Raw genomic sequence first — 111601 nt, 5'->3', positions numbered from 1 at the left:
GAAACGTGATTGGCGGTCCCCAACTTGTTTGCTGACGACCTTGAGATCGACATGCCAATTATGATGCTTTGCGGGGAAGCACCATTGAGAGTGTCCTGTGATCTGACGAAGCTTGCTGAAATAGTGGGTTGCAAACGCAGATAGGAACACGTGGTGGTGGCCGAATTGCACAAGGGTTGTCCCGTGAGCTAGAGGCACAGCCCTGAAAGAGTTGTCGCAAGACAGCCCCAAGACCATTCAGTCCACGAAAGTTGGCTGGTCTTGGGTTTCTAAATCAGGTGGTTTGAGGCTTTCGCAAAACCGATCGACTGCATTTATCGACTGATGCTGCCTGTCGCCATCGGTAATATTGGTTCGTTCCCTGCTGATCAAATCCGATGAAATCGGTAGTCTGCGACCCGTTTCTGGTCCAACCGGAGTTAGGTTCGCTGTCGTTCATGCGGTGCTCTACTGCGTTCCAGTCGTACCATTGGAAAAGTCCACTCACCGAACGACCCTTCCGTGTGGATGACCACACCCGAATTTTCCATCGCGATTTCTCGGTGGAAACCGGTAGCAACGCTCAATACCGAGTCTGCTCGCAGACTGAGGGTACACATAGAGGTAGAAAATTTTTCGAACTCAAAAATTCCCTTTATTTTCAATAAAAAAGAGAAAGGTTCGATTCCGGCTTCGGCACCATGAATATCAAGGGCTGCGTGAGATACCTCATGCAGGCCCTTAGTTTTTTCTTGCCGCAATTCCTATTTTGTAGACGTCACCTTCTTCCCTTTGCGGTGGCGGATGTATTGCTTAGTCATCACTACGGTGGTGTGACCAAGCTGGTCCATTACCTCCCGGATGTTGCCGGTTGACTCAGAAACTGCCCCGTCCTCGGATCGAAGTGGCGCACAAAGTGAACGTGCCTGGAACCGAAGGGCTGGTCGCTGACCCCGGGCCCTCTGATCACCTTGACGCTGTTCATCCGGTGGATCGGTATGAAGTGCCGGTTATCCATTGGTACGAAATGCCGGTTGTGCATTGGCACGAAATGCCGGTTTCCCATATGAAACGGGCCCGTGTGGAAATGGTGGAATTGCCCGCATTGCTGTGGCTGCCCACTGACCAGAACGGTCGGGTGAGGATTTTGACCGAGGCCGCCACCGCTGATTGCCTCCAGGGAGAGGCTGCTTGCCAGAAGCCCCGCGACCAAGAGCAGGAGCTGTTTGAAGATACGCATAGCGCCACCTCTGACGGTCCCCCTGCACTAAATTATAGTGCGCCATGGACCCCGGCCTGGCCTTGGCGCTGAAGTAGACATCTAACCAAACGGCGGGTGAGCAGAAAGTAATAACCTATAAATTACCTTCTAATTCATTGTGTTACAGAGCGGATGTCCTAATTTTTACCATATCTCGGCACGACCCCGAAAAGATGCCGCAAAAAAATCTCAAACCACTGGGTATAAGGCTTGTGGCGGCGTGCCTCGGAAAGAATTGAGGCAGGAATATTCGTGTAAGCTATTGAATTATATTAAGATATCGAGTTGAATTAAAATCCCCCGCTCGTAAGGGCGTGCCGGGTCGATTCCGGCTTCTTACCATGAATATCAAGGGCTTGCGTGAGATACCTAATGTAGGCCCTTTTTCTTTACTCTGCAAAAACCAGCCTCTGCTCCAATCCATCACGTTACGCATCCGAACGGACTACCCGGTCATGCCCACGCAAAAAGAATCACCTCAGGCATGAAGTCCTTGCAGGGCCTGGCTTTGCAATAGGGACTTACAAAGCAGTCTCTCAATAAGGGTGACGTGGTCAAGATGGATGTCTTCTGAAGTTTTTGCCTGCAACTGCCGACTCAAGCTCCTTGCAGTAATCAGAGGGCACTTTATGCCCTTATTTTTTTTGAGGGTGCTGGATGAAACAAAGACAGGTTTCGCTGTTGGCTTTGTTGTTTATGTTTTTGACAGGTTGCACGACTACGCCACCCAAAGATCAAAGCAATCTCTGCAGTATTTACCGTGAGTATCCCGACTGGTACGAGGACTCGCTGGAAATGCAGAATGAATATGGGACGCCTGCGCATGTGGCCATGGCGATAATGAAGCAGGAAAGCAGCTACGTGGCTGACGCATTGCCGCCTCGTGACTACCTGCTCTGGGTGATCCCTTGGGGGCGAGTCAGTTCGGCTTATGGTTATGCGCAGGCTCAAGATCCGGTGTGGGGCGAGTACAGGGACGATACTGGCAACGGCGGTTCGCGTGACAGCTTCGACGACGCGATCATGTTTATCGGTTGGTACACCACTGGCACCCACCGCCAGCTCGGAATCTCCAAATGGGACACCTACAATCAGTACCTGGCTTACCACGAGGGGCGTGGGGGCTATAGCCGCAATACCTATCGCAGTAAGCCGTGGCTGATGCAGGTTGCCCAGAAAGTGCAAAAGCAGTCAGAGATTTACAGCGCCCAACTCAAGCAGTGTCGTCAGGAGTTGGAAGACGAACGTAGTGGGTGGTTTTAGCGCGGCAAAGCCATTGATTCCGTTGCCCGGCATTCTCTGAAATCAAGGGTTCGCGAGCGAACGCTGTGCAAACCCTTGGTTGTTTCTGCTTCATTTCATCTGTCTAGATCGTGGTTGCCTGATGTTTTTCAGGACGCCGGATCTGCCTTGCGGCGATCGCTGCCGGTCGGGTTGCCGGTATTGATCAGTCTTCTTTCCAGCAGTACGTTTTCCAAAGCCTGGCGGTCTGACGGGTTCATTTGATGTTCTCGCTCCTTGAGTTCCAACAGGATCGGGCTGGACCATTGGCGATAGGTTTGTTCAGCACTACGATTGGGTGACATGGGTACCTCCTTGATCAGGCTCCTGCCAATAAAGGCGCCGCAGTTCGATACGCAAAATACCCTAGTCGACGAAGCGGGTTCTCGCCACTGCTTTACGTCGGACTTGCATTTCCCCAGATGCCCGTAGCGGCCGTGCGCTGTACGTAGTCGCTAAAGTCGCGTGCCGGCCGACCCAGTGCCCGTTGTACGCCATCGGTCACGGGCGTGTTGCGGCCATCGAGCACAGTCGTGAACAGATACAGCACCAGATCGATCAACTCCGGGGGAAGTTGTTCCTGTTCCAATGCTTGTCGATAGGCATCCGCTGGTACGGCCACGAATTCGATGTTGCGATGGGTGGAGCGGGCGATCTCGGTCACGGCTTCGGCAAAGGTCAGCGCCCGAGGGCCAGTCAATTCATAGAGCTGGTTGGTGTGTCCGGGTTGGGTCAGTGCGGCGACGGCGCACTCGGCGATGTCCTCTGCATCGACAAAGGGTTCGGCGACTCGGCCGACGGGGAGTGCGAGTTCGCCTTGCAGAATGGGTTCAAGAAAGTGCGCCTCGCTGAAATTCTGGCAGAACCAACTGGCCCGCAGAATCGTCCAGTCAATCCCGCTGTTCTGTACGACGCGTTCGGCCTGTTCCGCCTCGATCTCACCACGCCCGGATAACAAAACCAGTTTGCGGACTCCGCTTTTCACTGCCAGGTCGGTGAACGCCTGAATGGTTTCAAGGGCGCCTGGAACGGCGAGATCAGGTTGGAAGGAAATGTAGACCGCATGAGCGCCATCTATCACCGCGTCCCAGGTTGATCGATCTTCCCAGTCGAAAGGGGGATTCGCATCGCGGGAGCCTTGGCGAACGGGCAAGCCGGCCGCTTCGAGTCGTTGTGTGATTCGCCGCCCGGTTTTGCCCGTGGCGCCAAGGACCAGTGTGATTGGTTGATCGGTTTTCATCGCGTTCATCTCCATCGGTTAATGTGAGTGATACTCACGTTTAAAAGATGATAGATACTCATGTTTTGTCGTCAACCCATCAGATCGAATTGCCCGACGTGTGGACATCTGATATTGGGCGTAAGGAGTGGCGATGCTAAGGTGAGTACATGTCACGTTATTGACCGGGAAATTCGCTCGTGCGCAAAAAAACCTCTGAAACCCCCGAACAGCCTGCTGCGCAAGCGGTTCGACGCAATCCCATGCAACAGCGCAGCCGTGAGCGTCAGGAGCGGATATTGGCGATGGCGACTCAATTGATCGCAGACAAGGGCAGCGATCAGCTCAAGATGAGTGAAATCGCCGAGCGCTCCGAAATCTCGATCGGTTCTCTTTATCAGTACTTTCCCGACAAGAGTTCCGTCATCCGGATGCTGGCCGAACGCTACAACGCTGAGAGCCGTCGTTGCATTACAGAGGCAATGGAGGCGGTCGAGGATGCCCAGGGTTTGCAGGCGGCTTATTCGCAGTTGCTCGATCAGTATTACGAGATCGTGATGGCGACACCGGTGATGCGTGACATCTGGTCCGGCATGCAGGCCGACAAACAGTTGTTGCAGCTGGAGCTGGGGGAGAGTCGGGTTGCCGGAGCGCTGTTGGCCCAGGCCATGCTTCGCGTATTTCCGCAAAGCGATGAGCTACAGGTTCAGGAGTCCGCGTTTTTGATTTGGCACCTGGGCGAGGCGACCATGCGGTTGGCTGTCACTTGTACGCCAGAGGAAGGACGCGCGCTGGTCGAGGCGTTCAAGCGCATGTCCCTGCGCGAGGTCATGGACCCAGCGTGCAGGGACATCTAATCGCAGTAAAAGCCTGGCAGTTGTTTCAATTTCCTAAACGAAAGGTTGGCCGGTAAAGCCGCGCGGCAGTCGTTGCAGGCCGGCCATCGCAGTCAGTCGCTCGGTCCAGGCTGAACGCCAGTTATTGGCGGTGTGGACGGCTTTGGCTTTGCGTGCTGCGCGGCGGGCAGCGTTGCGTTCGGTCTTGCGGGCTTCCTTGTATGCGTCGGTGTTTCGGCAGCTTCTGCATTTCACCCGATTGAGCTCGCGGGTCGATACGAGGTTGTTGCCGTTGTGACCGCAGGCCAGGTGCCCGCTGACTTTGAAGTGAGTGACCATTGGAACGTCTCCTTGGTGACGTGTGATCGGTTGACCCCACGTGAGCGGTGACGTTCGTTTGGTTTTGCGCAACAAAAAATCCCGGCGCCAGGTCGGGTTGTGAGAGAGGGTGAAAACCTGGTAGGCAGCCAAACGTTCGGAGACGTCACCGTCACCGATCATGCTGCCCGAATCGGACCTGTCCTCGTACCGCAAATCCGCGACGGATCATCTGAACCGGGGCAGAGGCGGGTCGACAGGTTTGAGTGACGACAGCGTGTGCCGAATCAGCGGCGCGTCCTTCTCGATGTCGTTCAGGCGATCACGAATTCTGAGGGCGGTGGGGTGCCCGCCTTGATGATCGACCCAGTCGGCGATTTCCTTGCAGGCCGCGGCCAAGCGGGCCTGACGGGAGTCCAGCAAGGTGAGCAGGGTAGTGATGGACTCTTTTTCGGACATGGGAGACACCTCCGTTCAAGAAACCTGAGTGTGGCAGCAAAAAGCCCGCCGGGAGCGAGCTTTCTGCCGAATGGGTTACTGATCCTTCTGCAATTTCAGTATAGACCCGTTCAAAAATGGTGACGGGCCGTCAACTTTGTCGGGCTGTCACTTGTGATTTAGCGTTCAACAACCGGCAAACGCGCTGGGCGTCTTCCTCAACATCGTAGCCGTCACCGATGAAGCCTTGGGTTCGGGTATCGGCGATGCGGTACCAGGCCGCGGCATCCGGTGGCAGGTGGTCATATTCACCCGCACGGCGGCCATGGATGATGATCCTGTTGCAACGCTTCACTACGAAAATGTCTTCCATGGCGTCTCCGCAGCTGATTCGTGTACAGATCAACTATAGAAGCCATTGGTGATCGTGCAAAAAACAGGCAGGTTAATTCGTCGGCTCAGGTGCCGCCGGATTTACGCCAGCACCGCGACCGCTTTGATTTGTGCCCAGAGTTGCTGACCGGAATGGACGTTCAATTGGTCGCGGGAATAACGCGTGATCCGTGCAAGCAGCGGCGAGCCTGCGGCGTCCAGGCGAATCAGCACATGGGCGGCGTTGTCGGCATTCATTTCACTGACCACCGTGACCGGCAGGCGATTGAGAATGCTGCTTTGCTCGGCACTGTGCAGGCTCAGGCTCACATCCCGCGCCTGGACCTTGCAGCGCAGTGTCTGACCCGTATCCATCGGTGTGTGAGGCACACGAATGTTGAGAGTGGTGTCGGGCAACTGCAGGCTGAGCAGTTGATAGTCGGCGTCATAGGCGCTCACGCGACCTTCGATCACCACACCGGCGTCATCCCCCATTGCCAGCGGCAAGTCGAGGCGCGCCAGGGTCTGGCCGATCGGGCCGCTGGCCAGCGCTTTGCCGTTGCTCAGCAACACGATATGGTCGGCCAGCCGCGCGACTTCATCCTGGGAGTGGCTGACGTACAGCACCGGGATGTCGAGTTCGTCGTGCAGACGTTGCAAGTAGGGCAGGATTTCACTTTTGCGCTGGGCATCGAGCGCGGCCAGAGGCTCGTCCATCAACAGCAGTTTCGGGCTGGTGAGCAGTGCGCGGGCCATGCCGACGCGCTGTCGCTCACCGCCCGAAAGGTGTTGTGGGTGCCGGTCCAGCAAATGGCTGATGCCCAGCAACTCGGTGGCGTGGGCCATATCGACCCGACGCTGCGACTTGGGGATGCGCTTGAGGCCGAACTCCAGGTTGGCCAACACCGACAGATGAGGAAACAGGCTGGCTTCCTGGAACACGTAGCCGAGCGCGCGTTTGTGCGGCGCGACGAACACCCTGTTTTCGCTGTCTTGCCAGACTTCATCGTTGACCTGGATAAAGCCTTGATCGGCCCGTTCCAGGCCGGCAATGCAGCGCAGGCAAGTGGTCTTGCCCGAGCCGGAGTGACCGTAAAGCGCAGTGACGCCACGCCCCGGCAGTTGCAGGTCGACGTCCAGGGCGAAGCTCGAGTAGCGTAGTTTCAGGCGCATTTGAATCATCGATCAGCTCCAGCCCACTTTGGTTTTTCGGCTGGAATACAGCGCCAGCAAGACGACAAACGAGAACATCAGCATCGCCCCGGCCAGCCAATGGGCCTGGGCATATTCCATGGCTTCGACGTGATCGTAGATCTGCACCGAGACCACGCGGGTCTTCTCGGGAATGTTGCCGCCGATCATCAGCACTACGCCGAACTCGCCGACGGTGTGAGCGAAGCCGAGAATGGCGGCGGTAATGAAACCGGGGCGGGCCAGGGGCAGCGTCACGCTGAAAAAGGTGTCCCAGGGATTGGCCCGCAGCGTCGCGGCCACTTCGAGCGGGCGCGTGCCGATTGCGGAAAATGCGTTTTGCAGCGGCTGGACCACGAACGGCATCGAATACAACACCGAACCGATGACCAGCCCCGCAAAACTGAAGGTGAGGGTGCCAAGGCCGAGTGATTGGCTGAGTTGGCCGATGTACCCGTGAGGGCCGAGCGCCAGCAACAGATAAAAACCAATCACTGTCGGCGGCAGCACCAGGGGCAGGGCAACAATCGCCCCGACCGGGCCGCGCAGCCAGGAGCGGGTGCGCGAGAGCCATAGCGCAATCGGAGTGCCGACAATCAGCAGGATGACGGTCGTCAGGGACGCCAGTTTCAGGGTCAGCCAGATGGCGGAATAATCGGCACTCGATAGCGACATTTAGATTTCGTAACCGTAGGACTTGATGACAGCTGCCGCTTTCGGCCCCTTGAGGTAGTCAACCAGTGCCTTGGCGGCCGGGTTGTCCTTGCCCTTGTTGAGAATCACAGCGTCCTGTTTGATCGGGTCGTGCAGACTGGCTGGAACGATCCAGGCCGAACCGCTGGTGATCTTGCCGTCCTTGTAGATCTGCGACAGGGCGACAAAACCCAACTCGGCATTGCCGGTGGAGACGAATTGGTAGGCCTGGGTGATGTTCTGGCCTTCAACGATCTTCGCTTTGACCTTGTCGGTCAGACCTTCCCTGGCCAACACCTGGGTCGCCGCCAGGCCATACGGTGCAGCTTTCGGGTTGGCGATGGACAGGTGCTGGTATTCGTTCTTTTTCAGCACATCGCCCTTGGCATCGACGTAGCCTTCTTTGGCCGACCACAGTGCCAGCGTGCCGACCGCGTAAGTGAAGCGCGACCCCTTGACGGTATCGCCTTCGGCTTCAAGTTTTTGCGGGGTGCTGTCGTCTGCCGAGAGGAACACTTCGAACGGCGCGCCGTTTTTGATCTGGGTGTAGAACTGGCCGGTGGCACCAAAGGAGGTGACCAGCTTGTGCCCGGTGTCTTTTTCGAAATCAGCGGCGATGGCCTGGATGGGCGCGGTGAAGTTGGCGGCGACAGCCACCTGGACTTCGTCCGCCTGGGCTGAGCCGAAGGCGAATATGGCGAGAAGGCTTGTCAGGCAGGCAGGGGCAAAACGTGAGGCACCAATGGTCATGAAACGGCTCCGTTAAAGGCAATTGCAGCAGGTTAATCGTTATGTACAAAAATATATAGCGAATTGCCTTTGAACGGAATGTGCTGTCACAAAACTGTATACAATTTTAACGCAAGTGCTGCTCAGGGGTGACGTAGCAGTCTGGCTAATCCTTCTTCAGCCAGCTGTCGAGTGAGTGCCGCGGTGGTCAATTCAACCCCGAGGGTAAAGGCCTGGCCGGCCCAGAGGTTGCTGAAGTCCGCTTCACCTTTGGCCCGCAGAGGCATCAGCGCGCCACCGGCAAGGGGGAAGGCCGGGGCCTTGGCGCTCATGGGCCCCAGTTCACGCATCACCCGATTGAGGATGCCCCGGGCCGGGCGACCGGTGAACACGTTGGTGACGGCCGTCTCGCTTTCCCTGGCGGTGCGCAAGGCTTTGTGATGGGACGGACTGACCTTGGCCTCTGGGGTGAACAGGTACGCCGTACCCACCTGTACCGCCGAAGCGCCCAGCATGAAGGCGGCGGCGACGCCTCGTGCGTCAGCGATGCCGCCGGCGGCAATCACCGGCACTTTCACCGCATCGACGACTTGCGGCACCAGGGCGAAAGTCCCCACCTGACTGCTCAGGTCATCGCTGAGAAACATCCCGCGATGGCCCCCGGCTTCGTAGCCCATGGCAATGATTGCATCGCAGCCATGCTGCTCAAGCCACACCGCTTCTGCGACGGTGGTGGCCGAGGACAGCACTTTCGCACCGGTGGCTTTGACCCGGTCAAGCAGGGATTTTTCCGGCAGGCCAAAGTGAAAACTCACCACTTCAGGGCGAAACGCTTCGACCACTTCGCAGGCGGCGTTATCGAACGGCGCCCGGTTGGACACCGGTGTTGGCGCCTCAAAGTCGGCGCCGAGTTCCTGGTAGTAGGGTTGCAGCAGGTTTTTCCAGTCCTGCGCGCGTTGCTCGTCAGGAGCTGGCGGTTGATGGCAGAAGAAGTTGACGTTGATCGGGCGCTGGGTGTGTTGGCGGATGGTTTTCAGCTCTTCGCGCAGTTGATCGGTGCTGAGCATCGCCGCTGGCATCGAGCCCAGGCCGCCGGCATTGCAGGCTGCAATCACCATGGACGAGTTCGTGGCACCGGCCATCGGCCCCTGAATGATCGGCAGTTCGATTCCGAGCAGGTCAAGAATGCGGGTATCTGGCCATTGGTTCATGTGCTGTGTTCTCCGACGTTGAAGCAGGGCAGGGACGGTAGAACAGGATTTGTAACGCAACGACTGGCGCAAGGCCAGTCGTCATTTCAGTACTTCAAGCTTTCTTCAGCGTCGATGGAAGCCTCCACCTCCGCCACCGAAGGAGTGATTCATCACTTGGGAAGAGTTATGGAATTGGCAGATTGGCTTAAAGTCGAGTACGACAATCTGCTGCCATGTGTTATTTCCACTGTACCCCAACCAGACTGATTCCATTGAGAGGCCGTAATGTTCAAAGGTATTTTGATCGACAAAGACGACAGCGGTTACCGGGCCACACTGCAAGAGATCCAGGACGATCAGTTACCCGAGGGCGATGTCACGGTGCGCGTTGCCTATAGCACGCTGAACTTCAAGGATGGCCTGGCGATCACCGGCAGCAGCCCGGTGGTGCGTAAATTCCCGATGGTGCCGGGCATCGATCTGGCCGGTGTCGTTGAAGTCAGCGACCATCCGGACTACAAGGTCGGTGACCAGGTCCTGCTCAATGGCTGGGGCGTGGGTGAAGGGCATTGGGGGGGATTGGCGCAGAAGGCTCGCCTGAACGGTGACTGGCTGATCCCGCTGCCCAAGGCATTCACCGCTGCCCAGGCGATGGCCATCGGTACGGCGGGCTACACGGCCATGCTGTGCATCCTGGCCCTTGAGCACAATGGCGTTACGCCCGAACAGGGTGAAATCCTGGTCACCGGCGCCAACGGTGGTGTCGGCAGTTTCGCCATCGCGTTGCTGAACAAGCTCGGCTACCGGGTGGTGGCTTCCACCGGGCGTACGTCGGAGCATGACTACCTGAAGCAACTGGGTGCTGGCGAAATCATAGACCGCGCCACGCTGTCCGAGCCAGGCAAGCCGCTGGCCAAGGAACGTTGGGCGGCCGTCATCGACTCGGTCGGCAGCCACACCCTGGCCAACGCTTGCGCCAGCACCAGGGCCAATGGCACCGTCGCGGCATGCGGTCTGGCGCAAGGCATGGACTTTCCGGCATCCGTTGCGCCGTTCATTTTGCGCGGCGTGACCCTGGCCGGTATCAACAGCGTGACCCAGCCCAAGGCCAAGCGCGTAGAGGCCTGGAATCGCCTGGCCAAGGATCTGGATTTCAACCTGTTGCCGCTTATCAGTCACGAAATCGGCTTGAGCGAAGCCATCGAAGCCGCGCCGCGCTTGCTTGCCGGGCAGTTGCGCGGGCGCGTGGTAGTGGATGTGAATCGCTGATTACGGCGACTCGCGCTCCAGCAACTGCCGTTTGCGCTCGACACCCCAGCGATAGCCCGACAGATTTCCGTCGCTGCGCACCACGCGATGGCAAGGGATCGCCACGGCCAGGCTGTTCGCGCCGCAGGCTTGAGCCACGGCGCGAACGGCTTTCGGCGAACCGATGCGTAGGGCGATGTCGGCGTAGCTCGCCGTGCTTCCGGCAGGGATCTCCCGCAGCGCTTGCCAGACCCTTTCCTGAAATGCGGTGCCGCGCACGTCCAATGGCAAATCAAGGCCAATGGCCGGCGCCTCAATAAAGCCGACGACCCTGGCAATCAACGCCTCGAACTTCTGGTCAGCACCAATCAGGTTGGCGCGCCGAAACTTGTCTTGCAGATCACAAACCAGTTGGTGCGGATCATCGCCGAGCAGGATCGCGCAGACCCCGCGCTCACTCTGCGCCACCAGAATCGCGCCCAGCGAACACTGGCCGACGGCAAAACGAATGTCGTTGTTTTGACCGGCGGCGCGGTAGTCCCCGGGTTTCATTCCCAGCAGTTGGTCTGCCGCTTCATAAAACCGGCTGTTGGAGTTGAAGCCGGCGTCATACAGGGCATCGGTCACCGAGCCGCCGTCTGCCAGTCGCTCGCGCACCTTGCGTGAACGATGGGCATCGGCGTAGCCCTTGGGCGTCAGGCCGGTGACGGCTTTGAACACACGATGGAAGTGAAAGCTGCTCAGTCCCGCCGCCTCGGCCAATTCGCCCAGGGCCGGCAGCGTTTCGGCGGTTTCGATCTGGCGGCACGCGGCTGCCACGGTGGCGGCATGTTGCGCGGCGAGTTCGCTCTGATCCTTTGTCGCGCGTTTGCTCGGACGATAACCCGCGGCCCGGGCCTGTTCGGCGCTATCGAAGAATTCGACATTGTGTGGTTTGGGCAAGCGCGCGAGGCTGCTGGGGTTGCAATAGATGCCTGTGGTCTTCACGGCATAGACAAACTGCCCGTCAGCCTTGGGATCGCGCGCGACCACGGCGGCCCAGCGCGGATCGTTTTCGATGGAGATCTTGGTCGATTGGGTAGTCATGGCGTCACGTCCATTGAGGGGTTGCCTGCACATTAACCATGGGGCAATTCCCACACACTCCGGCGCTTGCGGTCAAATTCGAAGTCTTTATCTGGCGGTGCGGAAGGTGAAGTTGATGCGTTGCTCGCCCAGTCTCGGGTGATGGCCGTCCTTGATCGGCAACACGCCGTGATAACGCAGGCGATCCACGCCACCCCAGACGACGATGTCGCCATGCAGCAGGGGGATGCGCTGGCTTTTATCGCCGCGTGCAAAGCCACCGAACAGGAACATCGCCGGTAGGCCCAGGGATACCGAAACGATGGGGGCTGCGTAGGAATGTTCGTCCTTGTCTTGATGCAATGACATTTTTGCCCCGGGGATGTAGCGGTTGATCAGGCAGGAATCCGGGGCAAAACCGGTGAACCCTGCTGCCTGCGCCGCCGCTTGCGCCAGTTGGAAAAACACCTCGGGCATCATCGGCCAGGGCCGACCGGTTTGTGGATCGTCGCGGGTGTACCGATAACCGCTACGATCAGTGGTCCAGCCGAATTGACCGCAACTGCTCAGGGCGACCGACATGGTAAAGCCACCGGGCGTGACCATCTGCCGAAACGGCGCGGCCGTCAGCACCGCCTCCAGGGTAGGCAGCAAACGCTCCAGCCAGGGCAGGGCGAAGCCTCTGAGTACGTAGGACTGTTCACCGATCTGCTCGCGCCTGGGCTGTTGCTCGGGCTCTGCATCGGCAAACAGATCGAAAGTCAGCGGATTCATGGGTTCATGACGCATCGTGAAAGATGATTCCAAGGGTATGCCGTTTGCCGCTGTGCAGGCAACTCACGCCGTGACGCAGGGTCACGCGATAGTAACCGCGAACGCCTTTGACCGGCCGCTGGTTGACGGCAAAGATCAACCCGTCGCCTTTCTTCAGGCTGATGACCATCGGGCGTGACTGCATTCGCGGGCGCTGTTCGGTCAGGACAAACTCGCCACCGGTGAAGTCTTCATCGGGTTCCGACAGCAGAATCGCTACCTGCAGTGGGAAAACATGCTCACCGTATAAATCCTGATGCAAACAGTTGTAGTCCTGCGGACCATATTGCAGCAATAACGGTGTCGGACGGTTCTGAGCAGCGGCATGACAGCGTTCGAGGAAGGCTTGATGGGTTTCAGGAAAACGCTCGGGCAAACCCATTTGTTCCTGCCAGCGATTGGCGATGGGCACCAGGCGCGGGTAGAGCGCACTGCGCAAGCGGGCCACCAATTCCGGCAACGGGTAGTTGAAATACTTGTATTCGCCGCGGCCGAACCCGTGACGAGCCATCACCACGTGCGAGCGAAAGGGCTCGGTTCGAGGGTACAAGGTGCTGACCTGATCACAAGCCTTGTGGCTCAACAGTGACGGGATGACGGCGTAACCGTCCTGATCAAGTCGCTGTTCCAGCCGGGGCCAGTCCAGCCTGTCCAGATATTGCTCGCTCATTGCCGGGCCTCTTGTTGTTGAGGTGGCCAGTCTGCATGGCAAGGATGAAGCAAGCACTCCGGTGCTTGCGGTCGAATTGCGAGTGGGAGCTGACGTCCATTGTCGCTCCGGATCGCGTTACAGCGCTTTGCTGACGCTGATTTCGCTGATGACGTCGTCCTGTCCATGAATGGCATCCAGCGCCGCTTTGGCTTCTTCTGCGGTACCGTTTTCAAGCTGGGCAAACTCGAAGCGGCGCTCACCGTTGAGTTTGTATTTGATGACGTACTTGGTCGTTTGGGCCACGGTTGTATCTGCCTGTCTTGTGTTTCGGGTTCGCTGATCAGCTCAGTTTCGTGCTGGAACGGCGAATGATTTTGATCGAGTGGGTCAGGGTGGGTTTGCGCGTCACGCTGATAGCGCGGCGGTTGACGGTGTCGATCGTGATGTTCCAGAAACCGGTGCTAGGAGCGGTGATGCGGGCCGGAAACGTGTCGAATGCGCCGCCGTGATAGGTGTGACGACCGCCATTCTTGAAGCTGCGGAAGTTGGCGTCGTTCATCAAGCGGATGTTGCACATTTGGGAGCATTGAATGACGACAATGTCGTCTTCATTGAGGTGCTCGCGCTGATGGATAAATTTCATGAGGCGCCTCCAGAAGGGCTTTTTCTACAAAATCAAAACGATAGCATGGGCGATTGGCGCAGTTTATCAGCCCGAAGGGCTTATTATCCGGCCACTTTGACAATTAAAAACGCTAATTTCACGTTTGATGAGCGATAAAGCAGTTTGTCTCGGAGAAAAAACGCATCTGCGCTGTCCGAGCCTCTTTATCGGAGGTTTTGTATGAAGTGGGGTTTTTTGGTTCTTTCGCTGGCGGTATTGGTGAGTGGTTGTGCGAACGTCTCGGAAATCAACGAGTCGCTGCCGACCATGAACGTGATTTCTGGCAAGAAACCCCATGAATATGCGCAATGCCTGAGCGAAAAACTGGCCGACAGTCGTGGCGCCTTGCAAATCGAGCCGCACAAGGATGGGTTGCGTGTCATCGTGCCACTCAAGTATTCCTCGGGCCCGTCTGCCGTATTCGACATTGAAGAGCGTTCGGGTGGCAGCAGCATCAAGCTGCACGAGAGCATGTCCAATGTCCCGGTGCGTCCAATGGACGTACAGAATGCTGCCAACGAGTGCATTTCCGGCTGATAGACTGTCGACGATCAGCACCGATGCCGCCAAAGCCATGCTTTGGCGGCATCGTCATTTCTGGAGTCGAACATGAAGCGAGAGCAGGTCCGGGAGCGCCATGCAGAGGGTTTAATCTCTGCCACTCATGTGATTCAGAATCCGGCGGAGCTGGGGGAATGGATCGTGTTTTTCAAGAAAAGCGCCGGGCGCAGCTATTTCCTGGTGGATGACAATGATGAAGTCGAGTCTTTCAGTCGCCTTGATGATTTGATCGATACAGTGCGTGGACTTGGGATCAAGTTCGCCGAAATTCATCTGTAGGGCCGAGCGCCTTCTTTGCAGACCACCACGACACTGCGGCTCTTGTAGTTGCCGATATCGGCGCCGAGGGTCTTGTCGCTCTCCTTGAGCGAGGGCGTGCCATCGGTTCCGACAATCTTGTAGCCGGTGCCGGCACAGGACGCATCGGCCTTTTCGTAGCACGCAGCCCAGGAATTGGCTTCCCCGGAGCAATCAATCGATAGGCCTTGTTCTCCGTTGCCCAGGTAGGTTTCTTCCGACGTTGCGCAGCCGCTCAGGGCCAATACCGCTAGCAAAGGCAAAATTTTGTTCATGGCTTGATCATCATCAGGGGAGGGGCTAAGGCTGAGACAGCGCCGCAGGCAAAAGGTTATAGCCAAACGCCACGTTATTGCATGCATTCATAAAAAAGCCCTGCGCAATGGCAGGGCTATTCGCATTGGACGTCGATCAGCTATTGTCCTTGCCACGTCGCTTGGGCTCCGGGTGCTCAAGCTCCAGCACCGAGGCCACTTCGATTGCCAGGGCTTCGGAAGGGAAAGGTCCGGCGATATTTTCACCGGCGACACTGGCTACCCACCATTGACCGTCTTTCACCTGATTGATCAGGAATCCGTTGACGCTTTTTACTGCCGACATCTATTTGCCTCGTTGTCTGGTTCAATCGCGCCATGATACCGCCAAACGCACTCAACGGGTGCCGAAGGGCGTATGGTGCTTCGTTCCTGGCGGTTGAAAGCCGTGCAATTGCGCAAGTCTCTGCTATGCATAAGGGCTTGCGCAGGGAACTATCGGCCAGTTTATTTCTCTATGTTGGCATCGGTTAGCCAGCGCGGGGGCATTGTAAGGTGCACGCCGCCTGATTAGACTGCGCCGAAACTCGTACACGCACAGCCCTTACAAGGACTTATATGATCAAGAAATGCTTGTTCCCAGCAGCCGGCTACGGCACTCGCTTCCTGCCAGCGACTAAAGCCATGCCCAAAGAAATGCTGCCGGTGGTGAACAAGCCACTGATCCAGTACGGCGTTGAAGAAGCACTGGACGCTGGCTTGAACGAAATCTCCATCGTCACCGGTCGCGGCAAGCGCGCCCTGGAAGACCACTTCGACATCAGCTACGAGCTGGAAAACCAGATCAAGGGCACCGACAAGGAAAAATACCTGGTCGGCATCCGCCGCCTGTTGGATGAGTGCTCGTTCTCCTACACTCGCCAGACTGAAATGAAAGGTTTGGGTCACGCGATCCTGACCGGTCGTCCACTGATCGGCGACGAGCCGTTCGCCGTGGTGTTGGCGGACGACCTGTGCGTCAACCTGGAAGGTGACGGCGTACTGAAGCAGATGGTCAAGCTGTACAAGCAGTATCGCTGCACCATCGTCGCGATCATGGAAGTCGACCCGCAAGAAACCAGCAAGTACGGTGTGATTGCCGGCGACCTGATTGGTGACGACCTGTACCGCGTGCGCAACATGGTCGAGAAGCCAAAGCCGGAAGATGCCCCGTCGAACCTGGCGATCATCGGTCGCTACATCATGACGCCGGACATCTTCAGCCTGATCGAACAAACCGATCCAGGCAAAGGTGGCGAGATCCAGATCACTGACGCCTTGATGAAACAGGCGCAGGATGGTTGCGTGATTGCCTACAAGTTCAAGGGCAAGCGTTTCGACTGCGGTGGCGCCGAAGGCTACATCGACGCAACCAACTTCTGCTTCGAGAACTTCTACAAGACGGGCAAGGCGTACTGATAGCCAGCAACCTGTTTGTATTGAAAAGCCACCTTCGGGTGGCTTTTTCATTTTCCGGCCTCATATCGTGTGCAGCGCTTGCCCCACAAATGTCTGCGGGTATGCTGGTCACCTGCCGAGGAGATTGAAAATGGCCTACGATTTTGACCTTTATGTGATTGGTGCCGGTTCCGGCGGTGTACGGGCTGCACGCTTTGCCGCCGGGTTCGGCGCGAAAGTGGCCGTGGCCGAGAGCCGCTACCTGGGCGGGACCTGTGTGAATGTCGGCTGCGTGCCGAAAAAATTGCTGGTCTACGGTGCGCACTTTGCCGAAGACTTCGAGCAGGCTTCCGGTTTTGGCTGGAGCCTGGATGAAGCGCAGTTCGACTGGCCGACTTTGATCGCCAACAAGGACCGCGAGATCAATCGCCTCAATGGCATTTATCGCAACCTGCTGGTTAACAGCGGCGTGACCTTGCATGAAGGTCACGCCAGGATCGTCGATCCACATCAGGTCGAGATCAATGGCGAGCGCTTTACCGCCAAAAACATCCTGATCGCTACCGGCGGCTGGCCGCAGATTCCGGAGATTCCGGGGCACGAGCATGCCATCAGTTCCAACCAGGCGTTCTTCCTCAAAGAACTGCCCAAGCGAGTGTTGGTAGTGGGCGGTGGTTATATTGCGGTCGAGTTCGCCGGGATCTTCCACGGTCTGGGCGCCGAGACCACGCTGCTGTACCGCGGTGAACTGTTCCTGCGCGGCTTTGATGGCTCTGTGCGCAAGCATTTGCAGGAAGAATTGACCAAGCGCGGCATGGACCTGCAATTCAACGCGGACATCGAGCGCATCGACAAACAGGCCGACGGCAGCCTGAAAGTCACGCTCAAGGATGGTCGCCAACTGGAGACCGATTGCGTGTTCTACGCCACGGGCCGTCGTCCGATGCTGGACAATCTCGGGCTGGAAAACACCGGGGTCAAACTCGACAGGAAAGGCTTTGTCCAGGTCGATGAGCTGTATCAGACCGCCGAGCCGTCGATCCTGGCGCTGGGCGATGTGATCGGCCGCGTTCAGTTGACACCGGTTGCCCTGGCAGAAGGCATGGCGGTGGCGCGACGCCTGTTCAAGCCCGAGCAGTATCGTCCGGTGGATTACAAGATGATCCCGACGGCGGTGTTCAGCCTGCCAAACATTGGCACCGTCGGTCTGACCGAAGAAGAGGCCCGCGAAGCCGGCCACGACGTGGAGGTCTTCGAAAGCCGCTTCCGGCCGATGAAGCTGACCCTGACCGAATGCCATGAGCGCACGCTGATGAAGCTGGTGGTGGACGCCAGGACCGACAAGGTCTTGGGTTGCCATATGGTCGGCCCGGACGCCGGTGAAATCGTCCAGGGCCTGGCGATTGCCTTGAAGGCCGGCGCCACCAAGCGCGACTTCGACGAAACCATCGGGGTGCATCCGACGGCCGCCGAAGAGTTCGTCACCATGCGTACGCCGGTCGCCGGTTAATTGTCCTTCGCTGCGTCTGCCGCTGCCGCAAGGGTCGCGGCCAGACGTACGCGTTCTTCCAGATCCGCCCGGGTCTTGGCCAGATCCATTTCCAGTGACCTATTGAGCTGCGACTGCTCATCGACGTTCTGTTTGAGTGCCTGGCTTTCCAGCAGGGCAACGCGCAGGCGTTCCTGGAGGAGGGTGCGCTCGCCGTCGACGCGGGTGGCCTGTTCCAGCAACTGATCCTGACGGCTATTGCTTTGCTTGAGCTGTTCTTGCAGCAGGCTCAGCTCTCGCAATGTGCCGCGGTTTTCAGTCAGCAAGCGTTCATTGTCACGGTGCAATTGGGTGATTTCATCCTGGCGTACCAGTGCGCTTTGTTGTGCCTGGCGCAGTTCCATCTGTAGCTGTTGCACCTGGCCTTCATGGCGACTCATTTCCTGTTCGCGCTGTTCCTTGACCGCATTGCGGTAGTGCTCCAGCGCGTCGCGAGTGTGCAGGTGTTTTTCTTCAAGGGAGCGGATCTGCTCGTCCTTGTCCTTCAGGCGCAGTTCGAAATCGGCCAGCGCCTGGTTCAGTCCTGCGTTGCGGGTTTGCTCCGTTTGCAGAATGGCGCGGGTTTCGTGCAGGGCCTCGGACTCCTGAGTCAGCGCCAGGCTCTGAAATTCGTATTGCTGGTGCAGTTCGCTGTTGGCTTCTTGGGCTTCGCCGAGCTGGTTTTCCAGCGCTTTGCGTTGTTCTTCGTACTGCGTGCGCGCCTGATCGATAGGTTCTTGCGCCTGCTCCTTGAGCCGTTGCGCGAGCCGCGCCACCAGCGCCATCAGTTCGTCGTCAATCGGCTCTGTCGGCGCTTCGACAGGTTCAACCCTGTCATCGAGCTCCTTGAGATAGCGATGGATCGTGGTTTTCGAACCGGTATTGCCCATCTCGATGCGTACGGCATCGATGCTGGGGTTTTCGCCGCGGGCGAGGATCGCCAACCGAGCGGCTTGAACCACCGCTTTATTTACACCGCCGCGTGCCATGAGTTCTCCCGGGTTTTGATGATGTGGTACGTACCACGTAAATACACATTGTACCATTCAATCCATAAAGTTAAATACTGTATGCTATTAACACGGGATATACTGGTATTACCCCGTGTGATACGCCAAGTACCGGTTTTTGACCCGTCAAAGCGGTATGAATTCAAGAGTTGACCCCATGACCGAGCTGGATCGTTACCTGCAGGCTGCGACACGCGACAACACTCGCCGCAGCTATCGCGCGGCCATCGAACACTTTGAGGTGACATGGGGTGGTTTTCTGCCGGCCACCGGCGACAGCGTGGCGCGGTATCTGGTGGCGCATGCCGGGGTGTTATCGATCAATACGCTCAAGTTGCGGCTTTCGGCGCTGGCGCAGTGGCACAACAGTCAGGGCTTTGCCGATCCCACCAAGGCGCCGGTGGTGCGCAAAGTATTCAAGGGTATTCGTGCGCTGCACCCGGCCCAGGAAAAACAAGCCGAACCCTTGCAGCTTCGGCATCTGGAACAGGTGGTCAGTTGTCTGGAGCTAGAAGTGCAAACCGCCAGGGCCGCAGGCGACCGGCCGGGTTTGCTGCGGGCCAGGCGCGACATGGCGTTGATTCTGCTGGGCTTCTGGCGCGGCTTTCGCAGTGATGAGTTGTGCCGGCTTCAGGTTGAACACGTGCAGGCCAGCGCCGGTTCCGGCATCAGTCTCTATCTGCCGCGCAGCAAGAGTGATCGCGACAACCTCGGCAAGACCTATCAGACGCCTGCCTTGCAACGCTTGTGTCCGGTGCAGGCTTATATCGACTGGATTACCGAGGCGGCACTGGTACGTGGGCCGGTGTTCCGTGGTATCGACCGTTGGGGGCATTTGGGTGAGGAGGGATTGCACGCCAATAGCGTGATTCCGTTATTGCGTCAGGCGTTGGCGCGGGCGGGTATCGCCGGCGAGCTTTACACCAGTCACTCCTTGCGCCGTGGCTTTGCGACCTGGGCGCATCAAAGTGGCTGGGATTTGAAGTCGCTGATGAGCTATGTAGGCTGGAAAGACATGAAGTCAGCCATGCGTTACATCGAAGCCAGTCCGTTCCTCGGCATGGCGCGCATCACAGAAAAGCCCGTGTCACCCTAGATACCGTTTTCTTCTATTAATACAGCTGGCTAATAGCGAAAGCCAATCAGCAGCATCAGGTTTGCCAATGAGCCTTCCGTTCGTCGAGTGGGTAAAGTTCTCTCCATCAACTTCTTAACCCCTGACGGAGAGTCAACGATGCCTATCATCAACAGCCAAGTTAAACCGTTCAAAGCTGACGCATTCAAAAATGGCGACTTCGTGAAAGTCTCGGACGCTGACCTGAAAGGAAAGTGGTCTGTGGTGTTCTTCTACCCGGCCGACTTCACCTTCGTCTGCCCGACCGAGCTGGAAGACCTGGCCGACAACTACGACGCGTTCCAGAAGCTGGGCGTCGAGATCTACAGCGTTTCTACCGACACCCATTTTGCCCACGCTGCCTGGCACAACACTTCGCCAGCCATCGGCAAGATCCAGTACACCATGATCGGCGACCCGACCCACGTCATCTCCCGCAACTTCGACGTGCTGATCGAAGAAGCCGGTCTGGCTGACCGTGGCACCTTCGTGATCAACCCTGAAGGCCAGATCAAGATCGTTGAACTGAACGATGGCGGTGTAGGTCGTGACGCTTCCGAGCTGCTGCGCAAGATCAAGGCAGCCCAGTACGTCGCTGCTCACCCAGGCCAGGTTTGCCCAGCCAAGTGGAAAGAAGGTGAGGCCACTCTGGCACCGTCCCTGGACCTGGTCGGCAAGATCTAAGTCTGTGACGCGCTTCATCAGGGCGGACTTCCGCACCTTCTAAGCAAGCTGCACCGCCCAATAAAAACGCCCGGGCGAGATTCGCTCGGGCGTTTTTTTGTCTCAAGAATTCAAGGAAATCGCCCGTATGTTGGACACCAATCTTAAAGCCCAGTTGAAATCGTACCTGGAACGGGTCACCCAGCCGATCGAGATCGTTGCATCCCTCGACGACGGTGCGAAATCCCAGGAAATGCTCGAACTGTTGAAAGACGTTGCCAGTCTTTCCACCCGGATTACTTTGCTCGACAACGGTGATGATGCACGCAAGCCGTCGTTCTCGATCAATCGCCCCGGGGCCGATATCAGCCTGCGTTTCGCCGGCATCCCGATGGGCCATGAATTCACCTCCTTGGTGCTGGCCTTGCTGCAAGTCGGCGGTCACCCGCCCAAAGCCAGTGCCGAAGTGATCGAACAGATTCGTTCGCTCAAAGGCGAGTTCAATTTCGAGACCTACTTCTCGCTGTCCTGCCAGAACTGCCCGGACGTGGTCCAGGCGCTGAACCTGATGGCGGTACTGAACCCGAACATTCGCCACGTCGCCATCGACGGCGCGCTGTTCCAGGCTGAAGTTGATGAGCGCCAGATCATGGCGGTGCCAAGTATCTACCTCAATGGTGTGAACTTCGGCCAGGGCCGCATGGGCCTGGAAGAAATCCTCGCCAAAATCGACACCAGCGGCATCGAACGCCAGGCCGAGAAAATCAGTGCCAAGGATGCCTTTGATGTGCTGGTGGTCGGCGGTGGCCCGGCCGGCGCCTCGGCGGCAATCTACGCGGCCCGTAAAGGCATTCGCACCGGTGTCGCGGCCGAACGTTTTGGTGGGCAGGTGCTCGACACCATGGCCATCGAAAACTTCATTTCCGTGCAGGAAACCGAAGGGCCGAAACTGGCCGTGGCGCTGGAAGAGCACGTCAAGCAGTACGACGTGGACATCATGAATCTGCAACGTGCAGACAAATTGATCACTGGCAAAGAAGGTGAGTTGCACGAAGTCCACTTCGCCAGCGGCGCGAAGCTAAAGGCCAAGACCGTGATCCTCGCAACCGGCGCACGGTGGCGTGAAATGAACGTGCCGGGCGAGCAGCAATACCGCAACAAAGGCGTGGCGTACTGCCCGCACTGCGACGGTCCGCTGTTCAAGGGCAAGCGCGTGGCAGTGATTGGCGGCGGCAACTCCGGCGTCGAAGCGGCCATCGACCTGGCTGGTATCGTGTCCCATGTCACGCTGCTGGAGTTCGATGTGCAGTTGCGTGCCGATGCGGTGTTGCAGCGCAAGTTGCACAGCCTGCCGAACGTCACCGTGATCACCAGTGCTCAAACCACTGAAGTCACCGGCGACGGTCAGAAGGTCAACGGCCTGCGCTACAAGGATCGTCAGAGCGACGAGTTGCGCAGTGTGGAACTGGAAGGAATCTTTGTGCAGATCGGTCTGCTGCCCAACACCGATTGGCTCAAAGGCACCATTGAGTTGTCACCCCGTGGCGAGATCATCGTCGATGCCCGCGGTGAAACGTCGGTGCGGGGTGTGTTCGCAGCCGGCGATGTGACCACCGTGCCATACAAGCAAATCGTGATCGCAGTGGGCGAGGGCGCCAAGGCTTCCCTGAGTGCCTTCGATCACTTGATCCGCACTTCCGCCCCGGCATAAATCCTGGCGCTGAAAATAAAAAACCCCATGAGTGATCATGGGGTTTTTTATGGATCAAAAGATCGCAGTCTGCGGCAGCTCCTACACCGATCTCTGTAGGAGCTGCCGCAGACTGCGATCTTTTGTTTTTGCTTTACAGCGGTGCCGGCTGAATGATCTCGACCCAGTAGGCGTCCGGGTCCTTGATGAACGCCAGGCTCTTCATACGACCATCGCTCAAGCGTTTCTGGAAATCGCAGCCCAGTGCTTCAAAGCGCTCGCACGCGGCGACGATGTCCGGTACCGAGATGCAGATATGGCCGAAACCGCGGGGGTCGGTGTTGCCATTATGGTAGGCGAAATCCGGATCGTTCTCGGTGCCATGGTTGTGGGTCAGCTCCAGGATGCCGGGGATCGATTTCATCCACTCGGTGCGCGCGACGGCATCGGCCGGGATCTGGTTTTTGTCGACCAGCGCCAGGAAATACAGACTGAACTCGGCTTCCGGGAAGTCGCGTTTTTCCACCAGCGTAAAGCCCAGAATGCGTGTGTAGAAATCCAGGGACTTGGTGATGTCCTTGACCCGCAGCATGGTGTGGTTGAAGACAAACTTCTGCGTGGCGGCGTCCGGTTGGGCGGTGACGCCGGGGAAGGTGTTCAATTCGTGCAGGCTCATGGGCCCTCCGGGAAATATGTGGGCTAACGAATGGCGACAATGATACGCAAGGGCTCGGACATCACCAAACCCAAACAGTCGGCTATTGCCTGACAGCCGGCCTGGGCCCAGACTTTACGGCTTGATCCGTGAGTGCCCATTGCAATGATTCGATTCCGTAACGTGCTGTTCATCTTGCTAAGCGTGCTTTCGCTGGCTGGCGTTGCCCGCGCCGATGCGCCAGTAGTGACCTGGCCGGAAGGCTGGCAGGTCGAAGTCGTGCCTGAATCGGCGTCTGGGGTCAGTCGCCAGCGGGCGGTAAAAAATGATCAGAATGGATCGCCGCTCATGGTGATGGAACTGACCATGAGCCCGGTGCAAAGCGATCACCAGGTAAACCTCGAAGGCGTATTGCTGGAGATGCGCAAGTCGGTTCAAAAAGACTTCTTTCAGGGCGGGTATCAAAGTGTTTGCACGCGCATTCATTCGACTACGTTGAGTCGATTGGCCGCGTTGGAAACAACCTGCACCATCACGCAAAACGGCAGGCATGTGCTTTCTCAAACATTGGTGGCCGCGGTGGATGCCGATAAGGCCTATGTTCTTTCCTACGCCGGGCAGGCTGAGGCTTATAAGGCGAGCCAGGATGAAATAGACGCTGCCCGAAACAGCTTGAAACTTTAGTAAGCGACAGTGCTTTTTCGATGCATGAAGAAAATTTTAGATATCCAAATGGATTAAGCACAAAGTTGGTGGCAGTCAGGTAGTTGGCTGGTGTCCGCACCGGGCATTTAGATAGCCCATAAAAAAAGCCCTGCATGAGCAGGGCTTTTTTGTCGCCGCGAGAGTTAGCCGCGCAGCCACGAATCAACGGTGGCTGCACCGTACTGTTCTTTCCAGGCTTTCAGGCCGCGGTGGTTGCCGCCCTTGGTTTCAATCAGCTCGCCGGTGTGCGGGTTCTGATAAACCTTGACCACACGGGCGCGGCGGGTTTTAGGTGCTGCTGCCTGCTGCAGGCCGGATTTTGCCGGGTTGGGGTCGAGAATGGCGATGATGTCGCGCAGGCTCTTGCCATAGGTTTTCATCAAGCCCTGGAGCTTTTCTTCGAATTCAATTTCTTTCTTGAGCCCGGCATCGTTCTTCAAGGACTCCAGCTGCTTGAGCTGTTCTTGAAGAGCCTTTTCGGCTGCACGGAATTCAGCGAGTCTGGACAATATCTTTACTCCAATAGTGTGTTTGGCTGATACCAACCGCAAACAAAGCTATAAGCCAAGAGCCTTGAAGCGACTCGGTGATAGTGGCTCACCTGCCAATTTAGCACAGGCATGTAAAATTGTAGTAGTTAATTGGCCAAGAGTAAATCCTGTCTTTTTTTTCATGTAACGGCAGTAGTGTTTTGATTCAAACTGGTGCGTGTGGTCGTTGTTTTATCGGTTAAATCCGCTAGTTAATGGTTGCTTAATGCACTAATGAACTCCGCGCCGGGCATGGGTTTGCCGAACAGATAACCTTGCAGGAAGTTGACCTGATGAGCGCTCAGGTAATCACTCTGTTCACGGGTTTCGACACCTTCGGCCACCAGGGCAAGGTCGAGCTTGGCCGCCAGCTCGATGATGCTGTCCAGGATGTGGCTGGAGAGTGTGTCGATGCCGATCATGGCGACAAAGCTCTGGTCGATTTTCAGGAAGTCCACATTGAACTGCCGCAGGTAGCCAAGGCTCGAGTGGCCCGTGCCGAAGTCGTCGATGGCGATTTTCACGCCTAGTTCGCGAAGTTGCTCCAATAGTTGCAGGGTGATGGCCGTGGGCACGATCAGTTCACGTTCGGTCAGTTCCAGCACCAGATGGATCGAGCCCGGCTCGAACGCATCGAGAAACTCGCGACAATCCTTGACCAGCTCCAGGTCCTGACAATGGCTGGCGGTGATATTGATGCCAATGTGAAACGGCTTGTTGAATCTGGCGGAGTGCGGGGCGAGCAGGGCGGCGGTTTGTCGCATCAGCGAGCGGGTCATTGGTACGATCAGCCCGGAGTGCTCGGCAAACGGGATGAACAGGTCCGGACGCACCAGACCTTCCTTCGGATGTTTCCAGCGCATCAGCACTTCCGCGCCGGACCAGTTTTTGCTGTCGCCATGCACCACGGGCTGGAAATACGGAATGAACTCTTGAGCTTCCAGTGCCCGCTGCATTTCCTGGGTGGGTGCCGATGAGCGTTTTTGCAGGAAGTGACCGATTGACCCGGCAATCACGCCGAAGAAAATCAGCAAGCTGAACAGTGGTGGATATTCACTGCTCATGTATCGCCAGGTTTCGCCTTTGGGAAAGCCGGCTTCCACGGCAAACGCATAGTGCCGGGAGGCCAATCGACTTTGCGCAACGGGCAGGTCAGGCGCGGCGCCCCTGTGAACCTTGCCGTCGGCGGCTATCCAGTCCGGGCCTACTTGCAGCAAGAGCAAGGTCTTGCGGCCGATCAAACGCAGAATATGACTCAAGTGATGACCATAGAGGGTCGTCAGTGCACCTTTTTTTCCTTCGCTCAGGCGGTACACCAGCAAGGCGGTGTCGGGCGTTGCCGGATTGCCGTTCATGAGCCATAAGGCGCCCTGGGTGTAGTCACCGGGGTTGACCTTCTCCTGGTAGTCGCCGAACAGAGAGCTGCAATAGAGGTTGTTGTTCCACACCAGATTGGTTGAACTCACGAATGGGCGGCGAGTGACCTGCTCGCGCAGGGCCAGACTGACGTCACCGCAACTTTGGCCCGCCAGTGGCAGCAGTTCGCGAGCGGCCTGGGCGCTGTTGTCGAGCATCAAGTCGAACTGGCGAATCGCTTCTTCGGCGGTTTGTTCGGCGCCTTGTTTGAGCGCACGCCCTGCTTGCATGTAAAGAATGGCGGCCCCCAGCAGCACCGGGAGCAATCCACTGATCAGGGTGACAGCCATTTTTGTGCTGCGACTGCGGGTTTTGGCTTTCAGCGGCATTCGCGAATCCTGTCACGAAGAAGTAAGGCTCTCAAACGCTGGCAGGGCAAAACGCCTCCCATGGAGAGTTCGGGTGCGGTCCATGATAGTTGGCCCTTGGCGGTTATGCCGCTCAACGCAAGTCAAGGCTTTCGGCCAGCTTGATGAAGGCCAGTGTCGCGGGTGATGCCTGGCGTCGATCGAGCACCGCCAGGCCGACCTGGCGCAATACCGCCGGCGACAGCGGTTTTTTCACACAGCGGCGGTCAATTTGATTGGGCAATGAACCTTCGGCAACTACCGTCACCCCGTCGCCACGAGCGACGACATCCAGGGTACTCATCAACTGCGAGCAGCGATAACGGATGTTGGGCGTCAGTCGGGCCGCCGTGAACAGGCGTGAAACCAGCTCCGAAGAACCGGCCTCGGTCAGCACAAACGGGAAATCGCACAGGTCCTTCAGGTTCAGGCTGTCGTGAACCGCCAGCGGGTGGTCGGCGGGCAGTAGCGCGACCATCTGGTCTTCGATCAACGCGACCGTGTCGAAACGCTCCTCGGGCAACACAACAAAGCCGATGTCGATCCGTCGTTCCTCTAGCCACTGGAGCACCTGGCGGTCGGGGCCTTCGTCGATATGCACCTCTATGCCGGGATGGGCGGCGCGGTACTGCTGCAGAATCAACGGCAGCAATTTGATCGATGAGGTCGGGCCGAAGGAGCCGATGCGCAGCGTGCCGCGTTTCATGCCCCTCGCGTCGGCCGCTTCCTGGCGCAGGGTGTTGGCCAGGCCGAGCATCGTTCGGGCGCGCAGCAACAACTGCTGGCCAATGTCGCTCAACTCGACCCGGGATTGATGGCGGCGCAACAGCTCGACACCCAACTCCAGTTCCAGGGACTTCAAGGCATGGGACACCGCCGATTGGGAAATACCCAGGCGATTGGCTGCTGCCGTGAAGCCTTGGAGTTCGGCCACGAGGGAGAAAATCTCCAGTTGAGTGAGGGTCATGAGTGTTTGCTCATTTTACGATGACTGGGTATTAGTCAAATGATACGTCATCTCTCCAATATCCGGTCCTGGAATCTAATGACGATCTGCGAGCAAGCGCTGTCAAAACCCTCGGATCTGCCGGTGTATCTGAAACTGGCGGCGGTCACCATGGTGTGGGGTGGCACCTTCGTTGCCGGACGCTATCTGGCCGATAGCCTCAACCCACTGCTGGCGGCCAGCCTGCGGTTTCTACTGGCCAGCGTGGCGTTGCTGATGTTTGTGCGCATGGCGCGGATACCGATGGTTCGGCCTAGCGCCCGGCAATGGCTGCAATTGCTTTTGCTTGGCTTTTTCGGGATTTTTTTTTACAACCTGTGCTTCTTTTACGGCCTGCACTACATCAATGCTTCACGGGCATCCTTGATCGTGGCACTGAATCCGGCCGTGATCGGGCTGGCCTCCTGGCTGCTGTTCAAGGAGCGTTTGAACAAGGCAAAAGTCGTGGGTATTGCGATCTGCATGGCGGGCGCCAGCATGGTGATCATCAGTCGCAACCCGCAATTATTGGCCGGCGGTGCCGACGCCTGGCTCGGCGATCTGCTGATTTTTGGCTGTGTCCTCGGCTGGGGAGTCTACTCGCTGTTCTCCAGAGAGCTGAACCAGACCCTGGGACCGGTGCAAACAGTGACCTATTCGATTTTGCTCGGCACCGGCATGCTCTGGATGACTAGCATCGTCCGCGGCGAGGTGAGTGTCGCCGCGATCAGCCAGCTGGGTGCGCAGCAATGGTTGAGCCTTTTGTACCTGGGCGTGCTGGGTTCGGCGCTGGCCTATATCGGCTATTACGAAGGCATCCGCAAAATCGGCGCGACGCGTTCCGGGGTGTTCATTGCCTTGAACCCACTGACGGCGGTAGTCCTTGGCGCGCTGCTGCTGGGTGAGCCGCTGACGCTGGCCATGTGTCTGGGCGGCGGGCTGATTCTGGCGGGGATTTTCCTGTGCAATAAACCCCTTGCACGAGCAGGGAAAAAGGGGATTTGATACAGAAGGCGGACAAATTGATTTACGCTGTGTAGAATCGGTTTACGCATACAATAATAATCGTCTTCTGGCAGCAGAAGCCTCGCCCGCAAGAGCCTTGGGTCGACAATGAAGATATTCGGGTTTCAACTGATCTACGGTGACTTTCTCGCCCGCAGTGTGCGGGGCATCTCCTGTGCGCCACCCGCCAGTCTCAGCATTGCTTACAACTAACCTTTGTTAATTGATAAAAAAATGATGAGGCGCCGACCATGGCAGATCTATACGAAAACCCAATGGGCCTGATGGGCTTTGAATTCATCGAGCTCGCATCGCCGACCCCGAACACCCTGGAGCCGATCTTCGAGATCATGGGCTTCACCAAGGTGGCGACCCACCGTTCCAAGGACGTGCACCTGTATCGCCAGGGCGCGATCAACCTGATCCTCAACAACGAACCCCACAGCGTGGCCTCGTACTTCGCGGCCGAGCACGGTCCGTCGGTGTGCGGCATGGCGTTTCGCGTCAAGGATTCGCAAAAGGCCTACAAGCGCGCCCTGGAACTCGGCGCCCAGCCGATCCACATTGAAACCGGCCCGATGGAGCTGAACCTGCCGGCGATCAAAGGCATCGGTGGCGCGCCGCTGTACCTGATCGACCGTTTCGGCGAGGGCAGTTCGATCTACGACATCGATTTCGTGTTCATCGAAGGCGTGGACCGTCACCCGGTTGGCGCCGGCCTGAAGATCATCGATCACCTGACCCACAACGTGTATCGCGGTCGCATGGCCTACTGGGCCAACTTCTACGAGAAGCTGTTCAACTTCCGCGAAATCCGTTACTTCGACATCAAGGGTGAATACACCGGCCTGACCTCCAAGGCCATGACCGCACCCGATGGCATGATCCGCATTCCGTTGAACGAAGAATCGTCCAAGGGCGCCGGGCAGATCGAAGAGTTCCTGATGCAGTTCAACGGCGAAGGCATCCAGCACGTTGCGTTCCTGTCCGATGACTTGATCAAGACCTGGGACCACCTGAAAAGCATCGGCATGCGCTTCATGACCGCGCCGCCGGAGACCTACTACGAGATGCTCGAAGGCCGTCTGCCGAACCACGGCGAGCCGGTCGGTGAACTGCAAGCGCGGGGCATTTTGCTGGACGGTTCGTCCGAGTCGGGCGACAAGCGCCTGCTGTTGCAGATCTTCTCGGAAACCCTGATGGGGCCGGTGTTCTTCGAATTCATCCAGCGCAAGGGCGACGATGGTTTCGGCGAAGGCAACTTCAAGGCACTGTTCGAATCCATCGAGCGTGACCAGGTGCGTCGTGGTGTTCTCTCCACGGACTAAACCGTAGCGGTTGTAAAAAAGCCCGATCAGATGATCGGGCTTTTTTCTTTCAGCTACATCGGTTTGCGCCTGTGCCGCGTCAGATGCTTGAACCCTTCAAACACCAGCACCAGCACGGCCATCCAGATCGGGATGTAGGTCAGCCATTCGCCGGCCTTGATGCTCTCTCCCAACAGCAGCGCCACGCCCAGCAGCAACACCGGTTCGACGTAGCTCAACAGGCCGAACAGGCTGAACGGCAGCAGGCGACTGGCAATGATGTAGACCACCAGCGCCGACGCGCTGATCACGCCGAGCAGCGGGATCAACAGCGACAACCAGGGATGCTGGTCAAACACACCGAAACCTTGCGCGCCGCTCTGAACGAACCAGAACGCCACCGGCAGCGTCAATGCCATGTCCAGCCACAAGCCGCCGAGGTTGTCCGTCGCCAGCCGTTTGCGCAGTAAGAAGTAGGTCGGATAGCCAATGCAGACCAGCAAGGTCGCCCAGGAAAAACCACCGACCTGATATACCTCGTTGATCACGCCCAGGCAGGCGAATACCACGGCAACTTTTTGCAGGTAGGACAGGCGTTCGCCGTAGGCGATCCGCCCGGTCAAGACCATGGTCAGCGGCAACAGGAAATAGCCGAGTGACACGTCGAGGCTGTAGCCGTTCAGCGGCGCCCACATGAACAGCCACAATTGCACGCCAAGCAGGGCAGAGGAGGCGATCAGCGCGCCCATCAGTTTCGGGTTGGCAATGGCGCGTCGAACGATCTCCAGCACGCGCTTCCACTCCCCGGACACCGCCATGAACACGGTCATGCACGGGACGGTCAGCAGCATGCGCCAACCGAAGATTTCCACGCCGCTCAAGGGGGTGAGCAGCGACGTGTAGTAATACATGACGGCAAACAGCACCGAGGCTGAAACCGATAGAGCGATACCTTTAGACAAGCTGTCCTCGCAAGGTTGAAGGTGAAACGGGGGCGGAGGATACGTGGTTTTTGCGGTGATTACTGACCAACTGATCAACACTCGCCTCCGTAGGAGCTGGCTTGCCAGCGAAAGCGGTCTTCCAGTCAGCGAAGGGTTGTCTGAGATGGCGCCTTCGCTGGCAAGCCAGCTCCTACGGAGGGTGCGGTTTTATCAGTTGGTGTGCGGTGTACGCCCCGACACAAAATGGCTCATATCATTGAACCCCGGTGTCGACGCATGCCCCGGCGTCACCAGCGAATCGATGAACGCCTCATCCTCGGCCGTGATCTTCACCGCTTGCGCCTTAGTGTAGGCGTCCCACTGCGCTTCGGTACGCGGCCCGACAATGGCCGAGGTCACGGCGCTGTTGTTCAGCACCCAGGCAATCGCGAACTCGACGATGCCGACGCCGCGTTCCTGGGTGTATTGCTGGATTTGCTGGGCGATACGCAGGGATTCGACGCGCCATTCTGTTTCCAGGATGCGTTTATCCTGACGTCCGGCACGGCTGTCGGCGTCCGGTTTCACATCAGGCGCGTATTTGCCGCTGAGCACCCCGCGCGCCAGCGGGCTGTAAGGCACCACGCCCAGACCGTAGTTTTGCGCCGCCGTGATCTGCTCGGATTCAGCCTGGCGGTTGACGATGTTGTACAGTGGCTGGCTGATCACCGGCCGGTCAACGCCAAGTTTGTCGGCCACGCGAATGACTTCGGCGATGCGCCAGCCACGGTAGTTCGACAGGCCCCAATAGCGGATTTTGCCTTGGCGAATCAAGTCGCCGATGGCCGAGATCGTGACTTCCAGCGGCGTGTTGTGGTCTTCGCGATGCAGGTAATAGATGTCGAGGTAATCGGTGCCCAGGCGCGTCAGGCTGGCATCGATGCCGTTGAACAGGTGTTTGCGGCTCAGGCCGCTGCGGTTGGGGACGCCGTCCACGGGGCCGAAGCCGACCTTGGTCGCCAGCACCCATTCATGGCGGCGGCTGGCGATGGCTTCGCCGACGATCTCTTCGGAACGGCCGTTGGTGTAGACGTCGGCGGTGTCGATGAAATTGATGCCCTGGTCCCAGGCCTTGTCGATGATTCGCAGGGAATCTTCGGCGTTGGTCTGTTCGCCGAACATCATGGTGCCCAGGGTCAGGGTGGACACTTGCAGACCCGAATGACCCAGCGTGCGGTAGCTCATGAGCAAATCCTTTTACCAGTGGGAAAGGCTCAATCAGATACCAAAATTGTTGGACATGGCAAACGAAAAAGATCGCAGCCTGCGGCTGCTCCTACAGGCTGCATGTCATTGCTGTGTAGGAGCTGCCGCAGGCTGCGATCTTTTGATCTTCGCTGCTTAGGCGCGCAGCGTGCGGGTCATGCGCAACGCCAACAGACTGCCGCAGACAATCACGCCCGCCAGCAGATATAGCGCCGCATCGGTCGAACCGGTGCTGTCCTTGACCCAACCCACCAGGTACGGGCTGAGGAAGCCGGCCATCTGTCCCATCGAGTTGATCAGCGCCAGGCCGCCAGCCGCGGCGCCGGCACTGAGCAGGGCCGTCGGCACCGGCCAGAACATCGGCAGGCCGGTGAGGGCGCCCATGGTGGCGATGGTCAGACCGAGAATCGCGATGGCCGGGTTGGCGGCGAAGTTCACCGCAATCAGCAGTCCCAGCGCGGCCATCAACATCGGCACTACCAAATGCCAGCGGCGTTCTTTGCGCAGGTCCGCCGAACGGCCGACCATCAGCATGAAAACGGCGGCCAGCAGGTACGGAATCGCGCTCAACCAACCGATTACCAGGTTGTCGCTGAAGCCCAGGTTCTTGATGATCGACGGCAACCAGAAGTTGATCGCGTAGACGCCACTCTGGATGCAGAAGTAGATCAGGCCGAAGGCCCAGATCGCCGGGTTCTTGAATACCGCCAGCAGCGAATCGGACGTGCTTTTCGGTTTGTTGGCCAGATCGATAGCGTGGTCGGCTTCCAGTACCGAACGCTCGAACGGGGTCAGCCACTTGGCGTTGGCGTAGCTGTCGCTGAGCATGAAATAAGCCAGTGCACCGAGGATCACGGTCGGAATGCCTTGCAGCAGGAACATCCACTGCCAGCCGGCCAGACCGCCCTGGCCGGCGCCGAAGTGGTTGAGAATCCAGCCGGAGAACGGACTGCCGAGCAGGCCGGATACCGGGATCGCCGACATGAACAGCGCCATGATGCGGCCACGGCGGAAGGTCGGGAACCACTGCGAGAGATACAGCACTACGCCCGGGAAGAACCCGGCTTCGGCCGCGCCGGTGAACAGGCGCAGGGTATAGAACTCGGTCGGCGTGGTGACGAACAGCAGGCAGGTCGACAGGCTTCCCCAGGTGATCATCATCAGCGCWATCCAGCGCCGCGGGCCGAATTTGGTCAGCGCCAGGTTGCTTGGCACACCGCACAGCACGTAACCGATAAAGAAAATGCCTGCGCCGAGACCGTACACGGTCTCGCTGAACTTCAGCGCGTCGAGCATCTGCAGTTTGGCAAACCCAACGTTGACCCGGTCGAGGTAGTTGAACAGGTAGCAGATGAAAATGAAGGGGATCAAACGCAGGGTGATGCGCTTGTAGACGGCGTTTTTGTCGTCAGCGATGGCGTCGGACGCTACGGCGCTCTGTGTCATGGCGGCTCTCTCTTTATTATGATTTTTTGCGATGCAAAGGGTAACGTTGATCGCCAAGAGAGTCTCGACCACCCTCAGGGTGGCTGTCTTTGTGCCTGAGCACAGGGTTTGCAACCAAGGCCTGTGCGGGTGAACAACCCGTTCCATCACCGTCTTCAAGGATCACTTGCATGTTCGAACTCGATCACGACCTGGCCCAGGACATCGTCGACCGGGCGATGGCTATCCTGCCGTACAACGTCAACGTCATGGACAGCCAGGGCTTGATCCTGGGCAGCGGCGAGCCGGAGCGGGTCAACACCCGGCATGAAGGCGCGCAACTGGTGCTGGCCAACGGTCGCGTGGTGGAGATCGATGCGCAGACGGCGATTCATCTCAAGGGCGTGCAGCCGGGCATCAACCTGCCGCTGATGCTGGACCAGCGCCTGATCGGCGTGCTGGGCATCACCGGCGAACCCGAGCAACTGCGCACCTACGCCGAGCTGGTGCGCATGACCGCCGAGATGCTGGTGGGCCAGCGTAACCAGCAGGCCGAACAGCAATGGCGGCGCCAGCGCTGCGATGATCTGCTGGCGCTGCTGCTGAGCGAAGCCGGGGATGCTCCGCGACTGGTCGATGAAGCGCAGCAGTTGGGCCTCAAGCCACAAATGACCCGGGTGCCGTACTTGTTCGAGCTCGGCCTGGAACACGCTCCAGGGCAAACCGTCGAGGCACTCAGTGCCTGGTTGACCAGCCGTCACCCCGATAGTTGGTGCGTGAGCTCGGCCAAAACTTCATTGCTCTGGTGCCGGCCGGCCAGCCAGTCGGTCGAGAACGCGCGCTTGCTGGACAAGCTCGATGGCCTTGGCTGGAACATCCTGCGTATCGCCGTGGGTGGGCAAGCCGACGGGCTGGCAGGGTTGCGCCGCTGCTATCGTCGGGTCGGTGACTTGCTGGCCTATGGACGCGAAGTGCTGCCGCGCTCCCGATTGCTGACGCTGAACCGCTATCGGCTGCCGGTGATGCTCTGGCGCCATCGCAACGACGACGCCCTCGACGAACTGCTCAACCCACTGCGCAAGGTCATTGCCAAGGACAGTAACGGTCAGTTGCTCGCGACCCTGCGCAGCTGGTGCGAACACGATGGCCAGAGCCAGGCTTGCGCCGATGCGTTGGGCATCCATCGCAACAGCCTGCGTTACCGGATGGAGCGGATTGCCGAACTGAGCGGGGTTGATCCGTTGCGCCTGGACGGCATGCTGGCGTTGTATCTGGGCGTGCAACTCCTCCCGCAAACCGACGCAGGCCCCCTGTAGGAGCTGCCGAAGGCTGCGATCTTTTGATTTTAAAAAGCAGGATCAAAAGATCGCAGCCKTCGGCAGCTCCTACAGGGGAGGTGTGAATGCCGGTTTTGTGGAAATGAACAATAATCCTCATCGCCGCTTGTGCAGCGGACCGGCGTTATTGTTCAAGGCGGCTGGCAGCATGTGGACATTGGAACTGGAGAATTCCCATGAAAATCGTGATCGCCCCCGATTCGTTCAAGGACAGCCTCAGCGCTCAAGGCGTGGCCGACGCCATTGCATTGGGATTGGCGCAAGTCTGGCCTGATGCCCAGCTGATCAAATGCCCGATGGCCGACGGCGGGGAAGGGACTGTCGAGTCGATTCTTGCCGCATGTGAAGGCGAACAGCGCCGCACCGTGGTTCGCGGGCCACTGGGAACAACGGTGGATGCCGCCTGGGGCTGGTTGCCGCAGAGCCACACCGCGATCATCGAAATGGCCGAGGCCAGCGGTTTGCAGTTGGTCCCGGTGGCGCAACGGGATGCGTGCATCAGTAGCACCTTCGGTACCGGGCAATTGATCCGCGCCGCACTGGATGCCGGTGCGCAACGGGTGATCCTGGCGATTGGCGGCAGTGCGACCAATGACGGCGGTGCCGGTGCCATGCAGGCCCTGGGTGTGAAACTGCTGGACGCCCGGGGGCAGACGCTGTCACCGGGCGGCCTCGCCCTTGCGCAATTGGCCCGCGTCGACCTGAGCGACATGGATCCGCGTCTGGCGCAGGTACGCTTCGACATTGCCGCCGACGTCAACAACCCGTTGTGCGGCCCCCACGGCGCTTCGGCGATTTTCGGCCCGCAAAAAGGTGCCTCGCCGGCGCAGGTCGAGCAACTGGACCTGGCGCTGGGGCACTTTGCCGACCATTGCGCGACAGCCTTGAACATCGACGTTCGGGACGAGCCGGGCAGTGGCGCGGCGGGTGGCCTGGGGTTTGCCGCCAAAGCGTTTCTGGGCGCGCAGTTCAAGGCCGGGGTCGAGGTGGTCGCCGAACTCGTGGGCCTGGCCGAGGCGGTTGCAGGTGCCGATCTGGTGATCACCGGGGAAGGGCGTTTCGATGCGCAAACCCTGCGCGGCAAGACGCCGTTTGGTGTGGCGCGTGTCGCCAGCCAGCAAGGCGTGCCGGTCATCGTCATCGCCGGCACCCTGGGCGACGGTTATCAGGCGCTCTATGAGCACGGCATCGATGCTGCGTTTGCTCTGGCGAGCGGGCCGATGACCCTGGACCAGGCCTGTGCCGAGGCGCCGCGCTTGCTGCGTGAGCGGGCGACCGATATCGCTCGCGTATGGCGGATGGCCGTTCGCAAGCACTGACTCATCCATGTTTTGAACGCCATGGTGGCGCGCTTCGTGATTTGAGATAGGGTTGTGGCTGGGAGCACCCGCGCGACAGGAGACAGACATGCGCTATTCAGCCTTGACCCAACGAATCGCCGGTGACGGAGCGGCGGCCTGGCAGATTCACGATCGAGCGCTGCAATTGCGCGAACAGGGTGTCGATGTCCTGCTGCTGTCAATTGGCGACCCGGACTTCGATACGCCACAACCCATCGTCCAGGCGGCCATCGCCAGCCTGTTGGCCGGTGATACGCACTATCCTGAAGTGCGCGGCAGTCGGGGGCTGCGCGACAGCATTGCCCGCCGACATCGGCAACGCAGCGGTCAGCCGGTGGATAGCGAGCATGTGATCGTCTTTCCGGGCGCGCAGTGCGCGGTGTATTCGGTGGCGCAATGCCTGCTCGATCCGGGCGATGAAGTGATTGTCGCCGAACCGATGTACGTCACCTATGAAGGCGTGATCGGCGCTTGTGCGGCCACGGTGGTCCCGGTGCCAGTGCGTCCGCAGAACGGGTTTCGCGTCGACCCGGCGGATGTCGCGGCACGGATCACGCCAAAAACACGCGCCATCCTGCTCAACAGTCCGAACAATCCATCCGGCGCCAGTCTGTCGTTGCCGATCTGGCAGGAGCTGGCAGCGTTGTGCATTCGTCATGATTTGTGGCTGATCAGCGATGAGGTCTACAGCGATCTGCTGTACGAGGGCGAGCACATCAGCCCCGCGAGCCTGCCGGGCATGGCCGAACGGACGGCGACGATCAACAGCCTGTCCAAGTCCCACGCCATGAGCGGCTGGCGGGTGGGCTGGGTGATCGGGCCGAAACCCATGGCCGGGCACCTGGTCAATTTGTCGCTGAGCATGTTGTTCGGCATTCCGGATTTCGTGCAGAACGCTGCGCAATTGGCGCTGGATGAAGACTTGCCGGAAGTGGCGATGATGCGCGAAGAGTATCGCCAGCGCCGTGACCTGGTGTGCGCAAGTCTGGGCCAATGTCCGGGCCTCAGGCCGATTCGCCCGGATGGCGGGATGTTCGTGATGGTCGATGTACGCCAGACCGGGTTGTCGGCCCAGCGCTTCGCCGAGCGATTGCTGGAGGGCTATGGCGTCTCGGTGCTGGCCGGAGAAGCGTTCGGGCCGAGTGCGGCGGGGCATATCCGGATCGGGTTGGTAGTGGATCAGATGAAGCTGGCTGATGCATGTCGGCGGATTGCTTTGTGTGCGACGAATTTGCTGGAGGCGCGGCGGGCCTGATCGCCACAGCAAAAGATCGCAGCCTGCGGCAGCTCCTACAGGATTGATGTCCATCCACAAAACTGCAGTGAACCCGGTCCATGTAGGAACTGCCGCAGGCTGCGATCTTTTGATCTTCAGCTTTTCCAAACCCCAGGATTCACCAAGTTCACAGGCCGTTCACCCGCCAGCGCCGCCAACAGGTTGTCCACCGCGCATCTGGCCATGGCCTCCCGTGTTTCATGGGTGGCCGAGCCGATGTGCGGTGTCGCCACCACGTTGTTCAACTGCAACAACGGCGAGTCCTGATTCAATGGTTCGCGTTCGAATACGTCCAGCCCCGCCGCGCGAATCCGGCCCGCACGCAAGGCTTCAATCAGTGCTGCTTCGTCCACCACTTTACCCCGTGAAATATTGATGAAGATGGTCTCGGGACGCATCAGGGCGAACTGTTCTGCGCCAATCAGCCCTTCGGTTTGCGCGGTCAGCGGCAACGTCAGGCAAACGAAATCGGCCTGTTGCAATAGCTCCGGCAGGCTTCGATAGTGCGCATTGAACCGCTGTTCCACCGCTGGTTTCGGTGACTGGCTGTGATAAATCACCGGCATGCCAAACCCGAAATGCCCGCGCTGGGCCAGCGCCTCGCCAATGCGCCCCATGCCAATGATGCCCAGGGTTTTACCGTGCACGTCGCTGCCGAAATGCGTGGGGCCGATGTTGCGGGTCCAATTGCCTTCGCGAATCATGTTTGCCAATTCCACTACGCGCCGGGCCGTTGCCAGGATCAGCGCGAAACCAGTGTCGGCGGTGGTTTCTGTCAATACATCCGGCGTGTTGCTGAGCAGGATGCGCCGCTCGCTCAGGTAGTCGATGTCGTAGTTATCGACACCCACCGAGACGCTGGCAATGGCTTGAAGGTTGGGTGCCAGATCGAGCAGTTCGGCATCCAGTTTCAGGCTGGCACCCAGCAAACCGTGGGCGCGGGGCAGGGCATCGCGCAGCTTGGCCAGGCCTGCGCTGTCGAGGTTGTCGATCAGCGTCACTTCGGTCTGCTCGTGCAGGCGAGCCATCAGCAGCGGCGAGAGTTTCTTGTACAGGACGACCTGCTTTTTCATGGTGTTCATCTCGACATCAATTCAGGAATGGGCTGTGGCGGTGCGGGCTACGGTAGCCGTGGGCCGCTCCCGATCGCTGGCGCCGGGCTTGAGGAAAATGGTCAGCACCACCGAGAGCATCAAGGCGCCGCTCATCAGCAGGTACGACGCGCCGGGCGAGCCGGTGGAGCTGTTCAGGTAACCGACCAGATAGGAACCGCCAAAGGAACCGAGGGCGCCCATGCTGTTGATCAGCGCCATGGCGCCGCCCGCGACGTTGGCCGGGAGGATCTCCGGAATGATTGCGAAGAACGGTCCGTAAGGCGCGTACATGCAGGCGCCGGCAATCACCAGCAGGGTGTAGGACCACCAGAAGTGTTCGGCACCCAAGGCGTAGGAACCATAGAAGGCAATCGAGGCAATCAGCAGTGGCGGCCAGACGAAACGTTTACGTTTTTGCAGCTTGTCCGAACCCCAGGACACCAGCAGCATGCCGATCACCGCCGCCAGGTACGGCAGCGCCGACAGCCAGCCGGCCTGAATCATGTCCATTTGCGCGCCGGCCTTGAGGATCGATGGCAGCCACAACACGAAACCGTACACGCCAATGCTCCAGCAGAAAAACTGCAGGGCCAGGATGATCACTTTGGGTGAGCGGAACGCTTCGGCGTAGTTCTTCACGGCCTTGATGCCGACCTGTTCGGCGGCCAGTGCGCTTTCCAGATCCTGCTTTTCCTGGTCGTTGAGCCACTTGGCTTGTGACGGACGATCATCGGCCAGACGCCACCAGATGAATGCCCACAATACCGCTGGCAAACCTTCGACGATGAACATCCAGCGCCAGCTGTAGTGCTGCACCAGATAGCCCGAGACCACCGACATCCAGAGCATGGTCACCGGGTTGCCGAGGATCAGGAAGGTGTTGGCCCGCGAGCGTTCGGCGCGGGTGAACCAGTGGCACAGATAGATCAGCATCGCCGGCATCACTGCGGCTTCGACCACGCCGAGCATGAAGCGGATGACGATCAGCCAGTAGGCGTTGGAGACGATCCCGGTCAACGTCGCCAGGCCGCCCCAGAGGATCAGACTGAYGAAAATCAGCTTCTTCACGCTGTGTTTCTGCGCATAGATCGCGCCGGGTACCTGGAAGAAAAAGTAGCCGAGGAAGAACAGCGCGCCGAGCATCGACGACAGGCCTGGTGTGATCATCAGGTCCGCCGCCATGCCGGACGCGGCGGCGAACCCATAGTTGGCGCGATCCAGATACGCCAGGCTATAGGTGATGAACACGATGGGCATGATGTACCACCAGCGGCGGGTGGCGAGCGTTGCGGTTTTCATGGTGGTGCTCCTGAGCTTGTTGTTTTTGTCGCAGCAGGTAACGGTTTGAATCTTCAGTGACTGTGCTGGCCTCATCGCGAGCAGGCTCGCTCCTACGTTGGATCTACGTTCGACACAAATCCTCTGTAGGAGCGAGCTTGCTCGCGATGGCGGCCTCAAATTCGCTGACCATTTCGGATCGGATCGGCAACCCCTCCATATCCCCCCGGCTCTGCACCGCACGGCTGCCAATCCAGTTGGCGCGTTGCACGGCCTCGACAACGCTTTGGTTTTCCAACAGCGCGCTGATCATGCCGACGGCAAACCCATCGCCGGCACCCACCGTATCGACCACAGTTTCCACCGGCACCCCAGCCACGAAACCTTGATCAAATTGTGTGCGGTAGTAAGCACCGTGCGGGCCAAGTTTGATCGCCACGGCTTCGGCGCCTTGGTCAAGGTAGAAGGCGGCGATGTCGGCCGGATCTTCGAAACCGGTCAGCAAGCGACCTTCGCTCAACCCCGGCAGCACCCAATGGGCGAGGGCAGCGAGGCGGTTGATCTCGGTGATCATTTGTTGCTCGCTGGCCCACAGGCTCGGGCGCAGGTTCGGGTCGAAGGACACACTGCACCCGGCCTCGCGCATGCGGGTCATCAATTCGAACGACATCTGCCGCGCCGACTCCGACAGCGCCGGGGGAATGCCGGTGGCGTGCAGGTGTCGGGCCTTGAGCAATTGGGGCACGATCGAGTGCGGCGACAGGTGACTGGCCGCCGAACCACGGCGGAAGTACTCGACCACCGGATCGCTGCCATCGTCGGTGCGGGACTTGAGTTGAAAACCGGTCGGGTGGGCGGTGTCGATATCGACGTGGCGGCAATCCAGGCCTTCTTTTTCCAGGGTGTCGACCACGAACCGGCCCAGCGAGTCGGCACCGACACGGCTCAGCCATGCCACGTTGAAGCCCAGTCGGGAAAGGCCAATGGCGACATTGCTGTCAGCCCCGGCAATGCGTTTGTGAAAAGCGCCGACGCTGGCCAGATCACCCGCCTGCTCGGCGACGAACATCGCCATTGTCTCGCCGAAGGACAGAATATCGATCTCAGACATGAGCACTCTCCAGCTGCGATTGGCCGAGGTGGGCGAGGGCAGCGACGTGCTCGGTGGTCAGTTGCACCAGGTCATCGCCTTGCAGCGGATATTCCGCGGCCCGCATAACGCCCTGGGCCATGTGCTGCAGCAGGTGTTCCCACTGTTGCAAGTCACTGACGGCGGGCGCGATGGCCACCAGTTTGCCGTCGGCACGACGCGTGACCGCTTTGCAGTGCACATAACCGACGTGACGACCGAGCAACCGCGCGGCGCTGGCGGCGGACTGGTCCTGCCAGTGCCAATTGCCGATATCGAAGGTCATTTTGATCGGCAGCTCGTGCTGCTCGACGTCCGCGAAAAAACGCTGGAAGGGTTCAATGCGGCCGCCGTGCAGGGTCTGGTCGTTTTCCACCAGCAACTGCACGGCGCTCTCGCCCAGCACCCGGGCGAGGGTTTGCAGATCGCTGTTGTCGGTGAAATAACCCAACGACACTTTCAGCCATTTGGCGCCGAACGCCTGGGCGCGTTGCAGGGCCGTGATCAGTTCGGGGTTGGGCCTGGATTGTCCGGCCAGCCATAGCTCCATTGGTGATGAATACACGCTCTGCAGGCCTTCTGCTTGAGTGGCATCGGCCAGTTGAGCGGGGTCCTCGATGGTCAGTAATTCTTCACGCCACTCAATGCGCGTGGCGCCGGCGGCGGCGAGAATCTCGATGAAGCTGCCCTGGCCGCGTTGACGCACAAGGTCGGCACCGTAGCTGGAAAGGCTGATGGAAACGGCTGGTCTGTTCATTGTTTTTATACCTCTGAAACCGGTTTCATTTTTGTTCAAAAAAAATGGCTGTGAATTTGTGCTGTTCTTCGGGGCCCCTTCGCGGGCAAGCCCGCTCCTACAGTAGATTTGTGAATACTGGCCCATTGTAGGAGCGAGCCTGCTCGCGATGGCGCCGGAACATTCAACGAAAATTTCCAAGGGTCGACCCTCTAACAACCAGCCGCGCCGAAAAATCCAGCGTCCGCACCGCCCCGTCATCCCCGCGCAGCCGCTTGAGCAGACACTCAAACGCGCTGGCGCCCATCTCGGTGGTCGGCTGAGCGAGGGCGGTAATGCCGCTGCCCACCAACGGGTACCAATCCAGGTCATCGAGGGCGATCAACCCCACATCATCGAACAGGTTGCACTGGAGTTCACGCAACGCATGGGTGCTGGCCAGCGCCGCGATCCCGTTGGCGCAGAACAGCGCTTTCGGGCCGGGGCCAGGCGTGTCGAGGAAGGTTTTCAGTTGGGCGGTCAGTTCGCTGCCGGTTTCGATGTGCGTGCCGCGAAGCGCCGGGCGTTGCTCTATTTGCGCCTTGAAGCTGGTGACCCGCTCGATTCGCGAACTGGTGCCGTCGAACGGCTCGGTGACCAGCAACACATCGCGATAACCGCGCTCTTGAAGATGGGCGAGGGCCATCTCGACCGCCGCAGGGTTGTTCAGCCCGACCATATCGCTTTCGAGGTGCTCGACCTTGCGATCCACCAGTACCAGGGGCATTTCCCGGTGCAGTTCGTGCAATTGATCACGGTGATGACCGAGGGTGTTCACGATCAGGCCTTCGATGTTGTACGAGCGCAGCAGGGCCAGGTGCTGGCGCTCCTGCTCGTCGTCGCGGTCGGTGTTGCACACCACCAGGCTATAGCCGTGCTGACGGCAGGCGGTTTCCACCCCGTGCATCACGGCAATTGAATAAGGGTTGCGGATGTCGGCCACCAGCATGCCAATCAGGCGGGTGCGCCCGCGTTTCAGGCCGCGGGCCATCTGGTTCGGGCGATAGCCGAGTTCGGCAATTGCCTGTTCGATGCGCTGGGCAATGGCATCGGAGAGCAGAGCGCGATCATCGCCAATGAACCGCGAAACGCTGGCCTTGGAGACCTTGGCGTGTTCGGCCACGTCGAGCATGGTCACGCGGCTGCGCTGGGCGGCGGAGAAATCATTCACGGTCTGAAACCTTCTTATTGGATTTATAAGGTCGAGTGCTTCGTGAGATCGCACTGAAACCGGTTTCAGAAGACACCAAAAGTCAATTCGCCGTCAAGCCCCGGATGGTTTTTTGTCGAACAATCACCGACAAGTGGCGCTCAGGCCAACACGCTCAACCACGCAGAACCCAGCAATAACAGGCCCATGCAGCGATTGAAGCGTTGCATGGCACGGGGTGAGCGCAACCAGCGGCTTGAACCGGCACCGAGCAGCGCCCAGACCGCGAGGCATGGCAGGGAAACCAGAAAAAACACCAGCGACAAATACATCACTTGCACGGCGTGATGATCGCCAGCCCCGGCAAATACACTGACCACCGCCAGCGCCATCATCCAGGTTTTCGGGTTGATCAGTTGCAGGCTGGCGGCCCCCCTCCATCCGAGGCGCGCCTGGCTATGGCTGGCGGCAATGGCCGTTGTCGGGGCGCTGTAAATCTGCCAGGCCAGATAGCTCAGCCACGCCACACCGGCCCATTGCATGACGTTTTGCACCACGGGCCACGCAGTCAATGATGACCCGACCCCCGTACCCACCAGCCACACAAGGGTCGCCGCGCTGGCACAGGCGCCGACGATGATCGGCACAGCCGCGACCCACCCGTATCGAGCGCTGTTGCTCAGCACCAGAATATTGGTCGGGCCGGGGGTGATCGAGGCTACGAAGGCAAACAGCAGGAAAGGCAACAAAGTCGGGAACGAGGGCAGCATCGCGGGCTAACTCCGGTGAAGATCAGTGAAGTCGATCTTCACAATCCCGGGCTTATCTGTCTGGAAGATTTGAGCAGCGCTTGCGGTACAGCGCCGGCGTCAGGCCGTAGGCGCGCATGAACCAGCGCCCCAGATGGCTCTGATCGGCAAAGCCCAGCGCCATTGCCACCGCCGCCGGTTGTTCGCCACGGGCCAGCAGGCGGCGGGCGGTGGCCAGGCGGAGTTGCACCAGATACGCGTGGGGCGCCATGCCATAGGCAGCCTTGAACGCGCGGGTCAGGCGAAAGCGATCGACGCCTGTGACGGCGGCCAGTTGATCGAGGCCGATGTCGTATTGCGCGTTGGCATGCAGGTATTCCCGGGCTTTCTGTGCCACTCGCGGCAGACGCGGGTCCTGGCCATCGCGGGCGCGCCAGTGCAAATGGCTGGTCAGGCGTTCGAGCAAACCGTCGAGGGCGGACTGGCGGACGATCTTCAGTTCACCGCGATGCAGGGTTTCAAACGCCAGGCTGGTGGCCTGGGCCAGGCGCGCATCGCTGGCCAGGGTGGCGGCGAAGCTCAGCTGGCTGTTGTCGGGGGCATGGTCGAACACGGCGCTGAGTTCGCGCTGCAACCACTGCGGGTCGAGGTACAGCATGCGGTAGGTGAAACCGTCGGCGGTCGGCGCTTCACCGTCATGGATGTCACCGGGCTCGAGCAGAAACACCTTGCCCGGCGTGCTCTGGTGCCTGGCCCGTCGGCAATTGAATTGCTGGACCCCTTGTTCGGTGACGCCCACCAGATAACTGTCGTGCCAGTGCGGGTCGTAGGCGTGGCCTTCGAAATGCGCGCGCAGGGTCTCGATGCCGGTGTCGGCATCCTGGGCCAGGTCGATCCAGTTGTGAGCGCTCATGGGGTACCTGCGAAACGGTTTTCCGGGCTATTTAACGCCTCGGCCGAGGGTCATGCCTAGAACGTTTGTGCAGTCATCAGCCGAACAGGCCGGCGGCGATGTTGATCGTGAACCCGAGAATGGCGGTATTGAACAGAAAACCGATCAACGACTGCGCCAGCACGATCTTGCGCATGCCCCGGGTGGCGACGCCGACATCCGAGGTTTGCACCGCCACGCCGATGGTGAACGAGAAGTACAGGAAGTCCCAGTAGTTGGGGGTCGTCAGCCCTTCGGCAAAACGCAGCGCCGGTTCCTTGCCGTCCCAGATGTAATACAGCCTGGCGTAATGCAGGCTGAAGATGACCCCGATCAGCAGCCATGAACCGATGACGGTCAGGGCGGTGAAACCGTAATGCATCAGCTTGCGCGTGGTTTCCAGGTCTTTGCTGCCGGCCAGTTCGAAGGTGATGGTCGCCAGGCTGGCCAGTGCCGCAATGCATACCAGCGCGAGCACCATCCCGGCGTTTTCGTCTTCGATTTCGGCGATGCGTTTCACATCAGGCGCTTTCGAACGCACGGTGAGCCAGAACATCAGCAGCAGGTAGATCCAGACGCCGGCATTCCAGCCGATGAGGATCTTGCTGATTGGCGAATCGGCCGGAGCCAGAAAGCCCACCGCGATGCCCAGCAGGATGGCGGCGGACAGGCGAGGGTGGGTGCGCGCGAGGAAGATCATGGAGGCTCGACGGGTTGGGGCTTTGCCAACACCTTAGCCCAGGTGACCACATTCTTGAAATCAATGAAGCCCCTTGTAGGAGCTGGCTTGCCAGCGAAGAGGCCATCTCATTCAACATCCCTGTTGACTGACACACCGTCTTCGCTGGCAAGCCAGCTCCTACAATGCGGGTGTGTGGGTTAGCGCTTGCGCACCAACTTCATCACCACCACAAAAAACACCGGCACGAACACCACGGCCAGGGTCGCCGTGATCATCCCGCCGATCACCCCGGTGCCGATGGCTTGCTGGCTCGCCGAACTGGCGCCGGTGGCCAACGCCAGCGGCACCACGCCAAGAATGAACGCCAGTGAGGTCATGACAATCGGCCGCAACCGCAGGCGTGCCGCTTGCAGGGTTGCATCGATCAGGTCGTGGCCTTCGTCGTACAGGCTCTTGGCGAACTCGATGATCAGGATCGCGTTCTTTGCCGACAGGCCGATGATGGTGATCAGCCCGACCTTGAAGAACACATCGTTGGGCATCCCGCGCAAGGTTACCGCGAGCACCGCGCCGAGCACACCCAGCGGCACCACCAGCAGCACCGAGGTCGGGATCGACCAGCTCTCGTACAACGCCGCCAGGCACAGGAACACGATCAACAGCGACAGCCCAAGCAGGATCGGTGCCTGGCTGCCGGACAACCGTTCCTGCAACGACAACCCGGTCCATTCCTGGCCCAGGCCCGCCGGACCTTGCGCCACCAGCCGCTCGATCTCGGCCATGGCCTCACCGGTGCTGTGGCCCGGGGTCGGTTCACCGGAAATGCTGATCGCCGGGTAGCCGTTGTAGCGGGTCAACTGCGCCGGGCCCTGAGTACACTTGGCCTGCACGAAGGCCGACAACGGCACCATTTTTTCGTGGGTGTTACGCACGTGAATCTTCAGCAGGTCAGCCACCTGACTGCGCTGGTCGCCCTCGGCCTGCACCACGACGCGCTGCATCCGCCCCTGATTGGGAAAGTCGTTGATGTAGGCCGAGCCCACGGCCGTGGACAGCACGTTGCCGACGTCGGCAAAGGACACACCCAGCGCGTTGGCCTGCTTGCGGTCGACGATCAGTTGCACCTGCGGTGCCTCGGCCAGGGCGCTTTCGCGCACGTTCATCAGAATCGGGCTTTTTTCGGCCGCCGCGAGTAGGTCGGTGCGAGCCTTCATCAACTTCTCATGACCGAGGCCGCCGCGATCCTGCAGGCGAAATTCGAATCCGCTGGATGTACCCAGGCCATCCACGGGCGGTGGCAGTACGGCAAATGTCACCGCGTCCTTGATCTGGCTGAGGGCAACGTTGGCCCGGTCGGCAATCGAGCTGGCCGAATCGTCGCTGCCACGCTCGGACCAGTCTTTGAGCGTGCTGAACGCCAGCGCCGCATTTTGCCCGCTGCCGGAGAAGCTGAATCCGAGAATCACCACGCTGTCACGAATGCCCTGTTCCCCGGCGTTGTGCGCTTCAACCTGTTCGGCCACCTGTACCGTGCGGTTCTTGCTCGCGCCCGGTGGCAACTGGATGTCGGTGATGGTGTAACCCTGGTCTTCCACCGGCAGGAACGAGGAGGGCAAGCGACTGAAGGCCAAGCCCAGACCGATCAGCAGCACGCCGTAGATCAGCAGGTAGCGCCCGGTGCGTTTCAACGCGTAGGCCACCCAGCCCTGATAGCGTTCGGTCAGTTGCTCGAAGCGGCGGTTGAACCAGCCAAAGAAGCCGGTCTTTTCGTGGTGTTCGCCTTTGGCAATCGGCTTGAGCAACGTCGCGCACAGGGCCGGGGTCAAGGTCAGGGCGAGGAACGCCGAGAACAGGATGGACGTGGCCATCGACAGCGAGAACTGCTGGTAGATCACTCCGACCGAGCCCTGCATGAACGCCATCGGAATGAACACCGCGACCAGCACCAGGGTGATGCCGATGATGGCCCCGGTGATCTGCCGCATGGCCTTGCGCGTGGCTTCCTTGGGTGACAAGCCCTCGGTGGTCATGATCCGCTCGACGTTCTCCACCACCACGATGGCATCGTCCACCAGAATGCCGATGGCCAGCACCATGCCGAACATGGTCAGCACGTTGATCGAAAATCCAAGCGCCAGCATCGTTGCAAAGGTGCCCATCAGCGCCACCGGCACTACCAACGTCGGAATCAGTGTGTAGCGGATGTTTTGCAGGAACAGGAACATCACCGCGAACACCAGCAACATCGCCTCGCCGAGGGTGTAGACGACCTTGGTGATCGAGACTTTGACGAAGGGCGAGGTGTCGTACGGGATCTTGTATTCGACGTTCGCCGGGAAGTAGCGCGACAGCTCATCCATCTTCGCCCGCACCAGGGTCGCGGTGTTCAGGGCGTTGGCACCGGGCGACAACTGCACGGCGACGGCGGTGGACGGCTTGCCGTTCAGGCGCGTGGAAAACTGATATTCCTGGCTACCGATCTCGACCCGCGCCACATCGCTGATGCGCACGGTCGAGCCGTCCGCATTGGCCTTGAGGACGATGTCGGCAAACTCTTCGGGGGTCGACAACTGACCCTTGACCAGAATGGTTGCGGTGATTTCCTGGGTGGTGCGGGTCGGCAGATCGCCGATGCTGCCCGCCGACACCTGGGCGTTTTGCGCGACGATGGCGGTGTTGACGTCCGCCGGTGTCAGGTTGAAGGCGAGCAGTTTCTGCGGGTCGATCCAGATCCGCATCGCCCGTTCGGCGCCGTACAGCTGCGCCTTGCCGACGCCGTCCAGACGCTTGACCTCGTTCATCACGTTGCGCGCCAGGTAATCGCTGAGCGCCACGTCGTCGAGTTTGCCGTCGCTGGAGGTGAGGGTGATCAACAGCAGGAAACCGGAGGAGACTTTCTCCACCTGCAAACCTTGCTGGATCACCGCTTGCGGCAGGCGTGACTCCACGGCTTTCAGGCGGTTCTGCACATCGACCTGAGCCAATTCCGGGTTGGTGCCCGGCTGGAAGGTGGCCTTGATGGTCGCGCTGCCGAGGCTGCTCTGGGATTCGAAATACAACAGGTGATCGGCGCCGTTGAGCTCTTCCTCGATCAGGCTGACCACGCTCTCGTCCACGGTTTGCGCCGAAGCGCCCGGGTACACGGCGTAGATTTCGATTTGTGGCGGTGCGACATCGGGGTATTGCGCCACCGGCAGTTGTGGAATGGCCAGCGCACCGGCCAGCAGGATGAACAGGGCAACCACCCAGGCGAACACCGGGCGGTCGATAAAGAACTGCGGCATAAAAAAGCGTCCTGCTTACTGACCAGTCACCTGGGCAAGTGGAAGAGGGGTGTCGTCGATCTGCACTTTCTCGCCGACGCGGGCGTGCTGCAGGCCCTCGATGACGATGCGGTCGCCTGCTTTCAGGCCGCCGGTGACGATCCAGCGATCGTTCTGCACGGCGCCCAGTTCGACCGGTTGCTGGCCGACCCGCTGTTCGCCGTCGAGCAGCAGCACCTGAGCGATGCCGGCGCTGTCGCGCTGGATGGCCCGTTGCGGCACGCTGATGCCCTGCCGGTTGACCGCTTGTTCCAGGCGTACGCGCACGAAACTGCCGGGCAACAAGTCAAGGTCGGGGTTGGGGAACTCACTGCGCAGAATGATCTGGCCGGTGCCCGGGTCGACGCTGATGTCGCTGAACAGCATTTTGCCCGGCAGCGGGTAGAGGCTGCCGTCATCCTGAATCAGCGTGGCCTTGGCCTGGTCCTGGCCGACCTGCTGCAACTGGCCGGAACGGAAGGCGCGGCGCAGCTCGTTGAGTTCACGGGTGGACTGGGTCAGGTCGGCGTGAATCGGGTTCAGTTGCTGAATCAGCGCCAGCGGCGTGGTTTCGTTCTGCCCGACCAGCGCGCCTTCGGTGACCAGCGCGCGACCGATACGCCCGGAAATCGGCGCCGTGACTGTGGCATAACCGAGGTTCAACCGGGCGCGCTCCACCGCCGCCTTGTTGGCGGCGACGTCGGCGGCGGTCTGCCGTGCGTTGGCCCGGGCGTTGTCGTAGTCCTGACCGCTGATGGCCTTGTCGTCGATCAACTGGGCGTAGCGCTGTTCCTGCAATCTGGCCTGGAACGCGTTGGCCTCGGCCTTGCGCAACGCCGCTTCGGCGCTGTCCAGGTCAGCCTTGAATGGCGCCGGGTCGATGCGGAACAACACATCGCCCTGTTTCACGTCACTGCCTTCACGGAAGGTCCGCTGCAGGACCACGCCCGCCACGCGGGCACGCACTTCGGCCATGCGCGGTGCGGCAATCCGTCCGCTCAGTTCGCTGCTGATGGTCAGTGGTTGCGCTTCGATGGTCTCGATGCGAACCGTGGCCAGCGGCGCCTGTTCCTCGGCGTTCGAGGCCTTGTCGCACGCACCCAGTGTCAACGCCAGAGCAATCAGACTGAGCCTGGCAAGCAGATTCTTTGACATGTAATACCCCAATAAAGACTCCCAGCATCCTACTGGGCGCAGGCGAGGGTAGCGGTGAAGCTTTGTTGGTGCTGTGTGAAATTGTGTAAGGGTTTTACTCAGAGACGAGTGAGGGCGTATATCCTTCAGTCCTTGAATTTTATTGCACCTGTCAGGCCGCCTTCGCGGGCAAGCCCGCTCCCACAGTGGTCGGTGGTGTTCATATCCTTTGTGTTCACCTCAAATCCCWGTGGGAGCGGGCTTGCCCGCGAAGAGGCCGGAACAGGTGCCACGGCTCTTTCTGGAAACACCCCATGCCCAACATCCTCCTGGTCGAAGACGACACCGCCCTCGCCGAACTGATTGCCAGCTACCTGGAGCGCAACGGTTATTCCGTCAGCGTGATCGGTCGTGGTGACCATGTGCGCGAACGTGCGCGGCTCAATCCGCCGGACCTGGTGATCCTCGACCTGATGCTGCCTGGCCTTGACGGCTTGCAAGTCTGTCGCCTGCTGCGCGCCGATTCGGCGACCCTGCCGATCCTGATGCTCACCGCCCGCGACGACAGCCACGACCAGGTCCTGGGCCTGGAAATGGGGGCCGACGACTACGTCACCAAACCCTGTGAGCCGCGGGTGCTGCTGGCCCGGGTGCGAACCTTGTTGCGCCGCAGCAGCCTCAGCGAGCCGCAGACCGCCAATGACCGCATTCTGATGGGCAACCTGTGCATCGATTTGTCCGAACGCACCGTGACCTGGCGCGAGCAATTGGTGGACCTGTCCAGCGGTGAGTACAACCTGCTGGTGGTGCTGGCCCGGCATGCCGGTGAGGTGTTGAGTCGCGACCAGATCCTGCAACGCCTGCGCGGCATCGAGTTCAACGGCACCGACCGTTCGGTGGACGTAGCGATTTCCAAGTTGCGGCGCAAATTCGACGACCACGCCGGCGAGGCGCGCAAGATCAAGACCGTGTGGGGCAAGGGGTACTTGTTCAGCCGTTCCGAATGGGAATGCTGAGCCGATGTTCAGAATCCTCTTTCGTTTGTACCTGGTGACCATCGTTTCATTCAGTGCGGCGATCTATCTGGTGCCGGATCTGGTGGTCAAGGTGTTCCACGAGCGCTTTGTCACCTACAACCTCGATTACTCCCGCGGGTTGCAAACGCTGATCGTCAAACAGTTTCACGCAGCACCGGCCGAGCAGTGGACAGCCCTGGCGGCTGAAATGGACAAGGACTTCAATCCACTGCACATCGTGCTCAGTGGCAATGACGACAGCAGCCTGACGCCTGATGAACAGCAGCGCTTGCGCCGCGGCGAGAACGTCGTGCGCGTCGGAGACTGGGGCTGGCGCACGCTGGCGGTCGCACCGCTGAATGAGCGCACCGTGGTGCAAATGGTCGTGCCACCCGATCCGCTGGACGTCAACCTGTTGTACTGGAGCATCAACGTGCTGATCGGCGCGACCATGCTCGCGTGTCTGTTGCTGTGGCTGCGCCCGCACTGGCGTGATCTGGAACGCCTCAAGGGCGCGGCCGAACGCTTTGGCAAGGGCCACTTGAGCGAGCGCACGCAAATTTCCCCGAGTTCCAACATCGGCAGCCTGGCCAGCGTTTTCGACACCATGGCCGGCGACATCGAGAACCTGCTCAACCAGCAGCGGGACTTGCTCAATGCGGTGTCCCACGAGTTGCGCACCCCACTGACGCGCCTGGATTTCGGCCTGGCGCTGGCGCTGTCCGACGACTTGCCGGCGGCCAGTCGCGAGCGCCTGCAAAGCCTGGTGGCGCACATTCGGGAACTCGATGAATTGGTGCTGGAGTTGCTGTCCTACAGTCGCCTGCAAAACCCGGCGCAACTGCCGGAGCAGGTCGAAGTGTCGCTGGATGAGTTCATCGACAGCATCCTTGGTAGCGTCGATGAAGAGCTGGAATCCCCGGAAATCGTCATCGACGTGCTGCTGCACGGCCAGCTCGAACGCTTCAGCCTGGACCCGCGCCTGACCGCCCGTGCCCTGCAAAACCTGCTGCGCAACGCCATGCGCTATTGCGAAAAACGAATCCAGATCGGTGTGCAGGTGTATGCCGGCGGCTGTGAGATCTGGGTCGACGATGACGGCATCGGCATTCCGGATGACGAGCGTGAGCGGATCTTCGAACCGTTCTACCGCCTCGACCGCAGCCGCGACCGCGCCACTGGCGGATTTGGTCTGGGGCTGGCGATCAGCCGCCGCGCACTGGAGGCGCAGGGTGGCACGCTGACGGTGGAAGCCTCGCCGCTGGGCGGGGCGCGGTTTCGTTTGTGGTTGCCGATTTCGGCTTGATTACGACGAGCGGCAGCAACATCTGTCAGGTTTGACAGTAGCAAGACGCTGCGCTTGCGCGTTTCATTGGTCTGCGACCTCAAGAGAAGGCGGTAGGCTGGAGGAGAAGAATGAACGCGCCAACAATAAAAATCAGCGGGCGAGGCACGATCAGTGCAATCCGGGACGTCAAAGTCGAGAGTGTGTCGACAAAATTCGCGATGGTCCTGCCCGATGGCGGCTATAGCAGATTGGCGATCAGGATTGGACCCAACATCACCGCAGAGGGTCGCGCCTGTTTTCTTGTTGGCGATGCAGTGAAATATACGATGACGAAGGGGGCTGACGGAGAGCTGCCGAGGGCACACGACCTTGAGAGGGCGGGCGTCGATATCTGGACAACTTGATGGCTTGCGGGGTCTTTTTCGATCCCGCAAGCCATTGTCTGTGCTTCAAGCGCTCAACCGATTGCGCAACAACTTCGCCATCTCCTCCAGATCCGTCATCGGTTGATGCCCGATCAGCATCCAGGCGTGTTCCATGTCAGCCCAATACACGATGTTCAGCTCGCGCCGCTGTTCCCGGGCGAAATGGCGGCTGCCGCTGTTGGAGCGGGTGACGCACAGCGCCATGGGGCCGTGCGCCGGATCGAGGTAGGTGATCTGGGCGATGGGCACACCGTCGTACTCGAGGATTTGCGCGCGCTTGAACTCGGCACGGGGCAGGCTCAGTTTTGCCGGCGCGAGGTCCAGGCCCAGACGCGCATCGATGGTCCGCAGTTGTGCCCGTTGCGCGGCTTCATCAGCGGGTAAATGATCCAGGGTTTCCGGCACGTAGAGCGCCATGTAATCAGCCACCAGGCCGCGCCAGTTGTGGGTCTGCTGGCTCGCTTGCCAGCCGAGGAACAACCGGTCCGCCAGCACGCCGCCGGCCAACAGTGCGGCCGCGGCGGCAAGGAACCAGCGCCGGTTGAGCCCGGGGCGGACGGGCGAGGACAGCGTCGCGAGCATGGCTTGCAGACGATCCACCGGCGCCTGCCGGGCCAATTCATCGTAGGCGTCCTTGAACGGCAGGCTGCTGCGATCCAGCCATTGCAGGCGCAGGCCGAGCATCGGGTCGGCGATGATGGCCGCGTCGATGTGCGAGCGCTGCTCGGCATCGAGTTGGTTGTCGAGGTAAGCCACCAGTTGTTCGTCCGAGGTTCTCGCGCTCATCAATGTTCTCCTCGGTAAGGGTGCGGCACCGTGTGCAACGGTGGATATTCGGCCAGTTTCGCCCGGGCGGCGGCCAGGCGACTCATCACCGTGCCGATGGGCACTTGCAGCACGTCGGCGACTTCGCGGTAGGACAAGCCCTCGACGTAGGCGAGAAACACTGTTTCGCGCTGGGTCTCGGGCAACGCATCGACGCGACGGATGACCTGTGCCGCCAACACATGGGTCTGGGCCACCGATTCACCATCGAACGACAAGGCCTCATCGGCATCCACCTGACCCTGACCCTGACGCACCCGCTGGGCGCGGATTTCGTTGAGCCAGATCGAATGCAGAATGCTCAGCAGCCAGCGGTCCATGCGCGTTCCCGCCACGAATTGCCCGGCCCGCTCCAACGCCCGCACGCAGGTGGCCTGCACCAGGTCATCGGCAACATGCCGTTGACGGGACAACAGCAGGCCGTAGCGCCATAAACGCGCCAGATGCTGGTTCAGTTCCGTTCGTATTGTCTGATCGCTGGCGATGGCGACCTCCGTCCGCTCAGGTTTTCAGGTTTTCGATGAGTCGTTGATGGCGTCGGCCAGGTCCTGGTACTCCTCGCATTGAGTGCTGCCGCAAATGGATTTGATCTGCTGCAGTTGTTCCTGCGCGAGATCCAGCCGGCCTTTGATCACATAGGCCTCGCCGAGGTATTCGCGGACTTGCGCGTATTGCGGGTCGAGCTTCACCGATTGCAGGTAATAGCCGATGCCTTCGTCGGTGCGTCCCAGTTTACGCGTGGCGTAGCCGCGATAGTTCAGTGCTTTTGCTGTATTTGGCTGTTTCAGCGTGTCGAGCAGGGCCAGGGCCTCTTCGTAACGTCCGTCCTTGGCCAGTTGCCAGGCATAGTTGGTGCGGTCTTCGTCCGGCACCAGGTTGCTGGTCTGCCTGACGCACCGATTCGATCGGGTATCCAGCACTTGACCTTTCGGGCAGGTGGGTCTGGTGGGCATGTCGTCACCGCCGCCACCACCGTTGGCCAGGACGAGGGAGCCGGACAACGCAACGGTCAGCAACAGCGGGGTCATCAGAACGGCAAAACGAATATTCATGGGCTTTGCTCCACAGGTTCAGGCGTTTCAGATCAGGTCGCGCCCCGCCAGAGGCAGCGCAAGGTTGAGCCAGCCAACGGCTTGAACAATTGAAGGGGCCTGACTGCCCCGGCAATCTCATGCTCATGGTTGATGTCATGAGAACACCGCAGCATGAACAATTATTCACTGCGATCTTGCGTTGTTTTCAAGGAAAGCTCATATCGGGGCGCAGGCATGGATTTGTGCCTTACACAGCTTTATGTGCGCTGAAGATCCCTGTGGGAGCGAGCAGGCTCGCTCCCACATACGAATTTCGTCGAATAGAAGATCTGGGCGGTGCTCCAACGAAGCATGATGACGAGCTATCAACCCAGCGGACGAATCGGTGTGCCCGCCGCCCAGGCTTGAATGTCCTCGATCATTTGCGAGAAAAACAGCTGATAGTTCTGTTGGCTCACGTACCCGACATGGGGTGTTGCCAGCACGTTGTCCAGGGTCCGGAACGGATGGTGCGCAGGGAGCGGCTCCTGCTCGAAGACGTCCAGAGCGGCACCGGCCAGCCGTTGTTTCTGCAGCGCCTTGATCAGTGCCGCTTCATCGACAATCGGTCCGCGAGCGGTGTTCACCAGCAGCGCCGTGGGTTTCATCCAGCCCAATGCTTGCGCGTCCACCAGGCCCCGACTGCGGTCGCTGAGCACCAGGTGCACCGACAGCACGTCGGCCTGTTCGAACAGTTCCTGCTTGCTGACATGGGTCACACCGACTTGTGCTGCTCGTTCGGCCGTGAGGTTTTCACTCCAGGCGATCACGCGCATGCCGAACACCTGACCGAACTGCGCGACGCGCTGGCCGATGCTGCCCAGGCCGAGGATGGCCAGCGTCTTGCCATGCAGGTCGCCTCCCAGGCCTTGTTGCCATTGGCCGGCACGCAGGGCATTGGCTTCGACCACCAGATTGCGGGTTGCGGCCATGATCAGCGCCCAGGTCAGCTCCGGTGCGGCGTGTTTGTAGCTGTCGCTGCCGCTGACCTGTATGCCCAGCGCGGCAGCGGCTTTCAGGTCCAGGGCGGCGTTGCGCATGCCGCCGGTCACCAGCAGTTTGAGCTTCGGCAGGCGGCGCAGCAGGTCTTCATCGAAACGGGTGCGCTCGCGCATCACGCAGATCACCTCGAACCCGGCGAGGCGCTCGGCCAGGGCTGGGTTATCGGAGGGGTAATCATGGAGAAAACTCACCTGGCCGACGCTGTCCAGCGCCGACCAGTCCACCACATCCCGCGCCACATCCTGCCAATCATCAAGCACTGCAATCTGCACAGGCATCAGCCTTTCCTCTTCAACGCACGGGGTTGGTCTTGTTCAGCCAGGCGAGCAGGGCCTGGTGGAATTGTGCCGGTTCTTCCATCTGTGGCGCGTGGCCCATGCCAGGGAATTCGACCAGCGTGGACTGGGGAATCAGCTTGGCCACCTGTTTGCCGAGGACCTCGTAGTGCCCGAGCTTCGCCTTGATTTCGGGGGAGGCGATGTCACTGCCGATGGCGGTAGTGTCGGACGTTCCGATCAACAGCAGGGTCGGCACTTTCAGGTCCTTGAATTCGTAGTACACCGGTTGGGTGAAGATCATGTCGTAGATCAGCGCCGAGTTCCACGCGACTTGCATATGCCCCGGGCCTTTGTTCAGGCCGGCGAGCATGTCGACCCAGCGATCGAATTCCGGCTTCCAGCGGCCGCCGTAATAGGTGGTGCGCTCGTAGGTTCGGATCCCGTCGGCGCTGAGTTTGAGTTCGCGTTCGTACCATTGGTCCACGGTGCGATAGGGCACACCGAGGGCTTTCCAGTCTTCCAGGCCAATGGGGTTGACCAGCGCCAGTTGCTCGACCTGTTCGGGGTATTGCAAGGCATAGCGAGTGGCAAGCATGCCGCCGGTGGAATGCCCCAGCAGGGTGACTTTCTGGATGCCCAGCGCCTTGAGCAATTGCTGGGTGTTCGTCGCCAGTTGCTGGAAACTGTACTGATAGTGCGCCGGTTTGCTGGAGGTGCAGAAGCCGATCTGGTCCGGGGCGATGACCCGATAACCGGCGTCGCTGAGGGCTTTGATCGAGGTGTCCCAGGTGGCGCCGCAGAAATTCTTGCCGTGCATCAGCACCACGCTGCGACCATTGGCCTTGCCGTGGGCGGCAACATCCATGTAACCCATTTGCAGGGATTGACCCTGGGATTCAAAGGCGAAGTGCTTGAGGGTGTAGGGGTAGTCGAAACCTTGCAATTGGGGGCCGTATGCCGGTCCTTCGGCGTGGGCTATGGCGGGCAGGGCGGCGGTCAGCAACAGGCCGGGTAACCAGCGGGTGAGGGGGCGCGACATGGGAGAGCTCCATGGAAAATCCGCATGCTGGGTCGACTCGATTAGGGCCACATTAAACACAGGCAATCGCCGCCCTTGATGGTTCAACCCATCCAGCCCAAAGTCGCCACGGCCAGTACGCCGTAGCGGGCGCCTTTGGCCAGGGTGACGATCAGCAGGAAGCGTCCCAGCGGCTCGCGCATGACCCCGGCGACCAGCGTCAGCGGATCGCCGATCACCGGCAACCAGCTGAGCAGCAATGACCAATGGCCGTAGCGTTGGTAATGCAGCCGGGCTTTTTCCAGGTGTCGGGGGCCTACCGGAAACCAGCGCCGGTCGCGGAACCGCTCGATCCCGCGCCCCAGCCACCAGTTAAGCAGCGACCCCAGAACGTTGCCGCACGTTGCCACTGCCAGCAGTGCCCAGAGCCAATACCGATCGCTGAGCAACAGTCCCACCAGCACGGCTTCGGATTGCAACGGCAGCAGCGTGGCGGCACCGAATGCCGCGAAAAACAGCCCGAGGTACGCGCTGGACATCAATGGGCGGGGTAATCCGCAACCACCACGTCAGTGCCATCCTTTTTCAGGCCAATGACCTGATAGGCATCGCTCATGCCGTCCATTTCCATGCCGGGCGAACCCATGGGCATGCCGGGGGCGGCGACGCCCAACAGATCGTCGCGCTTGCTCAGGGCCAGGACCTGGTCGGCCGGGACATGACCTTCGACGAATTTGCCGTTGATCAACGCGGTGTGGCACGACGCCAGGCGCGGCGGCACACCATGCTGTTGCTTGAACTCACTCATGTTGGCTTCGACGTGGTCTTCGACCTTGAAGCCATTGGCCTGCAGATGAGTGATCCATTTTTTGCAGCAGCCACAGTTGGCGTCGCGATGAACCTCAATCGGGATGAGGTCGGCGGCCTGGGCCAGGGAGGACATGAACAGGGCGCTCAGGGCGATCAGACGCAGAGGGTTTCGCATGGGTTCGTCTCGGTTAACGGGCAAAAAAACGCATTTTGACCCTTTTTATTGGGCGGGTATTCAAGGAGTGTTTCTAATTGCTACAAAGATCCGCTGTTAGATGATGGTAGATCATCGCTGTCAGGCAGATGAGGGGCGCATTACAAAATCGTCAGGTTGAAATGCCGAGGGTAAGTATCGGTGTTGATGAAAACCAACTAGTCGCCATGTAAGAAAAGTCTGAAGGACCATTCTTCAGGGTGCTAATACCCAATAAACAAGAAGTTTTACAGCATGTATCTGAATTGTACGATAATTGTTAAAACTCCGAATTAAAGTTTGGTGGCCTCAAGTGCTCCGGCCGATACTCCTGACCTCCTAACTTGGTCAAGCAAGGAGTTTTCAATGACTATCGGTTATACCGGCGCCTGGACTGCGAAAGCGGGCCTGTTGGTGCGAGATACCGCCAGCAGATCAAAGCCTGTTCCCCAGAGCGTCAAGGTCAGGCAGATGCTTGACCTGGTGGGCAACAATCCAGTCGAGCTGGATACAGTCAAGATGGACAAGATGAAATTGCGCAAGCAGATGAAGGGTTTTGATCCTACGGATATTTCAGTCAAGTCCATGGGCAGTCTCAGTGTCTTTCTGAAAGAGCGCGGCCTGATCAGTGATGTGACGGCGGTCACGCTGAGCAATGCCGGTGACAAGTTCGACCGGTTTGGCATCAAGGACCCTGATGCGAAGTTCAATGCACTGGAATATTTCGCCACGCAACTGGAGAACATCCAGAATAACAATCTCAAGGGTAACAAGTACGCCAACTACCTGGTTCCCGAGTTCAAAAAAGCGATCTACGTGCTGCAAAACCTGGAAACCTACGGCAAGAACAACGGCCCCATGGTGAGGCCCGGCAGTGTTCTCTCGGAAGAGGCCTGACGCCATGTTGCCCGGCCCGCCCGGTTCATCGAGCGGGCCGGCAACCCTTAGCGGTCGAGCAGTTTCATGACTTCTTCCGGATAACGCAGGCCTGCGGTGGCATTCGCTGCAAAGACCGCCTCCAGCGCTTGCAGTTCTTCGGCGCTTAGCGTCACCTGCAGTGCGGCCACGTTTTCTTCCAGGTATTTACGTTGTTTGGTGCCCGGAATCGGAATCAGGTAGTCGCCTTGGGCCAGCACCCATGCCAGCGCCAGTTGGCCCGCCGTCACGCCTTTTTCCGCCGCCAGCGCCTGCACTTGCTGCACCAGTAGCAGGTTTTTCGTGAAGTTTTCGCCCTGGAAGCGCGGGCTGAAGCGACGGTAGTCGTCCGCCGCGAAATCATCCGGGCTTTTCAATGCGCCGGTCAGAAACCCTCGGCCCAACGGGCTATAAGGCACAAAGGCGACGCCCAGACGCTGGCAGGCCGCCAGGCAACCGTTTTCTTCCTGGTCACGGCTCCACAATGAATATTCACTTTGCAACGCACTGATCGGATGAACCTTGTGTGCCCGTTCCAGGGTCGCCACCGATGCCTCGCTCAATCCCAGGTAACGCACCTTGCCGGCACTGACCAGTTCGGCCATGGCGCCGACGGTTTCCTCGATAGCCACCTGTGGGTCGATTCGGTGCTGGTAATACAGGTCCAGAGTGTCCACGCCGAGACGCTTCAAGCTGCCGTCGACGGACTGGCGAATGTATTCCGGCCGACCGTTGACGCCCCGGGCGGTGGGGTTGGCCGGATCGCGGACGATACCGAACTTGCTGGCCAGGAACACCTGATCGCGCTTGCCGGCAATGGCCTTGCCAATCAGTTCTTCATTGGTGTGCGGGCCGTACATATCGGCGGTATCGAGCAGGTTGACGCCCAGTTCCAGCGCGCGATGCAGGGTGGCCGTGGCTTCGCGGGTGTCCGTGCCGGTGGTGTAGAAGTCGGTCATGCCCATGCAGCCCAGGCCGATGGCCGACACCTGCGGACCGTTTTTTCCCAATTGACGTGTGTGCATGAAATCAGCTCCCTGTGAAGTGAGTCGCTATTGTTCGCCTCGACAGAAACAAGATAAACCGGCTAAAACGGCTATCACTGTTCGTTAAATCTAAACAATCTGTCGGTGGAACCAGCAATGGACCGTTTCAACGCCATGCGCGTCTTTACCCGAATCGTCGAACTCGGTGGCTTTGCCAAGGCCGCCGACAGCCTGCAATTGCCCCGGGCCTCGGTGACCATCCTGATCAAGCAACTGGAGGCACATCTGGGGGTGCAACTGCTGCAACGCACCACGCGGCAGATCAGCCTGACGCTCGACGGTGCGGCCTATTACCCGCGTTGCGTGCGCTTGCTGGCGGATCTTGAAGAGACCGAAGCGGTGTTCAGCGCGGCGCGCCACAATCCAAAGGGCTTGTTGCGGGTGGACATGCCGGCGGGAGTGGGGCGCCTGGTGGTGATTCCGGCGCTGCCGCAATTCACGGCCCGCTATCCCTTGATCGAGCTGGAAATAGGTTTGAATGACCGGCCGGTGGACCTGATTCGCGAAGGTGTCGATTGTGTGTTGCGCGCAGGCTCGCCGCTGGACGATTCGCTGGTGGCACGGCCGCTGGTGATGATGGATCAGGTGACCTGTGCCAGTCCTGACTACCTGCAGCGGCACGGAACGCCCCATACCTTGAACGACCTGGACGGGCACCGGATGGTCGAGTACATCTCCGGCAACGCAAAACGCTATGGGCTGGAGTTTGTCGTGGATGGCCAGGTGCATTCGGTCGATCTGCCCAAGCAGGTGGCGGTCAACAGTGCCGATGGTTATCTGGCAGCGTGCGAGGCCGGATATGGGCTGGTGCAGACGCCGTACTATCACGTCGCCCGGCAACTGCAGGAGGGGCGATTGCGTGAAGTGCTTGGGGAAGTGCCGCCGCCGGGCATGCCGATGACGGCGCTTTATCCGCCGCACCGCCAGTTATCCCGGCGGGTACGTGTGTTTGTCGATTGGCTGGTTGAGCTGTGTGCCCAGCCCGGCAATGACTTCTATCGAAAGGATTCAGGAGGTTGAATAGCTGTTAACGATGTTGGTAGTAACCCGGTCCGCCATGGTCGTCGTGGTGATCGTGGTGCCAGCCCCCGTGGGGGAAAACAATGCAACCGCTCAAGCTCAGGATGGCCAGCAGAGGCATCAGCAATGTGATTCGACGCAACATGTGAAAGTCCTCATGGTTATTGCCGTTATGAAGCTAAAACTCTTCATCGGCTGTAACATGAGACCCCGCTTGTAGTTGTTTATCCCCGAAACAGGGTAGGCACTTGGTATGCGTATCGATACAAACCGGATACATTTTCAGATTCAGGAACCCGCAATGACTCAGTCGCAACGTTTGAAATACTCGATTCTGATCTCCCTGGTGGTGCTGGGGATCATGTTTGGCCTTTCCTGGTTGCAGAACACCGGCGTCATCAGCGAAAAAATGTTCCAGTACATCGCCATAGGCGTGGCGGTGGTCGTGGTGGTCGTCAATGGCGTGATGCGCCGCAAGGTCAAGCCCTGATCATTCAATCACTGGTTGCGCAGAATGGCAGCAGCCTGGGGATGCAGGCTGTAGCTTTTGTCGGGATTGAGGACAATCACGCCTTCGCTGCACAAGCGCTTGAGCACTTCACGCACGCTGAGAAACGACAAGGGAATGTCCAGGTCCAGCAATTGGCTGTGCACGCCGCGCACGCCAAGGCTGCGGTCGCTTTCGGCGGCCGTCAGCAGGGCATCGATGACTTTCAGACGGATCAGGCTGGTGCGCAGGCCAAAGCTTTTGAGCAGGATCCTGATCCGTTCGTTGCGGTGACGATCGGTACGCGGCTCGAATACGCTGACTCCCATGGAAGTACCCTTTGGCGCATTGCTACCGTCCATTGGCAGTTGCGAGTTGTACATTGCAAAACTCCTTTTCAGAGCCTGATCAGGAAAAAGTGGGCGCTCTTGCAAGACTAGACGCATGAGCAGCGCAAATCATGAAGGCTCAAATGTAGAAAATTTGTCGCCATCGTGTGATCAACCTGTCAGTCCACGCGCCGATGCGCGGTAAAATCCTAAATTTTGGTTCTTCACGCAATCCCGGGGAATTCCGATACCTGTAGGAGCTGGCTTGCCAGCGATGGCAACTGACGGCCGGCCATTTTCTTCCTGGTGTACATATTCATTGCTGCGGTAACGGCCACTTAGGGTTCCGCCCTTACGGCGGGTCACTTGGAAAAGCGGAACGCCGCCCGGCCCCAAGTAACCAAGGGCTCTTGCCCCTGACGTTCGGTGCCTCGCCCAGGCTCGGCATGCCCTCGCTCCGGTCCTGCTCCGTGGGCCCGCCGCGATCGGCCATCCATGCCGGGTTGCCCACTGCGCAGAACCTGCGCTCGGCCTCTCGAGGGGGCGTGCACCGCAACAGCACCGCGAGGCGAGCTAACGCTCGACCTCGTTGTTTGGTGGTGCACGCGTTCCCCTGTAGGAGCTGCCGAAGGCAGCCCCTACAGATATTTCGTTATATGTGTTCCCCGGGATTCCGTGAAGAACCTAAATTTTTGATGTGAGCTTCGTCCCTACAGGGAGGCACGGTGCGAGTGGGTATGCGCAGCTGTAGCCATCTTTTTTTCGATCAGGAGCGAGCGTGATTATTTCCAGCCAGTTAACCAGGTTGCGCCTGGCGGGTGTGACTCTGGGTTTGAGCCTGGGGCTGAGCCTTGGGGCGAGCGCGAGCGGTATGCCTGCGCAAGCGAGCGCGGACATCCGCCGCACCAGTTTCGGCGTGCCGCACATCCGCGCCGACAACGAACGCGGGCTCGGCTACGGCATCGGCTATGCCTACGCCCAGGACAATCTGTGCCTGCTGGCCAACGAGATCACCACGGTGAACGGCGAACGTTCGCGGTATTTCGGGCCGGATCAGTTCACCGTTGAGGAGCGTGAGAACCTGGTCAGCGATGTGTTTTTCACCTGGCTGAACACTCCGCAGGCGGTCGCCGGTTTCTGGCAGGCCCAGACCCCGCCAGTGCGTGAGCTGATTGAAGGCTATGTGGCGGGGTACAACCGCGCCTTGAGCGAACGTCGCGCCCAGGGTTTGCCGCCGCAGTGCCAGGGCGATTGGGTGCGCGACATCACGGCAATGGATCTGGTCAAGCTGACCCGGCGCCTGTTGGTCGAAGGCGGCGTCGGCCAGTTTGCCGAAGCCCTGGCCGGTGCCACGCCACCCAAAGCCGTGGCCCAGGCGGCAAACGCGCAGCCGGCGTTCCAGGTGGCCGCGACGCGGATGCAGCGCTTTGCCCTGGACCGGGGCAGCAACGCCGTCGCGGTCGGCAGCGAGCGTTCTTTTAACGGTCGCGGCATGTTGCTGGCCAATCCGCACTTTCCGTGGGTGGGCGGCATGCGTTTTTATCAGATGCACCTGACCATTCCCGGCAAGCTGGACGTGATGGGCGCGGCATTGCCCGGCCTGCCGGTGATCAACATCGGTTTCAATCAACATCTGGCCTGGACCCACACCGTGGATTCGTCCAAACACTTCACGCTGTACCGCCTGCAACTGGATCCCAAGGATTCGACCCGGTACCTGCTCGACGGCCAGTCCTTGCCGATGGACAGGCAGACCCTGACCGTCAACGTCAGGCAGGCGGACGGGCAGGTCCAGGCGATTTCCCGGGTGGTCTACAGCTCGAAGTTCGGTCCGGTGGTGCAATGGCCGGGAAAACTGGATTGGGATCATCAATACGCCTTCAGCCTGCGTGATGCCAATCTGGATAACGACCGCGTCCTGCAGCAGTGGCATGCGATGAACCGCGCCGAAAACCTCAAGGACTTCCAGGCCTCGGTGCACAAGATCCAGGGCATTCCGTGGGTCAACACGCTGGCGGCCGACGATCAGGGGCAGACGCTGTACATGAACCTCTCGGTGGTGCCCAACGTCAGTGTCGACAAGCTGGCGCAGTGCAGCGATCCGCGGATCGGCCTGCAGATGATCATCCTTGACGGTTCCAACAGCGCCTGTGCCTGGGACATCGACCCGCAGGCGCCACAACAGGGTATCTATGCGGCGGACAAGTTACCGCAATTGCTGCGCAAGGATTTTGTCCAACACTCCAACGATTCGGCCTGGATGGCCAACCCGGCGCAACCGCTGACCGGCTATTCGCCGCTGATCAGCCAGGATGGCCAGCCATTGAGTTTGCGATCACGTTTTGCCCTGGAGCGTTTGAGTACCTTGATCCAGGTCGGGGCGGCGGATTTACAACACATGGTCATGGACGATCAGGTTTATCAGGCGAATCAAGTGATGCCGGACCTGCTGCAATTCTGCGAGGCGGATCTCGGTGCCGATGCAAAAACGCTGACGCCACTGTGCGCCAGCCTCAAGGCATGGGACCGCAAGGCCAACCTCAACAGTGGTCTGGGCTTTGTGCATTTCCAGAATGTCATGGAGTCTTTGGAACAAGTGCCGGACGTATGGCGCGTGGCGTTCGATCCTCCGGACCCGCAACAGACTCCGCGTGGACTCGCGGTCGATCACCCGGACGTAGCGATGGCGCTACGGGCAGCGATGCTGGCTTCGGCTGAACAGGTCAAGGCGTCAGGTCTCAAGCCGGACAGCCGTTGGGGCGATATCCAGGTGGTCAGCAGCGGCGGGAAACAGACGCCAATCCACGGCGGACCGGGGACGCTGGGCGTCTATAACGCCATCCAGAGCGTGCCGCGCAGCGATGGCAAGCGCGAAGTGGTCAGCGGCACCAGTTACCTGCAAGTGGTGACCTTTGACGAAAACGGACCACAGGCCAAAGGGCTCCTCGCGTTCTCGCTGTCCAGTGACCCGGCCTCGAAGTTTTCACGGGACCAGACGCAGGCCTTTTCCAGGAAGCAATGGAGCGTGCTGCCCTTTACCGAGCAACAGATCCTGTCCGATCCGAACTATCAGGTGCAGACGATTCGTCAGCAGGATGCAAAGGTGACTGCGCAGTAAGGTCGTGGAGCATTGCATGAACGCTGAAGGCCGCACCCCGCAAGGGTGGCGGCCTTTTCAGCTTTTCGGGGATGTTTGCGGAATCGCGTTGACCACCAGATTGCCGTTCTGGTTACGGGTCAGGTAGACCGGCAGGACCCGCGGCAAGGACTTCACCAGGCCGTTGATCTCTCTGATGTTGTAGATGCCGCCGATATGGATCGAGCCGGTGCTGTTGTCAGCGACCATCAACGGTTTGTCCAGGTAGCGATTGATCAAGGGCAGTGCATCGCTCAGTGCCAGATCGTCGAGTACCAGTTTGCCCTGGCGCCAGGCCAGCGAACTGTCATTGTCATAGGTCTGGCTGACGCGGGGAATGAAGTCGCCGTGGCGATAACCGGCCTGCATCGCCGGGTCGAGGCGCAAGCCGTCACCGGGCTGGCCGGCGTTGCTGCTGACCAGTACCGAGCCTTCGATCAGATTGACCTTGACCTGGTCTTCATACATCCAGACGTTGAATTGGGTGCCGGTCACGCGAATCCGGCCTTCGGCGGCCTTGACCACAAACGGGTGACGGGTGTCATGGCTGACATTGAAAAAGGCTTCGCCTTTTTTCAGCGTGACTTGCCGTTGATCCTTGTAGTTGCTGTAGGTCAGCTCGCTGCCCAGGTTCAGTTCCACTTGGCTGCCGTCCTTCAAGGTGACCGTGCGAACATTGTCGGTCGCTTCGAAATGCTGGTACGCGTTCGGTACCCAGCCCAGGTGCCAGCCGCCATAACCGGCCAAAGGCAGTGCCAGTGCGCATATCGCCGCGGCAATACCCAGGCGCCGCCACGGGTTTTCCGGTTGAGTGCGAACCAGAGGCACGACGGGCTCGGGACGCGGCAGGTCGCCAGCGACATCCCAGATCTCCAGCATCGCTTCGTACTCGAAGGCGTGGAGCGGATGCGCATCACGCCATTGCTCGAACGCCTGGCGCTCTTGCTCGGTGCAGTCATTGGCGTGCAAACGCATACACCAATGCGCAGCGGCATCGGTGATGGCGTCGTATTCGGCTTCCGAGAGCGTGTGGTCGGTCATTGGCTCATCCTGATTTCGTGCATTCTAACCTTGGGGGGAAGTCTGCGAGAACATCAGTCATGGCATTTAACCATCAATGCGTAGTTTTTTTTCAACGCCTCGCCTCTGGAACACTTGCTGCTTGGGTAGCAGTATCCATAGGACGGGTGAATAAAAGATCAAAATAATTCCCGCTGTGGAGCGCAGACCCGGAGATCTGCGCGTTATTACGTCGGGATCAGGTATCAGTGGTCGAAGTGACCGGCACCGGGTCCAGTTGTCGACCCATTTGGCAGATCAGAAAGGCGATCGAGTCGGCATTGTGCAAAATGACGTCGGTTCGGATCTTCGAATCCTGCCCGTTCAAAAAAGCTTCCCGTGCCTTCTCCATGGTCTTGCTGCCCGTCAGCCGCAGAATGGCCTTGCCGACGTGATAAGAATCCGGAATCGAATCCAGGCTGATCCACGTTTGCAGCCCACTGTTCCAGCGTGCGAACAATTCTTCCTTGGGTGTTTCCATCGACAAGGCTACTCGCTGGAAGTCCATCTGAGACTGTTTCATGTCTGCGCCATAGGCGGTGATCGATGCCACCAGATCGCTGAACGGTCGCCTGGCCTCAAGGTATGCAATGTCCACGGCCCCGGAAAACAAATGAGCGAACTCGTGTATCAGCGTCGCGGCCTGGCTGTGGCCGTCGACGTCGAAGGGTTGTGTCAAACAGGATTTGTACCAGTCGAGTTGTTGATCGAAGAATCTTTCCGTGAAATGCACATTGCGCTGTTGATCCTTGTCCAGGACAAACGCGACGAGGCTGTCCTTCGGGTTCCGGCTTGAACCCACGATAAAACGTTGCGAGTTCATCCAGTCTTCATCGGGATCGACCAGCGCGTTGCAGACGGGAACGATGGCCTGTTTGATTTTGTCGATCAGTGCGTTGTCGACCTGGCCAACATCAAAGAACTGTTTGAGGAAGGTATCAAGCCGTGTGCCCGGGACGAGTTTGCGCAGTTGCACCAGGTTGTGCAGGCTGTTGAACGCGTAATAGCGAGCCACGTCGATGGCCTGCACGATCATGCGGGCTTTTTCGGGATGTTTCGCGCGGATTTCCTCCATCCCCCGGGCCTCGATGTTCAGCACCTGCCTGGCAACATAGGCGTTGGCAAACTGATTGTGCATTTTCGAGAGGGCTTTGCCGAAATGGACGGTGTGGGTGTCCGGGTCGGTCACCAGTTGCTTGTCAGGCGTCGTCAGTAACACGGGGCCTTCTTCTTCGCCTTTGACCATTCGCCAAACCGCTCCGGTCTTGTTCACGCCGTACACCTTGCCGGCAATGGCGGCGAAGGTTTTCCGGCTGGCCGCTTCGAGATAGGTGCCGTCAGTGCGGTTTTTCGTCAGGTTCTTCAGTTCGACGGTGGTTTCGAACGGTTGCAGTCGTGTACGCAACGGTGCTGTCGAACGGACCTGCGACCAGGCTTGCGCAATCACGGGGGTGGCAATCGGTTGAGCGATGGCTTCACCGGTTGCCTGGGCGCTGTCGGCCCATCCTTCAAGCGATAACCGGCCCAACGTCACGATCTGCACCGCACCGGCAATAAAATCCAGCAATGCAGTTTTCCAGTGATGGTCCTGCAGCGCTTCGGCCGAGTTTCGCGCGTCCTTGTAGGCATTCCACAGAAACTGCAGATACGCGAGTTTGCCCGGTAACAGCCCCGAAAAGAGATTGATTCCGGAGCTGAACAGGTGTTTGGCAGCCTCCCAGTCCGACTGGCCTGAAACATGCGACTGGCTGCCGAGCAATCGTGTCAGCAGTTGGGTGTTGTCATGGAAAAAACGGGTGAGTACGTTGCCGCCGATGGGGTTGGACGCAAGCGTCATTTCGCTCAACTGGCCAATGGTGGATTCGAACAGGTTGCGAAACACTGTCTGCTCACTGTCTGGCAGGCGACGTATCAACATTTCCTGCAAGAGTCCCGGCGTGTTGAACGCCGAGACAACGCTGGCCTCATTTTCAAACTCTACAAACGGCGAGCCTCCGGGATGGTAGGGGGCATAGAGAATTTGTGGGCCTGTGTTGCCACCGCCAGGGCCGATCAGGTAAAGGCCCAGCGCTTTGACGGCGGCGGCGCCGGTTGTCTTGATCAGTTCCAGTGGCCGGACAATCGCATGTGCTCCCTGAACAATAGCCCGGGCGATGGCGTCCGGCATGTCCAGTACCTGGCGAAGCAAATCGAAAGCACTACCGGACAGCCGTTGCCGCAGCTTGAGTTCGTGGGCGTGTTGCAGTAGTTGCCAGGGCAGTTGTTTGACGAAACGCAGCATTCGGTTTTCGACGTCAGCTGCTTGATTCGACAAGTTGTCGGTGACCTGTCTGGCGTAGTTTTGCGCGATGTTCAATGACAGCAACAATTGACGGACAGCCGCCTGGTCCAACCCAGCGGGCAGGGCTTGAAGGGTTGCCGAGCTGACTTTGAACCCGGTGCCCTGTGCGATGTTGACATGGTTCAGGGCGAACTCAGTGAGGCCCCTTGCGGGGCCGACCAGGGCCAGGTGGGGGGTGATTTCGATGTTGTCGGGGTCCAGCGTTTTTTTAGGGAAGCGGCTGCCGAGCAATGACGTCAACGTCTCATGCACATACGACCTGAGGGGTTTGATCCCGTGCAAATAGTCTTTGTCCTCATCAACGCTGTTGCGGTATTGCTCCAGCAATTCAAGGTGCTGACGCTGGTCTTCCAGCGGAGCCATTCCAAGCCAGGCGGGCAGGGACTGCTGCCGGCTGATCGCACGGGCAATCGAGGTGGCTCTTTGCAGGTTGGCGTTGAAGGCCGTTGTGCTCAGGGATTTCAGGGCTTTATTCTGCTTCGTTTCGCTCAGATCGAAGGTGCCTACGTGTTCGCAGCGAGCCAGAAAGTGCTCGATTGACGATTGCGCGACCCGCTCCAATACAGATCCTTCAATCAGCCGCAGCGGTCCCAGTGAGTAGCGTTGGTGAAAGACGCGCTGGGTGGGGGTGAGGTTGTCCAGCAGCGCCAGGCGTTGTCGTGGGTCGAGCAGGCGGCGGTTCAGTTCCAGCCGTGCACGACTGATGGTGTCAAAGACTTCCAGGCCCTCGGCGGGTGTCCACAGGATCGTCCGGCCGGAATGCGAGGCGTCGAGCCCGCCACGCTCGGTCAAGAGCAAACAATGGGCCAGGGGCAGGACATCGCGCTGAGCGGAGCACTCCAGCGTCAATGAATAGGCATCAGGCCGGAAGCCCTTGAGTGACAGACGGCTCTGCCGGTCTGCCTGATCCGGGTTGAATACCGTTTCGACAATGGCCCGGTCCGCATCCCGCAGTGTCGCGCAGAGCCTGCGCAGACTGGCCTCGCCCCGGATGCCGACGGAAAGCGCATGGGCCAGGCGGGTTTTCATGTTTTCGAGATAAACCCGTTGCAAGGCCCGCGAAGCGACCGGTTGCGCCGAAAAATCTGCGTTGATCAGTGTTTCGATGTCGCTGAAGGTCTTGGCGAAAGCTGCCGCGGTATCCGCCAGCACCGCGGAAGGATGCTGATCGCCGGTTAACACGGGCCGTGTGCTCCAGCGTCCGTCGGTCTCCAGTGTCAGCAGCCGCTCGCTGATCATCGAGCGGATATCCAGCGCCTTGTCGAACAGGGCGTGGATGTTCACGGTACCGTCACTGTGACGGAACACCTGCAGGGCATATTCCATGTTCTGCAGTTGCTTGCTGACGATCGCGTCGAAGAGCTTGTGGAAGATCGCGCCGGAAATCACTTCCCCGGTCACATTCGGCCGGTCAAAACCGATGAAGCGCTGGCGTTCGTCCAGGCTCAGCAGGCCATAGAGCTCGTCCTCGTGCCCGGCCGCGCTGAACTTGCTCAGCACCGTATCGCGCAAGTCCTGATAGTCCTTGAGCACCTGCAGGCCTCGGGTGGGTGTGTAGAGAAACGCATCGCTGGCGCTGACCATCAGTGAGCCGGCCAACTCAACATAGTTGGCCCGGTGCTCCCACAGACACACGGTTTCGACCGTCATTGATTGGTTCGCCCGGCTGGCCGTCGAGATCAACGCATGCAAATCCTGGCTTTGCTCCGGGGTGATGATCCCGGCTTCGCGCTTGAGCAGCAGTTGCACTTGTGCCTGATCGGCGATGGCCCGGCCGAAGAATGCGCGACGCGATGCGCCATCGACACTCGCCGCAGCCCAGAAACCTTCGAGCTGCCTGACCAGCAGGCTGACGAGTTTGCGCGAGATCGTAGTGACGGCGGCTTCCCAGATTGGCTGGTCGGCTTTTGCCGAGGTTTTTTTCGGATGGGAAAATTCATGGGACTGTCCGGACGGCCAACGCTGATGACGATAGTGCAGGAGTATCGCGTCACTCAGGGACAGGGAGTTGACCCAGCGTCGCGTCAGATGGCTTTCTCCAGCGCTTTCTTGCGTTGTCGCCAGGTAGAAATTCACCTGGGTCTGACGCTGGTCCAGACCGGGAAAAGCTGTAGCCAGCTGTTCACTGAGCAATGCTTCGAGCAGCGACGTCAGGGACGGCAGCGCTTTGAGCTCATCGAGCAGGGCCTGGTCATTGATCTGCTGACGGCTGGAGAGGGTGTTGCGCTGGTCCTCGAACACGTCGCCTTCGATGGTTTGAAAGTCCAGCTCGATGGTCACGGCGTCCACTACCGTCCTGCGTTGAGACAGCGCCATGAAGGCCAGCAGATTATCGTCTTCGTCGGCCACTTTGAGTTGTTTCACCAGATGTTCGGTCATGGCCGAACGGTCAGTGAACTTCTGTATCCCGGCGTACGGGGTGTAGAGAATCACGCCGTTGTCATCGGGTGTCGCGGTCAGCAAAAAACTGCCGGCCAGCGCCAAATGTTCCAGTCCCGGTATTTTCAGCAGGATTTTTTTCGCCAGCATGGGCGGCGTCTGCTCATCGCGCAGGGCCTGGCTGGCCAGTTCGATATGGCTGAACCATTCGAAGTCCTTTTGCGTCAGCCCGTGGGTTTTGCCAAGTTCTCTCCAGAGGCCGGGCGACGACAGTGCCTCGGGGAAAAACAGCGGAGTTAAAGATGCAGGCATCGTCGAGTCTCGTTCAAGGTGCCATTCAAGGGCGCCTGTGGATTGAGTTTCGAGACTAAAAGCCGGCGGGATGATGCAGGCGGTAAATAGATAACGCACGGGCCGTGGGCATTCGTGACACGCATATACCTAATTGACCCTGAGCGAAAGGTTGACAGGTCGCTCGCCGCGCGTTGTTAATCGGCGGGTCTTTGTACGCTGTTGTTCCCTCCAATAATTAGTCTGGAGCTTCAGATGTCTGCGCCACACGATCACACGTCTACTGCGATCTCGTCACACCTGTCATTCGAAGCGCTGAGCGCTTTGCTGGAGAAGATTTTTCTGCGTCACGGCACGTCGGCCGACGTTGCCCGGGTGCTTGCGCAAAACTGCGCCGGTGCCGAGCGCGACGGCGCGCACAGTCACGGGGTATTCCGGATTCCGGGTTATGTTTCGACGCTGCAAAGCGGCTGGGTCAATGGCCAGGCCGTTCCGGTGGTCGAAGATGTGGCTTCAGGGTTTGTGCGGGTCGATGCCGCTAACGGTTTTGCGCAACCGGCCCTGGCGGCTGCACGTGGACTACTGGTGCAAAAGGCCCGAAGTGCCGGTATTGCGGTGCTGGCAATCCGTAACTCGCACCATTTCGCTGCCTTGTGGCCGGATGTCGAGCCCTTCGCCGATGAAGGCCTCGTGGCCTTGAGCGTGGTCAACAGCATGACCTGCGTGGTGCCCCACGGCGCCGACCGGCCGCTGTTCGGCACCAACCCGATTGCCTTCGCTGCGCCGCGGGCCGATGGCGCACCGATTGTCTTCGACCTGGCCACCAGTGCCATTGCCCATGGCGATGTGCAAATTGCCGCACGCGAGGGCGAACGCTTGCCGGCAGGGATGGGCGTGGACAGCCTCAGCCAGCCGACCACAGACCCGAAAGCGATTCTTGAGGGCGGTGCGTTGCTGCCTTTTGGCGGGCACAAGGGCTCGGCATTGTCGATGATGGTCGAGTTGCTCGCGGCGGCACTGACCGGCGGCAATTTTTCCTTCGAATTCGACTGGAAGAACCATCCCGGCGCCAAGACGCCCTGGACTGGCCAATTGCTTATCGTGATCGACCCGGGCAAAGCGGTGGGGCAAAGCTTTGCCGAGCGCAGCCAGGAACTGGTGCGGCAAATGCACGGCGTCGGTTTGAAGCGTTTGCCCGGTGACCGGCGTCACCATCAACGCGCCAAATCACAGGTCAATGGCATTGAGCTGGATGCGCAGACGCTGGCGAACTTGCGGGAGCTGGCAGGGGAGTGATCCGAGGTAATGGCAAATAATGTCTAATTAACGCAACCCCTGTGGGAGCAAGCCCGCTCCCACAGGGTTCAGTGTTTGCCCGTGCTTAGCGACGGCCCAGCAACAACCCCACCACCAGTCCAAACCCGGCAGAAATCGCCACGGTTTGCCATGGATGCCCGCCGATATAGGTTTCAGTGGCCTCGACCGCGGGCAGGGTCCGGTCGCGTACGCTGCTTACCGAATCCCTGGCCTGCTGGAGTTTCAGGGCGATTTGTCCGCGAAGGGTCTCCGCTTCTTCCCCGACCAGCGAGGCGCTGCTTTTCAGCAGCTTTTCCGACTCTTCGATCAGCGATTGAAGCTCGCTGAACGCTTGATCCTTGATTTGATCTTCGGCGGCTTGCGCGGCGGTTTTGCGGGCCATTGAAGTACTCCTTGCAGGTAAGTGGATAGTGAACAATGGAGTCAGTCGCCGTCGGAAAAGTTGCAGCTATTTTGCCCGGAGAGGCCATCTTGCTGAAAAACCGGCGCAGGACATTTCGTCCTACAGTGTAAGATGTCGCCTATTTTACGCAGCAGGAAACTCCCATGAGCTTCAATCTGGCCGACAAACCCCTCGCCGAGCGCGCTGCGCTTGAAGACGAGAAATCCCGTCTGTTCGAACTCTGGCAAAACAACCTGGGCAAAGCCAAGGGCGAGGCCGCACGGTTGTTTGGCGAACGGGCCAAACGCAAAGGCAAATGGGCCGAATGGGTACGCGCCGAACTGGACGGCATGTCGCCTCCGGAATTCGCCAACATGGTGCGCAGTGAAGTCAATCGCTTGATGGCGGCCAAGTAGGAGCTGCCGAAGGCTGCGATCTGTTGATCTTGAGCTTGATCTTGTTGCGCAGCAGTCGCCGAAAAGAAAACATCAAAAGATCGCAGTCTGCCGCAGCTCCTACGAGAAACCGGCGACAATAGCCTCGCGCACTTTCAACACCACCGGGTCGAGCTGGGTACTGGTGCGCCAGCCCAGCTCGATCGGGTAACGCGGCAACGCCAAAGGGCAGGGCAGCAACGCCAGTCCGCTGAGCGTTGCGATGCTTTGGGCGGCATGGGCCGGAATGGTCGCCACGGCCTGGCTGCCTTTGAGCAAATGCGGCAACGCGGCAAAGTGCGTGGTCGAGGCGCACACCCGTCGACTGAGCCCCAGCGCCGCCAATCCTTCATCGGTAATCCCGATAAAACCGCCGGACGACACCAGAATGTGTTCGCGGGCCACAAACTCCTCAAGGCTAATGCTCTGCTGATTCTCGACCAGGCTCGACGGGTCCACCAGGCACAGATAGCCACCTTCCCCCAGCACCTGACGGCTGAGCAGCCGCTCGGCAAACCCGCCCGCGGTAATCGCCAGGTCAATGCTGCGCTCCATCAACGCCTGGGCGACGATCTGGCTGTGGGTCTGACGGAAAATCAGGCGCAATTTCGGCGCGCACCGGGCGATTTCCTCGATCAGCCGCCGGCCGTAGGCAATCTCGAAATCATCTGACATTCCCACGGTGACCGAGCGACCTTCGTACTGTTGTGCGGCCGGATCGACCATCGCCAGGCTCTGCCGGCATTTGTTCAGGGCATCGCTGACCACCGGTTTGAGCTGATTGGCCTTGAGCGAGGGAGCCAGGCCGCGTCCGGTGCGCACGAACAGTTGATCGGCATACACCTCGCGCAACCGACGCAAGGCTGCGCTGACTGCCGATTGCGTCACGCCCAGGCGCAAGGCGGCACGGCTGGCGCTGGACTCCTCGTGCAGCGCTTCGAAGACTTTGAGCAGGTTGAGGTCGACGTCGGTGATATTCATTTGGCTCATATCATTCAGCAGTGAATCGGTCTTTATTGATGATCATGTGAGGCCGGAGAATGAGCAACCCCTGATGCGAATGGAGTTTGCGAGATGCCCAAATCAATCGTTGCAGCCCTGCAAATCGGCGCCATGCCCGGTGGCAAGGCCGACACCCTGGAACAGATCCTGTCCTATGAAAACGCGATCATCGAATCCGGTGCCGGGTTGGTGGTGATGCCCGAAGCGCTGCTGGGTGGTTATCCCAAAGGCGAGGGCTTTGGCACGCAATTGGGCTATCGCCTGCCGGAAGGTCGCGAAGCCTTTTCCCGCTATTTTGCCAATGCCATCGACGTACCCGGCGCGGAAACCGAGGCGCTGGCGGCGCTGTCCGCGCGCACCGGGGCCAATCTGGTGATCGGCGTGATCGAGCGTGCGGGCAGCACGTTGTACTGCACCGCGCTGTACCTCGATCCGCAGGCCGGGCTGGTGGCCAAACACCGCAAACTGATGCCCACCGGCACCGAACGGCTGATCTGGGGCAAGGGCGATGGCTCGACCTTGCCGGTGATCGACAGCCAGGTCGGGCGCGTCGGTGCGCTGGTGTGCTGGGAAAACATGATGCCGCTGCTGCGCACGGCGATGTACGCCAAGGGCGTGGAGGTGTGGGGCGCGCCGACCGTGGACGAACGGGAGATGTGGCAGGTCAGCATGCGCCACATTGCCCATGAGGGACGCTGTTTCGTGGTCAGTGCCTGTCAGGTCCAGGCATCGCCGCAGGCCCTGGGCCTGGACATCGCCAACTGGCCGGCGGATCGGCCGTTGATCGCCGGCGGCAGCGTGATCGTCGGTCCCATGGGCGACATTCTCGCCGGACCGTTGCGTGATAGCGCCGGTCTGCTCACTGCACAAATCGACACCGACGACCTGGTACGCGCCCGTTATGACTTTGACGTGGTTGGCCACTACGCCCGACCGGATGTGTTCGAACTGACCGTGGACGAGCGCGCCAAACCCGGAGTGCGCTTCATCGCTTGATGCCCTGCGGGCTTTGGCCAAAGCAGTCAGACAACTTGATAGCTTTGACCATTGCCCGCCACCCCGCGCAGAGCGAGTATTTCCCTGTTGATTACGGTTCCCCCCAACCTAATAAAAACACAGAGGGATTCTGGCAATGCGCGATTACTTGTCTGCTACTTCTCAGTTCAATTATCAGCACACCGTCGATGCCGCACTCGCAGGTGATCTGGCGGCCCTCAACGCCTGTGTCGAATGCTGTGACCGGCACGCCTTGCCGGGTCGCATCGCGCTGTTCTGGGAAGGACGCGACGGCACCGGTGCGACGTACACCTTCACCGACTTGCAGGACAAGGCCGCGCGTTTCGCCAACTACCTGCTGGCCCAGGGCGTGAAGAAAGGCGACAAGGTCGCCGGCCTGTTGCCACGCAATATCGAATTGTTGATCACCGTGTTCGCCGCCTGGCGCATCGGCGCGGTGTATCAACCGCTGTTTACCGCGTTCGGCCCCAAGGCCATCGAACACCGCCTGGGCTGCTCTGGCGCCAAGGTAGTGGTGACCGATGCGGTGAACCGGCCAAAACTCGCCGAAGTCGCCGATTGCCCGACCATCGTTACCGTCACCGGCGCCAAAGGGCAGGGCCTGGTGCGTGGCGATTTCAGTTTCTGGGCCGAACTGGCCAATTATTCCGCCGACTGTGAACCGGTGCTGCTGACCGGCGAAGATCCGTTCCTGCTGATGTTCACCTCCGGCACCACCGGCCCGTCGAAAGCGCTGTCGGTGCCCCTCAAAGCCATCGTTGCGTTCCAGAGCTACACCCGCGATGCGGTGGATCTGCGCCCGGAAGACGCGTTCTGGAACGTCGCCGATCCGGGTTGGGCCTACGGCATTTATTTCGGTGTCACAGGGCCGATGTCCATGGGTCATCCGATTACTTTTTACGATGGCCCGTTCACCCTCGAAAGCACCTGCCGGGTGATCAACAAATACGGGATTACCAACCTCACCGGTTCGCCGACGGCCTACCGTTTGCTGATTGCCGGCGGCGAAGAATTCGCCAGATCGATCAAGGGCAAGCTGCGTATCGTCAGCAGCGCCGGCGAGCCGCTGAACCCGGAAGTGATCCGCTGGTTCGCCGACAACCTCGGCGTGGTCATCCACGACCATTACGGCCAGACCGAACTGGGCATGGTGCTGTGCAACCACCACGGCCTGGAACATCCGATTCACATGGGCGCCGCCGGATTTGCCTCGCCGGGCCACCGTATCGTAGTGCTGGATGACGAATACCAGGAACTCGGCGTTGGCCAGCCGGGCATCCTCGCCATCGACCGCAGCCAATCGCCGATGTGCTGGTTCGCCGGCTACGAAGGCGCGCCGACCAAGGCTTTCGTCGGCGACTACTACCTGAGTGGCGATACCGTGGAGTGGAACCCGGACGGCAGCATCAGCTTCGTCGGTCGCAGCGATGACGTGATCACCACCTCCGGCTACCGGGTCGGTCCGTTCGACGTGGAAAGTGCACTGATCGAACACCCGGCCGTGGTCGAGGCCGCCGTGGTCGGCAAGCCCGATCCGGAGCGCACCGAACTGGTCAAGGCGTTTGTCGTGCTCAGCCCGCAATACCGCGCCGCCCCCGAGCTGGCTGAAGAGCTGCGCCAGCACGTGCGCAAGCGTCTGGCGGCGCACTCGTACCCCCGTGAAATCGAATTTGTCAGCGAGTTGCCAAAAACCCCAAGCGGCAAATTGCAGCGCTTTATCTTGCGCAACCAGGAAATCGCCAAGGCTCAAGAGGCCGCGGCGAAGAACCTTCCAGCTTGAATCCAGGGAAACAATGATGCAGATCGAGAACAAGATTTTTATCGTCACCGGTGGCGCTTCCGGCCTCGGTGCAGCGACGGCCGAGGTGCTGGTCGCCGCTGGCGCGAAAGTGATGCTGGTGGACATGAACGCCGAGGCCGTTGCAGCCCAGGCCCAGCGCCTTGGCGCGCACAGCGTGGTGGCGGACATCAGCGACGAAGCGGCGGCCGAAGCTGCGGTGCGGGCGACGGTCAAGGCCTTTGGCGGCCTTAATGGCCTGGTCAATTGCGCCGGCATCGTGCGTGGCGAGAAGATTCTCGGCAAGAACGGTCCACACGCACTGGCCAGTTTCAGCCAGGTGATCAACGTCAACCTGATCGGCAGCTTCAACATGCTGCGCCTGGCGGCAGCGGCGATTGCCGAGACCGAAGCGGATGCCGACGGCGAGCGCGGCGTGATCATCAACACCGCGTCTGCTGCGGCCTATGACGGTCAGATCGGTCAGGCGGCTTACTCGGCGTCCAAGGGCGCGATTGTCAGTCTGACCTTGCCGGCGGCCCGTGAGCTGGCGCGTTTTGGCATCCGTGTCATGACGATCGCCCCCGGCATCTTCGAGACACCGATGATGGCCGGCATGACCCAGGAAGTCCGCGATTCCCTGGCCGCTGGCGTGCCGTTCCCGCCACGCCTGGGCAAACCGGGCGAGTATGCCGGGCTGGTCAAGCATATTATTGAAAACAGCATGCTCAACGGCGAGGTGATCCGTCTCGACGGTGCCTTGCGCATGGCCGCCAAGTAAGGAGGATTTGTCATGACTATTTCCAACGATCCGATTGTAATCGTCAGCGCCGTCCGTACCCCGATGGGCGGTTTCCAGGGCGAACTGAAAAGCCTGACCGCGCCGCAACTCGGCGCGGCGGCCATCAAGGCAGCGGTGGAACGCGCTGGCGTTGCCAGCGATTCCGTCGACGAAGTGTTGTTCGGCTGCGTGCTGCCGGCAGGCCTTGGCCAGGCCCCTGCGCGTCAGGCGGCGCTGGGCGCGGGGCTGGATAAATCGACCCGCTGCACCACCCTGAACAAGATGTGCGGTTCCGGCATGGAAGCGGCGATTCTGGCCCATGACATGCTGGTGGCGGGCAGTGCCGACGTCGTGGTCGCCGGTGGCATGGAAAGCATGTCCAACGCGCCTTACCTGCTGGACCGTGCCCGTGCCGGCTACCGCATGGGCCATGGCCGGGTGCAGGACTCGATGTTCCTGGACGGCCTCGAAGACGCCTACGACAAGGGCCGCCTGATGGGCACCTTCGCCGAAGACTGCGCCGAAACCAACAGCTTCAGCCGCGAAGCCCAGGACGCCTTTGCCATCGCCTCGACCACCCGCGCGCAACAGGCGATCAAGGACGGCAGCTTCAAGGCCGAAATCGTCCCGCTGACCGTGACGGTGGGCAAAGAGCAGGTTGTGATCAGCAATGACGAGCAGCCGCCAAAAGCCAGGCTGGACAAGATCGCTTCGTTGAAACCGGCGTTCCGCGAAGGCGGCACGGTGACCGCGGCCAACTCCAGTTCGATCTCCGACGGTGCCGCCGCATTGGTGCTGATGCGCCAGTCGCAGGCACAGAAACAAGGGCTGAAACCGTTGGCGGTGATTCATGGTCACGCGGCGTTTGCCGACACCCCGGGTCTGTTTCCAGTGGCGCCAATCGGTGCGATCAAGAAATTGATGAAAAAAACCGGCTGGTCGCTCAATGACGTCGATCTGGTGGAAGTCAACGAAGCCTTCGCCGTGGTTGGCATGGCCGCGATGACTCATCTGGAAATCCCCCACGAGAAACTCAACGTGCACGGGGGTGCTTGCGCCCTGGGCCACCCGATCGGGGCTTCCGGTGCGCGGATTCTCGTGACCTTGCTTTCGGCCCTGCGCCAGAAAGGCTTGAAGCGTGGCGTTGCAGCGATTTGTATCGGCGGCGGTGAAGCGACGGCCATGGCCGTGGAATGCCTCTATTAAGGCCAGCGCCCCCCTGTAGGAGCGAGCTTGCTCGCGAAGGGCCTGAGAGCGCCGCATTCATCCAGGCAGCCCTCGTCATCGTTGACGTCCTTCGCGAGCAAGCTCGCTCCTACAGGGGGGCAATTAACTTCAAGGATTCACCATGATCCCCAATGACGACCAACAACAAATCCGCGACATGGCCAGGGACTTTGCCCAGGAACGGCTGAAACCATTCGCCGCCGAGTGGGACCGCGAGCATCGCTTTCCCAAGGAAGCCATCGGCGAGATGGCCGGGCTGGGCTTCTTCGGCATGCTGGTGCCGGAGCAGTGGGGCGGATGCGACACCGGTTACCTGGCCTACGCCATGGCCCTGGAAGAAATTGCCGCCGGCGATGGCGCCTGTTCGACGATCATGAGCGTGCACAACTCCGTGGGTTGTGTGCCGATCCTCAACTACGGCACGGATGAGCAGAAAGAGCGCTTCCTCAAACCACTGGCCAGCGGTGCGATGCTCGGTGCTTTTGCCTTGACCGAACCCCAGGCCGGTTCCGACGCCAGCGGCCTGAAAACCCGTGCGCGCCTGGAAGGCGATCATTACGTGCTCAACGGTTGCAAGCAATTCATCACCTCCGGGCAAAATGCCGGTGTGGTGATCGTGTTTGCGGTGACCGATCCGAGTGCCGGCAAACGCGGCATCAGCGCGTTTATCGTGCCGACCGATTCGCCGGGCTACACCGTTGCGCGGGTCGAGGACAAGCTCGGTCAGCATGCGTCCGACACCTGCCAGATTCTCTTCGAGAACGTGAAGGTGCCGGTGGCCAACCGTTTGGGCGAAGAGGGCGAAGGCTACAGGATTGCCCTGGCCAACCTTGAAGGCGGTCGCGTCGGCATCGCTTCGCAATCGGTGGGCATGGCCCGCGCCGCGTTCGAAGCGGCTCGCGACTACGCCCGTGAGCGCCAGAGTTTCGGCAAGCCGATCATCGAACACCAGGCCGTGGCCTTCCGCCTGGCGGACATGGCGACCCAGATCGCCGTGGCGCGGCAAATGGTGCACTACGCCGCGGCCCTGCGTGACAGTGGCAAACCGGCTTTGGTCGAGGCTTCGATGGCCAAGTTGTTCGCCTCGGAAATGGCCGAGAAGGTATGCTCCTCGGCGCTGCAAACCCTCGGCGGTTATGGTTACCTCAACGACTTCCCGCTGGAACGGATCTACCGCGACGTGCGGGTCTGCCAGATCTACGAAGGCACCAGCGATATTCAGCGCATGGTCATTTCGCGCAATCTATAAGAAGGAGTCCCCTGTGAGCTATGAAACGATTTTGCTGGAAACCCACGGCCGCGTTGGCCTGATCACTCTCAACCGTCCACAAGCGTTGAACGCGTTGAATGCGCAGATCGTCAGCGAACTGAATCAGGCTCTCGATGGCTTCGAGGCTGACTCGAACATCGGCTGCATCGTCCTGACCGGTTCGAAAAAAGCCTTCGCCGCCGGTGCTGATATCAAGGAAATGGCCGAGCTGACCTATCCGCAGATTTACATCGACGACCTGTTCAGCGACAGCGACCGTGTGGCCAACCGCCGCAAGCCGATCATTGCGGCGGTCAATGGTTTTGCTTTGGGCGGTGGCTGCGAACTGGCGTTGATGTGCGACTTCATCCTGGCCGGCGACAACGCCAGATTCGGTCAGCCGGAAATCAACCTCGGCGTGCTGCCGGGGATGGGTGGCACCCAGCGCCTGACCCGCGCCGTGGGCAAGGCCAAGGCCATGGAGATGTGCCTGAGCGGGCGCCTGATCGATGCCGTGGAAGCGGAGCGTTGCGGCATCGTGGCGCGGATCGTGCCGAGCGATGAGTTGCTGGATGAAGCGCTGAAAGTCGCGGCGTTGATCGCCAAAAAGTCGTTGCCGATTGCGATGATGGTCAAGGAAAGCGTCAACCGTGCCTTTGAAGTGAGCCTGGCCGAAGGCGTTCGCTTTGAGCGTCGGGTGTTCCATGCGGCGTTTGCCACGCAGGATCAGAAGGAAGGGATGGCGGCGTTCATTGCCAAGCGGGAAGCCGAGTTCCAAGGCAAGTAAATTAGCGGTCTGACTGACGTTTTCGCTGGCAAGCCAGCTCCTACAGGTTTTGGGTGTACACGACATTTGTGAACGACCGAACCCACTGTAGGAGCTGGCTTGCCAGCGAAGCGTTTAGAGCTTCACACCAGGTAGTTCTTCAGTTCGCGGGCAATCACCATCCGCTGAATCTCGCTCGACCCTTCGTAGATCTGCGTGATCCGCGCATCCCGGTAGTATTTTTCCACCGGATAATCTTCCAGGTAGCCATAGCCGCCATGAATCTGAATGGCGGACGAGCACACCTTCTCGGCCATTTCCGACGCAAACAGCTTGGCTTGTGACGCCTCCGACAGACAGGGTTTGCCGGCCGTGCGCAGGCGCGCGGCGTGCAGGATCAGCAACCGCGCGGCGTTCAACTGCATGTGCATGTCGGCCAGCAAATTGGCGATGCTCTGGTGTTCATTGATCGTCTTGCCAAACTGCACCCGATCACGGGAGTAGGCCAGCGCCGCTTCGAACGCCGCGCGAGCAATGCCGAGTGCTTGAGCTGCGATGCCGATTCGCCCGCCTTCGAGGTTGGACAAGGCGATGGCCAGACCCTTGCCGCGTTCTCCCAGCAAATTGGCCTCGGGGATGGTGCAGTCGTTCAGAGTGACCGCGCAGGTGTCGGAAGCGCGGATGCCCATCTTGTGTTCGGTGCGATCGACGATAAAACCAGCGGTATCGGTCGGTACCAGGAACGCCGAGATGCCACGCTTGCCCAAATCCGGATCGGTCACGGCAAACACAATCGCCAGCTTGGCCCGCTTGCCGTTGCTGACGAATTGCTTGGCGCCGTTGATCACCCACTGACCGTCGCGCAGTTCGGCGCGGGTGCGCAGGTTGTGTGCCTCGGAACCGGCCTGGGGTTCGGTCAGGCAGAAGCAGCCGATGACCTTGCCGCTGGACAGGTCCGCCAGCCAGGTCTGTTTCTGTTCTTCGCTGCCGTAGTTGAGCACCGGCCCGCAGCCCACGGAGTTGTGGATGCTCATGAAAGCGCCAGTCGCACCATCGCCGGCGGAGATTTCTTCCACGGCCAGGGCGTAGGCGACGTAATCGACATAGGTGCCGCCCCATTCCTCGGGGACCACCATGCCCAACAGGCCCAGTTCGCCCATCTTCGCCACCAGACCGTCATCGATCCAGCCGGCCTTTTCCCAGGCCTGGGCATGGGGCGCGATTTCGCCACGGGCAAAATCCCGGGCCATGTCGCGGATCATGACTTGCTCTTCGCTCAATTCGATATCGTGCATGGCTCAGCTCCCGCTCTGGTCAAACCCGCTGAAGAAGCTCGCCACGTGTTTGGCGTCCAGCGCCTCGAGGGTGGGCGGGTTCCAGCGGGGTGTCTTGTCTTTGTCGATCAGCAAGGCGCGCACGCCTTCGATCAGGTCGCCGCGCTCGAACCACTGGCGGTCCAGATGCAGTTCAAGGGCGAAACATTGTTCAAGTGGCAGCTCGCGTCCGCGACGGAGCATTTCCAGAGTCACGGCCATGGCCAGCGGCGAGCGGGTTTCCAGCAGGTTGGCGGTGGTGACCGCCCACTCATGGCTGTCGGCGACCGTTACCTGACGCAGTTGCTTCACAATACTCGGCACATCGGGTTGGGCGAAGAAGTGGTCGATGGCCGGGCGCAAGGTCGCCAGTGGCGCATCTGGCAGTTGCTGCACGGCGAGTGTTGCCAACAGGCCTTGCAGGTCCTTGAGCGGCGTGTCGTGCCATTCGAGCTGGTCGAGTTTTTCGTCCAGGGCGCCCAGTTTTTCGCTTTCCAGGTACCAGTCCGCCAGCCCGCAATACAGCGCATCGGCGGCGCGAATTTGTACCCCGGTGACGCCGAGGTAAATCCCCAGTTCGCCGGGAATGCGCGGCAGGAAGTAACTGCCGCCGACGTCCGGGAAGTAGCCGATGCCGACTTCCGGCATCGCCAGGCGGCTTTTTCCGGTGACCACGCGCAAGTCTGCGCCTTGCACCAGACCCATGCCGCCGCCGAGGACAAAACCGTCCATCAGGGCCAGCACCGGTTTGCGGTAGTGGTGGATCGCGAGGTCGAGGGCGTATTCCTCGACGAAGAAATCTTCGTGCAGGGTGTCGCCGCTTTTGAAGCTGTCATGCAGCGAGCGAATGTCGCCGCCGGCACAGAAGGCTTTTTCCCCGGCACCACGCAAGACCACGGCATGCACTTGCGAGTCCTGGGCCCAGGCGTCGAGCTGGCGGTGCAGGTTGCGCACCATGTCCAGGGTGAGGGCATTGAGGCCGGCGGGGCGGTTGAGGGTCAGATGACCAATGTGGTTGCGCACTTCGGCCAGCACATCGTTGTGCATGGCATCCATGAACTGCGTCCCCTTCGATGAAACCTGAGCAGTCATCACTAACTCCCTGCTTTTATTGTCTTTATCGAGATGCTCGCGCGCGAGCGATGACGGATCGTATCAGTGCAAATTTGCCTTGTACAACCCGGATAAGTGCAGGTTATCTGTGCATTTTTGCATGGTGATGACCGGCACTGTTTCAGCGTAGACCAACGCGTATTCAGGCAAACGCCGCGAGCAGATCCTCTTCGAACGCCTTCTGCGCATCGCCGGCCACCTGAGCCCGATGCCGGGCCAGATGAAACGCGACATCGAAACTCATGTCGCCTCGGCGCACGGCCCTGAGCAAACCTTTGTCTTCCCAGCCACGGGCAAAGTGGCTGGGCAAATAACCGACATGCTTGCCGGAAAGGATAAAGGCGAGGGTGCCTTCGACTTGCTCCGAACGTGCCGAACACCGCTTGCCCTGAAAGGGTTCGTCACTGCGCAGGAAACGGTAGGGGTGATCGACCCGGTCGCTGGCCTGCAGGTCCTGATCGATCGGGTTCGCGTTGGTGAACAGTGGATGGCCGGGGGCGCAATACAGGTGCTGGGTTTCAATGAACAGTTCGCGGTAGTCAAACGCACTTTGTACTTGCGAGAAGTAGCCGATGGCCAGGTCCAGCCGCTGTTGCAGCAGCAGGCGTTCCATCTCGCCGGGCATGGCGCTGATCAGCTCGATACGCACCGACTCGTCCCGCTCACGGAAGCGCCGGATTGCTTCGGCCACCCGTTGCAGCACCGATTGATCCAGGGCTTCGGACAGGCCCAGACGCACTTCGCCGATCAGGCGTCCGGCCACGCCGTTGGATTGATGACGGAAGGCTTCGATGGACTCGAACAGTCCACGGGCGGCGCTGAGCAATTGCTCGCCCTTGGGAGTGATCTTGAATCCGCCCTTGCCGCGACTGCACAAGCGATAGCCAAGGCGGGTTTCCAGTTTGGCCATTTGCTGGCTGATGCTCGACTGGCTCAACCCCAACTCGCCCTGGGCTGCGCTGAAGCCGCCGCACTCCACCACGTTGACGAACAACCGCAATAATTGCAGATCCAGATCATGCAGTTGGCCGAGCATCAAACATTACTCCGTCATAAAGTCAGGTTAATTAACTTGGTATTTCACCAATGTATCCGACGACGCATCCTGCAACCACTTCCTCTGGTCAGGTGTTCGTCATGGCTCCCATGTTCAAGCTGTGTTTACCCGCGCTGTTGCTCGTCGTTGCCGCTTCGGCCCAGGCCGAGGACAAGGTGGTCAATCTGTACAGTTGGGCCGATTACGTGGCTCCTGAAACCCTGCAACGGTTCGAGCAGGAGACGGGCATCCATGTACGCTACGACACCTTCGATGCGCCGGAGGTACTGGAAACCAAGCTGCTCACCGGTGGCAGCGGGTACGACGTGGTCGTCCCGTCGTCCAGTGTGCTGGCGCGCGGCCTGGCGGCAGGTGCGCTCAAGGCCATCCCCCATGAGGGCCTGAAGGGCTACGCCAATCTTGATCCCGATCTGTTGGAGAAGATGGCGGCGGTAGATCCCGGTAATCGCTATGGCGTGCCCTATACATGGGGCACCCTGGGGCTCGGGATGAATGTCGAGGAGGTGAAGAAACGCCTGCCGAATGTACCGCTCAACAGCCTCGACCTGCTGTTCAAACCGGAATACGCCAGCAAGCTGAAGGACTGTGGCATCGCGGTCATTGATTCACCACAGGAAGTGATCGGCCTGGCCTTGCATTATTTGGGCAAGGATCCCTACAGCACCGACAAGAGCGATCTCGACGCGGCCCAAACGTTATTGCATCAGTTGCAACCCTCGGTGCTTTACGTCGCCAGCGGGCGGCAGATCAACGATCTGGCCAATGGCAGCATCTGCCTTGCGCTGACCTACAACGGTGACGCCAGCATGGCCGCCGACCAGGCGCGCAAGGCCAACAAACCGTTTGAAATCGCCTACCGGATTCCCAGGGAAGGCACCATCGTGTGGCAGGACAACCTGGCGATCCCCAAGGACGCGCCACACCCCGAGGCTGCCCGCCAGTTCATCGAATTCATGCTGCGCCCCGAGTCCGTCGCGGCGCTGACCAACACGCTGTTTTTTGCCACCGCCAACCAGGCCGCCACGCCGCTGGTGGATGAGGCAGTGCGCACAGATCCGGACATTTACCCACCCGCCGATGTGCGTGACCGGCTTTACGCCGACCGCAGCATGAGCCTCAAGGACATGCGCCAGCGCACCCGTTTGTGGACCACTTTCCGTAGCCGCCAATAAGAAAAGAGCAGGAGCCTTCAATGGACGTCCCGATGCAGAACGATCAAGCCCTTACCCGTGACAGCCTTTACGGCACGGCCGCCGAAAGTACCTACGCCGGCATTACCAGCTTCATGCGTCGACGCTACAGTCGTGACCTGCGTGGCGTTGATGTGGCCGTCAGTGGCGTGCCGTTCGACACGGCCACCAGCAACCGCCCCGGCGCACGCTTCGGACCACGGGGCATTCGTGCCGCCTCTGCCGGGATCGCCTGGGAACGGCACTGGCCGTGGACGTTTGATCCGTTCGATCACCTGGCGGTCATCGACTACGGCGATTGCGATTTCGATTACGGCGCGCCGCAGTCGACGCCCGAAATGATTGAGGCCCACGCCGAGCGCATCCTCGACGCCGGCAGCGCGATGCTGACCTTTGGCGGCGACCATTTCATCACCTATCCACTGCTCAAGGCCCATGCCCGCAAGCACGGGGCGTTGTCGCTGATCCACTTCGACGCCCACAGCGACACCTGGCCGGACGAAGAGGGCAAGCGCATCGATCACGGCACCATGTTCTGGCACGCGGCCAGGGAAGGGCTGGTCGATCCGTCACGTTCGGTACAAATCGGCTTGCGCACCACCAACGATGATCATCAAGGCTTTCAAGTGCTCGACGCGCGGCAGGTGCATCGTCGTGGCTGCGAAGCGATTGTCGAGGCGATTCGGGCGCGGGTCGGCGACAACCCCGTGTACCTGACCTTCGACATCGACTGCCTCGATCCGGCGTTTGCTCCGGGCACCGGAACACCGGTGTGTGGCGGCTTGAGTACGGTGCAGGCGCTGGAAATTCTCGGCGGTCTACGCGGGATCAATCTGGTGGGCATGGACGTGGTGGAAGTGGCCCCGGCCTATGACAGCGCAGAGATTACATCACTGGCGGCGGCGACACTGGCGATGGAGATGCTGTGTCTGTATGCGGCTAAACATAAGGTCGATAAGTAATACACCCAACCCTGTGGGGAGCCTGCTCGCGATGGCGGTCCTGCATTCAACATCTCTGTTGGCTGACAGGGCCTCATCGCGAGCAGGCTCGCTCCTACAGTTTTGATGGGTGTCAGGCCACTGGAACGATCGGCCGGTCGAGGATCTGACCACCGCTGAAGCGTGCGGATGAACCGCTGATGGAATCGTGCGGCACGCCTCTGGCTACATCACTGACGCTATCGAGTCGTGCCAGTTGCTCAGCACTCAACTGCACATTCAGCGCGCCCAACGTGGCGTCCAGCTGTTCACGAGTCCGGGAACCGAGGATCGGAATCAGCGCCGTGGTCGAGCGTTTGGCCTGTTCCCGCAGCCAGGCAATGGCCACATGGGTCGGGCTGGCGTCCAGTTCTGCGGCAACGCTGATCAAGGTGTCGAGCAGGGCAGTTTCGCGGGCGCTTTTTTCGGCATGAATCAGCACCCCGAGTTTGTTCGCGCGGTTGTCGCCTTCACTGTTGCGATACTTACCGGTGAGGAAGCCGCCACCCAGCGGCGACCACAGGGTCGCGGCCAGGCCCAGGGCTTCGGCCATCGGCAGTTGTTCGCGCTCAGCGGTGCGTTCGGCGAGGCTGTACTCGACCTGGATCGCGGCAATCGGCGCAAAACCACGTACCTCGGCCAGCAGGTCGGCACGAGCGATGCGCCACGCAGGGAAGTTCGACAGCCCGGCGTAATGAATCTTGCCGGCACTGACCAGGTCGTCGAAGCCGCGCAGGATCTCCTCCATGGGCGTGACGCCGTCGCTCATGTGGGCCCAGAACAGGTCGATGTGATCGGTTTTCAGGCGTTTCAGGCTTTCTTCGACGGCGCGCACCATGTTCTTGCGACTGTTGCCAGTGTGGGAAATGCCGGCCGCGGGTGTAGTCCCGAGGGTGTATTTGGTGGCGATGACCAGGCTATCCCGTTCTGCGGCGATGAATTCGCTGAGCATGGCCTCGGACTGCCCGCCCTGATAGCCATTGGCGGTATCGATGAAGTTGCCGCCGGCTTCCAGGTAGCCATCAAAAATGCGCCTGGCTTCGTCGCGCTCGGCGCCATGACCCCAACCGGTACCGAAATTACCGGCGCCCAACGCCAGTTCGGAAACACGCAAGCCGGTTTTACGACCGAAAACTTTGTAATGCATGGGATGACTCCAGAGGGATGGCGACAAGGTTAATAAATTGTCAGTAACATCTATTAAATATTATGCTAGTAATTTAATGCGTCAAGGCGCTTTTCCTTTCTGCACAAAACTGCCGATCACCGGTCGCGTTTTCAATGCACAATGGCATACTGCCGCCCATGACTATTGATTCCCCCTTAAGCGCCTGGCAGCACGCCATCGAACAAAAGGGCTTCGTCCAGGACGAGGCCCAGGAATATGCCGTGTGGGCGCTGCAAAAATGCCACGAAGCGCTGCATGAAGGCCGTTCGCCCGTTTCCGGTGTGTACCTGTGGGGGCCGGTGGGGCGGGGCAAGACCTGGTTGATGGACCAGTTCTACCAAAGCCTGCGAGTACCGGCGCGGCGCCAGCACTTTCACCACTTCATGGGCTGGGTGCACCAGCGCTCGTTTCAACTGACCGGCACCGCCGATCCGCTCAAGGCGCTGGCTCGTGAATTGGCCGAAGAAGTGCGCGTTCTGTGTTTCGACGAGTTGTTCGTCAACGACATCGGCGACGCGATCATTCTCGGGCGCCTGTTCCAGGTGATGTTCGAACAGGGCGTGGTGGTGGTCTGCACGTCCAATCTGCCGCCGGACCAGTTATACGCCGACGGATTCAATCGCGACCGCTTCATGCCCGCCATCGCGGCGATCAAGCAGCACATGCAGGTAATTGCAGTGGATGGTGGGGAAGACCATCGCCTGCATCCGGGAGCCGGTTCGCAACGCTACTGGGTGGCCGAGGCCGGTCAGCCCGGCGCGCTGGATGAAGTGTTCCAGATGTTGAGCGTCGGCCAGTCAGTATCGAGCGACTCGATCCAGGTCGGTTACCGTTCCCTTGAGGTGCTCAAGGCCAGCCCGACTGTGCTCTGGACCCGTTACGCCGCGCTGTGCGAGCAACCCTTCGCGGCCATGGATTTCATCGCCCTGTGCGATACCTACGGCGCTATTCTGTTGAGTGACGTGCCCAACCTCAGCGCGCAGAAACGCGCCGGGCGCATTGCTCGCGGCACCGAGGACGGTGTCGAGCGGGTGGACGCGGGGGATCGCGAGTTGCCGCAGTTGTCGGTGCACGACGACGGGGTGCGACGCTTCATTGCCCTGGTGGACGAATGCTACGACCGCAAGGTGCCGCTGTACCTTGAAGCGCAAGTGCCAATGGCATCGCTTTACACTGAGGGTTATCTGGAATTCCCGTTCCGCCGCACCCTCAGCCGATTGCAGGAAATGCAACTGCAACGGTTTGCCGAAGTTTGATAAGGATTTGATCGGGAACAGCGAACATGAATCAGCCCCTGTCACACCATTTGCTGACCATGGCCTATCAGAACGCCTGGGCCAATCACCGACTGGCCAAGGCCTGGCGTCAGTTGAGCCCGCAGGAACTGAGCGCACCCCGGGTCAGTTTCTTCCCCTCGATCCGCGCCACGCTCAATCACATCCTCACCTGTGACTGGTTCTATGTGGACGCCCTGGAGCGGGAACTGCGCGGCGACGATCCGCATCCCGATTGCCGGGTGTTTTTCAAGGAAGACGAGCCCTGCCTCATGGCGACGGACCTCGTTGGCGAACAGGCCCACGTCGACCGCCGGCTGATCGCCTACTGCGAGCAGATGCGCGATGCCGACCTTGGCAAAATCGTGACCATCGCCCGCGACACCCCGCAACACGACAGTCGCTTGCGCTTGCTGTCCCATCTGTTTGAACACCAGATCCATCACCGCGGCCAGGTACACGCCATGCTCAGCGGCACCTCGGTCCAGCCACCGCAACTCGACGAGTTTTTCTGCGCCGGTGAGTCGCACTTGAGGGCCGAGGATTTTGCCGGGCTGGGATGGACGGAAGCCTTGATCTGGGGCGCTTGAGCGCCAAAGAATTCCACGGTTGCGATTGTCGGTAACACGGTGCTCGCGCTATCGTGCAGCGGGCACTTCAGCGTGAAATACATGCTGGGGGCTACTTCATGTGTGATCGAGGATGGAAATGGACTCCGCAGAAATTCTTGTGCTTCAGGCCAGTTATACCAATCCGGTGCATGCCGAGGCTATTTGTCTGGTGTTGAACCACTACGCCGAGGACCCGATGGGCGGCGGCCAGCCGTTGCCAGCCCATGTGCTGGCGCAACTCCCGGCAGAGCTCGCCCGGCGTTCCCACGCCTTCAGTGTGCTGGCCTTTGTCGGTGGCGAGCCGGCCGGACTGGTCAATTGCTTCGAGGGGTTTTCCACCTTTGCCTGCCGGCCGCTGGTCAATGTGCACGATGTGGCGGTGGTGAAAAAATTTCGCGGCCTGGGCTTGAGCCAGAAGATGCTGCAAAAAGTCGAGGACATCGCCCGTCAGCGTGGCTGCTGCAAGCTCACCCTGGAAGTGCTGGAAGGCAACGCTGTGGCCCAGGGGGCCTATGAAAAAGCCGGTTTCGCCCCCGGCATGTTCGACCCGGCCCATGGACGGATGCTGTTCTGGATCAAGAGCCTCTGATTCAACAGGCAAAAAAAGGGCGTCCATCAGGACGCCCGACAGTCTTCTGTGACCCTGGAGTCAGAAGTCCATGGATCATTTCGGTCTGTAGGTTTCAGTCATTTGTGCGGTTTGATCGTCCGGAACCCGCAGCTCAGTGCTTTGGATGGGGTGGCCCAAGGCTTGTTGCTGGGCCAGTCGCAGGCTTTCATAGTAATAGCGCATGCGTTCGGCTCCGCCTTCGGCAAAAGCGCTGGATGCGCCCAAGGCCATCAGGCCGGCGAGGATCAATGCGGTGCGTTTCATGGTTTGCCTCCCACTACAGATGTCGGATGCCTTTCGTCCATGAATCAATGAAGCAGTGTCGAAATGGCATTATCCGCCGAATCCGTTCAATGGGAATCAACTTCACCAACGACCTTCATGGCTAACGCGGGAAGCCTGCTCGGAGAAGGTCGCGAGCCGGTGCGGAAGCAGTGCAGACTGCTCCCGCTTGAAAGGAGGGGGGTCAGGCGAGTGGGGCGCGTTGCGTCACAGCCAGGGGCTGCACCTGATTGGCTTGCAGCAGCAGTCGCAACTGCGCCAGCTCCTGTTTCAATTGATCGCGTTCGTCCTTCAACTGGCGCAACTCATCACGACGGATTGTGACGTAAAGGGTTTGTGCTGGCAGTGCGGTGTGTACTGTGCCCATTGCTCACCTCGCAAATGGCGTGTCTCAACTGTAGAACCGCCTCGAAAATCAACGGCTGATCTACTATCGGCGCCAATTTTGATTTCTTTTGCCCCCGAAGGGAACTTTTTTATTTTTCATGGTCGTTGTGTCTTCGGTTTGATTCCCGACGTTATCCATCAGGATCGGGCACAATGCCCGGAAACTTCACGCCAACGCTCTGGACTAACCTCATGAGTCGCGTTGGGCTATAACCTTTGACACACTTTTATTTGTAGTAGGGAGCATCAGCACATGCAACTCGGGATTATTGGACTGGGCCGCATGGGCGGCAATATTGCGCGGCGCCTGATGCTCAACGGGCACACCACCGTTGTTTACGATCGCAATACCGCCTTTGTCGAAGCCCTGGCCACAGAAGGCTCCACGGGCGTCACCGATCTGCCGGCGCTGGTCGCTGGCCTGGCCAGGCCGCGTGCGGTCTGGGTCATGCTGCCGGCCGGCGCGCCGACCGAAGAAACCATCGACACCCTGAGCACCTTGCTCGAAGCCGGCGACACCATCATCGACGGCGGTAACACCTTCTATAAGGACGATATCCGCCGGGCGAAAACCCTGTCGGAAAAAGGCCTGCATTACATCGACGTCGGTACCTCCGGCGGCGTATGGGGCCTGGAGCGCGGTTACTGCATGATGATCGGCGGCGATGCCGAGACCGTTAAGCGCCTCGACCCGCTGTTCGCAACCCTGGCCCCGGGCCTGGGCGACATCCCGCGCACCAGGGACCGCAAGTCCGATGACGAGCGTGCCGAACACGGCTACATTCACGCCGGTCCCGCCGGCGCCGGGCATTTCGTGAAGATGATCCACAACGGCATCGAATACGGAATGATGCAGGCCTTCGCCGAAGGCTTCGACATCCTCAAGACCAAAAACAGCGAGAACCTGCCGCCAGACCAGCGTTTCGACCTGAACGTCGCCGACATCGCCGAAGTCTGGCGCCGTGGCAGCGTGGTGTCCTCGTGGTTGCTCGATCTGACCGCCGACGCCCTGGCCAGCGATCCGAAACTCGACGGTTTCTCCGGGTCTGTGGCCGACAGCGGTGAAGGTCAATGGACCATCGAAGCCGCCATGGAGCAAGCGGTACCGGTGCCGGTGCTGTCGAACTCGCTGTTCTCCCGCTACCGTTCCCGTGGGCAAGGCACCTTTGGCGACAAGATTCTCTCGGCACAGCGCTTCGGCTTCGGCGGCCACGTGGAGACCTCGAAAAAATGACCCATTTGATCCGCAGGAAATCCAAGGCTGAGCCCGCACCACCGACGACGCTGTTTCTGTTTGGCGCCCACGGTGACCTGGTCAAGCGTCTGTTGGTGCCGGCGCTGTATAACCTCAAGCGCAACGGGCTACTCGGGGATGGACTGCGGATCATCGGCGTTGACCACAACGCCATCAGCGATGAAGGCTTTGCGCAAAAGCTCGAAGATTTCATTCGAAACGAGATGGCTGGCAAGGGTGACCACACCCTTGATCCAGCGGTCTGGTCCAAACTTGCCAAAGGCATCAGCTACGTCCAGGGCGATTTCCTGGACGACAGCACTTATCAAGCGCTGGCGGCGAAAATCGCCGACAGCGGAACCGGCAATGCGGTGTTCTACCTGGCCACCGCACCGCGTTTCTTCAGTGAAGTGGCACGCCGCCTCGGTACCGCCGGCTTGCTGGAGGAGACCCCCGAGGCGTTCAGAAGGGTCGTGATCGAAAAGCCCTTTGGCTCTGACCTGCAAACGGCCGAGGCCTTGAACACCTGCCTGCTCAAGGTGATGACGGAAAAGCAGATCTACCGGATCGATCATTACCTGGGCAAGGAAACCGTGCAGAACATTCTGGTCAGCCGTTTTTCCAACAGCCTGTTCGAAGCGTTCTGGAACAATCACTACATCGATCACGTGCAGATCACCGCCGCCGAAACTGTCGGCGTGGAAACCCGTGGCAGTTTTTATGAGCACACCGGCGCCCTGCGGGACATGGTGCCCAATCACCTGTTCCAGCTGCTGGCGATGGTGGCGATGGAACCACCCGCCGCGTTTGGCGCCGATGCGGTGCGCGGCGAGAAAGCCAAGGTCGTCGGCGCGATCAGACCCTGGACGGTGGAGGAGGCCCGCGCCAACTCGGTGCGCGGTCAATACACTGCAGGTGAGATCGACGGCAAGGCACTGCCAGGCTATCGCCAGGAAGACAAGGTCGCACCCGACAGCAATACCGAAACCTATGTGGCCCTCAAGGTCATGATCGACAACTGGCGCTGGGTCGGCGTGCCGTTCTACCTGCGTACCGGTAAACGCATGAGCGTGCGTGACACCGAGATCGTCATCTGTTTCAAACCGGCGCCCTATGCGCAGTTCCGCGATACCGAGGTCGACGAGTTGCAGCCGACCTATTTGCGCATTCAGATCCAGCCCAACGAAGGCATGTGGTTCGACCTGTTGGCCAAGCGTCCCGGTCAGGCCCTGAAGATGGACAACATCGAGCTGGGGTTTGCCTACAAGGACTTCTTCGAGATGCAGCCGTCCACCGGCTACGAAACCCTGATCTACGATTGCCTGACCGGCGACCAGACACTGTTCCAGCGCGCCGACAACATCGAGAACGGCTGGCGCGCGGTGCAACCGTTCCTGGATGCCTGGCAGCAGGATTCCAGCGTGCAGGGCTATGCCGCCGGGGAAAACGGCCCCAAGGCCGGCGAAGAATTGCTGACTCGCGACGGCCGCGTCTGGCACCGCCTCGGATGAAGGAATCCTCGCAACGGCCCATCCGTTTTCTGCTTAGTGACATGGACGGCACCTTGCTGCTGCCCGATCACAGCCTGAGTCAGCGGACCATCGAGGCGGTCCGCTCGTTGCGCGAGGCGGGCGTATTGTTCAGCCTGGCCACCGGCCGACCACCCAAAGCCATGTTGCAAGTCATTGAAGCGTTGGGCGTCGACCTGCCGACGGCGGCGTTCAATGGCGGGACGCTGGTCAATCCGGACGGCAGTTTGCTCGTCGCGCACTATTTGCCGGCGAGTGCCGCGTTAACCACTTTGACGCTACTTTGCGACCTGCCTGATGTTGAGGTGTGGGTGTTCAGTGGCGGCGACTGGCTGGTCAAGGATGCGAACGGCCCGATGGTGCCTCGCGAGCAGCACGGTCTGGGCTACCCACCGGTGGTGGTCGACAGTTTTGAACCGTATCTGGAAAGCATCGACAAGATTGTCGCCGCGAGCAACAACACCCAATTGTTGATTGAGCTCGAAGCGCGATTGCTACTTCAGGTAGAAGGCCAGGCACAGGTGTCGCGTTCGCAACCGGTGTACCTGGATGTGACCGCCATGCAAGCGAACAAGGGCGAGGCATTGGTGACGCTGGCCAGACATCTCAGCGTGCCGCTGGAACAGACGGCGGCGATCGGGGATGGCGGCAATGACCCGGCGATGTTTCAGGTTGCCGGGTTGTCGATCGCCATGGGACAGGCGGAGGAGGCAGTCAAGCGTCAGGCCGATGTGATCACTGGCGCCAATACCGAGGACGGTGCGGCGCAGGCGATCGAGCAATACATCCTCCCTCGATAACAACGCAAACCCTTTGTGGGAGCGAGCTTGCTCGCGATGAGGCCATGTCAGTCACCAAATGTGTTGAATGTCAGGCAGCAATCGTCGGAACGCCGCCCGGAGCAAGCTCGCTCCCACAGGGCTCGGCGGTGTCAGAGCCAGTAGCTCACCGCATACCACCCGAGCAAGCCCATCACCACGGTGTACGGCAACGCCATCCAGACCATCCGCCCGTAAGACAGGCGCACCAGCGGTGCGATCGCCGAAGTCAGCAGGAACAGAAACGCCGCCTGACCGTTGGGCGTCGCCACGCTAGGCAGGTTGGTGCCGGTATTGATCGCAATGGCCAGCGTCTCGAAATGCTCACGGGTCATCTCACCCGCCATGAATGCGCGCTTCACTTCGGTGATGTAAATGGTTGCCACGAACACGTTGTCGCTGATGGCGGACAGCAGACCATTGGCAATGAACAGCATGCCCGGTTGTTGGTCCGCCGGCAGCGCCAGCACCCAGTGGATCAGCGGGGCGAACAGTTGCTGATCGTGAATCACCGCGACCACGGCGAAAAACACCACCAACAATGCGGTAAATGGCATGGCGTCCTTGAATGCTGTGCCCAGGCGGTGTTCGTCGGTGATACCGGTAAAGGCGGTGATCAACACGATCACCATCAAACCGATCAAACCCACTTCGGCGATGTGAAACGCCAGCCCGGCAATCAGAATCAATGCGGCAACGCCTTGCACCAGCAGCGCTGCACGTTGGCGTGTGGTGCGCTCGGCATTGTCTTCGGCGGCGTAGTTGGCCAGTACCGCGCGGACGTTATCCGGCAACAGCGTGCCGTATCCGAACCAGCGCAGCTTTTCCAGCAGAATGCACGTCACCAGTCCGGCAACCAGTACCGGCAGGGATACCGGCGCAACCCGGGTAAAGAAGTCGGAGAAGTGCCAGCCCATTTCATGGCCGATCAGCAGGTTCTGCGGCTCACCGACCAGCGTGCAGACACCGCCCAATGCGGTGCCCACGGCACCGTGCATCAGCAGGCTGCGCAGAAAGGCGCGGAACTGTTCGAGATCACCCTGATGGAGGGTGGGCAGATGTTTGTCGTCGCTGAACTCGCTGTCCAGACGCGGATCGTTACCCGAGGCGACGCGGTGATACACCGAGTAAAAGCCTACGGCGGCACTGATGATCACGGCAGTCACGGTCAAGGCATCGAGGAACGCCGACAGAAACGCCGACAGAAAGCAGAACATCAGGGCCAGCAGGGCCTTGGAACGAACCCCCAACAGCAGGCGCGAGAACAGGTACAGCAACAAGTCCTTCATGAAATAGATACCGGCCACCATGAACATCAGCAGCAGGATCACCGGGAAATTGTGCAGCAACTCGTCGTACAGCGCCTGTGGCGTGGTCATCTTCAGCAGCAGGGCTTCAATCAATAACAGGCCGCCGGGCATCAGCGGATAACACTTGAGCGCCATGGCCAGGGTAAAGATGAACTCCAGCACCAGCAGCCAGCCGGCCGCCACCGGGCCTGCGGTCCACAGCACCAGGGCATTGAGAATCAGAAAGCCGACGATGCAGGCCTTATACCAACGGGGCGAGTTCCCGAGAAAGTTGTGCGCGAACGCCTGGGCCATTGAACCGGACATCGGCTGCTCCTTGTTTTAAGAAGCGCGCAAGTTGCCGTAAGCGGGCGAGAAGATCAAGCGCAGGAAAAACCCATCGGTTTAGCCTAGAAAGCGCGCGACGACTGCCTTGTAACTGCCCTGCAGCGAATAGCCGCCAGCCACGATGTTTCCATTGGCCTGCACCGTGACACAGGTGGCGGTATCCGGGCCGGGGCCCAGGCGAGTACGCGTACAGCCACAGCCTTTGCCAAAGCGGCGATCGAGATGGCCGTTGGGCAGGTATCGCCCGACAATGAAGTCTGCTTCAACGCCGCCGATGGTTGCACCCGCCGCCAGCACACAGCCATCGGGCTGTAACTGCGCGGCGATCCACTGGCATCCGCTGTGACCGATTTGCAGCCGCTGTGGTTGTCCGCCGTTGCAATGATTGTCGGGTCGGCCATTGCTGTGCATTTTAAATGTCAGGCAGTGCATCGGCTCGCAACTGCTGCCGAAACACAGGATGTCACCTTCGTTTTGCTGGACCACCTGACTGACCCGGGCGCCATGCCCTTGCGTTTTGAAGGTCATGAATCCATCCACGGCAAAACGGTCGTCGAGGCGGCCGTCAGCGTGATAGCGTGCCAGCAAGCCTTCTTCAGGAAAGTTGATCGATCCACCGACCAGAATTCGGCCATCACGTTGTACCGTCAGGTTGCTGAGCCAGGTATTCATCAGCAGGTGCCTGACCACCACGAAGCCGCTACCGTTGAACGAGCAGTCCAGCGAGCCTTCGACATCCAGTCGTATCAACAGGCCGACGTGATCGGCCAGTTCGTAGTGATGGTTGGCCAGGATCAGGATCCGGCCATCTTGTTGTACGTCCACATCGCAGGCTTCCGCGCCCGGCACACCGGGCGGCAGCCATGCATCACGAATGCCCAGGGACAGACCGCCAGGCAATCGCACGACGCAGCGACCATTATCGCCAAAGCTCTGAACCAGGCGACCCTGCTGATCCAGCAAGGCGAGGGCCGGGAGCGTGCGGTGCGTGTTTTCGTAGTGCAGCCCGGCCAACAGGATATTGCCGTCGGGCATGACCAGAACCTTGGCGCCCATGGCTTCGAACCCCGGTTCGAATTGGCCGATGACACTACCTTGCTTGCCGAACGCGAGGTCTGCGCAACCGTCCTCCAGCAAGCGGGCCAGACCAAAGCGGCTGCCATCGGCCATGCCGACTTTTGCGGCTACCAGCAAGCGGCCCTGCGCATCGATCGCAATGTCATTGGCGAGGCTGGAAAGGCTGTCGACGAAATACACCTGGGTTTTGCCGTTGGCGGCAAACGTCGTATCGAGGGTCCCGGGGGGGTGCCGGGTGGCGGAGAAGGTAAAAGCGGACTGGATTGACATGCGCCGCAACTCCTTGCGAGTCGTCCTGATCCAGAAGTTTGGGTGGCGACTATGTAGGGAGAATATTCAATCCCTGAATGATGAGATGCGCAATGGTGAGAACTCACAGACGGAGAGTCGTTATGTGCCACAACAGTGTCTTTTCGAACCAATGGCAAGCCTGCAAAGTACCGGGTGCGCAAAAGTTCGAATTTGTGCGGGAAATGAGTGCGGATCGGTGAAAACGATCAACCCAACTAATGGCAGGGGGGGAGGGTGCGGATTACCCCGGAGTAATCCGCAAAACAGATTAGTTCGGCATCGACCACGATTGCAGTGTGTAACCTTCCTCGCTCAATTCGGCGCGGGCCTGTTCCAGCAGACGTTCAAGTTGTTGAGGGTCGGAGTAGGCACTGCTTGGGATCTGCTTGCGGCCAATGCTGGTGCTGGTGCGGTCGATAACGGTCAGGCTGAGTTCGCCATTACCGTCTTGTGGGGCCCAGGCCACGCATTTGAATGGTTTGAATGCGCGGTCGGCAATCAGCAATGCTTCGTTGATACGGAGCGGGGCGTTCATAGGGTCTTCTCTCTGTATGCCCAATCAAGTGATGTGCCGTCGGTTGGGCTTACCGTTCGGCTGGTTACTTGTACTGATGCCCGCAACCGGGGTTTGGGTCACACACAATCAAAAGAAATTTCCACTTTATTTCATAGGCTCAAGAATGATGCTGGCATTGAAAGCGCAATGAAAGGAAGAGTCGTTAGGTAACTAACAGAATCGCAACTTATAACTGGTTTTACAGCGTCCCTATAGTCAAACAGTACAAGGCCCTGTCAAATTCTTGCTAATGTTACAGTTAGGTCTGCCAAATGACTGTTTTTAATAAAATTTCTTAAATTTGGCGTCAAGGAACAGTCATGAGCGATGCGCCTGCTTTACGACGTTTATTAGTGGTGGACCCCTGTGACGATTGCTATCGTCTGCTCCCTGGATTGCGCGCTATCGGTTGGGACGTTGATAGCTGCACGCTGGCGAACGCCACTGACCGAACCTGTGACGTGGGCTTGTTACGCTTGCAGCCCTCTCACCTTGAGCACCCGGAAGCCGTCAAGGAATTGATCAGCCGCAGTGGCACCGAGTGGATAGCGGTACTCAATCAGGAAGTGCTGCGCCTGCAAAATGTCGGCGACTTTGTGTGTGAATGGTTTTTTGACTTTCATACCTTGCCATTCGATGTGTCCCGGGTTCAGGTAACGCTGGGCCGGGCGTTTGGCATGGCGCGATTGCGCGGGCAGGGAACGGTCTATGTTGACCAGCCCGAGCATGAATTGCTGGGTGACAGCAAACCTATCCGTGAACTGCGAAAACTGTTGAACAAACTGGCTCCGACAGAGTCTCCGGTGTTGATTCGGGGTGAAAGCGGCACTGGCAAGGAACTGGTCGCACGCACCCTGCATCGTCTGTCCCAGCGTCACAGCAAACCCTTTATCGCGATCAATTGTGGTGCGATTCCCGAACACTTGATCCAGTCCGAGCTGTTTGGCCATGAGAAAGGCGCATTTACCGGCGCGCACCAACGCAAGGTCGGACGGATAGAAGCCGCCAACGGTGGCACTCTGTTTCTCGACGAGATCGGTGACCTGCCACTGGAGTTGCAGGCCAACCTGTTGCGGTTCCTCCAGGAGAAACACATCGAGCGGGTGGGCGGCAATCAGCCGATTGCGGTGGATGTGCGGGTTCTGGCGGCAACGAATGTCGACCTTGAAGCCGCCATCGAGAAGAAACGCTTTCGCGAAGACTTGTATTACCGCTTGAACGTACTGCAAGTGGCGACCGTTCCACTGCGCGAGCGCCATGGCGACCTGGCGGCGCTGGCCAACCACTTCTCCCATTTCTACAGCCATGAAACCGGACGCCGCCCACGCAGTTTCAGCGAAGACGCATTGATTGCCATGGGCAAACACGACTGGCCAGGCAATGTTCGCGAACTGGCCAACCGCGTTCGTCGCGGGCTGGTATTGGCCGAAGGCCGGCAGATCGAGGCCCGTGATCTGGGGTTGATCAGTCAGCATACAATCGACGCGCCGATGGGCACCCTCGAAGAATACAAGAGCCGGGCCGAACGCCAGGCATTGTGCGATGTATTGAACCGCCACAGCGATAACCTGAGTGTCGCCGCCAAAGTATTGGGTGTGTCGCGTCCAACCTTCTACCGGTTGTTGCACAAGCACCAGATTCGCTGAACCGCAGCCGGAAACCAAAAAAACCGTTGAGATTGCAGCGGTTTTTTTATTCGGGTCAGAAGTAGTAAGGAAGTTTCAGGCTGAACTGAAAGTCCGGGGCATCGTCCGTCATGCCGATGGACAGGTTGGGTACGATAGTCAGGTTGTCGGTGGCCGCAATAGTCATGCCGATGTTGAAGTAACCGGCGTTGGCATCGCTGGAGACCACCGATTGCCAATCCCCGCCATCTTCCTTGAGCTTGCTTTTGCGTTGCACCAGGTCAGAGACCGAAAACGACATACTCATCTTTTCGTTCAAGGCGAACGCAATACCGGCGCCAATCTGGAAGCTGTCGCCAATGCGTACTTTGCCCGGTGTCTTGACCGCCGGGTTGGAGCTGATGTCGTCGAAAGACTCCTCCAGATTGTGCGTGTAGGACAGGCTGCCGAACAGCACTGCCGGATCGAACGTCTTGACCAGAGAGATCCCCGGTGTAATCGCCCAGACGCCATTACCGGTAGGCAAGGATTCAGGCACGGCCAGGTTGGAGTTATCGTCCACCCGAATCAGCTTGATGCCGAACGGATCTTTGCCGGTCGGCGCCTTGACGCGCAAGGTCACCACGGCATCCGGGGTGTTGACCGACTCGTCGAGGAATTTGTAGGCGATACCGAAGTTGACGTCACCTATGGTCGGGTCTTCCTTGACGGTATCTTCAGTCGTGACGTTGGCGGCGCCGTTATTGCCGCCACCGGACTGGTAGGTGGATTGACGGTAGACCACCGGCACGTTCAGGTCGAACTGCCAGCGATTGTTGAAGTTGTAGCGGCCGGTGAGGTCAAGCGTCCAGGTGTCGGCCTTGATCCGGTCCAGGTTGATGGCGCCCAGAAAGATCGAGTCCAGGGCGAGAAAACCGTTGAGGATCAGTTGGCGGGTATCGTATCGGGAGTAGGTAATCCCGGTTTCGAAGCTGAACTTGCCACCACCGAAGAACCCGCTGGCCTCGTCATACAGATTTGAAACGCTTTGCGCCGGTTGTGAGTCATCGGCCAACGATTGTCCATACGAGCTGCCGCTGCCCCCGGCGGCACCCCCTGAAGCGGCCGCCGCACCGGTGCCGGTGGCGACGTTTGGATTGCCTTTCATGTCTGCTGGCGACTTGGCCAGGCGTTTAGGGGGAGGAGAAGCGGGCTGGTCCTCAACCTGGCGGATTCGTTGTTCCAGTACCGCCAGGGCTTTTTGCTGGACTTCGTATCGTTGTTTCAACTCCAGAAGCTCTTGTTTGAGCGCCTCCATTTCCGGGTCAGCTGCTGCCGGCACCATCGCCGCCGGGAGTAGAGCACTCAAGCATACAACTGCACGCAGTGATACTGATCGGTACATGAAATAAGCCGTCCATTTGTGCCCAATGGTCCAGACTCAGCGTAGTTCAATAGCCCAAGGTCCGTAATGCAGCGAGTTGGTTCAGGTTGAAGTCCAATACACCTGTACTGGGGCCATTATTGTTGAGCACTACGTTGAGTTGAGTCATGTTGTTGACCACATTGCTGCTGCCCAGCAACCGGGTGTTTTGCAGCAACCCGCCTTGGGCGACCTGTTGCAGGCTTGAGCCCTGGTTGTTGTTGGCGGTAATGGCCACCTGAACACCGCCGCTCGTCGCGGAAACGGCGACACTGCCTGCGGCATTGCTGCCGGTAATGGTTTGACCGGCTATCAGCGCCTGGCCCTGGCTCGGCACCAGTGCAGGGGCCGTGCGGGCCTCTTTGACGTTGATGGCAATGTTGTTGTTTGAACTGTTGCCATCGCCTGCGGCCCGTGTGACCTGGGTTATGCCCCGGGAAGTGCTCAGGGCAGCGCCACCCGTCACGTTACCGCTGCCCGACCTGGACGTACCGCCATGACCGGATTGCTTGATGGTTGAAACATAGAACTCGGGTTTGACCGTTGCGGCTTGAAGTTGCATCGAGGTGGATGCCCCGATCAGATCACCACTGGCATTGCGCCAGGTACTGCTCATGACAACACCGAAGCTGATGATCCGCCCCGGCATCACATACCGGCCACGCAACGCGGCCAGTTCCTGGTCCTTGATCTCGATGGGTCTGAACTCATCAGCAAAACCTGAAGTGTTCGCTGCCAGACAGGCAGCGACCACCCAATACGAGGTTTTCATTTGCTGCTCCCGGAGCATCCTGCCCCCTATCATCTTATTGGCGATTAAAAGAAGTCGCTCTGTATGAAACCAAAATCCATCAGTTCAGCATCTTTGACCGGGTTGAAGTTATCCATCTTGTTCTTGGCTGTCAGCGGTTCCGGTGGACTGCGTAACGCATTGGTTTTGTCGTAACCGGGACCGACGATAGCGAAGATGATGCCATTCCAGCCTTTGACAAAGTCATCATGGGAATAGCGTTTGTGTCCGAGTACCGGGTCGCCGATATAGACCCAGTGCTTGTCCGCCCTCTGCAACACCACAAAGTGCTTGTAGCCGCGAATTTCCATCAGTACCACCACCGGAATCGTCACTGCATCGAGTCTTTCAGGCGGGATCTTGTAGCCCCGGGCGCGCATGCCGATGCGCTCTATGTAGCGCTTCATGTCCAGCATGGAAAAACCCTGGGTACGCACAAGGTCCTGGTCTGCGGTGACCAGCATGCCTTTGATGATGTGCTCCTCATCGACGTCAAGCCAATAGGCCTGGCGCAGTATCGTTGCCAGCGCGGCGGCACCGCAGCTGAAATCGGTTTTCTGTTCGACGATGTCGCTGAACTTGCGCTCACGCAAACTCTGTACGTGCTTGTATACCAGCACGCCACCCGGCAGGGCGGCTACCGGCATCTGTGCGGCCTGGGTCAGGCCAGACAGGCAGAGCAGGGCGAAAAGGACAGTCTTACGCATGATCGATACGCCTTGGGGCTGTAGAAAAGCCCCGTCGCCGGGGCTTTCATTGCTATTGCGATCGCGATTACTGGCAAAGTTTGCAGCCTGCGGCGATGGACAGCGAGTTGCTTTGCTGGTTGCCTACGCCGGACGATACGTTCGCTCCGCCGTTGCCGGAGAAGTTGTTCATCGAGCCCGTTATCGAAGCATTGTTGGTTACAGGGGGTTTCCAGCTATCTGGAGTCATCACTTGTTGAGTGGTTACGCCAGCCAGACCGAATACACCCACGGGTACGAAATCAGTCGTGGGATTGCCGTTGTTGGTGACCTTCATCCCGGACGTGCTTTGGTTGGCCGCTGCCGCCGCCAGTGCTACACGGCCGCCCGAAACGGCAATTGCCAGGTTGTTTTTCTGTTGGTTGAAGGCGCCGGTGGTCACGTTGATGCCGATGTTGCCGGAACCGCTGTTGCCGGCGTTATTGAGCGTTGTGTTGTTGGTGTTGGAGCGGTTCCTGGCGGTGTTGCCGTTGCTCCTCTGTGTCGCGCTGGAGACGGCGACGGCGGTGCCGAAAATAAAGCTTTCGTCAGCAGTGGCAAGGGCGGCGGCGTTGTCTTGTTGGTTGCCGTCACCGGCTGCAACGTTGGCACCCATGTTGCCGTTGGAGTTGTTCAGGGAGTTATCGGCTTTAGCGTCGTTTTGGGTGCCCTGGTTCGATACGGAGTTGTGACTGCTGATCTGCGAGTCCAGCACGGCGGCCCCGGCGCCTGCTGTAATCTGCAGAAACTGTTCCAGAGTCGGGCCATCAGGCTGAAGGTTGTTGCCTTGCCCAGTGCCCTGACCGTTGCCTTGACCATCAGCAAGAGAGCCTGCTTGTGCGGCGAATGCCATCACTGCTGCCAGAGCAAAAGCCAGAGGTTTGAGAGCAGTTGTCGGGTTCATGGTGTTTCTCCGTGCTCATTAGTTGGTCAAGTGTTGGTACGTCCCTAATCGCACTGTAATGGGGTCAGTCAGAGACCCGGATGCTCAGGGTGTTAGCCATTCGGTTCCCCACCCCGGCACTCTGGTTCACCTGGATCACTCCCCGGCTGCCGGTGAAGGCCTGGTCGCTTGTCACGACCTGGCGACTGCCGTTTGGGGTGCCAGTTGCTCCCGAGCTCGGTAACAAGGCCACGTTCTGTTGAGAAAGGGCACTATCGTCGATGGCTTGTGGTGCAGCGCTGATGCTGATGCGCATGGCGTTGGCCATCTGGTTGTTCGCCCCGGCGCCCTGGTTGACACCCAGTACGCCGCTGCCATTACTGAAAGAGGTGCCGCCGATATTGGCTGTCGCGTCAAGCGATGGATTGGCCGGCGTGGTGATTTTTTGCCTGACGCTGGTGGTCGCACCGGCTAGGGTACCAATGGCGATTGCGCGGACGTTGGCCTGCTGCTGTTGATCACCGGCCGCCTGGTTGACGTTGAAGTTGCCTCGGTATTGAGTACCGGAATCCTGGATGGAGGCGGTGTTAACCGAACTGACGCCCGAATCGGCCATTACACTGGTGCCGCCGAGCAGGGCAAGTAACAGGAGGGATCGACTCATCTCATTGACCTCCCGCCATTTTGCCCAGTGAACCGAGGCCGCTGCTCATGGCGCGGTTGATGGTTCCGGAAATGGCGCCGCCACTACCACCACCCTGGCCGACAGACATGCCAGGCAAACCGTTGGGGTTGGTGACGACGTTGAGGCCTTGCAGGCCACCCGGGCTTTGCCCGTTGCTGTGGCGAAGGGCCGTTCCGGTGGTGACCCCGGCAATGTCGGCATCGCTGAGTTCGCCGGTGACGCGGGCCGATGGGTTGGCATTTAGGGTGTCAGGGTTCGGATCTCTGCCGCCGCTGCGACCGATGGGAGTTGCGTGAATGGTTCGATCAAGCACGATGACACCGTTGCCTTCGGCTTGTAGGTTGAAACTGAAAACAGTGCCGCCCGCGCTCGCGATCAGCAGGAGGCACGTCAAGCCCTTTTTATTCAGTATCCCCACGACGGTCATTCCTTCATTTGTGGGCTGGCCCTGGTCAGCGGTGTAAGGGATAGAGCGAAAGCTGTGCCGTTTTTTGAATATCGTGTTGATTCAATGGCTTGCGGAATTTGCCCGGGGGCCCTTTGCCGAGGATGTTCCAACGGTGAGACGAAACCATGCGCAGGCAACCCGGAAATGCCGGCGAACCCCTCTAGAACAGGGGTTATAGCGTTGTTGTATCAATGCCTTAACAAGTCCGGCGACCAAACGATGAAGGGCGTTGAAACGGGCAGTTTCAGGCACGGAGGGTGTTTCAGGATCGGACACTTTTCCCCAAAAACAGGGGGGGTGATGGGGAAATTGCCCCAAACGCCGGTCAGGCGCCGAGCAATCGGGTCACGGCGTTCAGTGCCAAGAGTCGGCGTTCTGCCCAATCTCCGTGCAGTACCTGAACCGGTTGTGCGTGGCGCTCAAGCCAGGCCAGGGTCTGGTCGAAAAATGCCTGGCGCTCACTCAATCGGGGCTGGCAACGCTGGCCGTCATCCGTCCAGTCGACGTGTTCCGGCGACAGCAGCAAGTGCAAGTCGTAATGCCGGGCCAGTAGCGCTTGTTCAATCCAGGCGGGGCAATCGCCAAACAGCGTTTGGCTCCAGAGGATATTGCTCAACAGGTGCGTGTCGAGGATGAGCAAAGACGGTCGTTGCTCCCGCGCATGGTCTTCCCATGCCAATTGACCGCGGGCGATGTGCGCAATGTCGGCCAATGTGGTGTCCCGTGGATTCTGCTCGATGAACCAGCGCACATACTCGTCGACCAGAATCCCGCCGAAACGCTGTTGCAACTCGGCTGCCAGCCAGCTTTTACCGCTGGATTCGGGGCCTGTGAGTACCAGGACTTTCATGCGTGCAATGCCGGATCGGCGCGCCATTCGCGCCAGCCCTGCACGGCGATAACGGTGAACAACCCGTACAGGGTGGCGGTCAGGTACAGGTCCTTATAGATGAACAGCACGACGAAAATCACATCCAGGGCGATCCACAGCGGCCAGCACTGGACACGTTTTTGCGCCATCCAGACCTGCGCCACCAGGCTGAATCCGGTCAACGCCGCATCGAGCCAGGGTTGCGCAGCGTCGGTCCAGTTGGCCATGGCCGCCCCCAGCAACAGGCTGCCGATTGCACCGATGGCAAGGCTCAACGCCACGGACCGAGTGTCGAGCTGACTGACTTCGCGGCCATGGATCGCTTCACCAATCCGCGTCCACTGCCACCAACCGTAAAGCTGCAAGGCGGCATAAACGACTTGCAGCAGCATGTCCGAATACAGCTTCACCTCAAAAAAGATCCAGCTATAGAGCAGCACCATGACCAGGCCGATGGGCCAGCACCAGGGGTTCTGTTTGACTGTCAACCAGACGGCAATGACACCGAGGGCGGCGGCAAACAGTTCAAGCCCGGACATGGAGGCTCCTTGGGAAAATCGGAAAGGGGACGGATTGTAACCGGATCGGCGTCGAGAATCCCGTGGCGTAGGGTGTGCTTCATTGGTGCGCGATAACGCGGCAGCGCCAATCGGACTTGTCTGGTAGGATTTCGGCCCCGCGCGGATAAACCCGAATCAGGATTGTTTTTTCACAGGATTTTTACGGTTCTGTGGTGATCCTTGATGCGCGGGCCTTCAGCTACGCTGATCGCAATTAAGGCTTTTGAAAAATACTAACGGGGCATGCCAATGCGCATAGCCTTTTGGGGGATTGATGGATCTTTGGACCGCCTTTCAGGCATTGATTCTTGGGATTGTAGAAGGGCTGACCGAATTCCTGCCCATTTCCAGTACCGGCCACCAGATCATCGTGGCCGACTTGCTCGGCTTCGGGGGCGAGCGGGCGATGGCGTTCAACATCATTATTCAGCTGGGTGCCATCCTGGCAGTGGTGTGGGAGTTTCGACGCAAGATCTTCGACGTGGTCATCGGTCTGCCGACCCAGCCGGGCGCTCGGCGGTTTACCGCGAACCTGTTGATCGCGTTCTTGCCGGCCGTGGTGTTGGGCGTGATCTTCGCCGATTTGATCCACGAATACCTGTTCAACCCGATCACCGTGGCAACGGCGCTGGTCGTGGGCGGGATCATCATGTTGTGGGCCGAGCGCCGTCAGCATGAAGTACACGCCGAAACGGTGGATGACATCACTTGGAAAGATGCCCTGAAAGTCGGCTTCGCCCAATGCCTGGCCATGATTCCGGGCACTTCGCGTTCGGGCTCGACGATCATCGGCGGGTTGCTGTTCGGCCTGTCGCGCAAGACCGCTACCGAGTTCTCGTTCTTCCTGGCGATGCCCACCATGGTCGGCGCAGCGGTGTACTCGGGCTATAAATACCGCCACCTGTTTGTCCCGGCGGATTTCCCGGTGTTCGCGATCGGTTTCGTCACGGCGTTCGTCTTCGCGATGATCGCGGTCCGCGGGCTGCTCAAGTTCATCGCCAACCACAGCTATGCGGCGTTTGCCTGGTATCGCATTGTGTTCGGCCTGATCATCCTGGCGACCTGGCAATTCGGCTGGGTCGACTGGAGCGCAGCCAAGCCGTGAGTGACTCAAGCTCGCGCAATAACCCCGGGCGCCAGCCCGGGGGACAGATCCGCCATTCACGGTTGAAATGGCTGGTGTTTGCAATCCTGTGCGCGTTGCCGCTGTCGGGTTCAGTGTCGTCATGGCTGCATGGGGAGTCGCTGATTCCCCTGGCGGCCTACGGCATCGTCAGCGTCGTGACGTTTTTTCTGTACTGGAGTGACAAGCGCAAGGCCCGCGCCGAGCAATGGCGGACGCCGGAGAATGTCCTGCATGCGCTGGAGTTCGCCGGAGGCTGGCCCGGTGCCTTGCTGGCCCAGCAAGCGTTTCGGCACAAAACCCGCAAAGTCTCGTACCAGTTGGTGTTCTGGATCATCGTGCTACTGCACCAGGTGTTCTGGATCGATCACCTGTTCCTCGGCGCACACGTGTTTGCCTTGCTCTAATAAGGCCCTATAGCAGCAGTCCGACTTGAGTGCGCTTTGGCAGCCTGCTCACCACCAACTGGTGCGAACGCTGCAGCAATCCCTGTAGCTCTTCGCTACCGAGCGGGTAGGGCGTCTCCATGATGATCCACTGGGCGCGCGCCAGATAAGGTGCCGGATGAATCCCCGGGCGGTCGCAATGACCGAGAAACAGATCCTTGTCGACCTTGAAGGCCAGGGAATCACCCCGCAGGCCCTGCAACGCGAACATCTTGTTCCCGGCAATCGAAAACACCCGTACGCCTCCCCATTTATAGTCTTCCCGCGCTCCCGGCAGGGCGAGGCAAAACTTCGCGACATCCTCTTCGCTCATCCGTCCGGCTTTCATAACAATCGTTCCCCACAGGCATTGAAGGATTCGACCAAATGGTCAATCCAGGCGCGTACCGCCGGCATCACCCCGCGTCGATGAGGATAGACCGCTTGCAGCCAGCCACCGGGCAACGACCACTCGGGTAGCAACTGCACCAGTGAGCCGTTTTCCAGTTCCTGCTCGCAATACATCATGGGCAGCATCGTAAAGCCCAGACCGGAGAGGGTGCTGGCCTTGCGCACGATAAAGTCATCGATGCCTAGCCGGGCCTCGAGCGCGAGTTCACAACTTTTGCCTTTTTGATCCAGCAGGCGGATGTGCACCAGGCGGTCGGCTTCCAGGGCGCCGAGCACCGGCAGGCTTTTCAGATCCTCGGGATGGTTGATCTCACGGCCCACGAGGAAACCGGGGCTGGCGACCATCAGCATCTGCGCCTGACGYAGGCGACGAGTGACCAGCAGCGGGTCTTCGTCGCCCAGCTCGCGCACACGCAGGGCCACGTCAATGCCTTCGTTCACCAGGTCGACCCGCCGGTTGAGCAGCATGACCTCCAGCTGAACTTGCGGAAACCGTTCCAGAAAGTCGCTGATCACCCCCGGCAATATTTCGTGGGCCAGCCCGACCGGGCAGGACACCCGTAAACGCCCGCGGGGCTCGCTGGACATACTGGCGACGGCCTCGTCGGCCATTTCCGCCTCCAGCAGCATCGCCTGGCAGTGCCTGAGGTAGCGCTCACCCACAGCGGTCAATTTCAGCTGTCGGGTGGTGCGTTGCAGCAATCGAGCACCAAGGCGTTCTTCCAGTTCGGCGATGCGCCGTGACAGTCGTGACTTGGGGATGCCCAGCAAACGCCCGGCTGCCGCGAAACCACCGGCTTCCACCACTTTGGCGAAGTAATACAGGTCGTTGAGGTCTTGCATGGTGTGAATCCGATTGTTCTATCTGTGGGACGAACTATCGCATTGTTGCCGTCTAATCAGCTATTGGTTTCGTCTGTAGGATTAGTCCCATCAGATCGCCCTTGTGGGCGATCCTCACCTGGAGATCCCACATGAAACTGCTGCATATCGATTCGAGCATTCTGGGCGACAACTCGGCTTCCCGTCAGCTGAGCGGCGAAGTCGTCAAAGCCTGGCAAGCCGCCGAGCCAAGCGCCGTGGTGACCTACCGCGACCTGGCCGCCGACGCGATCAGCCACTTCTCCGCCACCACCCTGGTCGCCGCCGGCACCACTGCAGAGTTGCGCAATGCCGCACAACAGCACGAAGCCGAACTCAGCGCCTCGACCCTGGCCGAATTCCTGGCTGCCGATGCCGTGGTAATTGCCGCACCAATGTACAACTTCACCATCCCGACTCAACTGAAGGCCTGGATCGACCGCATCGCGGTAGCCGGTCAGACCTTCCGTTACACCGAAGCCGGCCCTGAAGGCCTGTGCGGCGGCAAGAAAGTCGTGATCGTTTCGACCTCCGGCGGCATGCACGCCGGTCAGGCAAGCGGTGTTGCCCATGAAGAATATTTGAAGTTGCTGTTCGGTTTCATCGGCATCACCGACATCGAAATCGTCCGTGCCGAAGGCCTGGCATACGGTGACGACGTGCGCAACAAAGCCATGAGCGATGCTCACGTGCAAATCAGCGAGCAATTGTTCGCCGCTGCGTAAGGCTTGCGTAAAAGTAGGCAACCGTTCAGGTAAAGCCCAAAAAAACTCTGTAGTCTGGTTACGCAAGTACCAGCTACGGAGTTTTTTGTTTCTGGTCGTTTCAGACTGTGGCCCGACTTATGCTGTCAGGGTTCCCGTCACAAGTCCGGTAACAAGGTGGGGCATCCCATGGTGCGTCTTTGTGCAACTTTACTGATTTGCCTGCTCAGCAGCCTGAATATAGTGCACGCCGCGCCTGCACCGCATCCTCACTGGAGCGTCGGCTTCCATGAGATGACGTTTCTCGACCCACTGGACCTGCAGCCGATGCGCGCCATCGCCTTCTATCCGTCCAGTGACTGGGAGCACACCAGCAAGCTCGAGGGTTACACCGTCGAAGCCGGGGAGGACACCAAGGTTGCCATTGGCCGGTTCCCGATGCTGATGCTGTCCCACGGAAACACCGGTACCCCGCTGGCCCTGCACGACCTCGCCACGTCGCTGGCGCGCAAAGGCTTCGTCGTGGTGGCGGTGATTCACCCCGGTGACAACTCCAGGGATCACAGCCGACTCGGTACTTTGAGTAACCTGTACGGCCGGCCGATCCAGATTTCCGAAGCCATCACCGCCACTTTGGGCGACCGTATGCTGTCGCCGTTCGTCAATGCCGACCAAGTGGGGGTCATCGGTTACTCGGCCGGTGGCGAGACTGCATTGATTCTGTCTGGCGCCACCCCGGACCTGGATCGCCTGCGCCGTTATTGCCAGGAACGTCCGGATGACCACGATGCCTGCAACACCCAGGGTGAATTGATTGTCGACCGTGACGACCTGCAACCGGTGCCTGATCCTCGCGTCCACGCCTTGATGCTGATGGCGCCGTTGAGCCTGAAGTTCGGTCGCCACACCCTGGCCGATGTGCATGTGCCGGTGCTGCTTTACAGCGGCGATGGCGACAAACTGGTGGCGGTCGACAAGAACGCCGCGGCACTGGCGCGCAAACTGCCGACGGCGCCTGACTTCAAGCTGCTGGCCGGGGCAGGGCACTTCGTATTCATGGCGCCGTGCAATGACGAGCAGATCGTGATCATGCCCGCGCTGTGCACCGATGCCGATGGCGTCGATCGGCAAGACATTCACCGCAATCTGATCTCAGAAGCCGGACGCTTCTTCTCGCGGACCCTGGGCAGAGCAACCCGGGCCGGGATGCAGACCGCCGATCAATAGATTCCTTTGTAGGAGCCTTCGGCAGCTCCTACAGGGATTCAAGCCATGGCGCGGTGTTTCAACAGCAGCGTCAGTCCCAGACCCGTCACCGACAACAACGCCGCACTGAAGAAAATCCACACATAACCCAGGTTCAACGCCACTGCGCCCATCAACGGGCCGGCGATGGCCAGCGCCAAGTCAAAAAACACCGCGTAAGCACTCAAGCCCGCACCCCGGCTGGAATTGGGCACCTGTTTGATGGCCTCGACACCCAGCGCCGGGTACACCAGGGACAGACCGAACCCGGTCAGGCCGGCGCCGATGAGTGCATATCCGGTCGACGGTGCCAGCCACAGCAGCACCAGGCCAACCGTCTCGATGCCCATGCAGGCAATGGCCGACGTGAACCCGCCGAATCGGCTGATGGCGGAAATGAACAGCAGTCGCGACAGAATGAAACACACGCCAAACACGGTCAGGCAGTAGGCCGCGCCAGTCCAGCCGCGATTGACGTAATACAGGGTGATAAAGGTTGTCAGGGTGCCGTAGCCAATGGAAGCCAGGCTCAGGCTCGCGCCAAACGGCGCAATGCGCCCAAACACCGCCCAGAACGGCAAACGTTCACCGCGCACCACCGGCACCGAAGGCTTGTTGCGAATCAGCAACAGTGCAGCCAGGGCCAGCAGCGACAGGGCAATGCCCAGGCTGGCGAAACCCAGTTGTTGCACCATGACCACACCCAGCGGCGCACCAATGGCAATCGCCCCATAGGACGCGATGCCGTTCCAGGAAATCGACCGCGCGGTATGCTCCGCGCCGACCTGGCCCATGCACCAACTGATGGTGCCGACGCCGATCAATCCCTGGGCGATCCCCAGCAACAGGCGCCCGGCGATCAGAATCAGCAGGCTGAGCAAGGGAAAGCCTTGCAACAGGGTCGACAACAAGGTCAGCGCGCCACTGAGCGCAATCCCCGACAAGCCAAAGATGATTGCGCGCTTGGTGCCAACGCTGTCGGACATCCGCCCGGCCATGGGCCGGCTGAGCAGGGTGGCGAGGTATTGCGAGCCGATGGTCAGCCCGGCCACGATGGCGCTGAACCCGAGTTGCTCGTGGACATAACCCGGCAGTACCGCAATCGGCAAACCGATGCAGAGAAAGGCGATGAAGGTATAGAAGACGATGGAGACGATCTGCAGGGTGATCGCCATGGAGCTTTGCGGGGCAACTTGCTGCACAGACATGAGGGCTCGTTCCCGGGCGGCGGTGGGAGAACTGCATCATGGCGTGGCGTTGTCATAAAAGGAAGCAGGCTAACGATTAAAAGATCGTCCGAACGCGGCCCGAGCCTTCGGACGATCTTTTGACCTCTAAATCGGCATAGGGGACGGCCTTCACAGGCCGTTCCCCTGCCACACCACCCGGCATGCGGGTCCGCACCGGGCGGTTCGAGAGATTGAGGTCAGGAGAGACGCGGTAAACCCGTTCTGTCGAACCACGCCATATCGAGCACTCGGTTGAGTTCAAGAGCGCTATTGCGCCACCAGGAGCGAGAGTTTCCCGCCACTTTGCGGGCAGTAACCTCACTTGCACCCAACTTGCGTAGCTCTCGATAGATCGTT

Annotated in this window: 113 protein-coding genes and 2 pseudogenes (1 of these 115 cut by a window edge); 44 read left to right on the top strand and 71 right to left on the bottom strand. The window is 59.7% G+C overall.

Features of this window, described 5'->3' with window-relative positions; translation table 11 throughout:
• Positions 1–156, bottom strand: a pseudogene (locus AC1DWG_RS02555) (site-specific integrase) (its annotated part extends 36 nt beyond the left edge of the window); the annotation flags it as partial.
• A 673-nt stretch (positions 157–829) separates the two neighbouring features.
• The gene (locus tag AC1DWG_RS02550; protein ID WP_477762051.1) at positions 830–1219 is read right to left on the bottom strand and encodes a hypothetical protein; all 390 of its coding nucleotides are present in this window, start codon (positions 1217–1219) and stop codon (positions 830–832) included.
• Positions 1220–1897: 678 nt separating this feature from the next.
• Between AC1DWG_RS02550 and AC1DWG_RS02545 the strand changes: the two genes are divergently transcribed.
• Positions 1898–2503 carry a transglycosylase SLT domain-containing protein gene (locus tag AC1DWG_RS02545; RefSeq protein ID WP_477762050.1) on the top strand — a complete coding sequence of 202 codons (606 nt, stop codon included), beginning with the start codon at positions 1898–1900 and terminating at the stop codon, positions 2501–2503.
• A 128-nt stretch (positions 2504–2631) separates the two neighbouring features.
• Here AC1DWG_RS02545 and AC1DWG_RS02540 read toward each other — a convergent pair whose 3' ends face one another.
• Positions 2632–2826 carry a hypothetical protein gene (locus tag AC1DWG_RS02540; RefSeq protein ID WP_477762049.1) on the bottom strand — a complete coding sequence of 65 codons (195 nt, stop codon included), beginning with the start codon at positions 2824–2826 and terminating at the stop codon, positions 2632–2634.
• 92 nt (positions 2827–2918) lie between these two features.
• Complete coding sequence (locus AC1DWG_RS02535) at positions 2919–3761, bottom strand: NAD(P)H-binding protein (RefSeq protein ID WP_477762048.1); 843 nt, start codon at positions 3759–3761, stop codon at positions 2919–2921.
• Between the two features lie 179 nt (positions 3762–3940).
• Here AC1DWG_RS02535 and AC1DWG_RS02530 point away from each other — a divergent pair, with 179 nt between their 5' ends.
• On the top strand, positions 3941–4597 hold the full coding sequence (locus tag AC1DWG_RS02530; RefSeq protein ID WP_477787190.1) for a TetR/AcrR family transcriptional regulator: 657 nt from the start codon (positions 3941–3943) through the stop codon (positions 4595–4597).
• A gap of 33 nt (positions 4598–4630) precedes the next feature.
• On the opposite strand, the gene AC1DWG_RS02525 is transcribed toward AC1DWG_RS02530, so the two are convergent.
• The 7 genes from AC1DWG_RS02525 to AC1DWG_RS02495 all read right to left on the bottom strand — a co-directional run bounded on the left by AC1DWG_RS02525 (position 4631) and on the right by AC1DWG_RS02495 (position 9528).
• Positions 4631–4915 carry a hypothetical protein gene (locus AC1DWG_RS02525; RefSeq protein ID WP_477762046.1) on the bottom strand — a complete coding sequence of 95 codons (285 nt, stop codon included), beginning with the start codon at positions 4913–4915 and terminating at the stop codon, positions 4631–4633.
• 207 nt (positions 4916–5122) lie between these two features.
• On the bottom strand, positions 5123–5353 hold the full coding sequence (locus tag AC1DWG_RS02520) for a hypothetical protein (protein WP_477760451.1): 231 nt from the start codon (positions 5351–5353) through the stop codon (positions 5123–5125).
• A 130-nt stretch (positions 5354–5483) separates the two neighbouring features.
• Complete coding sequence (locus tag AC1DWG_RS02515) at positions 5484–5705, bottom strand: hypothetical protein (RefSeq protein ID WP_477787189.1); 222 nt, start codon at positions 5703–5705, stop codon at positions 5484–5486.
• Between the two features lie 101 nt (positions 5706–5806).
• Positions 5807–6886, bottom strand: a complete 1080-nt coding sequence (gene modC, locus AC1DWG_RS02510; RefSeq protein WP_477755541.1) for a molybdenum ABC transporter ATP-binding protein — start codon at positions 6884–6886, stop codon at positions 5807–5809.
• Between the two features lie 3 nt (positions 6887–6889).
• Positions 6890–7570, bottom strand: a complete 681-nt coding sequence (modB, locus tag AC1DWG_RS02505) for a molybdate ABC transporter permease subunit (RefSeq protein WP_477762044.1) — start codon at positions 7568–7570, stop codon at positions 6890–6892.
• Positions 7571–8338, bottom strand: a complete 768-nt coding sequence (modA, locus tag AC1DWG_RS02500; RefSeq protein WP_477762043.1) for a molybdate ABC transporter substrate-binding protein — start codon at positions 8336–8338, stop codon at positions 7571–7573. It lies immediately after the preceding gene.
• A 122-nt stretch (positions 8339–8460) separates the two neighbouring features.
• Positions 8461–9528 (bottom strand): NAD(P)H-dependent flavin oxidoreductase, encoded by a 1068-nt coding sequence (locus AC1DWG_RS02495; protein ID WP_477787188.1) that lies wholly within the window; start codon positions 9526–9528, stop codon positions 8461–8463.
• Positions 9529–9795: 267 nt separating this feature from the next.
• On the opposite strand from AC1DWG_RS02495, the gene acuI reads away from it, so the two are divergent.
• A complete protein-coding gene (acuI, locus tag AC1DWG_RS02490; RefSeq protein ID WP_477762042.1) occupies positions 9796–10779 on the top strand; it encodes an acrylyl-CoA reductase (NADPH) in 984 nt (327 codons plus the stop codon).
• Here the strand turns inward: acuI and ada are convergent, their stop codons facing one another.
• The 5 genes from ada to AC1DWG_RS02465 form a co-directional block, all read right to left on the bottom strand.
• Positions 10780–11844, bottom strand: a complete 1065-nt coding sequence (gene ada / locus AC1DWG_RS02485) for a bifunctional DNA-binding transcriptional regulator/O6-methylguanine-DNA methyltransferase Ada (RefSeq protein ID WP_477787187.1) — start codon at positions 11842–11844, stop codon at positions 10780–10782. It lies immediately after the preceding gene.
• A gap of 87 nt (positions 11845–11931) precedes the next feature.
• Positions 11932–12612, bottom strand: a complete 681-nt coding sequence (gene alkB, locus AC1DWG_RS02480) for a DNA oxidative demethylase AlkB (protein WP_477787186.1) — start codon at positions 12610–12612, stop codon at positions 11932–11934.
• Positions 12602–13306: a 2OG-Fe(II) oxygenase gene (locus tag AC1DWG_RS02475; protein ID WP_477787185.1), complete on the bottom strand. Its 705-nt coding sequence runs from the start codon at positions 13304–13306 to the stop codon at positions 12602–12604. Before AC1DWG_RS02475 ends, alkB begins: the two co-directional genes overlap by 11 nt.
• Before the next feature lie 117 nt (positions 13307–13423).
• Positions 13424–13591 (bottom strand): hypothetical protein, encoded by a 168-nt coding sequence (locus tag AC1DWG_RS02470; RefSeq protein ID WP_007985513.1) that lies wholly within the window; start codon positions 13589–13591, stop codon positions 13424–13426.
• Between the two features lie 37 nt (positions 13592–13628).
• The gene (locus AC1DWG_RS02465; RefSeq protein ID WP_007912251.1) at positions 13629–13931 is read right to left on the bottom strand and encodes a DUF1883 domain-containing protein; all 303 of its coding nucleotides are present in this window, start codon (positions 13929–13931) and stop codon (positions 13629–13631) included.
• A 201-nt stretch (positions 13932–14132) separates the two neighbouring features.
• On the opposite strand from AC1DWG_RS02465, the gene AC1DWG_RS02460 reads away from it, so the two are divergent.
• Both AC1DWG_RS02460 and AC1DWG_RS02455 read left to right on the top strand, forming a co-directional pair.
• Positions 14133–14489 carry a hypothetical protein gene (locus AC1DWG_RS02460; RefSeq protein WP_218430727.1) on the top strand — a complete coding sequence of 119 codons (357 nt, stop codon included), beginning with the start codon at positions 14133–14135 and terminating at the stop codon, positions 14487–14489.
• A 72-nt stretch (positions 14490–14561) separates the two neighbouring features.
• Entirely contained in the window at positions 14562–14792 is a 231-nt protein-coding gene (locus AC1DWG_RS02455; protein WP_046038394.1) for a hypothetical protein, read from the top strand.
• Here AC1DWG_RS02455 and AC1DWG_RS02450 read toward each other — a convergent pair.
• On the bottom strand, positions 14783–15085 hold the full coding sequence (locus AC1DWG_RS02450) for a hypothetical protein (RefSeq protein ID WP_477756505.1): 303 nt from the start codon (positions 15083–15085) through the stop codon (positions 14783–14785). The two genes, AC1DWG_RS02455 and AC1DWG_RS02450, sit on opposite strands and share 10 nt — an antisense overlap.
• Positions 15086–15221: 136 nt before the next feature.
• On the bottom strand, positions 15222–15410 hold the full coding sequence (locus tag AC1DWG_RS02445; protein WP_477756506.1) for a hypothetical protein: 189 nt from the start codon (positions 15408–15410) through the stop codon (positions 15222–15224).
• 272 nt (positions 15411–15682) lie between these two features.
• Here AC1DWG_RS02445 and galU point away from each other — a divergent pair, with 272 nt between their 5' ends.
• Positions 15683–16522 carry a UTP--glucose-1-phosphate uridylyltransferase GalU gene (gene galU, locus AC1DWG_RS02440; protein ID WP_093220174.1) on the top strand — a complete coding sequence of 280 codons (840 nt, stop codon included), beginning with the start codon at positions 15683–15685 and terminating at the stop codon, positions 16520–16522.
• 130 nt (positions 16523–16652) lie between these two features.
• Positions 16653–18011 carry a glutathione-disulfide reductase gene (gene gorA / locus AC1DWG_RS02435; RefSeq protein WP_477787184.1) on the top strand — a complete coding sequence of 453 codons (1359 nt, stop codon included), beginning with the start codon at positions 16653–16655 and terminating at the stop codon, positions 18009–18011.
• On the opposite strand, the gene AC1DWG_RS02430 is transcribed toward gorA, so the two are convergent.
• The gene (locus AC1DWG_RS02430) at positions 18008–19018 is read right to left on the bottom strand and encodes a DNA-binding protein (RefSeq protein ID WP_477762036.1); all 1011 of its coding nucleotides are present in this window, start codon (positions 19016–19018) and stop codon (positions 18008–18010) included. The genes gorA and AC1DWG_RS02430 overlap by 4 nt on opposite strands.
• A 178-nt stretch (positions 19019–19196) precedes the next feature.
• Between AC1DWG_RS02430 and AC1DWG_RS02425 the strand changes: the two genes are divergently transcribed.
• The 3 genes from AC1DWG_RS02425 to ahpF all read left to right on the top strand — a co-directional run bounded on the left by AC1DWG_RS02425 (position 19197) and on the right by ahpF (position 22527).
• A complete protein-coding gene (locus AC1DWG_RS02425) occupies positions 19197–20135 on the top strand; it encodes a site-specific integrase (protein ID WP_477755296.1) in 939 nt (312 codons plus the stop codon).
• Positions 20136–20273: 138 nt separating this feature from the next.
• The gene (gene ahpC / locus AC1DWG_RS02420) at positions 20274–20837 is read left to right on the top strand and encodes an alkyl hydroperoxide reductase subunit C (RefSeq protein WP_085725808.1); all 564 of its coding nucleotides are present in this window, start codon (positions 20274–20276) and stop codon (positions 20835–20837) included.
• A gap of 127 nt (positions 20838–20964) precedes the next feature.
• Positions 20965–22527 (top strand): alkyl hydroperoxide reductase subunit F, encoded by a 1563-nt coding sequence (gene ahpF / locus AC1DWG_RS02415; protein ID WP_477762034.1) that lies wholly within the window; start codon positions 20965–20967, stop codon positions 22525–22527.
• A gap of 133 nt (positions 22528–22660) precedes the next feature.
• Here ahpF and gloA read toward each other — a convergent pair whose 3' ends face one another.
• Entirely contained in the window at positions 22661–23182 is a 522-nt protein-coding gene (gloA, locus tag AC1DWG_RS02410) for a lactoylglutathione lyase (RefSeq protein WP_477787183.1), read from the bottom strand.
• A gap of 144 nt (positions 23183–23326) precedes the next feature.
• Between gloA and AC1DWG_RS02405 the strand changes: the two genes are divergently transcribed.
• Positions 23327–23845 carry a DUF4946 domain-containing protein gene (locus AC1DWG_RS02405; protein ID WP_477755299.1) on the top strand — a complete coding sequence of 173 codons (519 nt, stop codon included), beginning with the start codon at positions 23327–23329 and terminating at the stop codon, positions 23843–23845.
• A 164-nt stretch (positions 23846–24009) separates the two neighbouring features.
• Here the strand turns inward: AC1DWG_RS02405 and AC1DWG_RS02400 are convergent, their stop codons facing one another.
• From AC1DWG_RS02400 to AC1DWG_RS02390, 3 genes are all read right to left on the bottom strand, one after another.
• The gene (locus AC1DWG_RS02400; protein ID WP_008075430.1) at positions 24010–24375 is read right to left on the bottom strand and encodes a histone-like nucleoid-structuring protein, MvaT/MvaU family; all 366 of its coding nucleotides are present in this window, start codon (positions 24373–24375) and stop codon (positions 24010–24012) included.
• A 233-nt stretch (positions 24376–24608) separates the two neighbouring features.
• On the bottom strand, positions 24609–26141 hold the full coding sequence (locus tag AC1DWG_RS02395; protein ID WP_477762032.1) for an EAL domain-containing protein: 1533 nt from the start codon (positions 26139–26141) through the stop codon (positions 24609–24611).
• A 112-nt stretch (positions 26142–26253) separates the two neighbouring features.
• Positions 26254–27126 carry a LysR family transcriptional regulator gene (locus AC1DWG_RS02390; RefSeq protein ID WP_477787182.1) on the bottom strand — a complete coding sequence of 291 codons (873 nt, stop codon included), beginning with the start codon at positions 27124–27126 and terminating at the stop codon, positions 26254–26256.
• A gap of 78 nt (positions 27127–27204) precedes the next feature.
• On the opposite strand from AC1DWG_RS02390, the gene AC1DWG_RS02385 reads away from it, so the two are divergent.
• Together AC1DWG_RS02385 and hppD are read left to right on the top strand one after the other, a co-directional pair.
• Positions 27205–28149 carry a DMT family transporter gene (locus AC1DWG_RS02385; RefSeq protein ID WP_477762030.1) on the top strand — a complete coding sequence of 315 codons (945 nt, stop codon included), beginning with the start codon at positions 27205–27207 and terminating at the stop codon, positions 28147–28149.
• A 251-nt stretch (positions 28150–28400) separates the two neighbouring features.
• Positions 28401–29477, top strand: coding sequence for a 4-hydroxyphenylpyruvate dioxygenase (gene hppD / locus AC1DWG_RS02380; protein ID WP_095966635.1), 1077 nt, complete (start codon positions 28401–28403; stop codon positions 29475–29477).
• A 53-nt stretch (positions 29478–29530) separates the two neighbouring features.
• Here the strand turns inward: hppD and rarD are convergent, their stop codons facing one another.
• The 3 genes from rarD to AC1DWG_RS02365 form a co-directional block, all read right to left on the bottom strand.
• Positions 29531–30418, bottom strand: a complete 888-nt coding sequence (gene rarD / locus AC1DWG_RS02375) for an EamA family transporter RarD (protein ID WP_477787181.1) — start codon at positions 30416–30418, stop codon at positions 29531–29533.
• 192 nt (positions 30419–30610) lie between these two features.
• On the bottom strand, positions 30611–31624 hold the full coding sequence (locus AC1DWG_RS02370) for an aldo/keto reductase (protein ID WP_477762028.1): 1014 nt from the start codon (positions 31622–31624) through the stop codon (positions 30611–30613).
• Positions 31625–31780: 156 nt separating this feature from the next.
• Positions 31781–33091: an MFS transporter gene (locus AC1DWG_RS02365; protein ID WP_477760642.1), complete on the bottom strand. Its 1311-nt coding sequence runs from the start codon at positions 33089–33091 to the stop codon at positions 31781–31783.
• A gap of 170 nt (positions 33092–33261) precedes the next feature.
• Here AC1DWG_RS02365 and AC1DWG_RS02360 point away from each other — a divergent pair, with 170 nt between their 5' ends.
• From AC1DWG_RS02360 to AC1DWG_RS02350, 3 genes are all read left to right on the top strand, one after another.
• Positions 33262–34386 carry a sugar diacid recognition domain-containing protein gene (locus AC1DWG_RS02360; RefSeq protein ID WP_477762027.1) on the top strand — a complete coding sequence of 375 codons (1125 nt, stop codon included), beginning with the start codon at positions 33262–33264 and terminating at the stop codon, positions 34384–34386.
• 197 nt (positions 34387–34583) lie between these two features.
• The gene (locus AC1DWG_RS02355) at positions 34584–35726 is read left to right on the top strand and encodes a glycerate kinase (RefSeq protein WP_477787180.1); all 1143 of its coding nucleotides are present in this window, start codon (positions 34584–34586) and stop codon (positions 35724–35726) included.
• An 88-nt stretch (positions 35727–35814) separates the two neighbouring features.
• Entirely contained in the window at positions 35815–37002 is a 1188-nt protein-coding gene (locus AC1DWG_RS02350) for a pyridoxal phosphate-dependent aminotransferase (RefSeq protein ID WP_477762025.1), read from the top strand.
• A 116-nt stretch (positions 37003–37118) separates the two neighbouring features.
• On the opposite strand, the gene AC1DWG_RS02345 is transcribed toward AC1DWG_RS02350, so the two are convergent.
• From AC1DWG_RS02345 to AC1DWG_RS02300, 10 genes are all read right to left on the bottom strand, one after another.
• A complete protein-coding gene (locus tag AC1DWG_RS02345) occupies positions 37119–38096 on the bottom strand; it encodes a 2-hydroxyacid dehydrogenase (RefSeq protein ID WP_477762337.1) in 978 nt (325 codons plus the stop codon).
• Between the two features lie 21 nt (positions 38097–38117).
• Positions 38118–39416 (bottom strand): MFS transporter, encoded by a 1299-nt coding sequence (locus AC1DWG_RS02340; RefSeq protein WP_477787179.1) that lies wholly within the window; start codon positions 39414–39416, stop codon positions 38118–38120.
• Positions 39417–39519: 103 nt separating this feature from the next.
• Positions 39520–40506, bottom strand: a complete 987-nt coding sequence (locus AC1DWG_RS02335) for a sugar kinase (protein WP_477762023.1) — start codon at positions 40504–40506, stop codon at positions 39520–39522.
• Positions 40499–41281, bottom strand: a complete 783-nt coding sequence (locus tag AC1DWG_RS02330; RefSeq protein WP_477754676.1) for a sugar phosphate isomerase/epimerase family protein — start codon at positions 41279–41281, stop codon at positions 40499–40501. Before AC1DWG_RS02330 ends, AC1DWG_RS02335 begins: the two co-directional genes overlap by 8 nt.
• Positions 41282–41444: 163 nt before the next feature.
• On the bottom strand, positions 41445–42470 hold the full coding sequence (locus tag AC1DWG_RS02325) for a LacI family DNA-binding transcriptional regulator (protein WP_477754677.1): 1026 nt from the start codon (positions 42468–42470) through the stop codon (positions 41445–41447).
• A 140-nt stretch (positions 42471–42610) separates the two neighbouring features.
• On the bottom strand, positions 42611–43219 hold the full coding sequence (locus AC1DWG_RS02320; RefSeq protein ID WP_477754678.1) for a LysE family translocator: 609 nt from the start codon (positions 43217–43219) through the stop codon (positions 42611–42613).
• 52 nt (positions 43220–43271) lie between these two features.
• A complete protein-coding gene (locus AC1DWG_RS02315; protein ID WP_477762022.1) occupies positions 43272–44111 on the bottom strand; it encodes an AraC family transcriptional regulator in 840 nt (279 codons plus the stop codon).
• Between the two features lie 76 nt (positions 44112–44187).
• Positions 44188–44829, bottom strand: coding sequence for a DUF1345 domain-containing protein (locus AC1DWG_RS02310; protein ID WP_477762021.1), 642 nt, complete (start codon positions 44827–44829; stop codon positions 44188–44190).
• A gap of 179 nt (positions 44830–45008) precedes the next feature.
• Positions 45009–48095 (bottom strand): multidrug efflux RND transporter permease subunit, encoded by a 3087-nt coding sequence (locus AC1DWG_RS02305; RefSeq protein WP_477787178.1) that lies wholly within the window; start codon positions 48093–48095, stop codon positions 45009–45011.
• A gap of 15 nt (positions 48096–48110) precedes the next feature.
• Entirely contained in the window at positions 48111–49268 is a 1158-nt protein-coding gene (locus AC1DWG_RS02300; protein ID WP_477762019.1) for an efflux RND transporter periplasmic adaptor subunit, read from the bottom strand.
• Between the two features lie 293 nt (positions 49269–49561).
• Here AC1DWG_RS02300 and AC1DWG_RS02295 point away from each other — a divergent pair, with 293 nt between their 5' ends.
• The 3 genes from AC1DWG_RS02295 (at position 49562) to AC1DWG_RS02285 (ending at position 51955) form a co-directional block, all read left to right on the top strand.
• Entirely contained in the window at positions 49562–50263 is a 702-nt protein-coding gene (locus tag AC1DWG_RS02295; protein WP_007970971.1) for a response regulator, read from the top strand.
• Between the two features lie 4 nt (positions 50264–50267).
• Positions 50268–51569 (top strand): ATP-binding protein, encoded by a 1302-nt coding sequence (locus AC1DWG_RS02290; RefSeq protein WP_477787177.1) that lies wholly within the window; start codon positions 50268–50270, stop codon positions 51567–51569.
• A gap of 110 nt (positions 51570–51679) precedes the next feature.
• On the top strand, positions 51680–51955 hold the full coding sequence (locus tag AC1DWG_RS02285; RefSeq protein ID WP_477762017.1) for a hypothetical protein: 276 nt from the start codon (positions 51680–51682) through the stop codon (positions 51953–51955).
• 45 nt (positions 51956–52000) lie between these two features.
• Here the strand turns inward: AC1DWG_RS02285 and AC1DWG_RS02280 are convergent, their stop codons facing one another.
• From AC1DWG_RS02280 to AC1DWG_RS02250, 7 genes are all read right to left on the bottom strand, one after another.
• Positions 52001–52762, bottom strand: a complete 762-nt coding sequence (locus tag AC1DWG_RS02280) for an anti-sigma factor (protein ID WP_477787176.1) — start codon at positions 52760–52762, stop codon at positions 52001–52003.
• A complete protein-coding gene (locus AC1DWG_RS02275) occupies positions 52762–53244 on the bottom strand; it encodes an RNA polymerase sigma factor (protein ID WP_477762336.1) in 483 nt (160 codons plus the stop codon). The genes AC1DWG_RS02280 and AC1DWG_RS02275 overlap by 1 nt, the downstream gene beginning before the upstream one ends.
• Positions 53245–53310: 66 nt before the next feature.
• Positions 53311–53853, bottom strand: coding sequence for a tetratricopeptide repeat protein (locus AC1DWG_RS02270; RefSeq protein WP_477787175.1), 543 nt, complete (start codon positions 53851–53853; stop codon positions 53311–53313).
• 347 nt (positions 53854–54200) lie between these two features.
• Complete coding sequence (locus AC1DWG_RS02265) at positions 54201–55154, bottom strand: D-2-hydroxyacid dehydrogenase family protein (RefSeq protein WP_477762014.1); 954 nt, start codon at positions 55152–55154, stop codon at positions 54201–54203.
• Between the two features lie 13 nt (positions 55155–55167).
• Positions 55168–56193 (bottom strand): alpha/beta fold hydrolase, encoded by a 1026-nt coding sequence (locus AC1DWG_RS02260; RefSeq protein WP_477787174.1) that lies wholly within the window; start codon positions 56191–56193, stop codon positions 55168–55170.
• Positions 56194–56276: 83 nt separating this feature from the next.
• A complete protein-coding gene (locus AC1DWG_RS02255; protein ID WP_477762012.1) occupies positions 56277–56711 on the bottom strand; it encodes a YqaA family protein in 435 nt (144 codons plus the stop codon).
• Entirely contained in the window at positions 56711–57157 is a 447-nt protein-coding gene (locus tag AC1DWG_RS02250) for a DUF411 domain-containing protein (RefSeq protein WP_477762011.1), read from the bottom strand. The genes AC1DWG_RS02255 and AC1DWG_RS02250 overlap by 1 nt, the downstream gene beginning before the upstream one ends.
• 384 nt (positions 57158–57541) lie before the next feature.
• On the opposite strand from AC1DWG_RS02250, the gene AC1DWG_RS02245 reads away from it, so the two are divergent.
• Entirely contained in the window at positions 57542–58072 is a 531-nt protein-coding gene (locus AC1DWG_RS02245; protein WP_477756235.1) for a hypothetical protein, read from the top strand.
• A 47-nt stretch (positions 58073–58119) separates the two neighbouring features.
• On the opposite strand, the gene AC1DWG_RS02240 is transcribed toward AC1DWG_RS02245, so the two are convergent.
• The gene (locus tag AC1DWG_RS02240; protein WP_477762010.1) at positions 58120–59115 is read right to left on the bottom strand and encodes an aldo/keto reductase; all 996 of its coding nucleotides are present in this window, start codon (positions 59113–59115) and stop codon (positions 58120–58122) included.
• 117 nt (positions 59116–59232) lie between these two features.
• Here AC1DWG_RS02240 and AC1DWG_RS02235 point away from each other — a divergent pair, with 117 nt between their 5' ends.
• Positions 59233–60156 (top strand): LysR family transcriptional regulator, encoded by a 924-nt coding sequence (locus AC1DWG_RS02235; RefSeq protein WP_477762009.1) that lies wholly within the window; start codon positions 59233–59235, stop codon positions 60154–60156.
• A 7-nt stretch (positions 60157–60163) separates the two neighbouring features.
• Here AC1DWG_RS02235 and AC1DWG_RS02230 read toward each other — a convergent pair whose 3' ends face one another.
• A complete protein-coding gene (locus AC1DWG_RS02230) occupies positions 60164–60301 on the bottom strand; it encodes a hypothetical protein (RefSeq protein ID WP_477762008.1) in 138 nt (45 codons plus the stop codon).
• 156 nt (positions 60302–60457) lie between these two features.
• Between AC1DWG_RS02230 and AC1DWG_RS02225 the strand changes: the two genes are divergently transcribed.
• Positions 60458–60646: a hypothetical protein gene (locus AC1DWG_RS02225; RefSeq protein ID WP_477760646.1), complete on the top strand. Its 189-nt coding sequence runs from the start codon at positions 60458–60460 to the stop codon at positions 60644–60646.
• Between the two features lie 8 nt (positions 60647–60654).
• On the opposite strand, the gene AC1DWG_RS02220 is transcribed toward AC1DWG_RS02225, so the two are convergent.
• Positions 60655–61026 (bottom strand): fe2+ zn2+ uptake regulation protein, encoded by a 372-nt coding sequence (locus AC1DWG_RS02220; RefSeq protein ID WP_477762007.1) that lies wholly within the window; start codon positions 61024–61026, stop codon positions 60655–60657.
• A gap of 724 nt (positions 61027–61750) precedes the next feature.
• Here AC1DWG_RS02220 and pvdQ point away from each other — a divergent pair.
• A complete protein-coding gene (gene pvdQ, locus AC1DWG_RS02215; protein WP_477787173.1) occupies positions 61751–64090 on the top strand; it encodes a bifunctional acylase PvdQ in 2340 nt (779 codons plus the stop codon).
• A gap of 57 nt (positions 64091–64147) precedes the next feature.
• Here pvdQ and AC1DWG_RS02210 read toward each other — a convergent pair whose 3' ends face one another.
• Entirely contained in the window at positions 64148–65149 is a 1002-nt protein-coding gene (locus AC1DWG_RS02210) for a FecR family protein (protein WP_477762005.1), read from the bottom strand.
• Positions 65150–65366: 217 nt separating this feature from the next.
• A complete protein-coding gene (locus AC1DWG_RS02205; protein ID WP_477787172.1) occupies positions 65367–70199 on the bottom strand; it encodes a dermonecrotic toxin domain-containing protein in 4833 nt (1610 codons plus the stop codon).
• Positions 70200–70433: 234 nt separating this feature from the next.
• Between AC1DWG_RS02205 and AC1DWG_RS02200 the strand changes: the two genes are divergently transcribed.
• On the top strand, positions 70434–71474 hold the full coding sequence (locus AC1DWG_RS02200) for an Ldh family oxidoreductase (protein ID WP_477787171.1): 1041 nt from the start codon (positions 70434–70436) through the stop codon (positions 71472–71474).
• 85 nt (positions 71475–71559) lie between these two features.
• On the opposite strand, the gene AC1DWG_RS02195 is transcribed toward AC1DWG_RS02200, so the two are convergent.
• Positions 71560–71877 carry an ElaB/YgaM/YqjD family protein gene (locus AC1DWG_RS02195; protein ID WP_477754239.1) on the bottom strand — a complete coding sequence of 106 codons (318 nt, stop codon included), beginning with the start codon at positions 71875–71877 and terminating at the stop codon, positions 71560–71562.
• Between the two features lie 164 nt (positions 71878–72041).
• On the opposite strand from AC1DWG_RS02195, the gene AC1DWG_RS02190 reads away from it, so the two are divergent.
• Positions 72042–72293 (top strand): hypothetical protein, encoded by a 252-nt coding sequence (locus AC1DWG_RS02190; RefSeq protein WP_007983592.1) that lies wholly within the window; start codon positions 72042–72044, stop codon positions 72291–72293.
• A gap of 99 nt (positions 72294–72392) precedes the next feature.
• On the opposite strand, the gene AC1DWG_RS02185 is transcribed toward AC1DWG_RS02190, so the two are convergent.
• Positions 72393–73301 carry a LysR family transcriptional regulator gene (locus AC1DWG_RS02185; protein WP_477787170.1) on the bottom strand — a complete coding sequence of 303 codons (909 nt, stop codon included), beginning with the start codon at positions 73299–73301 and terminating at the stop codon, positions 72393–72395.
• A gap of 84 nt (positions 73302–73385) precedes the next feature.
• On the opposite strand from AC1DWG_RS02185, the gene AC1DWG_RS02180 reads away from it, so the two are divergent.
• The 6 genes from AC1DWG_RS02180 (at position 73386) to AC1DWG_RS02155 (ending at position 80151) form a co-directional block, all read left to right on the top strand.
• A complete protein-coding gene (locus AC1DWG_RS02180; RefSeq protein WP_477787169.1) occupies positions 73386–74309 on the top strand; it encodes a carbon-nitrogen hydrolase family protein in 924 nt (307 codons plus the stop codon).
• Between the two features lie 136 nt (positions 74310–74445).
• Complete coding sequence (locus AC1DWG_RS02175) at positions 74446–76110, top strand: AMP-binding protein (RefSeq protein ID WP_477762001.1); 1665 nt, start codon at positions 74446–74448, stop codon at positions 76108–76110.
• A 16-nt stretch (positions 76111–76126) separates the two neighbouring features.
• The gene (locus tag AC1DWG_RS02170; RefSeq protein ID WP_477762000.1) at positions 76127–76888 is read left to right on the top strand and encodes an SDR family NAD(P)-dependent oxidoreductase; all 762 of its coding nucleotides are present in this window, start codon (positions 76127–76129) and stop codon (positions 76886–76888) included.
• Positions 76889–76900: 12 nt separating this feature from the next.
• Positions 76901–78094 (top strand): acetyl-CoA C-acyltransferase, encoded by a 1194-nt coding sequence (locus AC1DWG_RS02165; protein ID WP_477754234.1) that lies wholly within the window; start codon positions 76901–76903, stop codon positions 78092–78094.
• Positions 78095–78236: 142 nt separating this feature from the next.
• On the top strand, positions 78237–79364 hold the full coding sequence (locus AC1DWG_RS02160; protein WP_477761999.1) for an acyl-CoA dehydrogenase: 1128 nt from the start codon (positions 78237–78239) through the stop codon (positions 79362–79364).
• Between the two features lie 13 nt (positions 79365–79377).
• Positions 79378–80151 carry an enoyl-CoA hydratase gene (locus AC1DWG_RS02155; protein WP_057714717.1) on the top strand — a complete coding sequence of 258 codons (774 nt, stop codon included), beginning with the start codon at positions 79378–79380 and terminating at the stop codon, positions 80149–80151.
• A 122-nt stretch (positions 80152–80273) separates the two neighbouring features.
• On the opposite strand, the gene AC1DWG_RS02150 is transcribed toward AC1DWG_RS02155, so the two are convergent.
• From AC1DWG_RS02150 to AC1DWG_RS02140, 3 genes are all read right to left on the bottom strand, one after another.
• A complete protein-coding gene (locus AC1DWG_RS02150; RefSeq protein WP_477761998.1) occupies positions 80274–81425 on the bottom strand; it encodes an acyl-CoA dehydrogenase family protein in 1152 nt (383 codons plus the stop codon).
• Positions 81426–81428: 3 nt separating this feature from the next.
• Positions 81429–82535 (bottom strand): enoyl-CoA hydratase/isomerase family protein, encoded by a 1107-nt coding sequence (locus AC1DWG_RS02145; RefSeq protein ID WP_477787168.1) that lies wholly within the window; start codon positions 82533–82535, stop codon positions 81429–81431.
• Positions 82536–82698: 163 nt separating this feature from the next.
• Entirely contained in the window at positions 82699–83592 is an 894-nt protein-coding gene (locus AC1DWG_RS02140) for a LysR family transcriptional regulator (protein ID WP_477761996.1), read from the bottom strand.
• A gap of 101 nt (positions 83593–83693) precedes the next feature.
• Between AC1DWG_RS02140 and AC1DWG_RS02135 the strand changes: the two genes are divergently transcribed.
• Both AC1DWG_RS02135 and speB read left to right on the top strand, forming a co-directional pair.
• Positions 83694–84785, top strand: a complete 1092-nt coding sequence (locus tag AC1DWG_RS02135; RefSeq protein WP_477760360.1) for a polyamine ABC transporter substrate-binding protein — start codon at positions 83694–83696, stop codon at positions 84783–84785.
• 20 nt (positions 84786–84805) lie between these two features.
• On the top strand, positions 84806–85765 hold the full coding sequence (speB, locus tag AC1DWG_RS02130) for an agmatinase (protein WP_477761995.1): 960 nt from the start codon (positions 84806–84808) through the stop codon (positions 85763–85765).
• A 112-nt stretch (positions 85766–85877) separates the two neighbouring features.
• On the opposite strand, the gene AC1DWG_RS02125 is transcribed toward speB, so the two are convergent.
• Positions 85878–86930 carry an aldo/keto reductase gene (locus AC1DWG_RS02125; RefSeq protein WP_477761994.1) on the bottom strand — a complete coding sequence of 351 codons (1053 nt, stop codon included), beginning with the start codon at positions 86928–86930 and terminating at the stop codon, positions 85878–85880.
• A 158-nt stretch (positions 86931–87088) separates the two neighbouring features.
• Between AC1DWG_RS02125 and zapE the strand changes: the two genes are divergently transcribed.
• The 3 genes from zapE to AC1DWG_RS02110 all read left to right on the top strand — a co-directional run bounded on the left by zapE (position 87089) and on the right by AC1DWG_RS02110 (position 89425).
• The gene (zapE, locus tag AC1DWG_RS02120; protein WP_477787167.1) at positions 87089–88207 is read left to right on the top strand and encodes a cell division protein ZapE; all 1119 of its coding nucleotides are present in this window, start codon (positions 87089–87091) and stop codon (positions 88205–88207) included.
• 26 nt (positions 88208–88233) lie between these two features.
• Positions 88234–88815, top strand: a complete 582-nt coding sequence (locus AC1DWG_RS02115; protein WP_477753784.1) for a DinB family protein — start codon at positions 88234–88236, stop codon at positions 88813–88815.
• Positions 88816–88933: 118 nt separating this feature from the next.
• On the top strand, positions 88934–89425 hold the full coding sequence (locus AC1DWG_RS02110) for a GNAT family N-acetyltransferase (RefSeq protein WP_477761992.1): 492 nt from the start codon (positions 88934–88936) through the stop codon (positions 89423–89425).
• A 75-nt stretch (positions 89426–89500) separates the two neighbouring features.
• Here the strand turns inward: AC1DWG_RS02110 and AC1DWG_RS02105 are convergent, their stop codons facing one another.
• Together AC1DWG_RS02105 and AC1DWG_RS02100 are read right to left on the bottom strand one after the other, a co-directional pair.
• Positions 89501–89710, bottom strand: coding sequence for a hypothetical protein (locus tag AC1DWG_RS02105; RefSeq protein WP_007994798.1), 210 nt, complete (start codon positions 89708–89710; stop codon positions 89501–89503).
• A gap of 202 nt (positions 89711–89912) precedes the next feature.
• Positions 89913–90095 (bottom strand): DUF6026 family protein, encoded by a 183-nt coding sequence (locus AC1DWG_RS02100; protein ID WP_108217489.1) that lies wholly within the window; start codon positions 90093–90095, stop codon positions 89913–89915.
• 273 nt (positions 90096–90368) lie between these two features.
• On the opposite strand from AC1DWG_RS02100, the gene gnd reads away from it, so the two are divergent.
• Genes gnd through AC1DWG_RS02085 form a run of 3 tightly spaced genes read left to right on the top strand, consistent with a single transcriptional unit; the run spans position 90369 to position 93678 of the window.
• Positions 90369–91349 (top strand): phosphogluconate dehydrogenase (NAD(+)-dependent, decarboxylating), encoded by a 981-nt coding sequence (gene gnd / locus AC1DWG_RS02095; RefSeq protein WP_477761991.1) that lies wholly within the window; start codon positions 90369–90371, stop codon positions 91347–91349.
• A complete protein-coding gene (gene zwf, locus AC1DWG_RS02090; RefSeq protein WP_477761990.1) occupies positions 91346–92860 on the top strand; it encodes a glucose-6-phosphate dehydrogenase in 1515 nt (504 codons plus the stop codon). The genes gnd and zwf overlap by 4 nt, the downstream gene beginning before the upstream one ends.
• The gene (locus AC1DWG_RS02085) at positions 92857–93678 is read left to right on the top strand and encodes an HAD family hydrolase (protein ID WP_477761989.1); all 822 of its coding nucleotides are present in this window, start codon (positions 92857–92859) and stop codon (positions 93676–93678) included. Before zwf ends, AC1DWG_RS02085 begins: the two co-directional genes overlap by 4 nt.
• Positions 93679–93809: 131 nt before the next feature.
• Here AC1DWG_RS02085 and nhaB read toward each other — a convergent pair whose 3' ends face one another.
• From nhaB to AC1DWG_RS02070, 3 genes are all read right to left on the bottom strand, one after another.
• On the bottom strand, positions 93810–95312 hold the full coding sequence (gene nhaB, locus AC1DWG_RS02080; RefSeq protein ID WP_477761988.1) for a sodium/proton antiporter NhaB: 1503 nt from the start codon (positions 95310–95312) through the stop codon (positions 93810–93812).
• Positions 95313–95390: 78 nt separating this feature from the next.
• Positions 95391–96680 (bottom strand): NHL repeat-containing protein, encoded by a 1290-nt coding sequence (locus tag AC1DWG_RS02075; protein ID WP_477761987.1) that lies wholly within the window; start codon positions 96678–96680, stop codon positions 95391–95393.
• 289 nt (positions 96681–96969) lie between these two features.
• Entirely contained in the window at positions 96970–97236 is a 267-nt protein-coding gene (locus tag AC1DWG_RS02070) for a hypothetical protein (RefSeq protein WP_477761986.1), read from the bottom strand.
• 341 nt (positions 97237–97577) lie between these two features.
• On the opposite strand from AC1DWG_RS02070, the gene AC1DWG_RS02065 reads away from it, so the two are divergent.
• On the top strand, positions 97578–98903 hold the full coding sequence (locus AC1DWG_RS02065; protein WP_477787166.1) for a sigma-54 dependent transcriptional regulator: 1326 nt from the start codon (positions 97578–97580) through the stop codon (positions 98901–98903).
• A gap of 55 nt (positions 98904–98958) precedes the next feature.
• Here the strand turns inward: AC1DWG_RS02065 and AC1DWG_RS02060 are convergent, their stop codons facing one another.
• The 8 genes from AC1DWG_RS02060 to pnuC all read right to left on the bottom strand — a co-directional run bounded on the left by AC1DWG_RS02060 (position 98959) and on the right by pnuC (position 105225).
• Positions 98959–100266 carry a hypothetical protein gene (locus AC1DWG_RS02060; RefSeq protein ID WP_477761984.1) on the bottom strand — a complete coding sequence of 436 codons (1308 nt, stop codon included), beginning with the start codon at positions 100264–100266 and terminating at the stop codon, positions 98959–98961.
• A gap of 46 nt (positions 100267–100312) precedes the next feature.
• Positions 100313–101074: a hypothetical protein gene (locus AC1DWG_RS02055; RefSeq protein WP_477761983.1), complete on the bottom strand. Its 762-nt coding sequence runs from the start codon at positions 101072–101074 to the stop codon at positions 100313–100315.
• 26 nt (positions 101075–101100) lie between these two features.
• Positions 101101–101781, bottom strand: a complete 681-nt coding sequence (locus AC1DWG_RS02050) for a C39 family peptidase (RefSeq protein ID WP_477761982.1) — start codon at positions 101779–101781, stop codon at positions 101101–101103.
• Positions 101782–101848: 67 nt separating this feature from the next.
• Positions 101849–102703, bottom strand: a complete 855-nt coding sequence (locus tag AC1DWG_RS02045) for a heme utilization protein (protein ID WP_477753795.1) — start codon at positions 102701–102703, stop codon at positions 101849–101851.
• A gap of 64 nt (positions 102704–102767) precedes the next feature.
• Positions 102768–103346, bottom strand: coding sequence for an adhesin (locus tag AC1DWG_RS02040; protein WP_477761981.1), 579 nt, complete (start codon positions 103344–103346; stop codon positions 102768–102770).
• A 1-nt stretch (position 103347) separates the two neighbouring features.
• On the bottom strand, positions 103348–103794 hold the full coding sequence (locus tag AC1DWG_RS02035; RefSeq protein ID WP_477787165.1) for a hypothetical protein: 447 nt from the start codon (positions 103792–103794) through the stop codon (positions 103348–103350).
• A gap of 346 nt (positions 103795–104140) precedes the next feature.
• Positions 104141–104665 carry an AAA family ATPase gene (locus AC1DWG_RS02030; RefSeq protein ID WP_477762335.1) on the bottom strand — a complete coding sequence of 175 codons (525 nt, stop codon included), beginning with the start codon at positions 104663–104665 and terminating at the stop codon, positions 104141–104143.
• Positions 104662–105225 carry a nicotinamide riboside transporter PnuC gene (gene pnuC, locus AC1DWG_RS02025; protein ID WP_477787164.1) on the bottom strand — a complete coding sequence of 188 codons (564 nt, stop codon included), beginning with the start codon at positions 105223–105225 and terminating at the stop codon, positions 104662–104664. Before pnuC ends, AC1DWG_RS02030 begins: the two co-directional genes overlap by 4 nt.
• A 295-nt stretch (positions 105226–105520) precedes the next feature.
• Between pnuC and AC1DWG_RS02020 the strand changes: the two genes are divergently transcribed.
• Positions 105521–106351, top strand: a complete 831-nt coding sequence (locus tag AC1DWG_RS02020; protein WP_477753800.1) for an undecaprenyl-diphosphate phosphatase — start codon at positions 105521–105523, stop codon at positions 106349–106351.
• The gene (locus tag AC1DWG_RS02015; RefSeq protein ID WP_477753801.1) at positions 106348–106776 is read left to right on the top strand and encodes a DUF1294 domain-containing protein; all 429 of its coding nucleotides are present in this window, start codon (positions 106348–106350) and stop codon (positions 106774–106776) included. Before AC1DWG_RS02020 ends, AC1DWG_RS02015 begins: the two co-directional genes overlap by 4 nt.
• Before the next feature lie 7 nt (positions 106777–106783).
• Here AC1DWG_RS02015 and AC1DWG_RS02010 read toward each other — a convergent pair whose 3' ends face one another.
• Positions 106784–107143, bottom strand: a complete 360-nt coding sequence (locus AC1DWG_RS02010; protein ID WP_108217507.1) for an MmcQ/YjbR family DNA-binding protein — start codon at positions 107141–107143, stop codon at positions 106784–106786.
• On the bottom strand, positions 107140–108048 hold the full coding sequence (locus AC1DWG_RS02005) for a LysR substrate-binding domain-containing protein (RefSeq protein ID WP_477761979.1): 909 nt from the start codon (positions 108046–108048) through the stop codon (positions 107140–107142). The genes AC1DWG_RS02010 and AC1DWG_RS02005 overlap by 4 nt, the downstream gene beginning before the upstream one ends.
• Before the next feature lie 131 nt (positions 108049–108179).
• Here AC1DWG_RS02005 and AC1DWG_RS02000 point away from each other — a divergent pair, with 131 nt between their 5' ends.
• Complete coding sequence (locus AC1DWG_RS02000; RefSeq protein WP_477761978.1) at positions 108180–108791, top strand: FMN-dependent NADH-azoreductase; 612 nt, start codon at positions 108180–108182, stop codon at positions 108789–108791.
• 168 nt (positions 108792–108959) lie between these two features.
• Positions 108960–109997, top strand: a complete 1038-nt coding sequence (locus AC1DWG_RS01995; protein ID WP_477761977.1) for an alpha/beta hydrolase family protein — start codon at positions 108960–108962, stop codon at positions 109995–109997.
• A 38-nt stretch (positions 109998–110035) separates the two neighbouring features.
• On the opposite strand, the gene AC1DWG_RS01990 is transcribed toward AC1DWG_RS01995, so the two are convergent.
• Positions 110036–111223, bottom strand: coding sequence for an MFS transporter (locus AC1DWG_RS01990; protein WP_477761976.1), 1188 nt, complete (start codon positions 111221–111223; stop codon positions 110036–110038).
• A 218-nt stretch (positions 111224–111441) separates the two neighbouring features.
• A pseudogene (locus AC1DWG_RS01985) lies at positions 111442–111601 on the bottom strand (group II intron reverse transcriptase/maturase); the annotation flags it as partial.

Source organism: Pseudomonas sp. P4_B3, from assembly GCF_056402295.1.
This window is presented reverse-complemented; position numbering and strand designations above follow the sequence as displayed.

Excerpts from the sequence above, each read along its gene's own strand:
- AC1DWG_RS02495 (WP_477787188.1), bottom strand. The coding sequence starts at position 9,528 with ATGAACCAATGGCCAGATACCCGCATTCTTGACCTGCTCGGAATCGAA.
- AC1DWG_RS02075 (WP_477761987.1), bottom strand. The coding sequence starts at position 96,680 with ATGTCAATCCAGTCCGCTTTTACCTTCTCCGCCACCCGGCACCCCCCC.
- zapE (WP_477787167.1), top strand. The coding sequence starts at position 87,089 with ATGACTATTGATTCCCCCTTAAGCGCCTGGCAGCACGCCATCGAACAA.
- AC1DWG_RS02445 (WP_477756506.1), bottom strand. The coding sequence starts at position 15,410 with ATGTCGGCAGTAAAAAGCGTCAACGGATTCCTGATCAATCAGGTGAAA.
- AC1DWG_RS02305 (WP_477787178.1), bottom strand. The coding sequence starts at position 48,095 with ATGCCGCAGTTCTTTATCGACCGCCCGGTGTTCGCCTGGGTGGTTGCC.
- ahpF (WP_477762034.1), top strand. The coding sequence starts at position 20,965 with ATGTTGGACACCAATCTTAAAGCCCAGTTGAAATCGTACCTGGAACGG.
- AC1DWG_RS02465 (WP_007912251.1), bottom strand. The coding sequence starts at position 13,931 with ATGAAATTTATCCATCAGCGCGAGCACCTCAATGAAGACGACATTGTC.
- AC1DWG_RS02310 (WP_477762021.1), bottom strand. The coding sequence starts at position 44,829 with ATGATCTTCCTCGCGCGCACCCACCCTCGCCTGTCCGCCGCCATCCTG.
- AC1DWG_RS02270 (WP_477787175.1), bottom strand. The coding sequence starts at position 53,853 with ATGAATATTCGTTTTGCCGTTCTGATGACCCCGCTGTTGCTGACCGTT.
- AC1DWG_RS02165 (WP_477754234.1), top strand. The coding sequence starts at position 76,901 with ATGACTATTTCCAACGATCCGATTGTAATCGTCAGCGCCGTCCGTACC.
- AC1DWG_RS01990 (WP_477761976.1), bottom strand. The coding sequence starts at position 111,223 with ATGTCTGTGCAGCAAGTTGCCCCGCAAAGCTCCATGGCGATCACCCTG.
- AC1DWG_RS01995 (WP_477761977.1), top strand. The coding sequence starts at position 108,960 with ATGGTGCGTCTTTGTGCAACTTTACTGATTTGCCTGCTCAGCAGCCTG.
- AC1DWG_RS02000 (WP_477761978.1), top strand. The coding sequence starts at position 108,180 with ATGAAACTGCTGCATATCGATTCGAGCATTCTGGGCGACAACTCGGCT.
- AC1DWG_RS02425 (WP_477755296.1), top strand. The coding sequence starts at position 19,197 with ATGACCGAGCTGGATCGTTACCTGCAGGCTGCGACACGCGACAACACT.
- gnd (WP_477761991.1), top strand. The coding sequence starts at position 90,369 with ATGCAACTCGGGATTATTGGACTGGGCCGCATGGGCGGCAATATTGCG.
- AC1DWG_RS02520 (WP_477760451.1), bottom strand. The coding sequence starts at position 5,353 with ATGTCCGAAAAAGAGTCCATCACTACCCTGCTCACCTTGCTGGACTCC.
- AC1DWG_RS02035 (WP_477787165.1), bottom strand. The coding sequence starts at position 103,794 with ATGACCGTCGTGGGGATACTGAATAAAAAGGGCTTGACGTGCCTCCTG.
- ahpC (WP_085725808.1), top strand. The coding sequence starts at position 20,274 with ATGCCTATCATCAACAGCCAAGTTAAACCGTTCAAAGCTGACGCATTC.
- AC1DWG_RS02135 (WP_477760360.1), top strand. The coding sequence starts at position 83,694 with ATGGCTCCCATGTTCAAGCTGTGTTTACCCGCGCTGTTGCTCGTCGTT.
- AC1DWG_RS02180 (WP_477787169.1), top strand. The coding sequence starts at position 73,386 with ATGCCCAAATCAATCGTTGCAGCCCTGCAAATCGGCGCCATGCCCGGT.
- acuI (WP_477762042.1), top strand. The coding sequence starts at position 9,796 with ATGTTCAAAGGTATTTTGATCGACAAAGACGACAGCGGTTACCGGGCC.
- AC1DWG_RS02010 (WP_108217507.1), bottom strand. The coding sequence starts at position 107,143 with ATGAAAGCCGGACGGATGAGCGAAGAGGATGTCGCGAAGTTTTGCCTC.
- AC1DWG_RS02190 (WP_007983592.1), top strand. The coding sequence starts at position 72,042 with ATGAGCTTCAATCTGGCCGACAAACCCCTCGCCGAGCGCGCTGCGCTT.
- AC1DWG_RS02065 (WP_477787166.1), top strand. The coding sequence starts at position 97,578 with ATGAGCGATGCGCCTGCTTTACGACGTTTATTAGTGGTGGACCCCTGT.
- ada (WP_477787187.1), bottom strand. The coding sequence starts at position 11,844 with ATGACTACCCAATCGACCAAGATCTCCATCGAAAACGATCCGCGCTGG.
- AC1DWG_RS02545 (WP_477762050.1), top strand. The coding sequence starts at position 1,898 with ATGAAACAAAGACAGGTTTCGCTGTTGGCTTTGTTGTTTATGTTTTTG.
- AC1DWG_RS02385 (WP_477762030.1), top strand. The coding sequence starts at position 27,205 with ATGACGATCTGCGAGCAAGCGCTGTCAAAACCCTCGGATCTGCCGGTG.
- AC1DWG_RS02030 (WP_477762335.1), bottom strand. The coding sequence starts at position 104,665 with ATGAAAGTCCTGGTACTCACAGGCCCCGAATCCAGCGGTAAAAGCTGG.
- AC1DWG_RS02085 (WP_477761989.1), top strand. The coding sequence starts at position 92,857 with ATGAAGGAATCCTCGCAACGGCCCATCCGTTTTCTGCTTAGTGACATG.
- galU (WP_093220174.1), top strand. The coding sequence starts at position 15,683 with ATGATCAAGAAATGCTTGTTCCCAGCAGCCGGCTACGGCACTCGCTTC.
- AC1DWG_RS02145 (WP_477787168.1), bottom strand. The coding sequence starts at position 82,535 with ATGACTGCTCAGGTTTCATCGAAGGGGACGCAGTTCATGGATGCCATG.
- AC1DWG_RS02230 (WP_477762008.1), bottom strand. The coding sequence starts at position 60,301 with ATGTTGCGTCGAATCACATTGCTGATGCCTCTGCTGGCCATCCTGAGC.
- AC1DWG_RS02405 (WP_477755299.1), top strand. The coding sequence starts at position 23,327 with ATGATTCGATTCCGTAACGTGCTGTTCATCTTGCTAAGCGTGCTTTCG.
- AC1DWG_RS02210 (WP_477762005.1), bottom strand. The coding sequence starts at position 65,149 with ATGACCGACCACACGCTCTCGGAAGCCGAATACGACGCCATCACCGAT.
- AC1DWG_RS02360 (WP_477762027.1), top strand. The coding sequence starts at position 33,262 with ATGTTCGAACTCGATCACGACCTGGCCCAGGACATCGTCGACCGGGCG.
- AC1DWG_RS02535 (WP_477762048.1), bottom strand. The coding sequence starts at position 3,761 with ATGAAAACCGATCAACCAATCACACTGGTCCTTGGCGCCACGGGCAAA.
- AC1DWG_RS02390 (WP_477787182.1), bottom strand. The coding sequence starts at position 27,126 with ATGACCCTCACTCAACTGGAGATTTTCTCCCTCGTGGCCGAACTCCAA.
- AC1DWG_RS02150 (WP_477761998.1), bottom strand. The coding sequence starts at position 81,425 with ATGCACGATATCGAATTGAGCGAAGAGCAAGTCATGATCCGCGACATG.
- gorA (WP_477787184.1), top strand. The coding sequence starts at position 16,653 with ATGGCCTACGATTTTGACCTTTATGTGATTGGTGCCGGTTCCGGCGGT.
- AC1DWG_RS02460 (WP_218430727.1), top strand. The coding sequence starts at position 14,133 with ATGAAGTGGGGTTTTTTGGTTCTTTCGCTGGCGGTATTGGTGAGTGGT.
- AC1DWG_RS02115 (WP_477753784.1), top strand. The coding sequence starts at position 88,234 with ATGAATCAGCCCCTGTCACACCATTTGCTGACCATGGCCTATCAGAAC.
- speB (WP_477761995.1), top strand. The coding sequence starts at position 84,806 with ATGGACGTCCCGATGCAGAACGATCAAGCCCTTACCCGTGACAGCCTT.
- AC1DWG_RS02525 (WP_477762046.1), bottom strand. The coding sequence starts at position 4,915 with ATGGTCACTCACTTCAAAGTCAGCGGGCACCTGGCCTGCGGTCACAAC.
- AC1DWG_RS02540 (WP_477762049.1), bottom strand. The coding sequence starts at position 2,826 with ATGTCACCCAATCGTAGTGCTGAACAAACCTATCGCCAATGGTCCAGC.
- modB (WP_477762044.1), bottom strand. The coding sequence starts at position 7,570 with ATGTCGCTATCGAGTGCCGATTATTCCGCCATCTGGCTGACCCTGAAA.
- AC1DWG_RS02160 (WP_477761999.1), top strand. The coding sequence starts at position 78,237 with ATGATCCCCAATGACGACCAACAACAAATCCGCGACATGGCCAGGGAC.
- AC1DWG_RS02515 (WP_477787189.1), bottom strand. The coding sequence starts at position 5,705 with ATGGAAGACATTTTCGTAGTGAAGCGTTGCAACAGGATCATCATCCAT.
- AC1DWG_RS02280 (WP_477787176.1), bottom strand. The coding sequence starts at position 52,762 with ATGAGCGCGAGAACCTCGGACGAACAACTGGTGGCTTACCTCGACAAC.
- AC1DWG_RS02265 (WP_477762014.1), bottom strand. The coding sequence starts at position 55,154 with ATGCCTGTGCAGATTGCAGTGCTTGATGATTGGCAGGATGTGGCGCGG.
- alkB (WP_477787186.1), bottom strand. The coding sequence starts at position 12,612 with ATGCGTCATGAACCCATGAATCCGCTGACTTTCGATCTGTTTGCCGAT.
- AC1DWG_RS02185 (WP_477787170.1), bottom strand. The coding sequence starts at position 73,301 with ATGAGCCAAATGAATATCACCGACGTCGACCTCAACCTGCTCAAAGTC.
- AC1DWG_RS02205 (WP_477787172.1), bottom strand. The coding sequence starts at position 70,199 with ATGCCTGCATCTTTAACTCCGCTGTTTTTCCCCGAGGCACTGTCGTCG.
- AC1DWG_RS02170 (WP_477762000.1), top strand. The coding sequence starts at position 76,127 with ATGCAGATCGAGAACAAGATTTTTATCGTCACCGGTGGCGCTTCCGGC.
- AC1DWG_RS02450 (WP_477756505.1), bottom strand. The coding sequence starts at position 15,085 with ATGAACAAAATTTTGCCTTTGCTAGCGGTATTGGCCCTGAGCGGCTGC.
- AC1DWG_RS02020 (WP_477753800.1), top strand. The coding sequence starts at position 105,521 with ATGGATCTTTGGACCGCCTTTCAGGCATTGATTCTTGGGATTGTAGAA.
- AC1DWG_RS02355 (WP_477787180.1), top strand. The coding sequence starts at position 34,584 with ATGAAAATCGTGATCGCCCCCGATTCGTTCAAGGACAGCCTCAGCGCT.
- AC1DWG_RS02550 (WP_477762051.1), bottom strand. The coding sequence starts at position 1,219 with ATGCGTATCTTCAAACAGCTCCTGCTCTTGGTCGCGGGGCTTCTGGCA.
- AC1DWG_RS02475 (WP_477787185.1), bottom strand. The coding sequence starts at position 13,306 with ATGAGCGAGCAATATCTGGACAGGCTGGACTGGCCCCGGCTGGAACAG.
- AC1DWG_RS02245 (WP_477756235.1), top strand. The coding sequence starts at position 57,542 with ATGACTATCGGTTATACCGGCGCCTGGACTGCGAAAGCGGGCCTGTTG.
- AC1DWG_RS02350 (WP_477762025.1), top strand. The coding sequence starts at position 35,815 with ATGCGCTATTCAGCCTTGACCCAACGAATCGCCGGTGACGGAGCGGCG.
- AC1DWG_RS02295 (WP_007970971.1), top strand. The coding sequence starts at position 49,562 with ATGCCCAACATCCTCCTGGTCGAAGACGACACCGCCCTCGCCGAACTG.
- AC1DWG_RS02255 (WP_477762012.1), bottom strand. The coding sequence starts at position 56,711 with ATGTCCAGCGCGTACCTCGGGCTGTTTTTCGCGGCATTCGGTGCCGCC.
- AC1DWG_RS02300 (WP_477762019.1), bottom strand. The coding sequence starts at position 49,268 with ATGTCAAAGAATCTGCTTGCCAGGCTCAGTCTGATTGCTCTGGCGTTG.
- AC1DWG_RS02285 (WP_477762017.1), top strand. The coding sequence starts at position 51,680 with ATGAACGCGCCAACAATAAAAATCAGCGGGCGAGGCACGATCAGTGCA.
- AC1DWG_RS02040 (WP_477761981.1), bottom strand. The coding sequence starts at position 103,346 with ATGAGTCGATCCCTCCTGTTACTTGCCCTGCTCGGCGGCACCAGTGTA.
- zwf (WP_477761990.1), top strand. The coding sequence starts at position 91,346 with ATGACCCATTTGATCCGCAGGAAATCCAAGGCTGAGCCCGCACCACCG.
- AC1DWG_RS02330 (WP_477754676.1), bottom strand. The coding sequence starts at position 41,281 with ATGAACAGACCAGCCGTTTCCATCAGCCTTTCCAGCTACGGTGCCGAC.
- AC1DWG_RS02335 (WP_477762023.1), bottom strand. The coding sequence starts at position 40,506 with ATGTCTGAGATCGATATTCTGTCCTTCGGCGAGACAATGGCGATGTTC.
- AC1DWG_RS02320 (WP_477754678.1), bottom strand. The coding sequence starts at position 43,219 with ATGCTGCCCTCGTTCCCGACTTTGTTGCCTTTCCTGCTGTTTGCCTTC.
- AC1DWG_RS02370 (WP_477762028.1), bottom strand. The coding sequence starts at position 31,624 with ATGAGCTACCGCACGCTGGGTCATTCGGGTCTGCAAGTGTCCACCCTG.
- AC1DWG_RS02240 (WP_477762010.1), bottom strand. The coding sequence starts at position 59,115 with ATGCACACACGTCAATTGGGAAAAAACGGTCCGCAGGTGTCGGCCATC.
- AC1DWG_RS02315 (WP_477762022.1), bottom strand. The coding sequence starts at position 44,111 with ATGAGCGCTCACAACTGGATCGACCTGGCCCAGGATGCCGACACCGGC.
- AC1DWG_RS02045 (WP_477753795.1), bottom strand. The coding sequence starts at position 102,703 with ATGAACCCGACAACTGCTCTCAAACCTCTGGCTTTTGCTCTGGCAGCA.
- AC1DWG_RS02260 (WP_477787174.1), bottom strand. The coding sequence starts at position 56,193 with ATGTCGCGCCCCCTCACCCGCTGGTTACCCGGCCTGTTGCTGACCGCC.
- AC1DWG_RS02195 (WP_477754239.1), bottom strand. The coding sequence starts at position 71,877 with ATGGCCCGCAAAACCGCCGCGCAAGCCGCCGAAGATCAAATCAAGGAT.
- modA (WP_477762043.1), bottom strand. The coding sequence starts at position 8,338 with ATGACCATTGGTGCCTCACGTTTTGCCCCTGCCTGCCTGACAAGCCTT.
- AC1DWG_RS02455 (WP_046038394.1), top strand. The coding sequence starts at position 14,562 with ATGAAGCGAGAGCAGGTCCGGGAGCGCCATGCAGAGGGTTTAATCTCT.
- pnuC (WP_477787164.1), bottom strand. The coding sequence starts at position 105,225 with ATGTCCGGGCTTGAACTGTTTGCCGCCGCCCTCGGTGTCATTGCCGTC.
- AC1DWG_RS02175 (WP_477762001.1), top strand. The coding sequence starts at position 74,446 with ATGCGCGATTACTTGTCTGCTACTTCTCAGTTCAATTATCAGCACACC.
- AC1DWG_RS02290 (WP_477787177.1), top strand. The coding sequence starts at position 50,268 with ATGTTCAGAATCCTCTTTCGTTTGTACCTGGTGACCATCGTTTCATTC.
- gloA (WP_477787183.1), bottom strand. The coding sequence starts at position 23,182 with ATGAGCCTGCACGAATTGAACACCTTCCCCGGCGTCACCGCCCAACCG.
- AC1DWG_RS02110 (WP_477761992.1), top strand. The coding sequence starts at position 88,934 with ATGGACTCCGCAGAAATTCTTGTGCTTCAGGCCAGTTATACCAATCCG.
- AC1DWG_RS02140 (WP_477761996.1), bottom strand. The coding sequence starts at position 83,592 with ATGCTCGGCCAACTGCATGATCTGGATCTGCAATTATTGCGGTTGTTC.
- AC1DWG_RS02235 (WP_477762009.1), top strand. The coding sequence starts at position 59,233 with ATGGACCGTTTCAACGCCATGCGCGTCTTTACCCGAATCGTCGAACTC.
- AC1DWG_RS02345 (WP_477762337.1), bottom strand. The coding sequence starts at position 38,096 with ATGAAAAAGCAGGTCGTCCTGTACAAGAAACTCTCGCCGCTGCTGATG.
- modC (WP_477755541.1), bottom strand. The coding sequence starts at position 6,886 with ATGATTCAAATGCGCCTGAAACTACGCTACTCGAGCTTCGCCCTGGAC.
- nhaB (WP_477761988.1), bottom strand. The coding sequence starts at position 95,312 with ATGTCCGGTTCAATGGCCCAGGCGTTCGCGCACAACTTTCTCGGGAAC.
- AC1DWG_RS02070 (WP_477761986.1), bottom strand. The coding sequence starts at position 97,236 with ATGAACGCCCCGCTCCGTATCAACGAAGCATTGCTGATTGCCGACCGC.
- hppD (WP_095966635.1), top strand. The coding sequence starts at position 28,401 with ATGGCAGATCTATACGAAAACCCAATGGGCCTGATGGGCTTTGAATTC.
- AC1DWG_RS02225 (WP_477760646.1), top strand. The coding sequence starts at position 60,458 with ATGACTCAGTCGCAACGTTTGAAATACTCGATTCTGATCTCCCTGGTG.
- AC1DWG_RS02055 (WP_477761983.1), bottom strand. The coding sequence starts at position 101,074 with ATGCTCCGGGAGCAGCAAATGAAAACCTCGTATTGGGTGGTCGCTGCC.
- AC1DWG_RS02060 (WP_477761984.1), bottom strand. The coding sequence starts at position 100,266 with ATGTACCGATCAGTATCACTGCGTGCAGTTGTATGCTTGAGTGCTCTA.
- AC1DWG_RS02105 (WP_007994798.1), bottom strand. The coding sequence starts at position 89,710 with ATGAAACGCACCGCATTGATCCTCGCCGGCCTGATGGCCTTGGGCGCA.
- AC1DWG_RS02050 (WP_477761982.1), bottom strand. The coding sequence starts at position 101,781 with ATGCGTAAGACTGTCCTTTTCGCCCTGCTCTGCCTGTCTGGCCTGACC.
- AC1DWG_RS02100 (WP_108217489.1), bottom strand. The coding sequence starts at position 90,095 with ATGGGCACAGTACACACCGCACTGCCAGCACAAACCCTTTACGTCACA.
- AC1DWG_RS02395 (WP_477762032.1), bottom strand. The coding sequence starts at position 26,141 with ATGCCGCTGAAAGCCAAAACCCGCAGTCGCAGCACAAAAATGGCTGTC.
- AC1DWG_RS02220 (WP_477762007.1), bottom strand. The coding sequence starts at position 61,026 with ATGTACAACTCGCAACTGCCAATGGACGGTAGCAATGCGCCAAAGGGT.
- AC1DWG_RS02200 (WP_477787171.1), top strand. The coding sequence starts at position 70,434 with ATGTCTGCGCCACACGATCACACGTCTACTGCGATCTCGTCACACCTG.
- AC1DWG_RS02250 (WP_477762011.1), bottom strand. The coding sequence starts at position 57,157 with ATGCGAAACCCTCTGCGTCTGATCGCCCTGAGCGCCCTGTTCATGTCC.
- AC1DWG_RS02125 (WP_477761994.1), bottom strand. The coding sequence starts at position 86,930 with ATGCATTACAAAGTTTTCGGTCGTAAAACCGGCTTGCGTGTTTCCGAA.
- AC1DWG_RS02430 (WP_477762036.1), bottom strand. The coding sequence starts at position 19,018 with ATGGCACGCGGCGGTGTAAATAAAGCGGTGGTTCAAGCCGCTCGGTTG.